Below are 88751 nucleotides of genomic sequence, written 5' to 3' on the forward strand. Positions count from 1 at the left end.
CCGCCCTGGCCCCCGCTCCCCCGCTTGTACCCCCCCGGGGCCCCCCCCGCGGGGGGCCGGGGGGGGGCGGCCCCCCCCCCCCGGGGGGCCGGGCCCCCCCCCGCCCCCGCCCCCCCGGCCGGCTCCGTAACGTCCCCCGTTACGGGAGCCTGAGCCACTACTTCACCCCGGCCGCACTCTGCAGCACCGACGGGGTGACCGCGCCCGCGAAGATCCGGCCGTCATCGGTGACCAGCACGTTCAGCACCTTGGTGCTGATCAGGGAACCGCCGGCGACCGGCTTGCCCAGCGCCTTGGCCAGCGCCAGCGGGTTCTGCGCCGTGCCCTCGCCGGCACCCGGGCCGCGCCCGCCCGGACCGTGCCCGCCCTTGCCGCGCGGACCCTTGCCCTCGGCCGGGACGAACACGTCGCCGGACGGCAGCTCGGCGGAGAGCACGGCCGTCCAGCCCTCGCCGATCACGTTCAGGCCGTCGGCGGCCGCCTTCGCCTCCTCCGGCGCCACCTCGCCGCGCGGCGTCCCGGAGGCCTTCTGCTCCGTCACCTTGGCGCCCTTGGGCAGGGTGAACTCGAAGGTCTTCGCGTCCGGCCGGGCGAACGAGACCTGGGTGAAGTGGACGTCCAGCACCGTGCCGCCGTCCGTGCCCCTGACCACGACCGACAGCGGCACGCCGTTGTCGGCGGCCACCGCGATCCGCACCTCGCCGATCGTCGAGCCGGGCTGGGTGGGCTTCACGCTCAGCCGGTAGGCCTTCTGCCCGGCCACCGTCGCGGTGCCGTCCACGGTGACGGCGGTGGTGCCCGCGCCCGCCGCCAGGAACTGCCGGGCCGCCTCCTGCGGGGTGCTCGGCACACCGGTCAGCGGTGCCTTGCCCGGGTGGCCGTCGGCCGCCGCGTCCGGCCGGGCCCCGGTCAGGTGCACGGCCTCGTTGGTGCTGCTGTCCCAGGCCCAGGCCTGGTCGCCGTTGCGGATCAGCTCGTACCCGGACAGCTGCTCCAGCAGGCCGATCCGCTGCCGGTCCGGCCCGTCCACCGCGACCCGCAGGGTGTGCTCGCCGCCGAGCAGGCCGGTGAGCTTCGCGGTGGGCGCGGCGCCCGAGGGCCCGTCCCCGCCGCGCCCCGCGCCGCCGCCCGCGAACCCGCCGGCCGCGGCGCCCAGCAGCTGGCTCGGCACACCGAGGTCGGTCGAGACCGACACCGTCCCGGAGAGCGTCTGCGCCTCCGAACCGAGCACCTTCGCCACCACCTGCTCCGCCGTCAGCGCGGGCAGCTCCGGCGGCGAGGAGTCCGCCAGCGCCGGCACCAGCCCCACCCCGGCGGCGATCGCGGCCGTGATCGCCAGCGGCACGGCCACCCGCACCAGGGTGCGCCGGCGCGACCGGTAGGGGGCCCCGCCGTCCTGGAAATCGTCCGCCGGGCCGCCGCCCCCGGTCGCCCTGTCGTCCGTCATCAGTCCAACCCCTCCGTCGGTCAACGACTGTCCCTGGGTATCCATTAGACGGTCCCGGGGCGCCCCCGTCATCGCCCTGCAGGGTGGGATCCGGGTCGACCTCGCGTCGCAGCCGACCCTGATGCCTCCTCAGGGTCGGCTCCTCCGAACGCACGAGGAACGTACGTGAACTGGCGTAGGGTCGCGGCATGGACGCAACCAACTCCCCGACCGCCAACGCGATGCGGCGTGCCCTGCGCCGGGCCCGGGACGGTGTCGCGCTGGACGCGACCGAGGCGGCGGTACTGCTGCGGGCCAGAGGCGAGGACCTGCGCGACCTCTGCGCGAGCGCCGCCCGGGTCCGTGACGCCGGTCTCGAAGCGGCCGGCCGGCCCGGCGTCATCACCTACTCCAAGAGCGTGTTCATCCCGCTCACCCGGCTCTGCCGGGACAAGTGCCACTACTGCACCTTCGTGACCGTCCCCGGCAAGCTGCGCCGCGAGGGCCGGGGGATGTTCATGTCCCCGGACGAGGTGCTGGAGGTCGCCCGCCGGGGCGCGGAGCTCGGCTGCAAGGAAGCGCTCATCACGCTCGGGGACAAGCCCGAGGACCGCTGGCCGGAGGCCCGCGAGTGGCTGGACGCGCACGGCTACGACGACACGATCGCGTACGTCCGCGCCATGTCGATCCGGATCCTGGAGGAGACCGGGCTGCTCCCGCACCTCAACCCCGGGGTGCTGAGCTGGACGGACTTCCAGCGGCTCAAGCCGGTCTCCGCCTCGATGGGCATGATGCTGGAGACCACCGCCACCCGGCTGTGGAGCGAGCCCGGCGGCCCGCACCACGGCTCGCCCGACAAGGAGCCGGCCGTCCGGCTGCGGGTGCTGGAGGACGCCGGCCGCAGCTCGGTGCCGTTCACCAGCGGCCTGCTGATCGGCATCGGCGAGACCTGCGAGGAGCGCGCCGAGTCGCTCTTCGCGCTGCGCCGGGTCTCCCGGGCCTACCACGGCGTCCAGGAGCTGATCCTGCAGAACTTCCGCGCCAAGCCGGACACCGCGATGCGCGGCATGCCGGACGCGGAGCTGGACGAGCTGGTCGCCACCGTCGCGGTGGCCCGGCACATCATGGGCCCGTCCGCCTGCCTCCAGGCGCCGCCGAACCTGGTGGACGGCGAGTACGAGCGGCTGATCGCGGCCGGCATCGACGACTGGGGCGGCGTGTCCCCGCTGACCCCCGACCACGTCAACCCCGAGCGCCCCTGGCCGCAGATCGAGAAGCTGGCCGAGCACTCGGCCGCGGCCGGCTTCGAGCTGCGCGAGCGGCTCGCCGTCTACCCCGAGTACGTCCGCCACGGCGAGCCCTGGCTGGACCCGCGGGTGCTGCCGCACGTCCGGGCGCTGGCCGACCCGCAGACCGGTCTGGCCCGGCCCGACGCGGTGGTCACCGGGCACCCCTGGCAGGAGCCGGAGGACCTGCCGGACTCGTACGGCCGCACCGACCTGCACAGCACCATCGACACCGAGGGCCGGACCGGCGACCGGCGGGCCGACTTCGAGGACGTCTACGGCGACTGGGAGGTGCTGCGCGAGCAGGCGGCCTCGGCCGTCCCCGGCCCGGCCGGCTCGCCGGAGCGGCTGGACGCCGAGGTCCGGGCCGCGCTCGCGGTGGCCGCCGACGACCCGGTCCGGCTGACCGACGCGCAGGCGCTGGCGCTGTTCCAGGCGGACGGCCCGGCGCTGGACGCGCTCTGCGGGATCGCCGACGCGGTGCGCCGGGACGCGGTCGGCGACGAGGTCACCTACTGCGTCACCCGGAACATCAACTTCACCAACGTCTGCTACACCGGCTGCCGCTTCTGCGCCTTCGCCCAGCGCCGCACCGACGCGGACGCCTACAGCCTCTCGCTGGAGCAGGTCGCCGACCGGGCCGCGCAGGCCTGGGAGGTCGGCGCCACCGAGGTCTGCATGCAGGGCGGCATCCACCCGGACCTGCCCGGCACCGCCTACTTCGACATCGCGCGCGCGGTGAAGGAGCGGGTGCCCGGCATCCACGTGCACGCCTTCTCGCCGATGGAGGTGGTCAACGGCGCCACCCGGACCGGGCTGTCGATCCGGGACTGGCTGCAGCGCGCCCGGGAGTCCGGCCTGGACAGCATCCCGGGCACCGCCGCCGAGATCCTCGACGACGAGGTCCGCTGGGTGCTCACCAAGGGCAAGCTGCCGGCCGCGACCTGGGTGGAGGTCGTCACCACCGCGCACGAGCTGGGCATCCGCTCCTCGTCCACGATGATGTACGGGCACGTGGACACCCCGAAGCACTGGGTGGGCCACCTGCGGCTGCTCGCGGAGATCCAGCAGCGCACCGGCGGCTTCACCGAGTTCGTGACGCTGCCGTTCATCCACACCAACGCCCCGGTCTACCTGGCCGGGATCGCTCGGCCCGGCCCGACCGCGCGGGACAACCGGGCGGTGGTCGCGATGGCCCGGCTGCTGCTCCACCCGCACATCCGCAACATCCAGACCAGCTGGGTGAAGCTGGGCGCCGAGGGCGCCGCCGAGATGCTCCGCTCGGGCGCCAACGACCTGGGCGGCACGCTGATGGAGGAGACCATCTCCCGGATGGCCGGGTCGGCGTACGGGAGCTACAAGTCGGTCCGGGACCTGCGGGCGATCGCCGAGGCGGCCGGGCGTCCGCACCGGCAGCGCACCACCACCTACGGCGAGGTGCCGGCCGAGCGGCTGGCCGCCGCGCTGGCCTCGGACGGCCACCTTCCGGAGCTGCTGCCGATCGTCGACTGAACCGTCGCCGCGCGCCGGGGCGGATCCGGTGGAGCGGGAACCCTGCCGTCCCGTTCGGGCATTCGAATACAGTGCGAGGGCGCGCGACCCGCCGTGCGTCGCGCGACCCCGCCCGAACCCGGACGAAAGGCGCCCGTCGTGATGCCACTGTGGTCACGCGCCCAGCAGCAGGACTTCCGCAGCCGGGTGCGGGGGTGCCTGCTGGGCGGGGCGGTCGGGGACGCCCTCGGCGCGGGCATCGAGTTCGAGTCGCTGGAGAAGATCCGCGCCGCGCACGGCCCGCTCGGCGTCACCGGGTACGTCCCGGCGTACGGACGGCTGGGTGCCGTCACCGACGACACCCAGATGGTGCTGTTCACCCTCGACGGGCTGATCCGGGCGCACATCCGCCGGGACACCGGCAGCTGGCACCCGCCCACCGACGTCCACCGCGCCTATCTGCGCTGGGCCGCCACCCAGCGGGACTGGGGCCCGGACGAGCGGCGGGCCGACCTCGGCTGGCTGGGCCGCGAGGAGTGGCTCTACGCGCAGCGCGCGCCGGGCCAGGCCTGCCTCTCCGGGCTCTCCGGCCCGGACGCCGAGCGGCTGGGCACCCTGGAGGTGCCGAAGAACCCGCACTCGAAGGGCTGCGGCACGGTGATGCGGGCGGCGCCGTTCGGGCTGCTGACCACCTGGGAGCCGGGCCTGGTGTTCCAGCTCGCGGTGGAGTGCTCGGTACTGACCCACGGCCACCCCACCGGCTACCTCTCGGCCGGCGCGCTGGCGGTGATCGTCCAGACCGCGGCCCGCGGCGGCACCCTGGAGGAGGGCGTGCACCTGGCGCTGGCGCTGCTCTCGGAGCGGCCGGCGCACGAGGAGACCACGGCGGCGCTGCGGGCGGCGCTGGACGCGGTGCGGGCGGGCGAGCCGTCGGCCGAGCGGGTCGAGGCGCTGGGGGAGGGCTGGGTCGCCGAGGAGGCGCTGGCGATCGGGGTGTACTGCGCGCTGGTGGCGCACGACATCAGGTCCGGGCTGCTGCTGGCGGTGAACCACTCCGGGGACAGCGACTCCACCGGCGCGATCTGCGGCAACCTGCTCGGGGTGCTGCACGGTGACACCGCGCTGCCGCCCGGGCTGGTGGCGGGTCTGGAGGGGCGCGGGGCGCTGCTGGAGCTGGCGGACGACTTCGTCCTGGAGCTGATGCACGGGCCCGAGCTGCACAGCGCCGACACCCCGGAGGGCGCGGCCTGGGCGGCCCGCTACCCGGTGCTCGGCTGAGGCGCCGCCCGCCGAGCCCCGTGGGCGAAGCATTTTTGACGAGGTCATGACGCTGGACGCGAAGATGCCCGTAGCGGTGTCCGCCGCCCCGGGAGGGCGGTGGACACCGCTACGGGCACCTGGCCGAGAAGCGGTACGAGGCGGATCAGAACCCGCCGAACACCCCCGCGCCCGCGTCGGCGGCGAACGTGTTCCAGGCCTCGGCGGAGAAGCGCAGTTGCGGACCCTGCGGGTCCTTGGAGTCGCGGACCGCCACCAGGTCGGCGGCCGGTACGCGGATCTCCACACAGGCGCCGTTGCCGCCGCTGTGACTGCTCTTGCGCCAGCTCGTCCGGTTCTCGAAGGTGGTGCTCATCGGTGGTATCCCTCTTCAATGTCGGCTATCAGTGTCCGGGTCTCGGCCACCCCGAGCGCGGCCGCCCGCAGGTGGTCGTAGAGACTGGTATAGCGGCGCACGTCGGCCTCCTTCTCGAGGTAGAGATCGCTCGTCACCCCTTCGAAGTAGACAACTGTGGAATCGGCTGACTCGGGGAACTCCAGCAGGGAGAATGTCCCGGTCATACCGGGGTGGGCGCCGTGCGAGAACGGGATGACCTGGATGGTGATGTTGGGGCGCTGGCTCAGCTCCAGCATGTGCTTCAGCTGGTGGGCCATCACCTCCTTGCTGCCGACCTCCCGGCGGAGCACCGCCTCGTCTATCACCGTCCACAGGCTGCCCAGCTGGTTCTCGCCGTTGACCCGGTCCTGGCGCTTCATCCGGACCTGGACGCGGCGCTGGACGGAGAGCGCGTCGGTGTCCGGCTGGGTGCCCTCGACCACGGCCTGCGCGTACTGCTCGGTCTGCAGCAGGCCGGGCACGAAGGAGGACTCGTACGCGCGGATCGAGGAGGCCTCGGCCTCCAGGCCGATGTACACGCTGTAGGGCGTGGGCATGTCGTTGAAGTCGTGCCACCAGCCGCGCTGCCGGGACTCCCGGGCCATCTCCATCAGGCTGGCGCGCATCGCCTCGTCGGCGACCTCGTAGACGTCGCAGAGGTCGCGGACGTCCCGCTGGCTGATGCTGCGGCGGCCGTTCTCCAGCCGGCTGATCTTCGACTGGGAGACCATCAGCCGGCCGGCCACCTCCTCGGCGGTCATCCCGGCCTGGTCCCGGAGCTTGCGCAGTTCCGCGCCGAGGCGCCGGCGGCGCACCGTGGGATTGATGTTCGCGGACACGTCGGCCTCCGGTCGGACCTCTGGTGATCGTTGGAACGGAAGTCCTCGGAACACGGTGGAAATCTGGATCAACCCCCTGATGGTGAGCAGCATGTCACCCCGGATCAGGTCGGCGCCGGGAAATGACCGGAGCGCAGTAGAACAGATCATCGGAAAAGCGCTTCGGCGAGACAGCGGGCACCCCCGAGTGGTAGAGGCGCCGGGCTCCGGTCCGGTGGTGGTGCGGCGGCGTGACGGATGTGGTGCGGGTGCGGCCCCGGGGCCGCGCAGGTGCTGGTGGCACGTGCGGGGGCGGTGTGCGGCCGGGGGTCCGGGCGGGGCCGGACCGGTCGGGGGGGACGGCGGAGGGGCGGTCGCCCGGCGACATCCGTCGCGGGCGACCGCCCCTGCTCACTGCCGGGTGGTGCCGGTTGCTCGTCGCCACCGTAGGGCGCGAGCGGTGTGGTGCGCGCTGCTGTGCGCGCCGGTACGCGCCCGGCGTGCGGGGTGGTCCGGCGCCGGTCTCGGCGCGGGGCCGGTCCGTCCCGCGGTCCGGTCGGCCGCGTGGCCCGGTCGGCCCTGCGGACGCGGAGGCGTCAGCGGACTCCGACGCGGGACGCCGCGACCCGTCCGCCGCTGCCGCGTCCGGCCGCCGTGCGCTGGCCGGCCCGGCCGCCCGAGCCCGCCGGGGCCGCTCCGGCCTGGGCGGAACGGTTCTGCTGGCCCGGAAGACCGTTCTGCACGTCCATCACGGCGTGCGCGACCATCCCGCCCAGTGGGTCGTACCGGATCAGATCGCGCAGCCGGGAGCGCGAGGAACGGCCCTCGTTGCCCGGGTAGAGGTGCTTGCCCAGCCCGACCGAGTGCGCCAGCGCGGCGAGCGCCGCCGTCCGCGGGTCCGGCGGCACGCCGGTGCGGATCGCGGTGTCCAGCCGCTGCTTGATCGCGGCGTTGGTGCAGTCGTCCGACGCCTGGTAGCGGATCGTCGGCAGCACCCCGCACACCTGGCCGGGCACGGCGGTGACCATGCCGCACCGCTCCAGGTGCGCCAGGTAGGTCTGCCGCAGCCCCAGCCGGGGCCCGCCGATCCAGTGCGCCGCGCGGACCGGGCTGCCCCGTCGGCGCAACAGCTCCAGCGCGTGGTCGAGCGTCGGGTCGCCGGTCGGCCGTGGCAGCACCACGGCGATCCGGTCGCCCTCCGGAACGATCCGTCCGGCCAGGGACAGCTCGACGAGCTGCGCCCCGGCGAGTCCGAGGTCGAGGGTCTGCGGCTGCGCCGTGGTGCCCGTGGCCGGGTCCAAAGCGAGCAGCAAGAGTTCCTCGGGAACAGTTCTGCGGCTCTTGCCCATCCAAGCCTCCCCGCGTGGATGGGAAACAGCGTGACGCCTCTCACACGGGCTTGTCGAGTACGCCTCCGAATCGTGACCTTGCGAGCGGGCCGGGGAACCGGCCGTGGCGGGCCCGGCGTCTGACCGTTGAACAGGTCGCGGTGCGACCGCGCCACGGCAATAACCGCCGGTCGGGCGGGGTGTGGGCGGCCCGATTCGGTCGCCGGTGGCGGAGACTGTACAGGTACACGGGGCGGGGTGCCGGCTTCCCGAAATACGGGCTTGCCGGCGCCCCGCCGGGCGTTGAGGAGGCTGGGTTACGTGGGCGAGTCCCCCGACAGGGTGCTGCGGGACGGCGAGCGGGCGCGGGAGCGGGACGGCGAACGGGCCGGTACCGACGCGGCGGCCGAGGAGGCGGCGGCGCCGGTGGCGGACCCGGTGGCGGACCCGGCGGCGGGGACGTCCGGGCAGTCCCGGGTGCCCGGTGACGCAGACCCCGAGGACCCTGCCGACCCCGTCGACGCTTCCGCCGAGGGACCCTCCGCCGACGCGGTCCCGGCCCCGGACGTCGAGCCCGAACCCGAACCCGACGCCTCTGCCGATGCCGATGCCGGTGCCGGTGCCGCTGAGGCGGCGGGGGCGGCCCGGCCCGGGTCCACCGTGCAGCTGCGGGTCCGGGATGCGGACAACCGGACGACCGCGCTGCGGCTGCCGACCGATCAGGCGACCACCGCCCTGCGCCTGCCCGCCGACGACGCGACGACCGCCCTGCGCCTGCCCGAAGAGCTGCGCGATCCCGCCGACGCCGCGGCGGCCGGCACCGCCGGGGCGGAGGACGCGGCCGCGCCGGGCGAGCCGGACCGCATCGACCCCCGTCTCGCCATGCGGACGGACCCGCCGGCCGGCCCGGCGGCCGATCGGAAGGACGGCCCGGCCGACGCCGAAGCCCCCGACGAGGCGGCCGAACCACCGGCGCGGGCCGAGAAGTTCGAGAAGCGGGAGGAGGCCGAACGGACCCGCGTCCTGCGCGTCCCCGCCGCCGCCGGGGCCACCGCCGCCGGGGCCACCGCGGCCGTTCCCGACGCGGACACCGTCCCGGAGCCGCCCGCCCCGCACCCGCTGCCCGAACCGGCCCCCGTCCCGGAGCCGACCCCCGAGCCGCACCCGGAGCCGCGGCCGCTGCCCGAACCGGAGCCGGTCCCCGGCCCGGAGCCGCTGCCCGCGCCGGTGCCGGCCCCGAAGCCCGGGCCCGCCCCGGCGCCGCGGCCGCTGCCCGTTCCCGACCCGGCGCCGGTGCCCGCGCCCGAGCCGCTCCCGGAATCCACCTCCGAGGCGATGGAGGTGCTGGCCGCGCTCAACGGCCGGCCGGTCTCGCCGCTGCGCCGCGCGCTCAAGCGGATCACCGTCTGGACGCTCTTCCTCGCCGTCGTGCTCGGCGCCGCGGTCACCGCCCAGCTGCTGCGCCCGCTGCCGGACACCAAGGTGGCGATGACCGCCGCCGGCGGCTTCACCTTCCCCGGCGACCAGCTCGACCTGGCCTGGCCGGCCAAGGGGCAGTCGGCCGCCGAGGTGGTCGGCATCGGCAGCCTGGGCAGCTCCGGCCCGGAGACGCCGGCCTCGATCGCCAGCGTCACCAAGGTCATGAACGCCTACCTCGTCCTGCAGGCGCACCCGCTGAAGAAGGGCGAGGCCGGTCCGAAGATCACCGTCGACAAGCAGGCCGCCCAGGAGTCCGGCAACGTCGACGAGTCCCGGGTCACCCTGACCGAGGGCCAGCAGCTCAGCCAGTACCAGGCGCTGGAGCTGCTGATGCTGCCCTCCGCCAACAACGTCGCCCGGCTGCTGGCCCGCTGGGACTCCGGCTCGGAGGAGGCGTTCGTCAAGAAGATGAACGACACCGCCGCCAAGCTCGGCATGGCCAACACCACCTACACCGACCCGGCGGGCTTCAACCCGGAGACCAAGAGCACCGCCAAGGACCAGCTGAAGCTGGCCGGCCAGGCGATGCAGGACGAGATCTTCCGGCAGATCGTGTCCACCCCGGACACCACCTTCAACAACCAGAAGATCGCCAACACCAACACCCTGATCTCCCCGAAGAACGGCATCATCGGCGTCAAGACCGGCTCCAGCACCCCGGCCGGCGGCTGCCTGATGTGGGCCGCCTACAAGGAGGTCGCCGGTGCGCGGCGGCTGATCCTCGGTGTCACCCTGGGCCAGCCGGCGACCACCGCGGAGCCGAGCATCCTCAAGGTGGTGCAGAACGTCAGCGCCAAGCAGATCCTGGCCGCGCAGAACGGGCTCACCGGGCAGACCCTCGCCAAGCAGGGCGACGTGGTCGGCCGGGTCGAGGACGGCCTCGGCGGCTCCGTCCCGGTGGTCGCCGCCCAGGACCTCACGGTGGCCGGCTTCCCCGGCGTCACCGGCACCCTGGTGATGGACCCGCTGAAGGTCGGCCACCAGGTGGCGGCCGGCACCAAGGTCGGCGTGCTGCGCGCGGGCGAGGGCGACAACCGGGTGGAGGTGCCGGTGGTGCTCGGCTCCGAGCTGGCCCCGCCGTCCATCGTCTCCCGGCTGACCCGCGCCCTGTGAGGCGCGCCGGCTGAAGCGCTCCGGGCGGCCCGCGGTCAGAACCGCGGGCCGCCCCACTGCCCCGGCGCGGTGGGCGAGCCCAGCAGCCGGGCGACCGCCTGCTCCTCGGACACCACCCGGCCCAGCGCGATCGCCAGGGTCAGCCCGGTGAACACCACGATCAGCCAGGACAGCCCGGTGAACACCACGCCGAAGGGGCCGAACTGGCCGATGCTGCGGCTCATCGCGCTGGGCAGGTAGACCCGCGAGGCCACCCCGATCCCCGCCACCGCCACGCCGCAGAGCAGCGCGCCGGGCAGGAGGGGCAGCCAGCGCACCCGGGCGCCCAGCAGCAGGTGCTGGGTCCACCACCACATCGCCGTTCCGAGCAGGAAGGTCAGTGGCAGGCCCAGCCAGGCGCCCAGGCCGAAACCGTCCTTGACCGGGGTCTGGAACGCCAGGACGAGCAGCCAGACCGCCAGCCAGACCAGCCACCGCCAGGCCGCCACCCTGGTCCCCGCCTTGGGCAGCTCCCAGCAGCGCTCGCAGACCCGCTGCATCGCCCGGCTCAGCGCCGTCGCCGACAGCAGGGTCACCACGGCGCCGATCACGCCGAACCCGGTCTCCTGCTCGTGCCCGGTCCCGAGCATCTGCTGCACCGACTGCGAGGCCTGGCCCTCCAGGCCCAGCTCCTTGCGGAGCGAGTGCGTCACGCCCTCGCGGATCGCCGCGGGGGTGAAGACCGCCACCACGAACAGCGCGGGCAGCGCGCTCAGGAACGCCTGCGCGGCCAGCCGGGTCGCCGAGTCCAGCAGGTTGACCCGGAACAGCTGGCGCAGCGCCCGGCCGACCAGCGGGACCTGTTCGGGCAGTCCGCGGGCGGACCCGGCCAGGGCCGCCGACCGGTGCCGCCACCGCGCGGTCCGCCGGTCGCCCCGGTCACCCCGGCCGTCCGCGCCGTCCGTGTCGTCCGTGTCCTCCTGGCCGTCCCGGTCGGCCGGCTGCCCGTTCGGCTGCTCGCTCACCCGCCGTCCTCCCGACCATGGTCGCCGTGCTCCATGGTCGCCCGGCCCCGGTCCCGGCGCACCCGGGCCGGTCGGCGCTCAGCGCCCGGCGCGGGTCCCGTCCAGCAGCGAGAGCGTCATCCCGCCCAGCGGCGTCACCTGCTGCGGCACCCCGAACCGGGCCTGCAGCACGGCCGCCTGGTCGGCGGGCAGCGCGGCCAGCGGGTCGGGGGTGTTGCCCAGCACGACCAGCCAGACCCGGTTCCCCCGGCCGGTGCACTCGGCGGGCTGCGGGCAGGGCACCGGGAAGAGGTCCTCGGCCTGGACCGCCCCGGTCGCCTCGAACAGCGGGTACGGCCGGACGTCGTCCGGCAGGTAGTAGGAGACACCCGGGCCGACCATCGACCAGGCCTGGTCGCCGAGCGGCACGGCCAGACCGTCCCCCGGGCGGTATCCGGCCGCGATCAGCCGGGCGACGTCCCGGTACGGCTCCTTGGACTGCGCGTGCGCGTTCGCGTAGCGGACCACGGACTGCTTCGGCATGGCCGCCGCCCCGGTCACCGCCACCATGCCGGCCGCGAGCAGCAGGCCCACGGCCCGCACCCGCGGCGAGGTCCGGCCGCGCCGGGCCACGGTGGTCACCGCGGCGTAGCCCGCCCCGATCCCGCAGCCGGCCAGCGCGGCCCAGGCGGGCAGGGTGAAGAGCAGGTACCGGTCGAGGAAGTACGAGGTCGGGCCGAACGAGGCGGCCCAGACCGCCAGCACCGGCAGCACCGCGAGCGCCAGCAGCCGCAGCGCCGGACCGCGCCGCCCGGGCAGCAGCAGGGCCAGCAGCGCCAGCACCAGGAAGACGTGGAACACCCGGGCCGAGCCGAACAGCGGCTCGCCGAAGTGCACGAGCTGGTGCACGGTCGGCCGGGCGAGCCAGCCCAGTTGCCGCCCGGACTGCTGCCGGCCCAGCAGCGCCACCGGCAGCACCAGCACCACCACGGCGGCGAGCGTCAGCGCGAGCCGGCCGAGCAGCCGCCGCCGGGCCGGGCCGGTGGTGCGCCACAGGTACGGCGCGACCAGCGCCGCCTGGCCGGCCAGGGCGCTCAGCGAGACCAGGTGCGCCGCGCCCGCCACCGCCATCGCCAGACCGTACGGCGCCCACCAGCGCAGCACCGGCCGCTCCAGCGCGCGCAGCAGGAACCAGGTCGCGGCGGCGACGGCGCAGGTCACCAGCGCGTACGAGCGGGCCTCCTGGGCGTACCGGGAGACCAGCGGCACCATCGCGAACAGCAGTCCCGCGCAGACGCCCGCGACCCGGCCGCCGTACAGCCGCCGGGCGGTCAGCGCGGTGAAGGCGGCCGCGCCCGCCATCGCCAGGACGGAGGGCAGCCGCAGCGCGATCTCCGAGTCGCCGAACAGGGCCGTCCAGGCGTGCAGCAGGACGTAGTAGGCGCCGTTGCTGGCGTCGACGTGCTGCAGCATCCGCAGCAGGTCACCGAGCGGCCGGGTGGCCGAGGTCCAGCTCGCCACCTCGTCCCGCCACAGCGCGGGCGAGGTCAGCCGGTACGCGCCGATCGTCAGCATGACCAGCGCGGGCGCGAGCCACACCGCCGGTCCGGCCGCCTTCCGCACGAGGCGGACGGGGCCCCGGTCCCACCGGTCACCCGACGCCATCTGCCGCCCCCGTTCTCTCCCCCCGCCGGAGGGTCCCCGGCCCGTCCGTCCGAGGGTCCGTCCTCCCAGGCTATCGGCGCCGCTTCCGGTCGGTCCGGTCGCCCCCGTCCCATCTGACCCACCGTCGGCCGGCCCGTCCGCCGGACCCGTCCCGCCCACCCGTGCGCGCCCGATCCGCTAGGCTGTCTGCGGTCGTCCCCGCCTCAGTAGCTCAGGGGATAGAGCACGGCTCTCCTAAAGCCGGTGTCGCAGGTTCGAATCCTGCCTGGGGCACAGCGCCGGTCACGGCGGATGACGTGAACGCGGGCCCCCTCGGTTGCGACCGAGGGGGCCCGCGGCGTTCTCCGGGTGAGGGGGCGTCAGCGCAGGAGGCCGTCGGGGTGGTCGGCGGCGGGGTCCGGGACGGGCTCCGGAGCCGGGTCGGGAGCGGGCTCGCGGGGCGGGCGGGCGGGGGAGGCCAGGACGCGTTGCACCCGGGGGCGGGTGCGCCAGTTCACCCGGCGGAAGTCGCGGGCCAGCGCGCCCGGGCGGGCGAGTTCGACGAGGACGGTGACGCTGCCGAGGACGATGCCGGCGGCGAGCCAGCCGCCCACGACGTCGCTGGGCCAGTGGACGCCCAGGAAGACCCGGGAGGCGCCGATCCCCAGCACGGTCGGCACGGCGATCGCGCAGGCGGCGATCCGGCCGGCCCGTCCGGCCAGGGGCCAGAGCAGGCCGACCACGACGGCGCAGGTGATCGCGGAGGCCATCGCGTGGCCGGAGGGGAGGGCCGGGCCGCCGGCGTGCGAGACGGGGTCGGAGAAGGCCGGGCGCTGGCGGCCTAGGGAGAGCTTCAGCACCCACTGGCCGCCCCAGCCGACCAGGGTCTGGGCCGCGACCCAGCCGCCCAGCGTCCGGGCGCCGATCAGCCAGAGCCAGAGGGCGGCTGCGCCGAGCACGCAGCGCATGGTGATCGTTCCGCCGGTGTCGGAGAACATCTGCACCGAGGCGGTCCACACGGTGTGATCGACCGCGAAGCGGTGCAGGTTGTCGATCAGCTTGTGGTCGAGTCGGGAGAGCGGGCTCCAACCGGTCTGCACCAGGGCCGCCAGGACGGCGAACAGCACGGCGCAGCAGACCGCGAGCGCCGCGTGCCGGAGCAGGTGGCGGTCACGCGGGGTGATGGAGGGCGAGCTGTTGGTCAGGTGCATGGCTGTCACCTTCCCAGCCGCCCGTGCCGATCGTGCGCTGCGGTGATAGCGATTTGGCATCTTTTGTGCGGAGGACCTGCGTGCGCCGGGGTGTGGGCGCGCCCCGCGCGGGAACGCGCCCGGGATCCGCGGGGTTGTGGAGGGGGGAGGGCGTGCGCGGGGGTGCGCCGAGTGACCCCGGAGGGGTTGCGGCGGGTGTCCGGCCGGTCACCCTGCGTCCGAATCGCGGGCGGGATCGGGCAGGATACTGCATCGCCGGAAGAATCTGAGCGACTTGGGAATGTTGTCCGGATTCTGTTCGTTGGATCGTTACGTGTGAGCCCCGCGGGGCCCGCACTTCTTGCCCTTCTCCGGGCAGGCAGCCAGACCGCGGCAACACCAGCAAAGGGAGCAAGCATGGCCACCCGTGCCGTCGTTCGCGACAGGGCCGACCGGACTCGCGCGGCCCGCCCGACCAACCTTGAGGCCGACCGCGACCTGGTCGGCATGTACCTCGACGAGATCGCCAGGACGCCCCTGCTCGATGCCGCCGAGGAGGTCGAGCTCTCGCTGCGGATCGAGGCCGGCGTGTACGCCCGGCACCTGCTGGACGAGGGCGGGCTTCCCGAGGGCGTGCGGCGCGAGGAGCTGGAGGCGATAGCCGAGGACGCCGAGCGCGCCAAGGACGTCTTCATCCGCTCGAACCTGCGCCTCGTGGTCGCCGTCGCCCGGCGCTACCCGCGCAGCGGCCTGCCCCTGCTCGACCTCATCCAGGAGGGCAACGCGGGCCTGGTGCGCGCGGTGGAGAAGTTCGACTACGCCAAGGGCTTCAAGTTCTCCACCTACGCGACGTGGTGGATCCGCCAGGCGATCACCCGGTCGATCGCCGACCAGTCGCGCACTATCCGGCTGCCCGTCCACCTGGTGGAGGAGCTCGGGCGGATCCGCCGGGTGCAGCGGGAGAAGTCGAAGGAGCTGGGGCGGGAGGCCGAGCCCGCCGAGATCGCGGCCGAGCTGGACACCACCGAGGCCCGGATCAAGGACGTGCTGGACTGGGCGCGGGACCCGGTCAGCCTGAACATGTCGGTCGACGACGAGGGCGAGACCCAGTTCGGCGACCTGGTCGAGGACACCGGCGCGACCTCCCCGGAGGACGCCGTGATGGTGATGCTCCGCCGGGAGGAGCTGGACGGCCTGATCGGGCGGCTGGACGACCGGACGGCCTCGATCATCCGGTCCCGCTACGGCATGGAGGACGGCCGCGAGCGCACCCTGACCGAGGTGGGCAAGCAGCACGGGCTGACCCGTGAGCGGATCCGCCAGATCGAGAAGCACGCGCTGGCCGAGCTGAAGAAGATCGCCGACCACGCGGGCTTCGAGGCCGCGTGACGCGGATCGGGGGAGTGTCGGTGGCCGGCGGGCCCGGTGCGGAGCGGTCCGTGCCGGGCCCGCCGTCGTGCCGGGGCCTTCTAGGCTGGTGACAGTGGGCGGGAACGGCGGCGGGGGAAGGTCGAGAGCGGTGGAGGCGAAGGTGTCGGAAGAGAAGGCGGCCGAGGAGAAGGGCGCCGAGCGGGCGACGACGGAGCAGCCGGCGGACAGGTCGCGGAAGGCGGCGAAGGCCCGGCTGGTCTTCGGCGACCCGCTGGAGCGGCAGTCCCGGGACGACACCGACACCGGCTGGGGCGACCGCCCCGGGGCGGGGGAGAGCGCTGGACGGGGGCTCGACTGGTACCTGAGCCAGCGCCCGCCGCACCACGGGGACTGACCGGCCGCTCCCGGCCCGGCCTCAGCCGGCCCGGGTGACCAGGGCGTCGCGGATCTCGGTGAGCAGCAGCACCTCCTTGGCCTCGGCCTCCGCCTGGACCTCGGCCAGTGTCTTGCGCCGGGCGGTGTAGCGGGTCATCGGCAGGATCAGGCAGAAGTAGACGACGGCCGCGGTGATCACGAACTGGAGGGCCGCGCTCAGCACGTTGCCCCAGAGGATGAGGATGCCGGCCGTGACCTCGCCGGTGTCGGACACCTCGCAGGGGCCCTTGAGGCAGGAGCTGTAGGACGCGAGGTCCTTGGCTCCGAAGGCGCCGACGATCGGGTTGATCACGCCCTTGACGAAGGCGTTGACGATGTTGGTGAAGGCCGCGCCGATGACCACGGCGACGGCCAGCTCGACGACGTTTCCGCGCAGCAGGAATTCCTTGAAGCCTTTCATGCCGCGTGAACGACGAAGTCCTCCACCGGTCACGGGTGATTTTCTCCCCCCTCCGACGGGCAACCCGTTCGGCCCACCGGCGGCGGCGCCCCGGGCGCGGGCGGGCCCGCCCAGGCCGGGCCGAGGGTGAGCGCGGCCGCCGCCGCGAACAGCAGCACGGCGGGGACCGGGGCGTGGCGGCGCAGCGCCCGCCGGAGCCGGTAGCGGGGGCCCGCCCGGCCGCCGATCGGCGCGAACGGCGGTACCGGCTGCCGGGGCGGCACGCTGGACGCGGGCAGCGGCGGGATCGGCAGCGGACGGGCGGGGAGGACGGACGAGCCGGTGCGCACGGGCACCTCCAGGGTCGGCTTTCGGGGTTCCGGTGACCGCCACTCTGGGCCGTCCGCGCCCCGGCCGGAAACGGTGATCCCCAGCCTGTGGAAAACCCGGGGCTGTGGACGGAAACCTTCACCCCGAGGAGTGAGCGAACGCCCCCGGAGATGACGGAAGGCCCGTCGTTCCCGCAGGGAAGCGGGAGCGACGGGCCTTCCGGAAACCTGGTGCCGGTGCCCGGCCGGAGGTCAGCCGGCCGCCGGAGCGGGGCTCGCGGCGGGGGTCGACGTGCTCGACGAGGACGAGCCCGACGAGCCCGAGGTCGACGAGCCCGAGGTCGACGAGGAGGACGAGGACGAGCCCCCGCCCACCGAGCTGCTGGAGGAGGAGCGGCTGTCGGTCCGGTAGAAGCCGGAGCCCTTGAAGACCACGCCCACCGCGGAGAAGATCTTGCGGAGCCGTCCCTGGCAGTCGGGGCAGGTGGTCAGCGGCTCGTCGGTGAACTTCTGCACCGCCTCCAGGCCGTTGCCGCACTCGGTGCACTGGTACTGGTACGTGGGCACTTGTCTTCCTCCTGGCACTCTCGCCTGATGAGTGCTAACGATGGTCAATGATGCGGCATTCCGGTGGATCAGTCCAGCGACTCGAATGTGAGATGAGTCGGGCCCCGGTTCCGATCCGGCCGGCGCGCTCAGTGCTCGGCCGCGCCCACCAGCCGGGCCGGAGCGCCGCGCTCCGCGGAGCCGGCGTCCACCGTGCCGCGCGCGCCGCGCGGAACCAGCAGCCCCCGCAGCGTCACCAGCGCGATCAGGCCCAGCCCGGCCCCGGTCACCGGCACCAGGAAGCCGACCGACGGCCCGTGCGCGTCGATCAGCCGCCCGGCCGCCGTCGCGCCGGTCGCCAGACCCAGGCCGATGGCGCCGGTCAGCCAGGTGAAGGCCTCGGTCTTGGCGCCGTCCTCGACCAGCGTCTCGACCAGGGTGTAGCCGCTGATCAGGGTGGGCGCGATGGCCAGGCCGCAGACCAGGCCGGCGATCGAGAGCGAGACCAGGTCGGGCATCGCCCACAGGGTCGAGCAGCCCAGCACCAGCAGGCCGTAGCTGATGACCATCCGCTGCTGGACGGAGCGCCGCCAGGCGATCACGCCGTACAGCACGCCGGCCACCATCGAGCCGCCGGCGAAGACGCCGTACACGGTGCCGGCGGCGCCGTGCTGCCCGACCGAGTCGGCGAAGGCGTTGACCGAGACCTGCATGCCGCCGAAGACGGCGCCCACCCCGAGAAAGGCGCCGGCCAGCAGCCGGACGCCGGGCGAGGCCAGCGCGGAGGCCTGCCGGACGCCGGGCTCGCGCACCACCCGGGCGGGCGCGCTGCGCCGCCGGGCGGCGAAGGCCAGACCGCCGGCCAGGGTCAGCGCGGCCTCGGCGACGAGCGCGGCCGAGGGGCTGACCGAGGTGGCGACGGCGGCGGCCAGGATCGGGCCGATCACGAAGGTGAACTCGTCCGTCACCGACTCGAAGGCGAAGGCGGTGCTCAGCTTGGCGGCGGAGGCCGGGGACGCGCCCTCGGCCGAGAAGGTGGCGATCCAGCGGGCCCGGACCATCGCGCCGATCTGCGGCACGCTCGCCCCGGCGGGGGCGGCGGCGAGGAACAGGCTCCAGGCCGGCGCGTGCCCCAGCGCGAGCGCGATCAGCGCGCCGACCGAGACCGCGTGCACCACGACGGCCGGGACGAGCACCGGGGCCTGGCCGTACCGGTCGGCGAGCCGTCCGGTCTGCGGGCCGATCAGCGCCTGGGCGACGGCGGCCACCGCCGCGACGGTGCTGGCGGTGCCGTACGAGCCGTGGGTGTCCTTGACGAGCAGCAGGATGCCCATGCCGAGCATCGCGTAGGGCAGCCGCGCGACGAACGCGGGTGCCAGGAAGGTCCAGGCGCCGGGCGTGCGCAGCAGCGCCCCGTAGCCGACGCGGGCGGGCGCGGCGGCGCTCGCGGTGGTCTCCGCGGGGGCGGCGGTCCGGGTGCTGCGGGCGTCCTGGACGCTCTCGACCGTTCGGCGGGCCGTCACGGTCGGTCCTTCCTGCTGCCTGGTAGCGCGGCAGGGCATGGGACGGCCCCGACGGCGCCGAGAGTCGTCCTCTCGCGCGTCGACCGGGGTAGATACCGGGCCGGTCCGGCGGTGGGCCGGGCCGGGCCGCGGCCGCCGAGCGGTCGCGCCAACTCTGCTTCAGGCAGATGCTGGGGGTTCGGTGTATCGACCGAAGCGAAATTTACGCGCGTAGATGCGCGCTCACCCCGACCTTACCGGACGGATCCAAACTTGTCCCGTGACGTCGGGGTGAACACCCGGTGCGGCCGCCGGCCGCCATTCGTCAGCCGTCAGTCGCCGGCCCTCAGCCGCCGCGCCCGTTCAGCCAGTCGGCGAGCTTGCCGCCCTTGTCCACGGCCCGCAGCCGTCGCTCGGCCGCCTCGCCGACCTCGTCCGTGGTCACCACCAGCAGCTCGTCCCCGCCGCGCAGCACGGTGGTCTTGTCCGGCACGAAGCTGTTCCCCTCGCGCACCACCAGGGTCACCGCCGCGCCGGCCGGCAGCCGCAGCTCGCCGATCTCCACGCCGGACATCTTCGAATCCGGCGCCAGCGCGACCGACAGCAGGTGCCCGTGCAGCTTCTCCAGCGGCGCGGACTCGATGTCGAGGTCCTGGCCCATCGAGCCCTCGCCGATCCGCAGGGCCTTGGCGACCCAGGGCAGGGTCGGGCCCTGGAGCAGGGTGAAGACCACGACCAGGATGAAGACGATGTTGAAGACGTCCTGCGCCAGCGGTGCGCCGGAGACCAGCGGGATGGTGGCCAGCACGATGGGCACCGCCCCGCGCAGCCCGGCCCAGCTGAGCAGGGCCTGCTCGCGGGCCGGCAGCCGGAACGGCGTGAGGGTCAGCACCACCGAGAGCGGCCGGGCGAGGAAGACCAGCACCGCGCCGATCACCAGGGCGGGCACCACGGCCGAGCCCATCGACTCGGGGGTGCAGAGCAGGCCGAGCAGCACGAACATGCCGATCTGCCCGATCCAGGCCAGGCCGTCGGCGAAGCCGCGCACGGCGGGGCCGTGCGGCAGCTTGGCGTTGCCGAGCACCACCGCGCTGACGTAGACGGCGAGGAAGCCGGAGCCGTGCAGCAGCGCGCCGCCGGCGTAGGCGAGCACGGTGAGCGCCATGACGGCGATCGGGTAGAGGCCGGAGGAGGGCAGCGCGACGTGCTTGACGCCGAACGCGCCCAGCTTGCCGACCAGCAGGCCGATGGCCAGGCCGACCGCCAGCTCGGCGGCGATCGTGGCGAGCAGGACGTACCAGGAGTCGTGCGCGCCGACGGTGGCGAAGGAGACGACCAGGATGACCACGGGCGCGTCGTTGAAGCCGGACTCGGCCTCCAGCAGGCCGGTCAGCCGGCGGGGCAGCGGCACCGTCCGCAGCACCGAGAAGACGGCCGCGGCGTCGGTGGAGGAGACGATCGCGCCGAGCAGCAGGGAGGTCCGCCAGTCCAGGCCGACCAGGTAGTGCGCGCCGGCCGCGGTGACGGCGACGCTGATCCCGACGCCGACGGTGGCCAGCACCGTGGCCGCGGGCATCACGGGTCTGGCCTCGCGCCAGTTGGTCTTGAGGCCGCCCTCGGCCAGGATCACCACCAGCGCCGCGTACCCGAGGACCTGGGTGAGCTCGGCGTTGTTGAACGAGATGCCCAGGCCGTTCTGGCCGAGCGCCACGCCGATGCCGAGGTAGATCAGCAGACTGGGCAGGCCCGATTTCGTGGACACCCGCACGGCGACCACCGCGACCAGCAGGATCACGGAGAACTCGAGGAGCAGCTGGTTCAGGTGGTCGACATTCACGCAGGGGCACCTCGGGCGTGGCAGCGGGCGGCGGACGGGGTACCGACAGGGGCGACGGCGTCACGCACCGATTACTCCCCTTGCGGATCGTTACTCAGTCTAACATTTTGCCATATCTTTAAGTTCGCTTGTCACCGGCGCCTCACCTCGCGGCTCCAGCCCCTCCGATCCCACCGTGAGCGTCCCCCGTGCACGGCCGCCAGCCGGGGCGGCCTAATGTGGTGCCCTGTCACTGCTCCGTGCTCTTGACATGTCCGCCCGCCCCCCAGTGAGGACCGCAAGGACCCAGATGCCCCGCTCCAAGAAGTTCCGGCGCGCCCGTCTGATCGTGATCGTGCTGGTCGTCCTGCTGGTGGCCGGCGCCGGCTACGGCGGCTACCGGGGGGTGGCCGCGGTCCGTGCGTCCTTCCCGGAGGTCGACGGCAGCATCAAGCTGGCGGGCCTGAGCGCGCCGGTCGACGTCAAGCGCGACGCCAACGGCATCCCGCAGCTCTACGCCGACACCTCCGAGGACCTCTTCCGCGCCCAGGGCTACGTCCAGGCCCAGGACCGCTTCTGGGAGATGGACGTCCGGCGGCACATCACCGCGGGCCGGCTCTCCGAGATGTTCGGCGACGGCCAGGTCGACACCGACTCCATGATCCGCACCATGGGCTGGCGCCAGATCGCGCAGAAGGAGTTCGACACCGTCCTGAGCGCCGACACCAAGAAGTACCTCCAGGCGTACGCGGACGGCGTCAACGCCTGGCTCGCCGAGCACCCGGGCGGCTCCTCCGCCTCGCTGGAGTACAGCCTGCTCGGCGTCGTCAACGGCGACTACAAGCCGGAGCAGTGGACCCCGGTCGACTCGGTGGCCTGGCTCAAGGCGATGGCCTGGGACCTCTCCGGGAACCTCCAGGAGGAGATCGACCGCTCGCTCCTCGCCCAGGACTTCAGCCGGGAGAAGATCGACGAGCTGTACCCGGACTACCCGTACGCCCGCAACGGCACAATCGTGAAGACCGGCACCGTCAACGGCACCGCCTACAAGCCGGCCGACGGCTCCGCCCCGGCGGGCGGCACCGGCCCGGCCTCCGGCACCGGGACCGCCCAGGGCGCCGCCGCCACCAAGGCGCTGCTCAAGGACGTCACCGACCGGATCGACGCGCTGCCCGAGATGCTCGGCCGCAACGGCCAGGGCATCGGCTCCAACTCCTGGGTGGTCGCCGGCAGCCACACCACCACCGGCAAGCCGCTGCTGGCCAACGACCCGCACCTCGGCCCCGGCCTGCCCTCGGTCTGGTACCAGATGGGCCTGCACTGCCGGACCGCCTCGCCGGCCTGCCAGTACGACGTCTCCGGCTTCACCTTCGCCGGCATGCCCGGTGTGGTCATCGGCCACAACAAGGACATCGCCTGGGGCCTCACCAACCTCGGCGCCGACGTCACCGACCTCTTCCTGGAGAAGGTGACCGGCCCCGAGACCTACCTGGTGGACGGCAAGGAGGAGAAGTTCGAGCTCCGCAAGGAGACCATCAAGGTCGCCGGCGGCGAGGACCGCACCATCACCGTGCGCACCACGAGGACCGGCGCCCCGCTGATCTCCGACCCGAGCGCCGAGCAGCAGAACGTCGGCAAGTACGCGCCCAACGGCGACTCCGCCCCGGACCGCGGCACCGGCGGCTACGGCGTCGCCCTGCAGTGGACCGCGCTGATCCCGGGCAAGACCATGGACGCGGTCTTCGCGCTCGACCGCGCCAAGGGCTGGGAGGACTTCCAGAAGGCCGCCGCGGACTTCGCCGTCCCGGCCCAGAACCTCATCTACGCCGACGCCAAGAACATCGGCTACCAGGCCCCCGGGTACATCCCGGTGCGCGGCAAGGGCGACGGTCGCTTCCCGGCGCCGGGCTGGGACTCCGCCTACCAGTGGAAGAAGGACCCGGTCCCGTTCAGCGCCCTGCCGTGGAGCCTCAACCCCACCAGCGGCTACATCGTCACCGCCAACCAGGCCGTGGTCGACTCCTCGTACAAGTACGACCTGACCCGCGACTGGGAGTACGGCACCCGGGCCAAGGAGATCACCGACCAGATCGAGGCCCGGCTGAAGAACAACGGCAAGATCTCGCCGGACGACATGCAGGAGATGCAGCTCGACAACACCAGCATCCTGGCCAAGACGCTGGTCCCGATGCTGCTCAAGGTCCAGATCGACGACCCCTACGTGCGCGAGGCCCAGGACCTGCTGAAGGACTGGAACTACCACCAGGACGCCGACTCGGCCGCCGCCGCCTACTACAACGGCGTCTGGCGCCAGCTGCTCACCCTCGCCTTCGGCCAGAAGTTCCCGGCCGACCTGCGGGCCGAGGACAACTGCCTGCTGGTCCGCGAGCAGGCCGACCCGACCAAGCCGGACAGCAAGTCGCGGATCGTCACCGAGTGCGGCACCCGCGACCCGGGCCGGGCGCAGCCGGACGGCGGCGACCGCTGGAACGAGGTGGTCCGGCAGCAGCTGGAGAAGCCCGACAGCAGCTGGTGGACGTACATCGACTCCCAGCACAAGGAACAGAAGGGCCTGGACAACCTGCTGCGCGAGGCGATGACCAACGCCCGCCAGGAGCTCACCTCGCTGCTCACCAAGGACATCACCACCTGGAGCTGGGGCCGGCTGCACAAGCTGGAGCTGCGCGAGCGCACCATCGGCTCGGACGACTCCTCGATCGCCTCGGGCGCCGTCCGCAAGCTGCTCAACCGCGGCCCGTACCGCCTCTCCGGCGGTTCGGCGGCGGTCGACGCGGCGGGCTGGAACGCGGCCGCCGGGTACCAGGTCGACTGGATCCCGTCGATGCGGATGGTGATCGACCTGAACGACCTCGACGCCTCCCGCTGGATCAACGTCGGCGGCGCCTCGGGCCACGCCTTCCACGAGAACTACAACGACCAGACCGACCTCTGGCTCAAGGGCAAGCTGCTGACCTGGGCCTCCTCGCCGGACGCGGTCGAGAAGGCGACCAGGCACAAGCTGACGCTGACCAACGGCTGACGCCGCCCGGCCCCGACGGCCCCGCCCCCGGACACCCGGGCGCGGGGCCGTCGGCGTCCGCCCCGGGCCCTCACCCCAGCCGGTGGGCGCCCGAGGGGGTCAGTGCGAGGTCCACCGGCCGGTCGTGCGGCTCCGCCGGCACCCGCTCCAGCAGCTCGTGCTCGTACAGCAGCACCGCCAGCACCGGCCGCGCCCCGGACCGCTCCAGCCGGGCCAGCACCCGGTCGTACGAGCCCCCGCCGCGCCCCAGCCGCAGGCCCCGGGCGTCCACCGCCAGCCCCGGCAGCAGCACCAGGCCCGCCTCGGTCACCGCCTGCGGCCCGAGCCGGTCGCCGACCGGCTCCAGCAGCCCGCGCCCGGCCGGGGCCAGCGACCGCGGGCCCGCGTACGGGGCCCAGTCCAGGTCGTTGTCCGGCAGCAGCACCGGCAGCAGCACCCGCACCCCGCGCGCCCGCAGCGCGTCCAGCAGCGGACGGGTGCCCGGCTCGGCGCCCACCGAGACGTACGCCGCCACCGTGCCCCCCGCGGCCGCCAGCTCCCCGGCGTGCCCGGCCAGCGCCTCGGCCGCCCGCTCCCGGTCCTCGGCGGACAGCGCCCGCCGCTCGGACAGCAGCCGTGTCCTCAGGGCGCTCTTCTCGTTGTGCATGGGATCGTCCACCGCTCCTCCACCGCTCGACCTCGACCGCTCTGGATCCCCGACGCCCGTGCGAACGGGACGCCCAGAGCCTGACACGCGGAAGGCGCCCCCCCGATGTCCACCCCGCTGCTGGTCCAGGCCCTGGCCGTGCTGAGCGCCCCCGCGCTGGCCGGTGCCGCCGCCCTCGGCTGCCGACTGCGGCTCGGCGCGGCCCGTGCGCAGCGGCGCGAGTCCGCCCTGCGCGAGCGCCTCGCCGGGCTGGAGTCCCGCTGCGCCGAGCTGGAGCGCACCGCCTCCTGCGACCCGGTCACCGGCGTCTGGAACTACCGGCACCTCCAGCTCACCCTGGACCGGGAGATCGACCGGGCCCGCCGGGCCGAGCAGCACGAGCAGCAGGACGGGCCGCGCCCGCTGGCCGTCCTGCTGCTGGAGATCAGCGGGTTCGACGCGGTGGTCGCCGAGCACGGCCGGGCCCGGGCCGGGACGGTGCTGCGCGACCTCGCCCAGCGGCTCGGCATGGAGATCCGCCGCTCCGACACCCTCGGCCGGTACAGCGGGGAGGAGTTCCTGGTGGTGCTGCCGGACACCGGCGCCGAGGGCGCGGCCCAGGTCGCCGACCGGCTGGTCTGGTCGGTCCGCCGCCACCTGCTGCTGGACTGGTCCTCCGGGGACCGGGAGGGCCGGCGCCCGTACGGCAACGGGCTCACCGCCGCGGCCGGCCTGGCCGTGCTGCCCGAGGACGGCGCGCACGCCGCGCTGCTGCTGCGGGCCGCCGACCGGGCCCTCGCGGCGGCCCGCGCGGCCGGCGGCGACTGCTGGCGCCCGGCCGGTTCCGCGGCCGTTCCCGAGGACGGTCCGAGGGCCGCCCCCGCAGGTGTTCCCGCGCGGTCGGCGGGCGGCTCCGCTGCCGACCGTGACCGTTCGGAAAAGCCGGGTAGTCTGTCGCCCTGTGTCGGAGGGGACCCCCTCACCCCGCCCGCCACGTCCCCTATGCCTGCCATCTCGGCCGGGTCCGGCGACGTGCTGCCCAAGCATCGGTCAAGTGCGCCCGGTCAGGCGAAATACGTGCCTTAGTAAGGTAAACGCATGACGACGACGAACTCCCGTACCCCGGTCACCAAGGCAGTGGTCCCCGCGGCCGGTCTGGGTACCCGATTCCTGCCGGCCACCAAGGCGACTCCGAAGGAGATGCTGCCCGTCGTCGACAAGCCGGCGATCCAGTACGTCGTCGAGGAGGCGGCCTCGGCCGGCCTGTCCGACATACTGATGGTCACCGGCCGCAACAAGCGCGCGCTGGAGGACCACTTCGACCGCGCCTACGAGCTGGAGGAGCTGCTCGCCCGCAAGGGCGACCAGGACCGCCTGCGCCGGGTCCGCGAGTCCGTCGACCTCGCCAACATGCACTACGTCCGCCAGGGCGACCCGAAGGGCCTCGGCCACGCCGTCTCGGTCGCCGAGCAGCACGTCGCCGGCCAGCCCTTCGCCGTCCTCCTCGGCGACGACCTGATCGACCCGCGCGACCCGCTGCTGTCCCGCATGATCGAGGTCCAGCAGGAGCTCGGCGGCTCGGTCGTCGCCCTGATGGAGGTCGACCCCTCCCAGATCCACCTGTACGGCTGCGCCGCCGTCAAGCCGAACGGCTTCGGCGAGGACGTCTTCCAGGTGACCGACCTGGTCGAGAAGCCGGACACCGCGGAGGCCCCGTCGAACTACGCCGTCATCGGCCGCTACGTGCTCGACCCGTCGGTCTTCGACGTGCTGCGCGAGACCGAGCCGGGCCGCGGCGGCGAGATCCAGCTCACCGACGCCCTGCGCGAGCTGACCAACCGCCCCGCCGACACCGGCGGCCAGGTCCACGGCGTGCTGTTCAAGGGCCGCCGCTACGACACCGGCGACCGCGCGGACTACCTGCGCGCCATCGTCCGGCTGGCCTCCGAGCGCGAGGACCTCGGCCCGGACTTCCGCGGCTGGCTGCGCGAGTTCGTCGCCTCCGAGCTGCAGGACTGACACACCGACAGAGAGCGAGTGCGCCGATGACCGGGTCCGCGGAGAGCGGTACCACCCCCGCAGCCTGCTGCGACGACTCCGCGGACCCGGTCGCGGCCGCCCGTCCCGGCGCCCGTCCGGACGGTCTGTGGACCGTGGACGAGCACCTCGCCGACGTCCTGGCCGCCGTCGGCCCGCTGCCCGCGATCGAGCTCCAGCTGCTCGACGCGCAGGGCTGCCGGCTGGCCGAGGACGTCCTCGCCGAGGGGGACCTGCCGCCCTTCGACAACAGCTCGATGGACGGCTACGCGCTGCGCACCGCCGACACCGTCGGCGCCGGCACCGCCTACCCGTCCGTGCTCGCGGTGGTCGGCGACATCGCCGCCGGCGCCGACGACCTCCCCGCGGTGGGCCCCGGCCAGGCCGCCCGGATCATGACCGGCGCGCCCGTCCCGCCCGGCGCCCAGGCCGTCGCCCCGGTCGAGTGGACCGACGGCGGCACCGGCACCGGCCGCCCCGCCGACGCGATGACCGCCGCGGTCGAGGGCGAGGAGGTCCGGGTGCTGCGCCCGGTCGCCGAGGGCGCCCACATCCGCCGCCGCGGCAGCGACGTCGCCGCCGGCACCCGGGTGCTGACCGCCGGCACCAGGCTCGGCCCCGCCCAGCTCGGCCTGCTCGCCGCGATCGGCCGGGCCACCGCCACCGTCCGCCCGCGCCCGCGGGTCGTGGTGCTCTCCACCGGCAGCGAGCTGGTCCAGCCCGGCGAGCCGGTCGGCCCCGGACGGATCACCGACTCCAACAGCTTCACCCTCACCGCCGCCGCCCTGGACGCCGGCGCGATCGCCTACCGGGTCGGCGGCGTCCCCGACGACGCGGCCCGGCTGCGCGCGGTGCTGGAGGACCAGCTCGGCCGGGCCGACCTGATCGTCACCAGCGGCGGCGTCAGCGTCGGCGCGTACGACGTGGTCAAGGAGGTCTTCGCCGAGTACGGCGGGGTCGACTTCCGGCGGCTGCGGATGCAGCCCGGCAAGCCGCAGGGCTTCGGCCGGATCGGTCCGGGGGCGGGCGTGCCGCTGATGGCGCTGCCCGGCAACCCGGTCAGCGCGTACATCTCCTTCGAGCTGTTCGTCCGCCCGGTGATCCGCGCGATGCTCGGCGCCGAGGACGTCCACCGCCCGGTGGTCCGGGCGCACTGCCCGGTGGCGCTGCGCTCGCCGGCCGGGCGCCGGCAGTTCCTGCGCGGCCGGTACTCCGCGCGGGACGGCCTGGTCGAGCCGGTCGGCGGCGCGGGCTCGCACCTGGTCGGCGCGCTGGCCCGGGCGGACTGCCTGATCACCGTGCCCGAGGACGTCACCGAGCTGCCCGCCGGCAGCGAGGTGGACGTGGTGCTGCTCGGCGGCTGAGCGGCGGCCGCCCGGACGAACTCCCGTCCGGGGCGGGCCGTCCCACCGACGCGGCCCGTCCCACGCCCGGGCCGGACCGGGGGGTACGGTAGCGCGGTATTCGACCTGCGCGCCCCTGGAGCCACCCGTGACCACCTCGCCCCCCGGCGACCGCCTCACCCACGTCGACGAGCAGGGCGCGGCCCGGATGGTCGACGTATCCGAGAAGGCCGTGACGGCCCGGACCGCCGTCGCGGCCGGCCGGGTCACGGTCTCCCCGCGGGTGGTGGAGCTGCTGCGCGGCGAGGGCCTGCCCAAGGGCGACGCGCTGGCCGTGGCCCGGATCGCCGGGATCATGGGCGCCAAGAGGACCCCCGAGCTGATCCCGCTCTGCCACCCGATCGCGCTCTCCGGCGTCAAGGTCGAGCTGACCGTCGCCGACGACGCGGTGGAGATCACCGCCACCGTGCGGACCGCGGACCGGACGGGCGTCGAGATGGAGGCGCTGACCGCCGTGGCGGTGGCCGGGCTGACCGTGATCGACATGGTCAAGGCGGTCGACAAGGGCGCCGCCGTCGAGTCCGTCCGGGTGCTCGCCAAGACCGGCGGCAGGAGCGGCGACTGGACCGCCCCGGCGGCGACCGCCCCCGGGTCCCCGGCATGAGGGCGCTCGCGGTCACCGTCTCCAACCGCGCCTCGGCCGGGGTCTACGCCGACAAGGGCGGCCCGCTGCTGGCCGAGGGCCTGCGGGCGATGGGCTTCACGGTCGACGGCCCGCGGGTCGTCCCGGACGGCGAACCGGTCGAGGCGGTGCTGCGCGAGGCCGTGGCGGCCGGCTACGACGTGGTGCTGACCACCGGCGGCACCGGGGTCTCGCCGACCGACCTCACCCCCGAGATGACCGCCCGGGTCCTGGAGCGGGAGATCCCCGGCATCCCCGAGGCGATCCGCGCGTACGGGCGGGAGAAGGTGCCCGCCGCCGCGCTCTCCCGCGGGCTGGCCGGCACCGCCGGACGTACCCTGGTCGTCAACCTGCCGGGCTCCACCGGCGGCGTCAGGGACGGCCTGGCCGTGCTGGCCCCGCTGCTCGCCCACGCCGTCGACCAGCTCGGAGGCGGGGACCACCCCCGGCCCGACGCACCAGCTTCCGGGAGCGCGCACTGAACGCCGGCTGGCCGGTAGAACTCCACGAGGGGGACGTCGTGCTGCGCCCGATCCGGGCCCGCGACCAGCGCGAGTGGCAGGAGGTCAGCCGCCGCAACCGCGACTGGCTGCGGCGCTGGGAGGCCACCGTGCCGCCCGGCCCGGCGGGCCTCGCGGCGGGCCCGCGCCCGACCTACCGGCAGATGGTGCGCTACCTGCGCGGCGAGGCCTCGGCGGGCCGGATGCTGCCCTTCGTGGTGCTGTACCGGGGCCGCCTGGTCGGGCAGTTGACCGTCGGCGGGATCACCTGGGGCTCGATGTGCTCGGCCAACGTCGGGTACTGGATCGACGAGGGGGTGGCCGGACGGGGCATCATGCCGACCGCGGTGGCCCTCTCGGTGGACCACTGTTTCGCCACCCTGGGCCTGCACCGGATCGAGGTGTGCATCCGGCCGGAGAACGGCCCGAGCCGGCGGGTGGTGGAAAAGCTCGGCTTCCGCTCGGAGGGAATGCGGCCGCGCTATCTGCACATCGACGGCGACTGGCGGGACCACCTGGTGTTCGCGCTCACCTCGGAGGAGGTGCCCGAGGGGATGCTGGAACGCTGGCGCTCCCTCAGCTCGGGCCGCCGTCCGAGAAATTGAATGCATGTTCGAATAAAATATCGATATGGCATCGGCGTGGCGACGGACGGGCACAAATAGCGGCAAAATAGTCGGAGAATCAGCTTGATCACACGACACGCCGCACCAAATTGCTACCGGCCCTTCCTCCACGCCCGTACGGTGTGAATCGTGAGCAGTAGCGGCCTTATCTACGCCGTCATCGTAGGGGCCTGGGCCGCCTATCTGGTGCCGATGTGGCTCCGCAGGCAGGACGAGCTCAACGAGGCGCGCCCGACGGAACGCTTCAGCACCGCCATCCGCCTGCTGGCCGGGCGTTCGGCGCTGGAGCGGCGGGCGTCCCGGGCCCTGGGTGACGAACCGCGTGACGACGAGCAGACCGAGGACGGCCCTCCCGAGCGGGACGGGGCCGCCTCCGACGACCCCGCCCCCGGCGGCCCCGGGGCGGCGCCGGGCGGCCCCGCGGACGCGCCGGCGGCCCCCCGCCCGGCCGTCCGGGCCGAGGCGCGGCCGGGACCCGCGGGCGGCGGCTCCGAGCGCCGGGCGAGGCTGCTGGCCCGCCGTCGTCGGATGGTCACCGCCCTCTTCCTGGCCTTCGCGCTGGGCGCGGTGGTCGCGGCGGTGGCCGGCCTGGCCTTCCTCTGGGTGCCCGCGCTCCCGGCCGTCCTGCTCACCCTCTACATCGGCCACCTGCGCCGGCTGGAGCGCCAGCGGTACGCGGTGAAGCTGGACCGGGCACGCGCCGCCCAGGCCGCCGAGCGGCTGCGCAAGCGCGAGAAGCAGCGCGCCGAGGCCGGCCGGGAGAAGGCCGCCGCCGAGCCCGCGCCCGCCCCGGCCCCCACCGAGCCGGCGGCCGGGGCGCCCGCCGGGCGCGGCCGGCCGCACCTGCGGCTCGCCACCGAGGCCGACGCGGCCCGGGCGGCCTCCGGGGGCACCGCCTCCGCCTCCGCCGCCTCCTCCTCCGCCTCCGCGGTGGCGGAGGCCACCGAGCACGAGGAATGGGTCGATGGCATGCGGGAGCGCGGCGCGGCCGGCCCGGACTCCTGGGAGCCGGTGCCCGTCCCGCTGCCGACCTACGTGACGGCCCCGGTGGCCCCCCGGGTCAACCGCGGTCTCGACCTGTCGGCCCCCGGCACCTGGACCGCCGGGCGCCCGGCCGAGTCGCGGCGCACCCCGCTCTTCGACCAGTACGCCGAGCCACCCGCTCCGGAACCCCGGCCCCGCGCCGCCAACGAGTAGCTTCGAGGCCCCCTCCCCGGGGGCCTCGCCGCTTTCCGGGGCCGCCCCCGGGGTCCCCACCAGGAGGGTGGTCACGGACCCCCTCCGAAAGGTGCTAGAGTTTCTTCTCGTTGGGGCTGTGGCGCAGTCCGGTAGCGCACCTCGTTCGCATCGAGGGGGTCAGGGGTTCGAATCCCCTCAGCTCCACCCAACGGAAGTCCCGCCCGATCGGTTGATCGGGCGGGACTTTCGCGTTGTGGGGGTGCGTCGGCCGACGGGGGGTCAGCCGGGGCGGTACGGGGGCGCTTCGCGGGGCGTGTGGGGCGGATCACGTGCGGGAACGGCCGAGGGCCGGTCCGGAGCACGCTCCGGGCCGGCCCTCGGGGTCGGACGGGTCAGGGCCGGCCGGAGCCCGCGTACGGGTCGGGCTGCGGGGCGCCGGACTGCGGCGGGACGGCGCCGTAGCGGGCCGGACGGCGGCCGCGCGGGTGCCGGGTGAGGGTGTAGCCCGCGACGCCCGCCAGGGCGGCCAGGACGCCGCCGGCCAGGGTCCAGAACCAGCGGCTGTTCCAGCCGGAGAACCAGCCGGTGTACCAGTGCTCCTCGGGCTCCTCGGGGGCCGCCGCCTTGGCGGTCGCGGCGCCGCCGCCGGCCGGCGGGACCAGCGGGGCCTTGAGCTCGCCGCCCTCCGGCTGGGCGTTGTCGGCGTCGCCCTTGGCGGCCACGCGCAGCTGCACCGAGGCGGCCAGGCCGAGGTCGGGCTGCGGGGCGTCGGGGACCGAGAGCCGGACGTAGTAGCTGCCCGGCAGCGGGTCGCCGGACCACGGCTCGGCCCAGGAGCGGACCTCGCGCAGGGTGCAGCTGAGCGTCACCGTGCCGGTGGCCTGCTCGGCGGTGGCGTTCTGGACGCCGTCGGTGCAGGCCTGGCGGCGGCGCAGGCCGTCGAACAGCTCGACGCTCCAGGTCTGCGGGCCGTGCCGGTCGGCGGACGGGGCGAGGGTGACGGTCAGGTTCACCTTGGCGGTCTGGCCCTCGGCCGCGCCGAACGCCCAGTACAGGTAGTCGCCGGTGGAGACGGCGACCGAGGCGTCCTGGCCGGGGGCCAGGTTGACGGCGGTCAGGAAGGAGGTGCCGGCCTTGTTGGCCGGGGCCGGGGTGCCGCTCGCGCTCGGCGAGGGCGAGGCGGCGGTGGCGGCCGGGGCCGTCAGGGCGAGCGCGGGGAGCAGGGCCAGCGCGGCCGCGGCGGTGCGGAGGAAGGTCGTACGCATGGTCAGTTCTCCTGCCAGACAGCGATGCGCCAGCGCGCGATCCAGCCGAACAGCAGACCGGTCACCAGGCCGGCCAGGGTCAGCACGAGCAGCAGGATCCAGCCGCGGCCCAGGCCCATCGCCGGGCCGTCCGGGGCGGGGGAGGCGGCGGTCAGGTCGACCGTCAGCTCCAGCGGCAGACCGGGGTCGGCCGCGACGCCGGCCTGCGGGGCCAGCGAGTTGGAGACCACCAGGCAGACGGTGGTCTCCGGCTTGCCGCTCGGCGAGGCCGAGGCGGTCGCGGTGGCGGTGGCGTAGCCCTTGGAGCCGTCGGCGGACCAGCGCAGGCCGGTGGAGACCACGTCGGTGCGGCCGCTGCCGGCGTCGGTGCCGCGGACCAGCTCCTGGCCCGCGGTGCTGGTGGCCTGCAGCAGGACGCCGTAGTCACGGGCCACCGCGCGGTCCGGGGAGACGCTGACCGAGGCGCGCAGCTCCTGGCCGGCCTTGACCGCGACGCGGTAGACGCGGTGCTCGGAGAACTTCTCGCGGTCGCTGTAGACGCCCGGGGCGAGGACCGGCGCGGTCGCGCAGGTGTCGGTGCCGGCCGTCTTGACCGGGGCGACCGCGTAGGTGTCGTTGGACCGGTCGACCAGCTGCTTCACCTTCTCGGTGAGCTGCTCCTGGGTGCGCACGTCGGTGTAGGTGCCGCCGGTGGCGTTGGCGATGCAGAGCAGCTGCTGGCGGGTCTTGTCGTCGTGCGCCAGGCCCAGGGTGTCGACCACCAGGTGGATGCCCTGGGAGGCGAGCTCGCGGGCGACGTCGCACGGGTCGGGCGGGGTGCAGGTGTCCTCGCCGTCGGTGATCAGCACCACCCGGCGGGTGGTCTCGCCCTTGCCGAGGTCCTGGGCGGCGCCGCGCAGCGCCAGGCCGATCGGGGTGAAGCCGGTCGGGCGCAGGGTCGCGACGGCGGTCTTGGCCTCGGTCTTGTCGGTCTTCCCGACCGGGAAGAGCTGCTTGGTGTCCAGGCAGCCCTGGGCCTTGTCGGCGCCCGGGTAGTTGGCGCCCAGCGTCCGGATGCCGAACTCGGTCTCGGCCGGCAGGGCGTCGATGACGTCGTTCAGGGACTGCTGGGCCACCGCGATGCGGCTCTTGCCTTGGATGTCGGCCTCGCGCATGGAGCCGCTGACATCCAGCACGAGGTCGACCCGGGGGGCCTCCTTGCCGGCCGCGCCGGCTGATGGTTCGTCGGCATGGGCGGGCAGGCCGCTGAGCAGCGCCCCGCCCGTTATCGCCAGGGCGGCCAGCAGGCTGCCGAGCCTGGCCTTCGGTCGTCGTCCATTCATCACCCGCCCGATCCTAGGGATCATCAGTTCCCCGTGGCCAACGTGCGATGGTGCGCGAACGGGCCGACTCCGGCGCGAACTCGCGGACGCCGGTGGGTGATCGGGGGCCGGGTGCACCGGGGTGCGCCGGTCGCGCGACCGGTGGTGACGGAACCTCGGGCAATACGGGACACACCGGGTGAAAAGTCGATTGATAGGGATTTGCTCGTTAGGGTGACGAGCGGGGCGAGGACACCGGTGCGCCGGCACCCGCCCCGGTCGGCATGTCCGTTCGAGGGAAGGACCCGTACGTGAGCAACCTCTTCGCGATCGCCTATCCGGATCTGGCCACCGCCAGGGCGGTGCGCGACGAAGCGGTCGGCCTGCAGAAGCAGCGGCTGATCGAGCTGGAGGACGCGGTCGTCGTCGAGCGCCGCGAGGACGGGAAGATCAAGCTGCACCAGCAGGTCAGCACCACCGGGGCCGGGGCCGCCTCGGGCGCCGTCTGGGGCGGGGTGATCGGCCTGCTGTTCTTCATGCCGTTCCTCGGCGCGGCGGTCGGCGGCGCCGCCGGGGCCGCGGTCGGCGCCACCACCGACATCGGTGTGGACGACGACTTCATGCGCCAGGTCGGGCAGCACCTCCAGCCGGGTACGGCCGCGGTGTTCCTGCTGGTCCGCACGGCCACGGCGGACAAGGTCGTCCCGGCGCTGGCCCGCTACGGCGGCCGGATCATCCAGACCTCGCTCTCCGCCGAGGCCGAGGCCGACCTGAAGGCCACCGTCGAGGCCTCCCGGGCGCACATCGCCCCGGTCGCCTGATCCCCGGCCCGCGCCCGACCCCGCCCTCCGTCCGACCCACTTCCGCCTGACCCCCGGATCCCGCCGGAACGGCCGCTCACGCCGGGGCGGACGGGCCCGCCGCCCGTCCGCCCCGGTCGTCACTCCGGCGGTGCCCCGCAGCCCCGACTTCCTGGACGGTCCGTGGCGACACCCTCCGCCGTGCCGAGAACCGCCGGCCGACCGCGCCGGACCGTACCGACCCGGCGCACCACCGAACTCCTGCTCGTCCTGGCCGCCGTGCTGATCGCCGTGCTCGGCTACGCCGCGGTGGGCCTGACCATCGACGGCACGGTGCCCGCCGACGCGGCCGGGTACGGGGCCGCGCTCGCCGCGCTGGCGCTGTCGGCGCACGGCGCGGTCCGCTGGAGGGCGCCGTACGCCGACCCGCTGCTGCTGCCGATCGCGCTGCTGCTGAACGGCGTCGGACTGGTCGTCATCTACCGGCTGGACCGGGCCACCCCGGGCGACGCGGCGCCCGCCCAACTGCTCTGGTCCGCCCTCGGGGTGGGCCTGTTCGTCCTGGTGCTGCTCCTGCTGCGGGACCACAAGCGGCTGCAGCGGTACGCCCACATCGGCGCGCTGGCGGCGCTCGTCCTGCTGGTGCTGCCGATCTTCTTCCCGCCGGTGTACGGCTCGCGGATCTGGATCACCGTCGGACCGCTCTCGTTCCAGCCGGGGGAGTTCGCCAAGGTCCTGCTGGCGGTGTTCTTCGCCGCCTACCTGGCCGTGCACCGGAACACGCTGGCGCTCACCGGGCGGCGGGTGCGGCCCGGCCGCGGCGGACCGCGGCGGCTGCCGCCCGGGCGGGTGCTGGCGCCGCTCCTGATGATCTGGGCGGCCTTCGTCGGGGTGCTGGTGCTGGAGACCGACCTCGGCACCTCGCTGCTGTTCTTCGGCCTGTTCGTGGTGATGCTGTACGTGGCCACCGCGCGGACCGGCTGGATCGCCGTCGGGCTGATCCTCTCCGCCGTGGCGGCGGTGGGGGTGGGGTGGCTCTCGCCGCACGTGCACAGCCGGGTCACCGACTGGCTGGACCCGCTCGGCTCGATCGCCGAGGGGCGCGGGGCCAACCAGATCGCCCAGTCGCTGTTCGCCTTCGCCTGGGGCGGCGAGCTGGGCGCCGGGCTGGGCAACGGGCACTCGGCGCTGATCGGCTTCGCCGCCAAGTCCGACTTCATCCTCGCCACCATCGGCGAGGAACTCGGGCTGACCGGGCTGTTCGCCGTGCTCCTGCTGTACGCGCTGCTGGTCTCGCGCGGGTTCCGGACCGGGATCGCGCTGCGCGACCCGTTCGGGCGGCTGCTGGCGATCGGGCTGGCGGCGCTCGTCGCCCTCCAGGTGTTCGTGGTGGCGGGCGGGGTGCTGGACCTCATCCCGCTGACCGGGACGACCCTGCCGTTCGTGGCCCAGGGAGGCTCCTCGGTGGTGACCAACTGGATCATCGTCGCGCTGCTGGTGCGGATGAGCGATCTCGCCCGGCGGCCCGCCCCCGGGGAGCGGCGGTGAGACGGCGGCGCGGGGGCGAGCGGGCGGGCGACGGACCGCAGGGGCTGCCGGGGATCTCCGTCACCGGGCGCCGGGCCGGCACCTTCTGCCTGCTGCTGATCGTGGCGCTCTGCGCCCAGGCCACCCGGGTGCAGGTGTTCCGGGCCGACGACCTGAACCACAACAGCGCCAACCAGCGGCTGGTCATCGAGCGGTACGCGCAGCCGCGCGGCGCCATCCGGGTGGGCGCCGACACCGTCACCGGCTCCGAGGCCACCGGCGGGCGGTACGACTTCAAGCGCACCTACACCGACGGGCCGCTGTTCGCCGCCGTCACCGGCCACTCCTCGCAGACCTACGGCAACAGCCAGCTGGAGGGCACCGAGGACGCGCTGCTCTCCGGTACCGACCCCCGGCTGTCGGACCGGGCGGTGTGGGACGCGGTGGCCCGGCGGCGGAGCCCCGGCGGGGACGTCCGCACCACCATCGACCGGGCCGCCCAGGAGGCGGCGGTGCGCGGCCTCGGCGGGCAGCAGGGCGCGGTCGTGGCGATCGAGCCGGCCACCGGGCGGATCCTGGCGCTGGCCTCCACCCCCTCGTACGACCCCGGGAGCTTCGCCGGCACCTCCGCCGAGGACCAGGAGGCCTGGAACCGGCTGCGGGCCGACCCCGACCAGCCGATGCTCAACCGGGCGCTGCGCCAGACCTACCCGCCCGGCTCGACCTTCAAGGTGGTCACCGCGGCGGCGGCGCTGGAGAGCGGCGTGGTCACCGACATCGACGCGCCGACCGACGCGCCCTTCCCCTACGTCCTGCCCGGCACCACCACGCCGCTGGTCAACGACACCCCGGCCTGCGACGAGCCCGGCCTGTCACTGGCCACCGCGATGACGCTCAGCTGCAACAGCGTGCTCGGGTACCTCGGGGTGCGGGTCGGCCTGGAGCGGATGGTCGCGGCGGCGGAGGCGTTCGGCTTCAACGACCCCCGGCTGGACACCCCGGTGCGGGCGGCCCGCTCGGTCTTCGACACCCGGATGGACGAGGCGCAGCTGGCGCTCTCCTCGATCGGCCAGTTCGACACCGCGGCCACCCCGCTGGTAATGGCGATGGTCGCGGCGGGGGTGGCCAACCGCGGCACCGTGATGCGTCCACAGCTCGTGGACGGACTGACCCGGAGCGACGGCACCCTCGTGCAGTCGGCGCGGCCCGCCGTGTACCGGCGGGCGATGGGCCCGGACACCGCCGGGCAGGTGCGGCGGCTGATGACCGACGTGGTGGAGAAGGGCACCGGCCGCGCCGCCCGGATCCCCGGCGCGGTGGTCGGCGGGAAGACCGGCACCGCCCAGCACGGGGTGGACAACAGCGGGACGCCGTACGCCTGGTTCATCGCCTGGGCCGGGCCGTCCGCCACGGACGCGGTGCCGCCGGTGGCGGTCGCCGTGGTGATCGCGGACAGTGACGCGACCGAGGTGACGGGCGGCGGGCTCGCGGCCCCGGTCGCCCGTGCGGTGATGCAGGCGGTGCTGTCCGGATGAGCCCCTTACCGGTGGCTCCGACCTGCTGCGTTAGTCGGTCGACGGCGGATCCGCCGTCTGCGAAGTGTCCGGTTTGTGCATGCCGGTGCGACGGTTCGTACAATGCGCGCGCCGTGACTGTTCGTTTGCGACACTGGTGTTTTCGCGGGGTACTGCCCATCTTTGTTCGGTTGGTCCCCGATGGCACCCTTCGGCGCGTCGAGTGACCAGCCGCTCCAACCCTCCCCGCCCAGAAAGACCCTCGTCTTGGCCAGCAACACGCTCGGCGCCCGCCTTCTGAGGCGCAAGCCCGTCATCACCCTGATCGCCGAGAGCGAGGGCCGCGACGGCCTTCCCGCCGGTGCGCCCGAGGAGGGCGGACGTTCCGGCATCCACCTGCGCCGCTCGATCGGGCTCTGGCAGCTGTCCGCGATCGGCATCGGCGCCACCATCGGCACCGGCATCTTCTTCGTGCTGAACAGCGCGGTGCCGTCGGCCGGACCGGCCGTCATCCTGTCCTTCGTGATCGCCGCGGTCACCGCCGGCCTCACCGCGCTCTGCTACGCCGAGATGGCCTCGGCCATCCCGGTCTCCGGGTCCTCGTACTCCTACGCCTACGCCACCCTCGGCGAGGGCGTCGCCTTCGCCGTCGGCATCTGCCTGCTGATGGAGTACGGCGTATCGGCCTCCGCGATCGCGGTCAGCTGGGCCGAGTACCTCAACAAGTTCTTCGACCTGGCCTTCGGCTTCAAGATCCCCGAGGCGATCTCCGGCGCGCCGGACAGCACCCACTGGTTCAACCTGCCGGCGCTGCTGCTGGTCGCCATGGTCTGCTTCCTGCTGATCCGCGGCGTCAGCGAGTCGGTCAAGGTCAACACGGCCATGGTGGCCATCAAGCTGCTGATCCTGCTGCTCTTCATCTGCGTCGGGCTGACCGGCTTCCACTCCGGCAACCTGACCCCGTTCATGCCGCTGGGCATCGGCGGCGTACAGGTCGCCGCCTCCACCATCTTCTTCTCCTTCATCGGGCTGGACGCCGTCTCCACGGCCGGTGAGGAGGTCAAGAACCCCCGGCGCACCCTGCCGATGGCGATCCTCATCTCGCTGGTGGTGGTCACCCTGCTGTACATCCTGGTGGCCCTGGCCGGCGTCGGCGCCCAGCCGTGGCAGAAGTTCGAGGGGCAGGAGGCCGGCCTCGCCCAGATCCTCCAGGACATCACCGGCCAGAGCTGGCCGGCCATGCTCTTCGCGATCGGCGCGATCGTCTCGATCTTCTCGATCACCCTGGTGGTCATCTACGGCCAGACCCGCATCCTCTACTCGATGGGCCGCGACGGCATGCTGCCCAAGCGCTTCGCGGAGCTCTCGCCGCGCACCGGCACCCCGGTCTGGAACACCGTCGTGGTCGGGCTCGGCGTCGGCGCACTGGCCGCCTTCGTGCCGCTGCGCGTCCTGGCCGACATCACCAGCCTGGGCACCCTGATCGCCTTCTCGGTCGTGGCGATCGGCGTGATCGTGCTGCGCCGCACCCAGCCCGACCTGCCGCGCGGCTTCAAGGTGCCGGGCTACCCGGTCGTCCCACTGGTCAGCGTCGGCTTCTGCGCCTACCTGATCAAGGGCCTGCACGCGGACACCTTCAAGGCGGGCGGGATCGCCCTGGCGCTCGCGGTGGCGGTCTACTTCGGCTACAGCATCAAGCACTCCAAGCTGGAGCGGGCGGACCGGCAGGCCGAGGCCGGGAGCAAGGTCGGCTGAGTCGGCGGTGCGCCGCGGACGGGGCAGGCCGGGGGAGGACCGAACCCCTCGTCGGCCCCTTCCGTGTCGGCGGACACTCCCGTTCCCGACATGGCGACAGCGCACCGCCCCCGGCCCTAACCTTCCACCATGGTGAGCACCCGCACGTCCGGCCATTCCCGCCCGCGCGGCCGCTTCACCGGCCGGGGCGCGACCCCGACGACGCCCGCCCCGGCCGTCCCCCCGGCCGTCCCCCCGCTCCGGCGCGGACGCCCGCGCGGCGGCCCGGCCCGCCGGCCGTTCCCCCACCAGCGCGGCGGGAGCGGTCCGCCGGGCCCGCCCGATCGGCTGAACCGGACCGGCCTCGCCGCGCACCGCGGCGTCCAACTGATCGGCTGCCTGGTCGCCGCCGGGTGGGCGGCCGGCTTCCCGCTCGTCTCCGACTTGCCCAACCAGCGCCTGTGGGGCACCCTCGCCGCCCCCGCCTACCTGCTCGCCGGGCTGCTCTGCGTGGTCCTGCCGCGCCGGCTCGCCGCCCGGGCCGGGGCGGCGGTCGCCCTGCTGGGCGCCGTCCTGGTGCCGCTGGTGGCGCTGGTGCTGCAGGGCCGCCACCAGTCGGAGGTGATGGTGGTCGAGCGCTCGGCGCACCTGCTGTTCACCACCGGCAGCCCGTACCTGGCGCACCCGGCGGTGGTCACCGACTACAACCCGTACCTGCCCGCGATGTCGCTGTTCGGGGTGCCGCACACCCTGCTCGGCGAGGGCAGCGCCGCCGCCCGGCTGGCCGGGGACGCCCGGATCTGGTTCGCGCTGGCCTTCGTGGCCTGCCTGCTGGCGAGCTGGCGGCTGCTGCGGCCCAGCCGGGACCGCGCGCCGCTGCTGCCGCTGGCCGTGCTCACCGCCTCGCCGCTGGTCGCGCTGGCGCTGGTCGGCGGCGGGGTGGACCTGCCGCTGATCGGGCTCTGCTGCCTGGCCATGGCGCTGGCCGAACGGGACCGGACCATCGCCGCCGGGCTGGTGCTGGCCCTGGCCGGGACCCTGAAGTGGACGGTCTGGCCGGCGCTGCCGGTGGCCGTCCTGCTGCTCTGGCGGCTCTACGGCCGGCGGCCGGCCGCCCGGGCCGGGCTGACCGCGCTCGGCGCGGCCTCCGCCGTCATGGTGCCGTACGCCCTGACCCGGGCCGACGAGCTGCGCGAGCAGGTGGTGCGCTTCCCGCTCGGGCTGGCCGCGATCCAGACGCCGGCCGGCAGCCCGCTGCCCGGCAAGGTGCTGGCGGGGTTCGGCCCGACCGGGCACATCGCCTCGCTGGTGCTGCTGACCGTCGGCGGCCTCGGGGTGACGGTCTGGCTGCTGGCCCGGCCGCCGGTCTCCGCGATCGCCGCCGCGGACCTGCTGGCCGGGGGGCTGGCGATCGCCTTCACGCTGGCGCCGGCCGGGCGGTTCGGCTACCTGGCGCTGCCGGCCGTGCTGATGATCTGGCCCCGGCTGGCCGCCCGGCGGTGGAGCGCCCGCCCGCCCGTCCCGTCGGCCTGCCTGCTGGCGCACGCCGAGCCCGCCCTGCCCGCGGCGCGGTAGGGCGGGCGCGGCGGGGCGTCAGCGGTTGCCGGCGGCCTTGATGATCGAGGCGACGGCGGGACCGGCGGCGTCCACGCCGTGGCCGCCGCCCTCGACCTCGGCGGCGATCGCGAGGTTGCCCCGGTAGGCGGTGAACCAGCTGTTGGTGGTGGCGATGCCGGTGGCCTCGGCGGAGCCGGTCTTGGCGCCCGCGTTGTCGGAGATCCCGGCCATCACGTCCTTGGCGGTGCCGCCGGTGGCGGTGGCGGCCATCATCTGGCGCAGCTTGCCGGCGACGTCGGGGGTCATGTCGCGGGCGGCCTTCTGCTGCGGCAGCTCGGCGACCAGGACCGGCTGCTTGAAGCTGCCGCTCTGCACGGTGGCCGTGATCGAGGCGATGGCCAGCGGGTTCATCTGGACCTTGCCCTGGCCGATCGACTGCATGGCCTGCTCGTCCTTGTTGGTGCCGGCGTCCGGCACCACGGCGTCGAAGCTGGGCAGGCCGGTCTGCCAGTTCAGGCCGATGCCGTAGACGTCCTTGGCCGTGGTGGTCAGCGCGCCCGGCTTGAGGCTGGTCAGGCCCTGGTCGATGAAGGCCGTGTTGCAGGAGATCATGAAGTCCTGCTGGAGCGTGTTGTTCGGGTACGCGTCGGGGAACGAGTTCGGGATCTTCTTCGGGTTGCTGCTCAGGGTCGGGCAGGGCACCGGGGTGTCCGGGTTGACCCCGGCCTCCAGCAGGGCGGTGGAGGTGAGGATCTTCAGCGTGGAACCCGGGGCGAGCTGGCCCTGGAAGGCCCGGTTCAGACCGGTGACCGGCGCGTTGGCGAAGGCCAGGATCTGGCCGGTGCTCGGCTCGATGGCGACGATCGAGCCCTTCTTGCCGCCCAGGTCGGTCATCGCCTTCTCGGCGGCGGCCTGCAGGGTGGCGTCGATGGTCAGCTTGAACGGCTTCGGGGGCTTCGGGTCGACGATGGTGAACAGCCGGTCGGGCACGCTGTTCTGGTCGGCGGCGTTGGTGATCACCACGCCGGTGCCGTTGTCGCTCTGGTCCTTGTTCTGGTCCGCGAGCAGCTTGGCGGTCTTGGCCTGCACGGTGGCGACCAGCGGGGTGATCGAGGGGCTGTTCAGCGCCTTGTTGTTGCGGTCCACCACGTTGCCCGCCATCGGGGGCAGCGGCTGGACGGAGATCGTCTCGCCGGGGGCCAGGTGCGGGTGGATCACCGACGGGGCCCAGTGCACGGCCGGGGTGTTGTCGCTCATCTTCACGACGCTGAGGAAGCCGTTGTAGTCCCAGACCCGGTTGGTGCCCTCGAACTCGGCGCGCGCCTTGAAGCCCATCAGCACCCCGGCCGGGCCGGCGGACGGCGCCGCGGACGGCGTGCCGGAGGCGGGGTCGGTGGCGCCCGGGGTGGCGGCGGGGGTCGTGCTCTTGGCGGGGGAGGGGGTGCCGGTCGCCGAGGCGAAGGCCGCCGGGGTGGCCGGGCCGGCCGACGCCAGGGTGAGCCCGCTCGGCTTCACCTGGTCGCGGAACGCGCTCAGCGCGGTGGTCGCGGTCGCCGGGTCGTCGGTCAGCGAGGCCGCCTTGGCGAGGTCGCCGGCCGCCCAGGCGTCCAGGAAGTCCTTGGCCCCGGCCGCGGCCTGCTCGGCGGTCGGGGGCTCGGCGACCACCGTGCGCTGCTTCTTGGCGGCGGGCTCGTCCTTGTCGTCCGAGCCTCCGACGAGGCTGTACGCCCCGTAGCCGCCGGCGGCGAGCATGGCGACGGCCACGCCGGTGATCAGGCCGGTCTTCGCGCCATTGCGCATGGTGATGTGCCCCCAAGGGTCAGGCGGTCGGCCGCAGCCGGAGCTGGCCGGATGCGCGTTCGGAGCCCAGCCTAGGCAGCCGGGCTCCGTGCACCGACGAAGGGAGCCGGTCTTGTGACGGTTCTGGTACGTGGTGCGCACCACCCCGGTACCCTTCGCCACTCTCCGTCCGCGGTCAGATCCAGGTGTTGAACCACATCCTCCGGCGCCAGTCCTCCATCGGGATCGTCTCGCCGGTGTACAGGGGGTGGAAGAAGAGGAAGTTCCACATGATCAGCAGGACCACCAGGCCGGCCGCCGCGGCGCCGATGACCCGCCGGTCCCGGGAGGCCCCGGCCGGTCCGATCAGCGCGCCCACCAGCATGGTCACGGCGAGCACCAGGAACGGCACGAAGCAGACCGCGTAGAAGAGGAAGATCGTCCGCTGCTGGTAGGCGAACCAGGGCAGGTAGCCGGCGGCCAGGCCGCAGAGCACCGCGCCGGCCCGCCAGTCGCGCCGGGCCGCCCACCGCCACAGGCAGTAGACCAGGGCGATCACGCCGGTCCACCAGAGCAGCGGGGTGCCGATGCCCAGCACCTCGCGGGCGCACTCGTTCACCGTGCAGCCCGCCGCCCCCTGCTTCGGGGACTCGTAGAAGAAGGAGACCGGCCGGCCCAGGACCAGCCAGCTCCACGGGTTGGACTGGTAGGTGTGCGGGTCGCTCAGGTGGGTGTGGAAGTCGTAGACCGTCGAGTGGTAGTGCCAGAGCGCCCGCAGGCCCTCCGGGATCCACGGGTAGTCGGTGGAGCGGCCGACCGCCCAGTCGCGGCCGTAGCCGCCCTGGTTCGGCACGGTGCTGCTGGCGAACCAGCCCCACCAGGAGGTCACGTAGACGACCGCCGGGACCACCACGACGGAGACGAAGGCGGGCACCGCGTCGCGGACCAGCGTCCACAGGTAGGGGCGGTCGGCTCCGGCGAGCCGGCGCGAGCCGGCGTCCCACAGCACCGTCAGCAGGCCGAAGGCGGCCGCCACGTACAGGCCGCTCCACTTGGTGGCGCAGGTCAGGCCGACGCAGACGCCGGCCGCGATCCGGTACGGGCGCCAGCCCAGGTTCATCCGGCGGGCGAACGCCGGGTCAGGCCCGCCGCCGTGCGCCGCGAGGCGGGCGGCGATCCGGGCCCGGGTGTGGTCGCGGTCCAGCAGCAGGCAGCCGAAGGCGGCGAGGATCCAGAACATCACCACCAGGTCCAGCAGCGCGGACCGGCTCATCACGAAGTGCAGGCCGTCCACCGAGAGCAGCAGGCCGGCCACGCAGCCCAGCAGGGTCGAGCGGAACAGCCGGCGGGCGATCCGGGCCACCATCAGCACCGACAGGGTGCCGAGCAGCGCCACCGCGAACCGCCAGCCGAAGGGGTTCATCCCGAACAGCTGGATGCCGGCGCCGATGATCCACTTGCCGACCGGCGGATGCACCACGTAGGACGGGTTCGACCGGTACGGGACCGCGTCGCCCGCCATGATCTGCTCGTTGGCGCCGTCCGGCCAGCTGATCTCGTAGCCGCCGTGCCAGAGCGCGTAGGCGTCCTTGGCGTAGTACGTCTCGTCGAAGATGATCGCGTTCGGCGAGCCGAGGTCGCTGAACCGCAGCGCGCCGGCGAACAGCGCCACCGCGAGCGGGCCGAGCCAGCCGGCCCAGCGGACCAGCCAGGACCAGAGCGGTGCGGGCAGGGACAGGCCGAGCCGGAGCAGCAGCGGCGAGGGCGGCACCCGCTTCGGGGTGACGCCCGGGCCGTCCGGCATCGGCGGGACCAGGCGCTCGGCCAGGGTGGCGGCCGGCGGCGGCGCGTAGCCGAAGCGGGCCAGGCCGCGCAGCCAGGTGGGGCGCGGTGGCGGCGGGGGTATCGGGCCCCCGCCGTCGTCGCCGCCGTCGGGGTCGACGGCCCCGTCGCCGCCGTCCGGGTCGCGGGGCCCGGGCAGGGCGGGTGACGACTGGTCCGTCAGGACCGGCACGCCGACGTCACCCCGCGCGGTGCGGTCTGTACCAGTGGGCGTCTGCGCCGCCGTGTCGCCGTTCATCCGCCACATCGTAGGGGCGCATCGTGAGCCTGCGGAGGCTCCCTCCGAAGCTGCCCGAATCGTCACCAAAAGCGCCCGGCGGCCGGTTGCTGGAAGGATGGGGTCCGTGACAGGAGTACTGGTACTGGCAGGCACCCCCATCGGCGACGTCGCGGACGCCCCGCCCCGGCTGCTCACCGAGCTGGCCGCGGCGGACGTCATCGCGGCCGAGGACACCCGGCGGCTGCGCCGGCTCACCCAGGCGCTCGGGGTGACCCCGGCCGGGCGGGTGGTCTCCTACTTCGAGGGCAACGAGGTCGGGCGGACCCCCGAACTCGTCGAGGCGCTGCTCGGCGGCGCCCGGGTGCTGCTGGTGACCGACGCCGGGATGCCGTCCGTCTCCGACCCCGGCTACCGGCTGGTGGCCGCCGCGGTCGCCGCCGACGTCAAGGTGACCGCGGTGCCCGGGCCGTCCGCGGTGCTCACCGCGCTGGCGCTGTCCGGACTGCCGGTCGACCGGTTCACCTTCGAGGGCTTCCTGCCGCGCAAGAGCGGTGACCGGGCCCGGCAGCTGGCCTCGATCGCGGCCGAGCCGCGCACCATGGTCTTCTTCGAGGCCCCGCACCGGATCGCCGAGGCGCTCGCCGCGATGGCGGAGGCGTTCGGCGCCGAGCGGCCGGCCGCGGTGTGCCGCGAGCTGACCAAGACCTACGAGGAGGTCCGGCGCGGACCGATCGGCGAGCTGGCGGCCTGGGCGGCGGAGGGCGTCAAGGGCGAGATCACCGTCGTCGTGGCGGGCGCGCCGCCGGCCGCGCCGCAGGAGCTGACCCCGGCCGAGCTGGCCCGGCTGGTGGCCGTCCGGGAGGAGGCCGGAGAGCGCCGCAAGGAGGCGATCGCGGCGGTCGCGTCCGAACTGTCGTTGCCCAAGCGGGAGGTCTTCGACGCGGTCGTGGCGGCCAAGAACGCGGCCGGCCGGGCCCCCGGCGGCGCGCCCGGAGAAGCCTCCTGAAGTGCTCGCGACAAGCCGCTGAGCTGCGGGTACGCACTGTTCGTCGGCGATGTGCCGCATGGCGCGCGGGCGCGTACCGTGGAGAGAAGGCCCCGGGTAAACGCCCGTCGAGCTGAAGCTTCGGTCGAGGTTCCCGGACAGGACCCACCCTTTCGTATAGGGATTCCCAACCTGCCTCCAAGTCTTCACAAGACGGGCATCTCCGGGGGCGGTCCGGGCATTTCCTGGGATGGAAAGACCCAGCCGGGCGAGCGCCCGGCGGGCGCTGGGAGACGGCTATGAGCGAGACGATCGGTAGCCCCCGCAGTGGCAACGCCCTGAGCGACCCCGGCCCGAGCGGCACCGGCCCGAGCGGCCGGACGCACACTCCCGTCGAGACCGTCCGGGAGGCCTACTCCTTCGCGTGCCTGAGCTGCGGGTACGGCTGGGAGCAGGCGTACGACATCGAGCACCACGTGGGCCGGGACGGGCACGTCGTGTTCGAGTACCACGCCAACGGAGTCCGGGTGCCGTCGCCGCTGCTCAAGCCGACCTGCCCGGGCTGCGGCGGCCACACCGTGCGGATCATGCGCGAGGGCCGGGTGGGCACCGCCGACCAGTCGGTGCGGCACGCCCCCGGGTTCGCGGCGCACGCCGAGCCGGCCGGGTCGCCGGCGATGGGCCGGCCGGTGCGCACCGCCCCGGCGGGCGGGCGCTGGGCGCGGTTCTGGGCGCGGCTGCGGGGCTGACGGCCGCCGGGCGGCAGCGGGCCGGCGCTCCGGGGCGGTCCCCGGGCCGCCGGCCCCCGCCGTCGGAGGGCGCCCGCGGGCGCTCGCCGTCGGGGGGTGCCCGCGGGCGCGACCAGGTCCTCTCTTCCGGATCACGTCGGATCAGCGGGCGTCGTTGGAGTGCGTGCATCGGCGGTGCGGAGGAGGGAGTCCATGCGGAGCATCGGCGACCGACGACAAGCCGTCGAGGTGCGTGCTCCGGCGGCGCCCGCTCGGCGTGATCCGGAAGAGAGGGCCTAAGCTTGCGGACCATGGCGGCCACTGCAGAGCACAGCACCACCGGGGGCACCACTCCCGCGTACTACGTCACCACCCCGATCTACTACGTCAACGATCGCCCCCACCTCGGCCACGCGTACACCACCGTGGCGGGCGACGTGCTGACCCGCTGGCACCGCCAGCGCGGCGAGAAGGTGTGGTACCTGACCGGCACGGACGAGCACGGTCAGAAGATCCTGCGCACCGCCGAGGCCAACGGCGTCACCCCGCAGGAGTGGTGCGACAAGCTGGTCGAGGAGGCCTGGAAGCCGCTCTGGCAGCACCTGGAGATCGCCAACGACGACTTCGTCCGCACCACCCAGGAGCGGCACACCGCCCGGGTGCAGGAGTTCGTCCAGGACCTGTACGACAAGGGCGAGATCTACAAGGGCGGCTACTCCGGCCCGTACTGCGTCGGCTGCGAGGAGTACAAGCTCCCCGCCGAACTGCTCGACGGCGCCGCCGAGGGCGAGAAGCTCTGCCCGATCCACAAGAAGCCGGTCGAGTGGCTGGAGGAGGAGAACTACTTCTTCCGCCTCTCCGCGTACGGCCCGAAGCTGCTGGAGTTCTACGCCGAGAACCCCGGCTTCATCGCCCCCGAGTCGGCCCGCAACGAAGTGCTGCGCTTCGTCGAGCAGGGCCTGCAGGACCTCTCCATCTCCCGCTCCACCTTCAACTGGGGCGTCCCGCTGCCCTGGGACGAGAAGCACGTCCTGTACGTGTGGGTGGACGCGCTGCAGAACTACATCACCGCGGCCGGCTACGGCGCCGACCCGGAGCGGTTCGCCGAGCTGTGGCCGGCGTCGGTGCACCTCGTCGGCAAGGACATCCTGCGCTTCCACGCGGTGATCTGGCCCGCGATGCTGATGGCCGCCGGCCTGCCGCTGCCGAAGCGGGTCGTCGCCAACGGCTGGCTGATGGTCGGCGGCGAGAAGATGTCCAAGTCCAACCTGACCGGCATCGCCCCCACCGACCTGACCTCGCACTTCGGCGTGGACGCCTACCGCTACTACTTCCTGCGGGCGATCCCGTTCGGCACCGACGGCTCCTTCTCCTGGGAGGACTTCACCGCCCGGTACACCTCCGAGCTGGCCAACGACTTCGGCAACCTCGCCTCCCGGGTGGCGGCCATGGTCGGCAAGTACTTCGACGGCGCGCTGCCGGCCGAGGCGGCGCCGGGCGAGGCCGAGCGGGCCGTCGCGGACGGCCTGGCGGCGGCGGTCGCGGCCGCCGACCGGAAGATCGGCGAGGAGCTGGACTTCGCGGGCGGGATCGCGGCGGTCTTCGACTTCGTCAAGCAGGTCAACGGCTACCTCACCGAGCAGGAACCGTGGAAGGTCGCCAAGGACGACTCGGCCGCGGGCCGGGCCCGGCTGGCCACCGTCCTCTACACCGCCGCCGAGTCGCTGCGGGCGACCGCGGTGCTGCTCAACCCGGTGATGCCGACGACCGCGGAGAAGCTCTGGGCCTCGCTCGGCGCCGCCGAGGGCCTGGGTCCGCTCGCCGCGCAGACCGTCGCCGAGGCCGCGCAGTGGGGCCGGCTGCCCGCCGGCGCCACCGTCACCAAGGGCGACATCCTGTTCCCCCGTCTTGAGGAGAAGCCGGCCTCCTGAGGCCGGAGAGGAACGACTGATGCCGAAGAAGGACGACGACCGGTCCACCCCGCCGCCGCTGCCCGCCCCGCTGGCGGTGGCGGTCGCCGACTCGCACACCCATCTGGACATGCAGTCCGGCACTCCCGAGGAGGGCCTGGCCAAGGCCGCCTCGGTCGGGGTGGCCACCGTCGTCCAGGTCGGCTGCGACGTGCCGGGCTCGCGCTGGGCCGCCGAACTGGCGGCCCGGTTCGAGCAGGTGCACGCCGCCGTCGCCCTGCACCCCAACGAGGCGCCGCGGATCTTCCTCGGCGATCCCGACGGCTGGTCCGGACAGCGCCGGGAGCCGGGCGGGCAGGCCGCGCTCGACGCGGCGCTGGCCGAGATCGACGCGCTCGCGGCGCTGCCGCAGGTCCGCGCGGTCGGCGAGACCGGCCTCGACTACTTCCGCACCGGGCCGGAGGGGGTGGAGATCCAGAAGGAGTCGTTCCGCCGCCACATCGCGATGGCCAAGCGGCACGGCAAGGCCCTGGTGATCCACGACCGGGACGCCCACGAGGACGTCATCGCCGTCCTGCTGGAGGAGGGCGCCCCCGAGCGGACCGTCTTCCACTGCTACTCCGGCGACGCGGACATGGCCAAGGTCTGCGCCGAGCACGGCTGGTACCTCTCCTTCGCCGGCCCGGTCACCTTCAGGGCCAACCAGCCGCTGCGGGACGCCCTGGCCGCCACCCCGCTCGACCGGATCCTGGTCGAGACCGACGCCCCCTTCCTCACTCCCCACCCCTACCGCGGCCGCCCCAACGCCCCGTACCTCATCCCGGTCACGGTCCGCTCGATGGCCGACACCCTGGGCCTGCCCGAGGACGAGCTCGCCACCGCGATCGCGGAGAACACGGCGCGGGCCTTCGGGTACTGATCCGGTCGAACGAATAGCGGGTTCCGGAGGACGGTCGAGGTGGTTTCACCCGGTTCCCAGGTTGCGGACCGGTTCCGCAAGCCCGGGCAGTACGCCGACAAGGGCATCCCGTACTACTGGCGGGTCGAGCGGGGCATCGACGACCTCCCGATCGTCCACGAGTTCCACCGGGACGAGGAGAAGGGCGTCTACCTGCCGGCCGCGCAGCACGAGGGCGTGCTGCGGACGGCCGTTCCCTTCCCCGTGGAGATCGACCTCGCGGCGGTCGTCGAGCTGTGAGGGGCTCGCGCGCCCGTATCCTTGGCGGGTGAGCACCACCGACCCCACCTCTGACAGCCGCCCCCAGCCTCCGGCCGGGGGGACCCCCTTGCTCGGCGGCGCGGACATCCGGGCGCTGGCGGACGCGTTCGGCGTGAAGCCGACCAAGCAGCGCGGGCAGAACTTCGTCATCGACGGCAACACCGTGCGGCGGATCGTCCGGGCCGCGGAGGTGACCGGGGAGGACGCGGTGGTCGAGGTCGGGCCCGGGCTCGGGTCGCTGACGCTCGCGCTGCTGGAGGTCGCCCGGCACGTCACCGCCGTGGAGATCGACCCGGTGCTGGCGCGGCACCTGCCGGACACCGTCGCCGCCCGGATGCCCGGGAAGGCCGGGGCGTTCGACCTGGTGTTCAGCGACGCCATGCTGGTCACCGAGCTGCCCGGGCCGGCGCCGACCGCGCTGGTCGCCAACCTGCCGTACAACGTGGCCGTGCCGGTGCTGCTGCACATGCTGGCCACCTTCCCCAGCATCGAGCGGACCCTGGTCATGGTGCAGAGCGAGGTCGCCGACCGGCTCGCCGCCAAGCCCGGCAACAAGGTGTACGGCGTCCCGTCGGTCAAGGCCAACTGGTACGCCGAGGTGAAGCGGGCCGGGGCCATCGGCCGCAACGTCTTCTGGCCCGCCCCCAACGTCGACTCCGGGCTGGTCTCGCTGGTCCGCCGCGAGCCGCCGAGGACCACCGCGAGCCGCGAGGAGGTGTTCGCGGTCGTCGACGCCGCGTTCGCCCAGCGCCGCAAGACCCTGCGGGCCGCGCTGACCGGCTGGGCCGGCTCCGCCGCCGGGGCCGAGCAGGCGCTCGCCGCCGCCGGGATCGACCACAAGCTGCGCGGCGAGATGCTCACCGTCGAGCAGTTCGCCGCCATCGCCGAACACAAGCCGGAGTAGGGGACTTCCCGTGAGCGTCACGGTCCGCGTACCCGCCAAGGTCAACGTGCAGCTCGGGGTCGGCGGCCTGCGCGCCGACGGCTTCCACGACCTGGCCAACGTCTTCTTCGCGGTCGCCCTCGGCGACGAGGTGACCGCGACGGCGGGCGAGCCCGGCACGGGCGTCACCCTGAGCTGCGCCGGACCGGACGCCGACGCCGTCCCGCTGGACGGCAGCAACCTCGCCGCCCGCGCCGCCCGGCTGCTCGCCGCCCGGCACGGCCTCGCCGAGCCCGACGTCCACCTGCACATCGCCAAGGCCATCCCGGTGGCCGGCGGCATGGCCGGCGGCAGCGCCGACGGCGCGGCGGCGCTGGTCGCCTGCGACGCCCTGTGGGGGCTCGGCACGCCGACCGGGGTGCTGCTGGAGCTGGCCGCCGAACTCGGCTCGGACGTGCCGTTCGCGCTGGTCGGCGGCGTCGCCCTGGGCCGCGGCCGGGGCGAGATCCTGGAGCCGCTGCCCGTCACCGGCGGCTTCCACTGGGTCTTCGCGGTCGCCGACGGCGGCCTGTCCACCCCCGCCGTCTTCCGCGAGTGCGACCGCCTGCGCGAGGAGGCCGGCACCGGCTCCGCCGACACCGAGGTGCCCACCCCCGACGCCGACCCCGCGCTGCTCGCGGCCCTCGCCGGCGGCGACGCCGTCGCGCTGGCCGCCGCGCTGGCCAACGACCTCCAGCCGGCCGCCCTGTCGCTGCGCCCCGCGCTCGCCGACACCCTCCGGGCCGGCACCGCGGCCGGCGCGCTCGGGGCGCTGGTCTCCGGCTCCGGCCCGACCTGCGCCTTCCTGGCCAAGGACGCCGACGCCGCCGAGGCCGTCGCCGCCGCGCTGCGCGCCTCCGGCAGCTGCCGGACCGCGCACGCCACCCACGGGCCGGTGCCCGGCGCGGCCGTGGTGGTCGCGGCGTGACGGCCGTGCTGCGGCGGTGAAGGCCGCGGCGTCCGGCTCGTAGCGGCCGGTCGGGCCGACGGCCGAGCGCGCGGGTACCCGGGGCGGGCCCACTAGGCTGGGAGGCTCCGGGCTCCGCCCGAGCCCGGACCGTCGAACCCAGGAGCGCAGCACACGTGGCCGTCAACCTCGCCACCATCGAGTCCGTCACGAAGGTCTACGGCACCCGGGCCCTTCTGGACGGGGTCAGCCTCGGCGTCAGCGAGGGCGACCGGATCGGCGTCGTCGGACGCAACGGCGACGGCAAGACCACCCTGATCCGGATGCTCGCCAAACTGGAGGAGCCGGACGGCGGGCGGATCACCCACGCCGGCGGGGTGGAGATGGCCGTCCTCACCCAGCACGACTCGCTGGACCCGGCCGCCACCATCCGGCACGAGGTCATCGCCGACCGGGCCGACCACGAGTGGCTCGGCGACGCCCGCATCCGCGACATCATCGAGGGCCTCTTCGGCGGCCTCGACCTGCCCGGCTTCCCCGACGGCCTGGACACCGTGATCGGCCCGCTCTCCGGTGGTGAGCGCCGCCGGATCGCCCTCGCCAAGCTGCTGCTCGGCTCGCCCGACCTGATCGTGCTCGACGAGCCCACCAACCACCTCGACGTCGAGGGCATCGCCTGGCTCGCCCGGCACCTCCAGAACCGCCGCTCCGCGCTCGTCTGCGTCACCCACGACCGCTGGTTCCTCGACCAGGTCTGCACCCGGATGTGGGACGTCCAGCACGGCTCCGTGCACGAGTACGAGGGCGGCTACTCCGACTACGTCTTCGCGCGAGCCGAGCGCACCCGGATCGAGGCCACCGAGGAGCAGAAGCGCCAGAACCTCGCCCGCAAGGAGCTCGCCTGGCTGCGCCGCGGCGCCCCGGCCCGCACCTCCAAGCCGCGCTACCGGATCGAGGCCGCCAACGCGCTCATCGCCGACGTCCCCGAGCCGCGCGACAAGAGCGAGCTGATGAAGTTCGCCAACGCGCGCCTGGGCCGGACCGTCTTCGAGCTCGAAGGCGTCACGGTGAAGGCCGGCCCGAAGCTCCTGCTGGAGAACGTCACCTGGCAGCTCGGCCCCGGCGACCGGATCGGCCTGCTCGGCGTCAACGGCGCCGGCAAGACCTCGCTGCTGCGCGCGCTGCGCGACGCGTACGCCTCGGAGGGCGACGTCCAGCCCACGTCCGGGGTCGTCAAGGTCGGCAAGACGGTGCGGCTGGCGTACCTCTCCCAGGAGGTCGCCGAGCTGGACCCGGCCACCCGGGTGCTGCAGGCCGTCGAGCAGGTCCGCTCCCGGGTCGACCTCGGCAAGGGCCGGGAGATGAGCGCCGGCCAGCTCTGCGAGCAGTTCGGCTTCGGCAAGGACAAGCAGTGGACGCCGGTCGGCGACCTGTCCGGCGGCGAGCGGCGCCGGCTCCAGCTGCTCCGGCTGCTGATGGACGAGCCCAATGTGCTGTTCCTCGACGAGCCCACCAACGACCTCGACATCGAGACGCTCAACCAGCTGGAGGACCTGCTCGACGGCTGGCCCGGGTCGATGGTCGTCATCAGCCACGACCGCTTCTTCATCGAGCGGACCACCGACGTGACCTACGCGCTGCTCGGCGACCGGCGGATGCGGATGCTGCCGAACGGCGTCGACGAGTACCTGGAGCGGCGGACCGCGATGGCCGCCGCCGCCGCGGCCGCCGCGGCTTCGGCCGCCGCCGTCCCCGGTGCGGCGCCGGCGGCCGGTGGCGAGGCCGGGGCTTCCGCGCTCTCGGGCGGGGACCTGCGGGCGGCCAAGAAGGAGATGCAGAAGCTGGAGCGGCAGATCGCCAAGCTGGACGAGAAGGAGTCCAAGCTGCACTCCCAGCTCGCCGAGCACGCCGCCGACTTCTCCAAGGTCGCCGAGCTGGACGGCCGGCTGCGGGCGGTCCGGGAGGAGAAGGAGGAGCTGGAGATGAGCTGGCTGGAGCTCGCCGAGCAGGTCTGAGCCGCGCCGTCCCGGCCTCAGCGGCTTCCGCCGCGGGTGCCGGCGAGGAGCGTGTCCAGTTCGTCCGCCGCACGGCCCAGCGCGCTGCGCGTCGGGTCGTGCGGGCGGGTCGGCCGCACCGCCGCCCGGGTCGGCGGACGGTGCGCGCGGGCCGCGGCCGTCAGCTCGTCCAGCGCCCGGCCGACCCGCTCCACCTCCACCGGATCCGGCACCCGCCCGCCGTAGCGGCGCTGCGCCGCGAACGCCGCCACCGCACCGCTCAGCCGTTCCAGGGCGGCGGTCGCCGGCAGCCACTCGGCGGCCGCCCGGCCGGCCGGGGGCGGCTCGGCCAGCCCCCGTTCGACCTCGGCGCGGGCGTCGGCCAGCGCCCGGTAGGCGGTGCGGCGCAGCCACACCTCGGCGCCCGCCTCCGGGACGGGGCCGGGTCCGCCGGACGAGCCGTCGGGGGATGGGGCGTCCGGCCGTGCGACCGAGCCCAGGTAGGCCTTGAGCGCCGTCGTCGCGGTCACCAGGCGCGGCTCGATCCGGTGCCGCGGCCGCTCGGGCCAGAGCAGGTAGCCGAACAGCAGCACGATCGCGCTGGCCAGCGCGGTGTCCAGGACCCGCGGCCGGAACTCGGCCACCCCGTCCTGCCCGCCCAGCTGCAGCAGGACCAGCGCCATCGGCGTCATGACCACGGTGTTCAGCCCGTAGTGCGCCGCCGTCGCGTAGGGCAGCAGCGCCACGCAGAGCGCGGCGATCGCCACCAGCGCCCACGGCCCGCCGGCCGGGGCCAGCACCGCCGCCGTCACCGCCACCCCCAGCACCGTCCCGACCGACCGGCTCACCGCGCGCAGGAACACCGAACCGAGGTCCGGCTTCAGCACGAAGGCGATCGTCATCGGCACCCAGTAGCTCCTGCTCAGCGGCAGGGCGGCGGTCACCGCCGCGCCGACCGCGACGCACAGCGCGAGCCGCGCCCCGTACCGGGCCGCGCCGGGCGACACCAGCCGCACCCGCAGCCGCCACGGGTCCGGCGGCGGGACCGGCGCCGTGCCGAGCACCGCCTCCCGGCCCGCCACCGTCCCGGCGGCCGCGCGCAGCGCCGCGTCCAGGGCCCGCCGGGACGGCGTGTCCGGCGCCCAGTCGGGCACCGCGACCTCGCCGCCGCCGCGCTCCACCGCCCGGGCCAGCCGGCCCGGGACGGCGGCGACCTCGGGCGGCACCGGCCGCCAGGCCCAGAGCAGGCCGGTGGCGGCCTCGGTCGCCGCCAGCGCGGCCCGGTACATCGCATGGCCGCGGTGGGGGTGACGGGGCGGCGGGAGCACGTCCTGGAGCTGGTTCAGACGGGCGGTCAGCACCTGGCGGGAGGCCGCGCCCCGCGGCGTCCCCAGATCGGCGAGCATCCGGCCGAGCGCGTCGTACGCGGCGGCCAGCGCCCGGGTGACGGGGTCGGCCGCGGGCGCCCGGCGTCCGCGCGGCGGGAAGCGGCGGGGCGGGAGCGGGAGCGGGAGCAGGCCGAGGAGCAGGACCAGCGCGGCGCCCGCCGGCATCATCGGCGCCGCCGCCCACCACGGGTGCGGCAGCGGCATGCCGCTGCCGAGCGCGGCGGACACGAGCAGCAGCAGGCCCGCCGCCGAGCCGCGCGGCCCCGTCGCGCTCAGCGCCCCGGAGACGAAGGCCGTCACGGTGAGCGCCGCGCCCAGGGCGAGCGCGTCGGCCCGGACGTGCTGGAGGGCGGTGCCCACCAGCATCCCCAGCGCCGAGGCGGACACCGCGGTGGCGATCCGCCGGGCCCGCAGCCCCACCGGCTCGACCCGATCGTTCATGGTGGTGTGCATCGCGCCGAGCCCGGCGAACACCCCCAGGTCCACCCGGTGCGCCAGCACTCCGGCGGCCAGTGCCACCGCCATGCCGAGCGCGGCCCGCATCATCGGCGCGACCGGCGGCGCCGGCCGGGTCGGGCGGGCGGCCCGGGCCCACCAGGGGGCGTCCGCGGCAGGGTCGTCCGCCGAGGGGGCTTCGGCGGCGGGGTTGCGGCTCACGGGGCCATCCGATCCGCGGCGGGCCGTCGGGCTCCGGGGCGGTACGGGACCGGGCGGGGCGGGGGCGGCCAGGGTCGCTGCTGTGCGACGTTGCGCGGCAGATGAGGTCGCGTCCGGGACGACCGGACCCGGCCAGTCTAACGGCCGTCACCGGCCCGCACGTGTCGAGTTCGTACCGATCGCGTACAAGCGGGCCGTGGGCCCTGCCGGTTCGTCGGGGGCGGTGGCTACGATGAACGAGGCGCCGTCCGTCCCGAGGGGCGGACGGTTTCGCCGGGCAGGGCGGGACGGGGCCCACACCCCGCATCCGTCCGGCCGGTTCGACCATGCGGTGGGACCGAGGAGTTGACGGTGTGTCGCGGCGCGTCGACCTGCGGGGGCGCGCCGCGTACGGGGGAGAGGTGGATTGCTGTGCCAGGCGAGGCTGGACCGGGCGGCGCGGGCTGGGCCGACGGCCCCAACGGCGAGGTGAGGCCGTGGTCGCTCGACAACAGTTGGATCGGGCGTGCGGTCGGACAGGTCCAGGTCGACGTCAGCGCCACCGCACTGGTGGCGGCGTTCGGCTCCAAGGACGTCAAGATCGAGCTCGACACGCTGACCGCGTTCAAGAAGAAGGTCGACGCGCTGCTGGCCTCGCTGGAGGGCTCGGAGGCGGCGCAGCACAAGATCAAGGAACAGAAGCTGACCGCGGGCAACCTCGGTAGCGGCTTCCACGAGTCGACCGATCTGATGGCCGCGTACGACCGGACCCACGCGGCGATCGCGCAGCTCTCGAAGGCGTTCGCGGAGCAGATCGACAAGATGAGCCAGGCGGTCGCGCAGACGGCGGGCAGCTACGGCAGCAACGAGGAGCACCAGACGGCGGCGGTCACCGCGGTCGCGAAGAACGCGGACGGCGGACCCGGCGGGTCTCCGGCGGTGACGGGCAAGTTCTGATGATCGTCGCGCGTGTCCGCTTTGTTGGAACGGGGAGCAACTGATGGCAGGTGGAACGAACTTCGAGGGAATCGGCCACCCTCAGCTCAAGGGGATGGTCGCCGGCAGCGATCCGGCGAAGGTGACCGGCCGCGGCAACCAGCTCAAGGACGCCGGGCGGGTGCTGGACGACCTCAGCCGGGCGCTGGCCGCCCACGTCGGCCAGATCCAGTGGGAGGGTCCGGCCGCCGAGAACTTCAAGACGTGGGCCGGCAACCTGAACAAGTCGGCCGCCATGATCAGCGAGTACTCCAAGGGGGCCGGCGACGCGATGGTCCAGGCCGGCGAGGCCCTGGGCGGCGCCAAGACCGGTGTGCCGGAGGTGCCGGCCACGGACATCGACACGGTGAAGCGGCACGCCGCGCAGCCGTGCCTGAAGCCCTCGCCGCTGAGCATCGCCGGTTTCGGCAACCCGACGGCGACGACCGACGCGATCATGAAGAAGGAGGACCCGACCTGGGTCTCCTACGCGGAGGCCGCGGCGGCGCAGAAGCGGGTGGACACCGCGCACCAGGAAGCCATCCACCAGATGGAGAAGCTGGGGCAGGCGTACGAGGCGGCGACCGCCAAGCTGAACGGGCTCAAGCTGCCCGAGCTGCCGGGGGCGGGCGGGGGCAAGGACGGTGTCGGCGGCAGCGAGGACGTCTGGGTCGGCGGCGGCGGTTCCGCCGGATCCGGTGGCTCCGGACGGACCCCGAACACGGGGACCGGCCGCAGCGGCGGGGGTTACGTCCCGGCCGGCGGTGGCGGGTACGGCGGTGGTGGCGGCTCCGTGACGCCGCGTCCGCCGGTGTCGGTGCCGGACGGGCCGCGGACTCCGGGGCACGACACGCCGATCCCGCCGCACGGCGGCGGTTCGGTGCCGCTGCCGGGCGACCCGAGTACGCCCGGCGCGGTGATTCCGCCGGGCACCTTCCCCGGGGACCGTCCGAGCACCGGGCTGGACAGCCTGCCGACGGTGCCGACGCTGCCCGGGCAGACCGGCCCGGTGGGGCCGAGCGGTGGCGGCCCCGTGGCGCCGTACCCCCAGGGCGGCGGCCCCGGGTACCCGGGGACTCCGGGCGGGGGGACCGGCCCGTTCCCCGGTGGTGGGCCGATCCCGATGGGCGGCACCGGTCCGTTCACCGGTGGGACCGTACCGCTGAAGGGCGGCGGGGGGCCCGTTCCCCCGAACCGGACCAGCACCTTCGGCGGCGGGAACCCGTCGGCGAAGAGCGGTGGTCCGGGGCCGACCGGCGGCGGGACCGTCTTCGGGGCGCGCGAGGCGGCCCAGGGGCGGCCCGGCGCACCCGGTGGCGGCTTCGGTGGATTGGGCGGCGGCATGCACCCGGGCGGTGGCGGCGGCCACGGTGGTGGCGCGGTCGGCGGCTCGCGCGGTCGGGGCTACAGCTCGACCGTCGGCGGCGTGGTCGGCGGGGCGCAGGGACCGGGGGCCGGCGGGGAGTTCACCCCGGGCGGCAGCGGCCTGCGCAACCGGGCGGCCGCGGCCGGGGCTGCGGCCGCCGAGGGCGCGGCGCGGCCGGGCCAGAACGGCATGATGGGTCCGGGTATGACGGGCGGCGCGGGGGAGCGGCGCGAGCGTGAGCGCCGCCGGCGGGCCGACTACCTGCACGAGGACGAGGAGACCTGGACCAGCGGTACCCCGAGGAGCAATCCGGGCGTGATTGAGTAGTGCGGAACGACTGCCCGGCCACTGGGCCCACACCCGGTGGCCGGGCAGTCCTGCGCGGGGCACTGCCCGTGCCCGACGGGGAAAGTGACGAGGGAGCAGTGATGCGGCGGACGAACGTACGGGGGCGCGGGCGGGGGTTCGCCGCGATGGTGCTGGCTGCGGGGGTGGTCGCCGTTGCCGGGGCAACGCCGGCCGCGGCGGAGTCGATCCGCGAGAACCAGTGGCACCTCGATGCGATGAAGGCATCGGAGGTGTGGAGGGTCAGCAAGGGGCAGGGCGTCACGGTCGCGGTGATCGACAGCGGCTTCAAGCTCGATCACCCCGACCTCGTGGGGCAGTTGCTGCCGGGTAAGGATTTCAGCGGGCTCCCCGGCGGTGTCGGGTCGTTCACCGAGAGCCATGGGACCGAGATGGCGGCGCTGATCGTCGGTTCGGGCAAGGGGATGGGCGGAAGCGGCGCCTACGGGCTCGCCCCCGAGGCCAAGGTGCTGCCGATCAAGATCCGGAACAACGACAATTCCGCGGGCGTGACCGGCTCCGAGTTCCTGAAGCAGATCGGTCAGGGCATCGTCTACGCCGCCGACCAGGGGGCGAAGGTCATCAACGTCTCCCAGGCGAGGTCGGCCGCTTCGCTGTCGGCGGCGGACCTGGCCGAGCTGAAGGCGGCTGTCGATCACGCGGCCGCCAAGGGCGCGCTGGTCGTGGCGGGTGCCGGGAACTCGGCGCAGAGCGGCAACCCGGTCGAGTACCCGGCGGCGTCGCCCGGGGTCATCGGTGTCGGAGCCGTGGACCGGAACGGTACGGTCACCGCCGAGTCGGAGCAGGGTCCGCAGGTCGACCTCGCCGCGCCGGGAATCGAGATCTACAACGCCTGCACCGGGCCGTCCGGCTACTGCAAGGGGCACGGCACATCGGACGCGACGGCGCTCGTCTCGGCCTCGGCGGCTCTGCTCTGGGCGGTGCACCCCGATTGGACGGCCAACCAGGTGGCCCGGGTCCTGCTCAACACCGCGGGCAAGGCGGACGACGGGGCCCAGCGGAACGACGCCCTCGGGTACGGCATCGTCCGGCCGAGGGTGGCGCTGACGGAGCCGGGGGATCCGGGGCCGGCGGATGTGTACCCGATCCAGGAGCAGCCGGTCGCGCAGCCCGCGCCGTCGGCCTCCGCCGTTCCCTCGGCGGCGACGCCCTCGGCCTCCGCGTCCGCCGCGCCGGTACCCGGGGAGGCGGCCACGCCGGTGCCGCAGCAGGAGCCGGTGGGCGAGAAGGCTTCCGGGTCGGGGAGCACCGTGCCCGTCGTGGTGGCGGTGGTCGCGGGGCTGGCCGTGGTCGCCGCGGTGGTCGTGGTGGTGGTGCGGCGGCGGGGCGCGAGGCCCCCGCGGCAGGCGGTGGCGGGTGCCGTGCCGCCTCCGCCGGCGTACGGGCCGCCGACTCCGCCGAGCGACAACCCCTACGCCAAGTAGCCCGCCCGGCGGCCGGGTCGGCGCCCGCGGTGGCCGTCCGGCGGGCGGGCGGCTCCGGGGGGCGCAGGCGCGGGGCGGGGCGCGGGTGTCACTCGGGTGGGCGCTGTCGGGGGTGTGGCGGGGTCGCCAGGGTTGGGGGTATGGGTGCGACGGGGCAGATGCGGCGGGCCGCTGCGGCGGCGCTGATCGGTACGGCGATCGAGTTCTACGACTTCTTCATCTACGGGACGGCCGCGGCGCTCGTCTTCGGTGAGGTCTTCTTTCCCGAACTGGGAACGGTTGGGGCGCTGTTGGCGGCGTTCTCGGTGTACGCGGTGGCGTTCCTGGCGCGGCCGCTGGGGGCGGTGCTGTTCGGGCACTTCGGGGACCGGCTGGGGCGCAAGACGACGCTGGTGGTGTCGCTGCTGCTGATGGGGCTGTCGACGGCGGCGGTGGGGGTGCTGCCGGGCTTCGCGGCGTGGGGGTGGTGGGCGCCGGTGGTGCTGGTGGTGCTGCGGGTGTTCCAGGGGGTCGGGCTGGGCGGCGAGTGGGGCGGCGCGGCGCTGCTGGTGGCGGAGAACGCGCCGGCGGGGCAGCGGGGGCGGTACGGGGCGTATCTGCAGTTGGGGCCGACGACCGGGTTCGTGCTGGCCAACGGGGTGTTCCTGGCGCTGCAACTCCGGCTGGACGAGGAGGCGTTCCGGTCCTGGGGCTGGCGGGTGCCGTTCCTGGCGTCGTTGGCGCTGGTGGCGGTGGGGCTGTTCGTACGGCTGCGGCTGGAGGAGACGCCGCTGTTCCGGGGCGAGGTGCGGACCGGGGCCGAGCGGGCACCGGTGGTGGAGGTGCTGCGCGGGCACTGGCGGACGGTGCTGGTGGGCTGCGGGGCGATCACGGTGGGGTACGCGCTGTTCTACCTGACCACCACCTACGCGCTGGCGTACGCGACGACGGGGCTCGGGGTGCCGAGCACGGTGGTGCTGTCGATGCTGCTGGCCGGTGCGGGGGGCAAGGCGGTGACGGTGTGGCTGAGCGCGCGGCGCAGTGACGAGTGGGGGCGGCGGCGGACGCTGCAGGGGGCGACGGGGCTGGCGGCGGCGTGGGGGCTGGTGCTGTTCCCGCTGCTGGAGACGGAGCGGCGCGGGCTGATGTTCCTGGCGCTGGCGGGCGCGATGGTGGTGCTGGGGTGCCTGCTGGGGCCGCTGGCGGCCTTCCTGCCGGAGCTGTTCCCGACCCGGGTGCGCTACACGGGGGCGGCGCTGACGTACAACCTGGGCGGGGTGGTGGGCGGGGCGACGACCCCGCTGATCGCGACCAGGCTGACCGAGGCGTACGGGACGGCGGAGCCGGTCGGCTGGTACCTGGCGGTGTGGGGAGTGGTGGCGCTGGTCTGCCTGCGACTGCTGCCGGAGACCAGCGGAACGGACCTCGCGGCGTCGGGCGCGCTGCGCGGCCGGGCCGCCGGAACCGATTTCCCAATCGGACCCCCGGCCGTGTAGTGTCTTCCTTGTTCGAGCGAGCGGGTGGAGCGGAAGCGAAGCCGGGAGCGCGAACAGGGAACAAGCCCCTATAGCTCAGTCGGTAGAGCGTCTCCATGGTAAGGAGAAGGTCTGCGGTTCGATTCCGCATGGGGGCTCGGTCGGGACCCTCGCCTCAGGGCGGGGGTCCTTTTCGTTGTGCCCGCACGATCGGGTGGTGAGACGGTCCGGTGAGACGGTCTGGCAGGTCGGGTACGGAATGCGCTCTGATGGTGCGTCATCGGCCGCCTTCCTCAGCCGGGCGGGGCTGCGGGCGGGACGCCGACCTGGAGGGGTCTCATGGGTGTTCGCCTCGTCGTGGTGGACGACCACCGGCTGTTGGCGGAGGCGCTGGCCACCGCGCTCCAGCTGCGCGGTCACCGGGTGCTCGCGGTGGGGTCGCCGGCTTCGTCGGCGGCCGAACTCGTGGCGGGCCGGCGGCCGGAGGTGTGTCTGCTGGGGGTGGCCGCGCCGGGTGAGCCGGGGGCGTTCGACGGGCTGCGGCGGATCCGCCGGGAGCGGCCCGAGGTGGCCGTGATCGTACTCGGTCCGGTCGGCGAACTGCGGGGCGTGGCGGGGGCGTTCGCCTCGGGCGCGGCCGGGTACGTGCCGAGCGACGAGCGGATCGAGGTGGTCGAGCGGGCGATCGCGCGGGCCCGGGCGGGTGAGGCGGCGGTCGCGGTGGAGGTGCTGCGGGGCGCGTTCGACCAGCTGCTGAGACCGGCGGCCGAGCCGGACGACGAGGCGCTGCGGCTGCTGCGGCTGCTGACCCGGCGGGAGGTCCAGGTGCTGGCGCGGATCGCGGACGGCGAGGACACCGCGGCGATCGCGGCGGGGATGCGGATCGCGGCGAGCACGGCCCGCACGCACGTCCAGCGGGTGCTGATGAAGCTCGGCGCGCGGACCCGGCTGGAGGCGGCGGCGGTGGCGGCGCGCACCGGTCTGCTGGAGCGGATGGCGCGCGGCTGACGGGCGGGCGACGGGCAGGCGGACGGCGCCGGGAGCGGCCCGCGGGGTGGTTCGGAGCACCCCCGGCGGCCAGGGAGAATAGCCGCAGTCGTACGTACGTCCCCGATGGTCCGCCGACGGCGGTCCATCGCCCGCTGGAGGTCGCATCATGAGTAAGTACCTGGTCACGGGTGGCGCCGGCTATGTCGGCAGTGTGGTCGCCGCCCACCTGCTGGAGGCGGGACACCAGGTGACCGTCCTGGACGACCTCTCGACCGGCTTCCGCGAGGGCGTGCCGGCCGGTGCGGAGTTCGTCGAGGGCCGGATCCAGGAGGCCGGCGAGGTCCTGGACGGCTCCTTCGACGGCGTGCTGCACTTCGCCGCCTCCTCGCAGGTCGGCGAGTCCGTCGCGGACCCGGAGAAGTACTGGCGCAACAACGTGGCCGGCTCGCTGGAGCTGATCAGCGCGATGCGCGCGGCGGGCGTGCGCAAGCTGGTGTTCTCGTCGACCGCCGCCACCTACGGCGAGCCGGAGTCCGTGCCGATCGCCGAGACGGCCCGCACCGCGCCGACCAACACCTACGGCGCCACCAAGCTGGCCGTGGACCACCTGATCACCAGCGAGGCCGTCGCCCACGGCCTGGCCGCCGTCTCGCTGCGCTACTTCAACGTGGCCGGCGCGTACGGCGCGTACGGCGAGCGGCACGACCCGGAGTCGCACCTGATCCCGCTGGTGTTCCAGGCGGCCCTCGGTCAGCGCGAGCACATCGCGGTGTACGGCGACGACTACCCGACCCCGGACGGCACCTGCATCCGCGACTACATCCACGTCGCGGACCTGGCCGACGCGCACCTGCTGGCGCTGGACGCCGCCAAGCCGGGCGAGCACCTGATCTGCAACCTGGGCAACGGCAGCGGCTTCTCGGTCCACGAGGTGATCGAGTCGGTCAAGCGCGTGACCGGCCGGGAGATCCCGGTGGTGGTCTCCGGCCGCCGCGCCGGCGACCCGGCCGTGCTGGTGGCCTCCGCCGAGCGCGCCCGCCAGGAGCTGGGCTGGACCCCGCGCCGTCCGAACCTGGACGACATCGTCGCCGACGCCTGGAAGTTCACGCTGGAGAAGAACGGCCGGTAGGCCCGCCCCTCCGGCACCCGCCGAGCGCCGCTCCGTCCGGACGGGGCGGCGCTCCGGCGTTCCTACGGCCGCGGGAAGGACTGCGGCGAGGTATCAAGTCACGCCAATTTCGCACCTCCTGACGAAACTTCACCAAACCCCCACCGAGCCAGCGCCCACCCCGTACGCTGATTCCGGTACCGGTGGGGGCCGGTACCCAGGCGCTTCCGGGTATCCGGGAGGCGGTCGGCGCAGGAGCGCCCGGACGGCGGCGGCGGGACGTGAAGCGCCGTCCCGGACGCGGTCCGGAGCTGAGCAGGGGGGAAGTGACGATGGGGCGGATCCGCGTCCTGGTGGTCGACGACCACCGGATCTTCGCCGAGGCACTGGCCGCGGCGCTCGCCGCCGAGCCCGACGTCGAGGTCGGCGCGGCGGGCAGCGCGGCCGCCGCGGACCGCGCGCTGGAGCGCGCCGCCACCGAGGGACGGGCGTTCGACGTCGTCCTGGTGGACGCCGATCTCGGAGTGGCCGAGGGCGGGTCCGCGGCCGCGCGCAAGCCCCGCCAGCCGGGCGCCGAGCCGCCGGACGCGCAGCGCCGCCGCCCGGCGCCGAGCGTGCCGTCGCCCCGCCGTCCGCCGGCGGTCCCGTCCGCCGGTCCGTCCGCGATCCCCGGCGGGGCGGCCCGCTACCCGGCCGCGCGCCAGTCCGGCCCGTACCCGGCGGAGCCGTACCCGGCGACGGCGACCCCGTCCGCCGCCCAGGCGCCCCCGGCGGCCGCGCCGTCCACCGCCCCGGTTCCCGACGGCATCACCCTGCTGGCCCGGATCCGCCGCCACCACCCCGGCCTGCGGGCGATCGTCCTGGCCACCGCCGACGACCCGCAGCGGGCCGCCCGCGCCCTGCACGCCGGCGCCACCGGCTGGGTGGCCAAGGAGAGTTCGCTGGCCCGCCTGCTGGCGGTGATCCGGGGCGTGCTGCGGGACGAGACCCATCTGCCGCCCGCCCTGCTCACCGGCGTGATCCGCGAGCTCACCACGGCCCGCCGGGACCGCACCGAGAGCGAGCGCCTGGTCGACACGCTCACCCCGCGGGAGAAGCAGATCCTGCGCTGCATGGTCGCGGGCCTCGGCCGGCAGGCCGTCGCCGAGCGGCTCTACCTCTCCCCGCACACCGTCCGTACGCACATGCAGAACGTCCTCGGCAAGCTCGGGGTGCACTCCACCCTGGCCGCCGTCGCGGTGGCCCGCCGGGCCGGCGTCAGCCCGTCCGAACTCGCGGCTCCCGCCGCCCCGCCGTCCGTCGCCACGTCCACCTCTCCCGGCGCCGGCTGATCCGCCCGTCCGTCACACCCAGGTACCGGCCCGGGGCCGTCCCCGGTCGGCTCAGGTCCGTCAGGTCAGGGAACTCCGGAGGACAGATGTCGCCGCACAGCACTTCCGCACGCCCGCACCCGGCCCCGCAGGGCGCGAAGGAGGGCGCGAACGAGGCCGCGAGCGCCCCGGGCCCGCGGCCGGACGCACCGTCCGGCCCGTCCGATCCGGCCTCCGGCAGCCCCGCCGCGCCGCCGACGGGCCTGCGCACCCTGGTGGTCGGCGCCGGGGCGGCCGGCACCGCGCTGGTGCGCGACCTCGGCCGGGCCCCGGAGTTCGGCCTCGCCCCGATCGGCCTGCTCGACGACGACCCGGCCAAGGCCGGCCAGGCGGTGGACGCCGTCCCGGTGCTCGGCACGCTGGCCGAGCTGACCGCGCTGGCGGTCGAGCACCGCGCCCAGGTCGTCGCGCTGGCCATCCCCGGGCTCGCCCCGCAGCGGGTCCGCGCGCTGGCCACCGCCGCCGCCGCGGCCGGCGCCGCCGTCCGCTACCTGCCGTCCTTCCTCGCCGCGCTGCGCCGCGAGGTGGTCGGCTCCGACATGCGCAGCCTGGACGTCAACCGGCTGATCGGCCGGCACGAGGTGCACGTCGTCTCCGCCGACGTCCGGGACGTGATCGAGGGCCGGCGGGTGCTGGTGACCGGCGCCGGCGGCTCGATCGGCAGCGAACTCTGCCGCCAGGTCCACGCGTTCAACCCCAGCGCGCTCTACATGCTCGACCACGACGAGTCCAATCTGCACCGGCTGCAGCTGGAGATCTGGGGCGAGGCGCTGCTCACCGACGAGTCGCTGGTGATCGCCGACATCCGGGACCGGCCGCGGATCCAGCAGATCTTCCGCGACCTCAAGCCCGAGGTGGTCTTCCACGCCGCCGCCCACAAGCACCTGCCGCTGCTGGAGCGCCACCCCAGCGAGGCGGTGAAGTCCAATGTGCTGGGCACCGACCACCTGGTGGAGGCGGCGCTGGCCACCGGCGTCGAGCGGTTCGTGCTGATCTCCACCGACAAGGCGGCCGACCCGACCTCGGTGCTCGGCGCCAGCAAGCGGCTGGCCGAGCTGATCGTCCAGGCGAACGCCCGGGACGCCCGCAACCTGGGCACCGGGGTGTTCTCGGCGGTGCGGTTCGGCAATGTCCTGGGCTCGCGCGGCTCGCTGCTCTCGGTGCTGGCCGAGCAGCTGCGCAGCGGCGGCCCGGTGACGGTCACCCACCCCGACGTCACCCGGTTCTTCATGACCATCGAGGAGGCCGTCGGCCTGGTGCTGGAGTCCGGCCGGATGGCGCACGGCGGCGAGGTGTTCGTGCTGGACATGGGGGAGCCGGTGCGGATCGTCGACCTGGTGCACAACTTCGCCGAGCAGGTGCAGCTGGCCAGGGACGAGGTGGAGATCCGCTACACCGGGCTGCGGGCCGGGGAGAAGCTCAACGAGGCGCTGTTCTCGGAGGGCGAGGAGCGGCTGCCGACCGAGCACGCGCGGATCTACGCCACCCTCGCGGACGCCGCGGCCGGGCCGGAGGACCTGGCGGGCGGGCTGACCGGACTGTACGGGGCGGCGGCGGTGAACAGCGACGACGAGGTGCGCCGCCGGCTGGCCGAACTGCTGCCGGGCTACCGGACGCCGGAGCCCCTGCCCGCCCCGGTGCCGGCGCTGAGCACGCCGTACCCGGACGGGTTCTGAGGGCGGGTCCCGTGCCGCGGCGCGGCTACGGGATGTTGTCGAAGGGAGCGACCAGCTGCCGCAGCAGGCCGGCGAGCTCGCCCTGCTGGGCGGAGGTCAGCTGGGCGAGCAGCTCGCGCTCGTGCGCGAGCAGCCCGGCGAGCGCCTGGTCGGCGCGGTCGCGCCCGTCGTCGGTGAGCCGGACGAGGACGCCGCGCCGGTCGTCCGGGTCGGGAAGCCGCTTGACCAGGCCCTTGCCGGTGAGCCGGTCGATCCGGTTGGTCATGGTGCCGGAGGTGACCAGGGTCTGGGTGAGCAGCTGGCCGGGGGAGAGCTGGTACGGCGAGCCGGCCCGCCGCAGCGCGGTCAGCACGTCGAACTCCCAGGGCTCCAGCCCGTGCTCGGCGAAGGCGGTCCGGCGGGCGCGGTCGAGGTGGCGGGCGAGCCGGCTGACCCGGCTGAGCACTTCGAGCGGCTCCACGTCGAGGTCGGGGCGCTCTCTGCGCCATGCTGCGACCAGCCGATCGACCTCGTCCTCCATGGCGATCAGTGTATCGGGGGTTCTGTCGATGTGAAGTCTCTTGACATCGAGAAATCCAGTCCCGAAGCTGGCATGGATATCTTGATGTCGAGATACTTGCGAGGCCGATCATGACCGCCCCCGTCTGGGACCCCGCGCAGTACCTGCGCTTCGCCGACGAACGGACCCGTCCGCTGCGCGACCTGCTCGCCCGGGTCCCCGCCCTCCCGCACGAACCGGCCCCGACCGTTCTCGACATCGGCTGCGGACCCGGCAACTCCACCGCCGTCCTGCGCGAACGCTGGCCCGCCGGCCGGATCACCGGGATCGACAACTCCGCCGAGATGCTCGCCGCCGCCCGCGCCGAGGGCGAGCCCACCGCCGACTACCTGCTCGCCGACGCCGCCGACCACGACCCGGCCGGGGCGGCGCCGGACGCGATCGTCTCCAACGCGACGCTCCAGTGGCTGCCCGGGCACCTCGCGCTCCTGCCGCGCTGGGCGGCGGCGCTCCGGCCCGGCGGGGTGATCGCCTTCCAGGTGCCCGGCAACTTCGGCTCGCCCAGCCACACCGCGCTCGCCGAGCTGCGCGGCAGCCGCCGCTGGCGGGCCGTCCTCGGCGAGGACGCCGCCCGGTCCGGCGTCCACGAGCCCGGCGCGTACCTGGACGCGCTGGCCGGCGCGGGCTGCGCCGTCGACGTCTGGGAGACCACCTACAGCACCCTGCTCGGCGGGCCGGACCCGGTGCTGGAGTGGGTCAAGGGCACCGCCCTGCGGCCCGTCCTCACCCGGCTCGGCCACGGCGCCGAGCGGGCCGCCTTCCTCGCCGAGTACGGGGCGCTGCTGCGCGAGGCCTACCCGGCCGGGCCGCACGGCACCGTCTTCCCGTTCCGCCGGATCTTCGCCGTCGGCGTGAAGCAGGCGTGAGGCCGGTGCGAGGCCGGCGTGAGGCCGGTGCGAGGCCGGCGTGAGGCCGGTGCGAGGCCGACGTGAAGCGGCCCCGGGGCGGTGGCGCCCCAGAGCCGTCAGGCCTTGCGCTCGCCGACCAGCTTGGGGTGCCGCTCCATGCCCTCCAGGCCGTGCCAGGCCAGGTTCACCAGGTGGGCGGCCACCTCGGCCTTCTCCGGCTTGCGCACCTCCAGCCACCACTGGCCGGTCAGCGCGACCATCCCCACCAGCATCTGCGAGTACATCGGGGCGAGCCGCGCGTCGAAGCCGCGCGCCTTGAACTCCAGGCCCAGGATGTCCTCCACCTGGGTCGCGATGTCGCTGATCAGCGAGGCGAAGGTGCCGGTGGACTGGGCCACCGGGGAGTCCCGGACCAGGATCCGGAAGCCGTCCGTCGAGGTGTCGATGTAGTCCATCAGCGCGAACGCCGCCTGCTCCAGCAGCTCGCGCGAGTGCCCCCCGGTCAGCGCCCCCGTGACCATGTCGAGCAGCAGCTGCATCTCGCGGTCGACGACCACCGCGTACAGCCCCTCCTTGCCGCCGAAGTGCTCGTACACCACCGGCTTGGACACCCCGGCCCGCTCGGCGATCTCCTCCACCGAGGTGCCGTCGTAGCCGCGCTCGGCGAACACCGTGCGGCCGATCTCCAGCAGCTGCTCCCGGCGCTGCTTGCCGGTCATCCGCACCCGGCCACCCCGCCGGCGCGGCGCCGGCGCAGCGCCGTCCGGCCCGGCGGCGGCACGCGGACGGGCCTGCGCCGGACCGGGCGCCGCGTCCGTCCGCGTGCTCTGGTGGCCGCCTGTGCTGTCTGCGCTGCTCCCGTTCACCCCTACATCATGCTGCAGGTGCGCCCTCATGCGGCGCGGCGGGCGGCGATCCGCTGCGCGTCCGGCCAGCGGACGTCCCGGACCCAGCCCGCCAGCTCGAACCAGCGGATCAGCCGGGCCGAGGAGTCGATCTGGCCGGGCAGGACGCCGTGCCGGGCCGAGGTGGGGTCGGCGTGGTGCAGGTTGTGCCAGGACTCGCCGCAGGAGAGCACGGCCAGCCACCAGACGTTGCCCGAGCGGTCCCGGGAGCGGAACGGCCGGCGGCCGACCGCGTGGCAGATCGAGTTGATCGACCAGGTGACGTGGTGCAGCAGCGCCACCCGGACCAGCGAGCCCCAGAAGAAGGCGGACAGCGCGCCCTGCCAGGAGAGCGTGACCAGCCCGCCGACCAGCGGCGGCAGCAGCATCGACAGGGCGGTCCAGAGCCAGAACAGCCGGGAGATCCGCCGCATGGCCGGGTCGCGGACGAGGTCCGGCGCGTACTTGAGCTGCGGGGTCTGCTCCTCGTCGAAGAGCCAGCCCATGTGGGCCCACCACAGGCCCTTGAGGAGGGCGGGGACGGTCTCGCCGTAGCGCCAGGGCGAGTGCGGGTCGCCGTCCTTGTCGCTGAACCGGTGGTGCTTGCGGTGGTCGGCGACCCAGCGCACCAGCGGGCCCTCGATCGCCAGCGAGCCGGCCACCGCGAGGGCGAGCCGCAGCGGGCGGTTGGCCTTGAAGGCGCCGTGGGTGAAGTAGCGGTGGTAGCCGACGGTGATGCCGTGGCAGGTGAGGAAGTACATGGCGGTGGCGATCGCGAGGTCGGTCCAGCCGAGCCCCCACCCCCAGGCCACCGGGACGGCGGCGAGCAGGGCGGCGAAGGGCACGGCGATGAACAGCGCGAGCGCGATCCGCTCGGCGGGGCCCTGCCGCTCGCCGCCGCGGGTGGCGGAGAACAGCTTCGGCTCGTCCCCGGCGTCCGGGGCGACGCCGGTGGCGGCGTCGACGGCGGGGGCGGCAGTGGCGTCGGTGGCGGCGGGGGCGGTCGGGTCGGGGGTGTCGGATCCGGGGGCGGAGGAGTCGAGGGGGCGCGCGGAATCGGCGTGCGCCTCGCCGGCCTGGATGGTCATGGGCGTCCCTTGAGGGGAGAGGACGGAGGCTACGTTCGCGTAACCTACGGAATCGTAGGTTGCGGTTCGGCGCCGAGGGAATACGCGACCGGGCGGCGCTTGAGTGAATTCACCCGACTGGATGGATGACGCCGGGATCCCGGTCGGGGCCCCGGTGGGCAGGGGCGAGGAGGTAGATGTGACGGCCCATACCCCGTAGTCTTGGCGGAGCGCGTCCCCGGGAACGGGAGCCAATGCGCCGGTCCCGGATCGTCTAAGGGCAGGACAGCTGGTTTTGGTCCAGCTTATGGGGGTTCGAATCCTCCTCCGGGAGCCATCTTCGGGCCGGTCGGCCCGGGCCGGTTCGCGAGGTCTGCGCGACGGCTCCCGGGGCCGGAGGAGCGGAATTGCTCCGCGCACTATCCTCGAAGCGGCCAGGGCGCTGACGTGCGGGTCCCGCCACTGGCCGCTCTGCCCTCCCCGTGTAACCGAATGAGGAGCCTCCCCCCGTGAGTGCCAATTCGCCTGCCGCCGTTGTCGTGCTCGCCGCCGGTGGCGGGACCAGGATGAAGTCGAACAGCCTCCCCAAGGTGCTGCACGAGGTGTGCGGGCGGTCGCTGGTCGGCCACGCGGTGGCGGCGGCGGAGGAGTTGACGCCGGACCAGCTGGTCGTGGTGATCGGGCACCTGCGGGAGAAGGTGGCCGAGCACCTGGCGGCGCATCACCCGGGCGCCCGTGCCGTGGTCCAGGAGGAGCAGAACGGCACCGGGCACGCCGTGCGCACCGCGCTGGAGGCGCTGGCGGCCGACGGGATCGAGCTGGACGGCACCGTGATCGTCACCACCGGCGACGCGCCGCTGCTGACCGGCGGGACGCTGAGCGCGCTGGCCGGGGCGCACGCCGAGCAGGGCAACGGCGTGACCGTGCTGACCGCGGTGGTGCCGGACCCGTTCGGCTACGGGCGGATCCTGCGCGACGAGGCGGACGGCGCGGTCGCGGCGATCGTCGAGGAGAAGGACGCCTCGGACGCCCAGCGGGCGATCGGCGAGATCAACTCCGGCGTGTTCGCCTTCGACGCCAAGCTGCTGGTGGGCGCGCTCGCCGAGGTCACCACGGACAACGCGCAGGGCGAGGAGTACCTGACCGACACCCTGGAGATCCTGCGCCGGGCCGGGCACCGGGTGGGCGCCGTGGTCGCGGCCGACTACCGGGACATCCTCGGCATCAACGACCGGGTGCAGCTCGCGACCGCCCGCCGGCTGCTGAACGACCGGCTGCTGGAGCGGGCGATGCGGGCCGGCGTGACCGTGGTGGACCCGGCGACCACCTGGTTCGACGTCCAGGTCTCCTACGAGCCGGACGCGGTGGTGCTGCCGAACACCCAGCTGCAGGGCGCCACCCACCTCGGCGAGGGCTGCGAGGTCGGCCCGAACTCGACGATCAAGGACACCCGGATCGGCGCCGGGGCTTGTGTGACCAACACCACGGCGGACCGCGCCGAGGTCGGCGAGCTCGCCACCGCCGGCCCGTACGCGTACCTGCGGCCGGGCGCCAGGCTGGCCCGCAAGGCCAAGGTCGGCACCTACGTCGAGGTGAAGAACTCGGAGCTGGGCGAGGGCGCCAAGGTGCCGCACCTCTCCTACATCGGCGACGCCACGATCGGCGAGGGCACCAACGTCGGAGCCGCCTCGGTGACCGTGAACTACGACGGGGTCGACAAGCACCGCACGGTGATCGGTGCGCACTGCCGTACCGGATCCGACAACATGTTCATCGCGCCGGTCACGGTGGGCGACGGCGCCTACACCGCGGCCGGCTCGGTGATCACCAACGACGTTCCGGCCGGCGCCCTCGGGGTCGGCCGGGCCCAGCAGCGGAACATCGCCGGCTGGGTCGAGCGCAAGCGCCCGGGGACCGCGTCCGCGCAGGCCGCGGAGGCCGCGACGGAGCGTGCCGGAGAGTCCCCGGCGGAGGCCTGAGCGGACGGGCGGAGGCCCGGTGGACGGTCCCGGGGCGGACGGTTCGGGCGCGGGCGCGTAACCTTGGGGTCATACGTGCGCCATTGGGCCTACCGCCCGTGTCCAGGCGTATCGACAATTCCCCCGACCCCTCTCGCCGACAGGCCTCCGCCTGCCCGCGGTGCGGACGGGATCAGCGTCAGCAACGCGAGGAGACGGTGGCAGTGAGCGGGATCACGACGTCGGGCGAGAAGAAGCTGAAGCTCTTCTCCGGCCGTGCCCACCCGGAGCTGGCGAGGGAGGTGGCCGAGTCGCTGGGGACCGAGCTGGTTCCGACGAAGGCCCTGGACTTCGCCAACGGTGAGATCTACGTCCGTTTCCTGGAGTCGGCCCGCGGTGCCGACTGCTTCGTGATGCAGAGCCACACGGCTCCCATCAACCAGTGGATCATGGAGCAGCTGATCATGATCGATGCTCTGAAGCGGGCCTCCGCCCGGAGCATCACCGCGATCCTGCCGTTCTACGGGTACGCCCGCCAGGACAAGAAGCACCTGGGCCGCGAGCCCATCTCGGCCCGGCTGGTCGCCGACCTGCTGCGCCAGGCCGGCGCCGACCGGCTGATGGCCGTGGACCTGCACACCGCGCAGATCCAGGGCTTCTTCGACGGCCCGGTGGACCACCTGTTCGCGCTGCCGCTGCTGGCCGACTACGTGGGCGAGCGGGTCGACCGCGACAAGCTCACCGTCGTCTCCCCGGACGCCGGCCGCGTCAAGGTCGCCGACCAGTGGTGCGACCGGCTGGACGCCCCGCTGGCGATCATCCACAAGCGCCGCGACATCACCCAGGCCAACACCATCCTGTCGGCCGACGTCGTCGGTGACGTCAAGGACCGGGTCTGCGTCCTGGTCGACGACATGATCGACACCGCCGGCACCATCTGCGCCGCCGCCGACGCGCTGTTCGACAACGGCGCCGCGGACGTCCTGGTGGCCGCCACCCACGGCGTGCTCTCGGGCCCGGCCGCGGACCGCCTGAAGAACTCCCGGGTCAGCGAGTTCGTGTTCACCAACACCCTGCCGACCCCGGCCTCGCTGCAGCTGGACAAGATCACCACGCTGTCGATCGCCCCGTCCATCGCCGCCGCGATCCGCGAGGTGTTCGAAGAGGGCTCGGTGACCAGCCTCTTCGAGGGCGTGCACTGACCAAGCCCCGTGCGTGCGGCCCCGGTTCCCACGGACCGGGGCCGCCGCCGATTTCGCGAGAGGCCACCACTCCGGTTAGACTCGTGAAACTGCTCGGCGAGGGATGCCGTGCGCCCGCTCCGCGGGTGCCCGCTCCGTGATCGACGCGCTGCCGGCTCCGGGATCCCCGGCTCCCGGCAGAGGTCGTTGCGCCGCCGAGTGACCCCCGAAGTTATGAGGGTGTGGTCCCGGCGGTTTTTCGCGTTGCCTGCACCCCCGCGCCAGCTTTTACGAGGAGTGCAGTCGTGTCCGAGATCCGCCTTGCCGCCGAGACCCGTACCGAGTTCGGCAAGGGTGCCGCCCGTCGCGCCCGCCGCGCCGGCTTCGTCCCCGGTGTCGTCTACGGCCACGGCCACGCGCCGGTTCACCTGAACCTGCCCGGCCACGACCTGATGATGGCCCTGAAGACCCCGAACGCCCTGCTGGTCGTGCCGATCGAGGGCAAGGACGAGTACGTGCTGCCGAAGGCCGTCCAGCGCGAGGCCATCAAGCGCACCATCGAGCACGTCGACCTGCTGCTGGTCAAGCGCGGCGAGAAGGTCACCGTCGAGATCCCGGTCCACACCGAGGGCGAGCTGGCCCCGGGCGGCAACCTGGTGGAGCACGTCCTGCAGGCCCTGCCGATCGAGGCCGAGGCCACCCACCTGCCCGAGGCCGTCACCGTCTCGGTCGAGGGCCTGGAGGCCGGCGCCTCGATCCACGCCAAGGACATCGCCCTGCCGAACGGCGTCGCGCTGGCCGTCGAGGCCGACACCGTCGTGCTGCAGGTCATCGCCGCCCAGGCCGCCCCCGCCGAGGAGGAGGCCGAGGAGGCCGAGGCCGGCGCCGAGGCCTGAGCCTCGCTCGCACGCTGAGACCGCTGCCCCGGTCGCTCCCGCTGGAGCGGCCGGGGCAGCGGCGTGTCCGGGATGATGGCGGTGAACATGACCACGAGGAGCGGTGGGATGAACGACGAATCGTACGAAGGCCCCTGGCTGGTGGTGGGGCTGGGCAACCCCGGGGAGCAGTACGCCCGGAACCGGCACAACATCGGGTTCATGGTGGTGGACCTGCTGGCCCAGCGGATGGGCGCGAAGTTCAAGGCCCACAAGAGCCGGGCCCAGGTCGCCGAGGGGCGGCTGGCGGGACGGCGCGTGGTGCTGGCCAAGCCGCAGTCGTTCATGAACCTCTCCGGCGGGCCGGTCACCGCGCTGCGCGACTTCTACAAGGCGCCGGTCTCCGCCCTGGTGGCCGTCCACGACGAGCTGGACATCGACTACGCGGCCCTGCGGCTGAAGCTGGGCGGCGGCGACAACGGGCACAACGGGCTGAAGTCCATCACCAAGTCGCTCGGCCCGGACTACCACCGGGTGCGGTGCGGGATCGGCCGTCCGCCCGGCCGGATGGAGGTCGCGGACTTCGTGCTGAAGGACTTCTCCGCCACCGAGCGCAAGGACCTGGAGTGGTTCGTGGACCGCTCGGCGGACGCGGTGGAGGCGCTGCTCTCCGAGGGCCTGGAGCGGGCCCAGTCGACGTACAACTCCTGATCCGGGGCCAGGACTTCACCTCCGGGGGAAGGGCGGTGGTCCGGCCGCGCAACGGTCGTGCAACTCTTGGGTGGCCAAACCTGAATACCTGTGAGAAATCTGTGCGGATCGGATAGCGTCGGGGCAGTACGCGAACGAGTTGGGGAGTTCTCGATGCGGAGTCTGCGGCCGGTCCGGCGCCTTCGGCGGATCCGGGTGGTGCGGCTGAGGAAGCTCGGACGACGGGTGGGCACGGCGGGTGTGCTGGGGACCGCGGGCGCGCTCGGTGCGGCCGGGGTGCTGCTGGGCGCGGCCGGTGCGGCGCACGCGGACTCGGTCGCGGAGCCCGATCCGGGTGTGGTGTCCCCGGAGCCCGTCTCGGCGCAGCTCGGCCCGGTGCTCGGCAGCTCGGTCGGCGGCGACGCCGGCCTGCTGGCCGTCGGCGGCGGGCTGGTCGTGGCGGCCGGCGGCGCGGCCCTGTGGGTCAAGCGCCACCGCTCGGGCGACGCGGCGGAGTGACGCCGGAGGTGTGGCGGAGGGGCCGGGGACCGAGCTGATCGGTCCCCGGCCCCTCCGGTTTTTCCCGCCGGGCGTGTCACCCGTTTCCGTCCTCCGGTGCGTCTGGTGGGCATGAAGCGCGAATCGATGCGGTCGGGGGGCCCCGCCGGGGGCACCCGGCAGGACGACCCGTTCGACGAGTTCGTCTCGGCGCGGTACCAGGCCCTGCTCCGCGGCGCCTTCCTGATCACGGGGGACGTCCACGACGCCCGGGACCTGCTGCACGACGCCCTGTCCCGGGTGTACGTGCGGCGCGGGGCGATCCGTGAACCGGGCGCGGCCGAGGCGTACGTCCGCCGGGCCATGGTGCGCACCCACGTGTCGCGGTGGCGGCGGACCCGCCGTGAGGTGCTGACGCCGCTGCTGCCGGACTTCCCGGCGGCCGCGGCGGCCACCCGGGACGAGGAACTGGAGAGGGTGCTGCGGGCACTGCCGCCCCGTCAGCGGACGGCGGTGGTGCTCCGGTACTACGCGGACCTGTCGGTGGCCCAGGTGGCCGAGGAACTCGGCTGCTCCACGGCGACGGCCAAGACCCACCTGGCCCGTGCGATGAGGACGCTTCGGCAGGAGCTGGCACCCGTGAAGGAGATGGTGGGTCATGACGGCTGAGGAGAGAGGCGCAGGGCCGGGGGGAGACGGCGCGGACGCGTTCGAGCGGGAGCTGGTGGTCCGGCTCGGCGCACGGGCGGAGGCGGTCGGCGGCAGCCCGCCGCTGGCCCTGCTGCGGGAGGCCGGCCGGCGCCGGACCCGGCAGCGGTTCGCGGCGCAGTCGGCCGCGGGGGTCGCCGTGCTGGCGCTGGGCCTCGGGGTGGTGACGCAGCTCGGCGGGGGCGGTGGGGCCGGGGCGGCGGGCCCGGCGGGCCCGGCGGGGCTGAGCCCGACCCGGGTGCGTTCGTCGGACCTGGGCGGCGTGCCGGTGCCGTCGGCGGGCGCCGGGCGGCTGTCCTCCGGGCTGCCGACGGCCTCGCCCTCGTCCTCGGGGCCCGACCTCCTGGGGCCGCTGTCGGGCTGTCCGGAGGGGCCGGCCTCGCTGCGGCTGCTGCGCTGGGCGGAGATGAACAGTCCGACGCCGTCGGACTGGACGCCGCCACCGCCGCGCTCGCCGATCACGTCGCCGGAGCCCTCGTCGAGCACCAGCGGCGGGCAGGTGAACCGCCATGTGGGCGAGGTGCAGTTCGACGTCAGGCAGCTCGTCGCGACGGAGTACCCGGACCAGTACTTCGGGACCTGCGTCGACCTGCTGACCGCCGAGCTGTGGGTGCTGCGGGTGCCGGGGGGCGACCTCGACCGGAAGGTGCTGGACACCGTCCCGCACTTCGGGGTGACGATCCGCTTCACGGACGTGCCGTCCCCGCGCAGGCACTTCGTGGAGTTGGCGGCCCGGATCAAGGAGACCGACCGCGACTACTGGGCGGCCCGGGGGGTGACCGTCCAGGATGTCCGGATCTCCGAGGACGGGACCGGGGTGTCGGTGTCCACCGGCCAGGCGGACGCCGCCCGGGCCGACGTCCTGGCCCGCTACGGCGCGGAGGTCATCGAAGTGCGGCCGGTCCGCTGACCGGTACGGGGGAGGGCCCCGCGGCGTGCTCGCACGCCGCGGGGCCCTGTGGTGTCCCGGTCAGCGCCGGTCAGCCGGTGTTGCGCAGGCCGGCGGCGATGCCGTTGACGGTCAGCAGCAGCGCCCGGGCCCGCAGCGGGTCCTCGGGGCGGCCGGTGGCGACCTCCTCGCGCTGCCGGCGCAGCAGCGCGACCTGCAGGTAGGAGATCGGGTCGAGGTAGGCGTCGCGGACCGCGAAGGTCTGCTTGAGCACCGGGTTGTGCTCCAGCAGCTCGTTCTCCCCGGTGAGGCGGAGCACCTCGCGCAGGGTGAGGTCGTGCTCGGCCTGGATCTGCTCGAAGACGTGGTGCAGTTCCGCGGGCACCAGCTGCTCGACGTAGTGGCGGGCGATCCGCAGGTCGGTCTTGGCCAGCGTCATGGCGACGTTGGACAGGAAGTTGCGGAAGAAGTGCCACTGGCCGTACATCTCGTCCAGCACGTCGCCCAGGCCCGCCTCGCGGGCGGCGGCCAGGCCGGCGCCGACGCCGTACCAGCCGGGGACGATCTGGCGGGACTGGGTCCAGCCGAACACCCACGGGATGGCCCGCAGGCCGTCCAGGCCGGCGCCGGAGTCGGGGCGGCGGGACGGGCGGGAGCCCAGGTGCAGCGAGGCGAGCTGGTCGACCGGGGTGGCGGCGAAGAAGTACTTCGGCAGGTCGTCCTGCTCGACCAGGGCCCGGTAGGAGGTGTGCGCGGCCTCGGAGACCCGGTCCATGGCGGCGTCCCAGCGGGCCAGCTCCTCGGGGGCCTGGCGCGGGGCGGTGTGCAGCGCGGAGGCGGCCAGCGTGGCGGAGAGGGTCAGTTCGAGGTTCTCCCGGGCCAGCGAGGGCAGCAGGTACTTGTCGGAGATGACCTCGCCCTGCTCGGTGACCTTGATCTCGCCCTCCAGGGTGCCCCACGGCTGGGCCAGGATGGCCTCGTGCGAGGGGCCGCCGCCGCGGCCGACGGTGCCGCCGCGGCCGTGGAAGAGCCGCAGCCGGATGCCGTAGCGGTGGGCGACGTCGCGCAGCCGGCGCTGGGCGCGGTGGATCTCCCACTGGGAGGTGGTGATGCCGCCGAACTTCGAGGAGTCGGAGTAGCCGAGCATGACCTCCTGGACGTCGCCGCGCAGCGAGACGAGCAGCCGGTAGGAGGGGTCGGAGAGCATCTCGTCGAGGATCCGGTCGGCCTGCTGAAGCTCGTCGGTGGTCTCCAGCAGCGGCACGATGCCGATCTTGGCGATCCCGGCGTGCAGGTCGATCAGGCCGGCCTCGCGGGCCAGCACGGTGGCGGCGAAGACGTCGTCGGCGCCCTGGCACATCGAGATGATGTACGACTCGACGATCTCGTCGCCGAACCGCTCGAAGCCCTCGCGGATGGTGGTGAAGACGCCGAGGGTCTTGGCGCCGGCGGCGTCCAGCGGGGCCGGGGTGGGGGCGAGCGGGCGGCGCGAGCGCAGCTCCTTGGCGAGCAGCCGCTGGCGGTACTCGCGGGGCATGTCGGCGTAGCGCCAGGCCTCCTCGCCGAGCCGGTCGAAGAGCTGGCCGAGCGCGTGGTGGTGGGCCTCGGCGTGCTCGCGCACGTCCATGGTGGCGAGCTGCAGGCCGAAGGCCTCGATGGTGCGGATGGCGCGGGCGAGCCGGCCGTCGGCGATCAGCTCGCCGCGGTGGGAGCGCAGCGAGTCCTGGATCAGCCGCAGGTCGGCGACCAGCTCGCGGGTGCCGAGGTAGTCGCGGCCCTCGACGTGCGGGGTGCCGCCGGCCAGGCGCTCGCGGGTGTTCTCCAGCTTGAGCCGGATGCAGGTGGCCTTGAGGCGGTACGGCTCCTCGGCGTTCATCCGCTTGTAGCGCGGGCTCAGCTCGGGGAGCAGGTGGAGGTCGGTGTTGAGCGAGGCGAGCAGTTCGACGGAGGCGCCGGCCAGCCGCTCCGAGGTGGAGAGGGTGCTGCGCAGGTCGTCGATGGCGGCGAGGGCGTCCTTGATGCCGTACTCGTGCTGGAGGTTGAGGACGTCCCAGGTGACCTGCGGGGTGACGTTGGGGTTGCCGTCGCGGTCGCCGCCGATCCAGGTGCCGAAGGTGAGCGGGCGCACGCCGTCGGGCAGCTCCAGGCCGACCCGGGCGAGCTCCTCGTGCAGCTCCTCCAGGACCTGCGGGACGGCGTCGCGGTAGAGCTCGTCGAGGTAGTAGACGGCGTTGCGGGCCTCGTCGGTGGGCTCCGGGCGGGCGATGCGCAGCTCGTCGGTCTGCCAGAGCAGGTCGATGACCTCGGCGAGGCGGCGGTCGGCCTGGCGGCGGGCGGAGGTGCGCCGCTCCGCGGCCCGGTCGGCGGTGCCGGCCGGGTGGCGGTCGGGCGTGCGCGCGGGGTCGGCCTGGGAGAGGCCGGCGGCGATCTCCTCGCGGTGGACGCGGTCCAGCAGCTCGCCGATCCGGCGCAGCTTGTTGAGGACGCTGCGGCGGGCGGCCTCGGTCGGGTGCGCGGTGAAGACCGGGCGGACGGCCAGGTGGGCCAGGGTGTCCCCGAGGTGCTTGGGGTCGGCGTCGGCCAGCTGGTCGGCGGTCTGCGCGAGCAGTGAGCCCTCGCGGGTGCGGCGGGTGGCGAACTCGCGGCCGCGGTGCACCTGCTCGGTGACGTTGGCGAGGTGGAAGTAGGTGGAGAAGGCGCGCACCAGCTTGGCGGCGGTCTCCAGGTCGATGTCGGAGAGCAGTTCGGCGGTGGCCTCGCCGTCGGTGCGGCTGAGCAGCCGGACCTGTTCGACCAGGCCGAGCAGCTGGGGACCCTCCTGGCGGACCAGGGTCTCGCCGAGCAGGTCGCCGAGGCGACGGATGTCCGCGCGCAATGCGGCGTTGTCGGCGACCACGGGGGTCGGGTTGTCCGCCTGGCTGGGGACCGGAGCGGTCACGGCTGGCTCCCTCGGGGTGGTGGGGTGTTCGGCAACGGCTCATCGTCACAGGGCCGCCCCGCGTGTGGCGGGTGTGACGCGTGCGGACCGCGCTGTCCGACGCGACCAGCATAGGTGTCGGTCGGGGCGCTGTCCGCGAAGTGGCCGGATGGCGGACAGGCATGCCCCGGGACCGTATGTGGTCTGGACCACTTGGGGTGGTGTGCGGGTTTCCGGCACGACCCGGTGGGTACGGGCCGGGGGCGCGCCGTAGTCTGTGGGGCATGAGCAAGTCGCCTGGGGAGCGCGCGCGGGACCGGTCGTCGTTCTTGTGGTGGCCGCGGCGGCGCAGCGCCCTCCTGGACGCCGGGCTCGCCGCCCTGGCCGCGCTGGAGTGCGCCGGCAGTTCGATCTCGTCCATCGGGGGCCGGGTCCACCTCAGCGCGGCGGCCGAGATCGGGATCGGGGCGTTCGCCGCGATGGCCGGTGCCACCCTGGTGGTGCGGCGGCGCTGGCCGGCGGTCCCGGTGGTGGTGGCCCTGCTCGTCATGCCCGCGGTCCCCGGCATGGTGCTGCTGCTGGTCGCGCTGTACACGCTGGCCGAGACCTGGGAGTGGCCCTCGCGACGCCGGCGGGTGGTGGCGCTCTCCGCGCTCGCCTACGCCGAGACGGCGGGGGTGATCCTGATGTCGATGTCCAACCCCGGCGAGCCGGTGGTCGAGCAGCCGCCGTTCTGGGGCCAGCTGGTGCTGTCGCTGCTGGTGGCGGCCGGCGCGACCGCGGCGCCGGTGGTGACCGGCCTGTACGTCGGTGCCCGGCGGCGGCTGATCGAGTCGCTCAAGGACCGCGCGCACGGCCTGGAGACGGAACTGGACCTGCTGGCCGAGCAGGCCCGGGAGCGGGCCCGCCGGGCCCGGCTGGAGGAGCGCACCCGGATCGCCCGGGAGATGCACGACGTGGTGGCGCACCGGGTCTCGCTGATGGTGGTGCACGCCGGGGCGCTGGAGCGGATCGTCGCCAAGGACCCGGAGAAGGCGGCGCAGAGCGCCAAGCTGATGGGCGAGGTCGGCCGGCAGGCGCTCAACGAGCTGCGGGAGATCCTCGGCGTGCTGCGGATGTCCGAGGAGAACACGTCGGAGCCGGACTCGCTGACCGGGCTGCCGCGGCTGGTCGACCAGTCCCGGGCGGCCGGGATGGCCGTCACCCTGACCGTCAGCGGCAGCCGGCAGGAGTTCACCGGGGAGGCGGAGCAGACCGCCTACCGGGTGGTGCAGGAGGGGCTGACCAACGCGCACAAGCACGCCGGCGGCGCCCAGGTGTCGGTGCTGCTCGCCTACGCGCCGAACGGCGTGCGGGTGAGCGTGGTGAACGCCTGCCCCGACGGCGATCGGGCCGCCGCCGCGCTGCCCAGCGGCGGCAACGGGCTGGTCGGGATGCGCGAGCGGGTGGTCGCGCTCGGCGGCACCTTCTCGGCGGGGCCGGAGCGCGACGGCGGCTTCCGGGTCGAGGCGGTGCTGCCCTCCCGGCTGGCGGTCCGCCAGGACCGGCTCGTCTGAGGACCTCCCGGGCGCGCCGGTCAGACCTCGTCCGCGGTGCGCAGCCTCTCCGGGGCGGTGCCCAGGACCAGCGCGCTGATCGCCTGGTCGACGCCGTGGCCGAGGAACCACTCGCCGGTGTGGTCCAGGCTGTAGACCCGGCCCTCCTCGTCGATCGCCAGCAGCGCCTGCCCGTACGCCTCCTCGCCCAGCGGGGCGATCCGGACGTCCAGGGCGCGGCCCAGGTCGGCCAGGGTGCGCGGCTGGTGCAGGCCGCACAGCGGGTCGATCAGGAACGGCGTGCGGGCCAGCTGCCGGCCGGGCCCGGCCAGGTCGAAGGCGAGGCCGCCGAACTCGGCCCAGGCCTCCACCGCCGCCGGGAACACCGCGTGCTGCACGCCGGCCGGGCTGCCGTACCCGACGAGGGCGTCGGCCCACTCCTCGGCCTGCCGGATCTGCCAGCGCCCGGGATGCCAGCCGGCCGCCTTGAGTTCGGCGGCGACGTCGGCCGGAAAGCGCGGGCGGGTCCGCAGCGCGGGACCGCCGGGCGGGGCCGGGGAGGAGGGGGCGGGCGGATTCAGGACGGGCTCCGGAGGTTCGGGGACGGGGGACGGGCGGTGCGCGGCGCGGCCGGCGCGGGAGCGGCCGCCCGGCGGACCGGTCAGCCGGCGGCGGCCGGGCCGACCACGACGCTCTGGACGGTGAAGTGCTCCAGCAGCGGCGCGCAGGAGCGGCACGGCGGCGCGTGGGTGCCGTGGGCGGGATCGTGCTCCTCGCGGATCCGCACGGTGGTCAGCCGGGCGCCCTTGAGCGCCTTGCGCGCCTCGTGCAGGCTCATCGGCTTGCGGGCGGCGCGCTTGGAGCGGCGGCCGTCGACCGTGGTCAGGTACCGGGAGAGCAGGACCGCCTCCGGGCAGCGGCCGGTGAAGCGCTCGCGGTGCTCCGGCGGCAGCGCGTCGAGGAAGCCGCCGACCAGCGGGTGCAGGACGGGGCGGCGGTCCGCCTTGTCGCCGGCCAGGGTGTGCACCTCGCCGCCCTTCAGCGAGAGCGCGGCGGCGACGGCGGGCAGCAGGCTGTCGCGGAGGTGGCGCAGCACCGGCGGTCCGGCCGGTTCCCCGGTGGTCATGGCGCCGCCCTCCTCGTCGTCCCGCTGGTCGTCCGTCCGTCCGCCTCCCGCCCGGCCCTTCCGCCCGGCCCGGTGTGGCACGGCTGTCAGGGGCCAGCCTGTCAAACGACACTGACAACCGCACATCCGGGGTGCGGCGCGCGGAACCGGCCGGCGGACCAGCACGCAACGTTGGCCGGATCCGCACGGCATCATCACGAATCGTCCGCCGGTTTCCCGAATCCGACCCCGGGTGGCCGCGGTGGCCGGTAGCGTTCCAGCAGCGAGCCGAGGGGTCGACCGGTCCGGTGGGGGTCTCCGGGGGAAACGGCAACGCCGCTGCTCGCCATGGCCGTTGGGGCCGCCGGGGCCGGGGGGCCCTGACGCCTAGCAAGGGGGGTCTTGCGATGACGGAGACGGAAACCGCCAACGAGGCGCCGGGTGAGCACGTGCCCACACCGGGCACGCCGCCGCAGCCCGCGCCGGCGCACCGGATCGGGATCGCGGTGGTCGGCGCCGGCTACTGGGGGCCGAACCTGGTCCGCAACGCGCAGCAGACGCCGGCGCTGCGCCTGCACTGGCTCTGCGACCTGGACGAGGCGAGGTCCCGCCGGGTGCTCGGCGAGTACAGCACCGTCCGCGCCACCACCTCGTTCGAGGAGGTGCTGGCCGACGAACGGGTCGCCGCGGTCGCGGTGGCCACCCCGGCCGCCGCGCACTACCGGCTGGTCCGGGCCGCGCTGGAGGCCGGCAAGCACGTCCTGGTGGAGAAGCCGATCACCACCTCCGCCGCGGAGGCCGCCGAGCTGGTGGCGCTCGCCGAGGAGCGCGGGCTGGTGCTGATGTGCGACCACACCTTCTGCTACACCCCGGTGGTGCGCCGGATCCGCGAACTCGTGCACGGCGGGGAGATCGGCGACGTCCAGTTCTTCGATTCGGTGCGGATCAACCTCGGGCTGGTCCAGCCGGACGTCGACGTGCTCTGGGACCTCGCCCCGCACGACCTGTCCATCCTGGACTTCGTCCTGCCACCGGGCGTCGAGCCCGTCGGCGTCTCCGCCCAGGGCGCCGACCCGATCGGCGCCGGCCGGGCCTGCGTCGCGTACCTGACCGTCCGGCTGAGCAACGGCGCGCTGGCGCACTGCCACGTCAACTGGCTCTCGCCGACCAAGGTCCGCACCACGCTGATCGGCGGCTCGCGGCGCACCCTGGTCTGGGACGACCTCAACCCGCAGGCCCGGCTCGCGGTCCACGACCGCGGCGTGGACCTCACCCCGCCCGACGAGCTGACCGACGCGATCCGCCACCGGGCGCTCATCTCGTACCGGGTCGGCTCGATGGTCGCCCCCGCCCTGGTCGAGCAGGAGGCGCTGCGCAACGTGATGGCCGAGTTCGCGGCCGCCATCACCGAGGGCCGCGCCCCGCTCACCGACGGCCGGGCCGGCCTGCGGGTGCTCCAGCTGCTGGAGGCCGCCTCGCTCAGCCTCGAACTCGGCGGTGCCACCGTCCCGGTGGGCATCGGCCTCGACTCCGCACTGTCCGAAGCTCAGGAAAGGGCCGCCACGCGGTGAACGCTGTACAGATCGAGGGCTCCCGCTGCCTGGTCACCGGAGGCGCCGGTACCATCGGCTCCACCGTGGTCGACCAGCTGATCGAGGCCGGCGCCCGCGAGGTGGTCGTGCTCGACAACTTCGTCCGCGGCCGGGCGGCCAACCTCGGGTACGCCCAGGAGATCGCCGCCCCCGGACAGCTGCGGGTGGTGGAGGGCGACATCCGCGACCGCGCCCTGCTGCGCCGGCTGCTCGACCCGGGCACCGACCTGCTCTTCCACCTGGCCGCGATCCGCATCACCCAGTGCGCCAGCGAGCCCAGGCTGGCCCTGGAGGTCATGGTGGACGGCACCTTCGACGTGGTCGAGGCCGCCGCCGAGGTGGGCGTCGGCAAGGTGGTCGCCTCGTCCACCGCCTCCGTCTACGGCCTCGCCGAGGTCTTCCCGACCCCCGAGAACCACCACCCGTACAACAACGACACCCTGTACGGGGCGGCCAAGGTCTTCAACGAGGGCCTGCTGCGCTCCTTCCACGCCATGGCCGGCCTGGACTACGTCGCGCTGCGCTACTTCAACGTGTACGGGCCGCGGATGGACGTGCACGGCCGGTACACCGAGGTGTTCATCCGCTGGATGGAGCGGATAGCCGACGGCCGGCCGCCGCTGATCTTCGGCGACGGCGCCCAGACGATGGACTTCGTCTACACCGAGGACATCGCCCGGGCCAATCTGCTGGCCGCCGCCGCGCCCGTCACCGACCGGGTCTACAACATCGCCAGCGCGAGCGAGGTCTCGCTGCGCGGCCTGGCCGACGCGTTGCTCACCGCGATGGACCGCGGCGACCTGGGCGTCGAGCACGGGCCGGCCCGGGGCACCGCGGGCGGCGTGGTCCGGCGGCTCGCGGACATCGGCGCCGCCGAGCGCGACCTCGGCTGGAAGCCCGAGCTGGGCCTCGACGAGGGGCTGCGTCGGCTGGTCGCCTGGTGGCGCGAGCAGGACAGCCCCGCACCCGTCCCCGACCACGCCTGAGCCACCTCCGGAGCGCACCTGTGTCCAGCACGCCCGTCCTGCCCACCATCCCGGTCATGGTGCCCTGGCTCGGCGAGGAGGAGGCCGAGGCCGCCGCCGAGGCGGTCCGCTCGGGCTGGGTGGCCCAGGGCCCCCGGGTCGCCGCGTTCGAGCGGGCCTTCGCCGAGCACCTCGGCGTCGAGCACGCCGTCGCGGTCTCCTCCTGCACCACCGCGCTGCACCTCGCGCTGATCGGCGCGGGCGTCGGGCCGGGGGACGAGGTGGTCGTCCCCTCGCTGTCCTTCATCGCCACCGCCAACGCCGTCACCTACGTCGGCGCGGTGCCGGTCTTCGCCGACGTCGACCCGGCCACCGGCAACCTCACCGCCGCCACCGTCGAGCCGCTGCTCACCGGGCGGACCAGGGCGGTGATCGCGGTCGACCAGGGCGGGGTGCCGGTCGACCTGGACGGCATCCGGGCCGCCGTCGCACCGCGCGGCGTCACCGTCGTCGAGGACGCCGCCTGCGGGGCCGGCTCGGTGTACCGGGGCCGGCCGGCCGGCGCGGGCGCGGACCTCGCCGCGTACTCCTTCCACCCGCGCAAGCTGCTGACCACCGGCGAGGGCGGCATGGTCACCTGCCGGGACGGCGAACTCGCCGCCCGGCTGCGGCGGCTGCGCGAGCACGGGATGAGCGTCTCGGCGGCCGACCGGCACGCCTCGGCCGGTGGCGCGAACCTGCTGGAGACCTACGACGAGATCGGCTTCAACCACCGGATGACCGACATCCAGGCCGCCGTCGGCCTGGTGCAGCTGCGCAAGCTGCCCGCGATGGTCGCCCGGCGGCGCGAACTCGCCGCCCGCTACCGGGAGCTGCTGGCCGGCACCGGTCTGCGGATGGTCGACGACCCGGAGCACGGCACCACCAACTACCAGTCCTGCTGGGTGCTGCCGCCGGACGGTGCCCCGGACCGGGCCGAGCTGCTGGCCAGGCTCGCCGAGGCCGGGGTCGCGGCCCGTCGGGGCATCATGGCCGCCCATCTGGAGGCGCCGTACAAGGGGGCCGCCCGGGTGCCGCTGCCCGCCACCGAGCTGCTCACCCGGCGTTCGCTGATCCTGCCGCTGTTCCACGCGCTGACCGGGGAACAGCAGGACCGGGTGGCGGCCGCGCTGCGGGCGGCGCTCGGCTGACACCCGCCCGGCCCGTCCGTCCACCCGCCATGCCCATCGATCGGCCCAGGGGAGACCACAGGATGACCACCGACCAGCCCGTCCCGCTCGTCGACCTCGCGGCCGCGCACGCCGAGATCGAGGCGGAGGTCCGGGCCGGCTTCGACCGGGTGCTCGCGAGCGGCGGCTACGTCAAGGGGCCGGAGGTGGCCGGCTTCGAGGAGGAGTACGCGGCCTTCTCCGGCGCCCGGCACTGCGTCGGCGCCGCCAACGGCACCGACGCCCTCGAACTGGCCCTGCGCGCCCTCGACCTGCCGCCCGGCGGCGGCGTGGTGCTGCCCGCCAACACCTTCGTCGCCACCGCCGAGGCCGTCCAGCGGGCCGGTCTGCGCCCGGTCCTCGTCGACGCCGACCCCGAGCACCTGCTGATCGACCCGGCCCGGGTCGCCGAGGTGCTCGCGGACGCCGTCGCGCTGCTGCCCGTCCACCTGGGCGGCCAGCTCGCCCCGATGGCGGCGCTGCTCGACCTGGCCGGCGGTCGTCCGGTGGTGGAGGACGCCGCGCAGTCCCAGGGCGCCCGGCAGGACGGCCGGGCCCTGCACGGCCGGATCGCGGCCACCAGCTTCTACCCCGGCAAGAACCTCGGCGCCTACGGGGACGCGGGCGCCGTCGTCACCGACGACGACGGCCTGGCCGCCGCCGTGCGGCTGATCGGCGACCACGGCTCGGCGCGCAAGTACGCGCACGAGCGGTTCGGCTTCAACTCCCGGATGGACGCGCTGCAGGCCGTCGTGCTGCGGGCCAAGCTGCGCCGGCTGCCCGCCTGGAACGAGGCCCGGCGGGCCGCCGCCGCCCGCTACGACGGGCTGCTGGCCGGGCTGGACGGGGTGGCCGTGCCGCGCACCGCGCCCGGCAACGTGCACGTCCGGCACCTGTACGCCGTGCGGATCGGTGCGGGCCGCGAGCGGCGGGACGCCCTGCTGGCCGCGCTGAACGCGGCCGGGATCGGCGCGGGCGTGCACTACCCGGTGCCGGTCCACCTGCAGCCGGCGTTCCGCCACCTCGGCCACGGCGAGGGGGCGTTCCCGGTCGCCGAGCGGGCCGCCGGGGAGCTGCTGACGCTGCCGCTGTACCCGCAGATCACCGCCGCGCAGCAGGAGCGGGTGGTGGAGGTGCTGGCCAAGGCACTGGCGGCCTGAGCCGCGCGGCACGCGCCGGCCCGGCACCGGTCGCCCCGGGTCGCGCGCGGGCGTGCCGGGCGGGGGACCGGGTCGCGGGCGCACCCCCTACGCTGGTTGCCGACAAGCGCAACGGAGAACACGCAGCAGCCAGTGGGGGCTCCCAGATGACGACAGGTCGGCCCGGCGTCGCCGCCGCACCGAACGCGGCGTACGCAGGTCAGGTGGTGCAGTTCCCGGACCCGGTCCGCGCGGAGCGGCACCCCGCCGGGGTCCGGGTGGACGAGTACGGCTACCCGGACTTCGGCCCGTACGCCGCCGCGGCCGCCGAGGTCGCCGACCCGCCGTCCGGTTTCGGCGTCGACGAGCTGCGGCTGACCGACTACGTCTCGGCCAACGCCGCGCTGTTCACCCAGGGCCACCCGCTCTGGGCCGACCTGGAGACCGCCGTCGCCACCCCGCCGGGCTGGACCTGGCACCACGCGGTGGGCGGCGCCGCGCCCGGCTGGCGGCGGATGGAGCTGGTCCCGGTCGAGGTCAAGGCGCTGCTGCGGCACCACGGCGGCCTGGCCGTGTCCTCCGCCGACCACGCGCGCCGCGGCACCCGGCCGCTGCAGGAGCGCCGGCCGGTGCACTTCTCGCTCGCCAGGGACGGCGGCGACCCGCTCGCCGTCTCCGAGGACCTCGTGCAGCGGGCCGAGGAGCGGCTGGGCTACCGGCTGCCCGGCGCCTACCGCACCTTCCTCAAGCTCGGCGGGGGCCGCGCCCCGGTCGGGGTGGCCCTCGACCCGGAGCTCGGGCTGCTGCTCGACCAGCCGTTCCTGACGCTCACCGAGGAGTACGGCACCCAGGACGTCGTCTACGCCAACAAGTGCCTGCGCGACCACCTCACCAAGGACTACCTCGGCATCGCCTACGCCCAGGGCGGCATCGTGGCGCTGAAGGTGCGCGGCGAGCGGGCCGGGTCGGTCTGGTTCTGCCTCTACGACGACGCCCGCGACACCGGGGCGCCCGAGGCGGCCGAGGACCGGGTCGAACGGCTGCTGCTGCCCTGCGGGGAGGACTTCGACGCCTTCCTGCTGCGGCTGGCGGGGAGCCCGGCGGAGCTGGAGACGGTCGCCGGGCTGATGGTGGACGGCGACTTCGCGCGCGCCGTTCCGGTGGGCTGACGTGGCCCGCGCGGTGGTCCGGGCAGCGGCCCGGGCGGTCGGCCGGGGTGTGGAACGAGCGAGGACGACGGGAACAGGGGTGAACCGGGCGTGGTGACGTACGCGCAGGCGCATGAGCTCGCCGAGGAGTGGATCAACGGCGGGGTGCCGCAGGAGCGGCAGCGCGAGGTGCGGGTCCGGGAGTTCGACCTGGGCTTCGTCTGCTGGGCGGTGCAGCCCGGCGGCGGGACGGCCGCCGCCGAGGGGGAGGCCCGGCTGGTGATCGCCCGGGACTCCGGCGCGAGCACGCTCTGGCCCGCGCTGCCCGTCAACGAGGTGGTCCGGCAGTACGAGGAGGCCTACGGGCGGCCGGTCGCGGCCAACCCGGCCGGGGCGGCGCGGCCCGCGCCGGGGCCGGTCGAGGCGACGTCCTTCCTGCTGAGCCCGCCGCAGTGGCTGCAGGAGGCCGGTGACGCGGCGCTCGCCGCGGAGGCGGAGCGGCTGGGGACGGCGCCCGCCGCGGCGCCGCCGGTCGCGCCGGTCGCCGCGCCGGTCACTCCGGCCGCCCCGCCGGTCGCCGCGCCGCCGGTCGCGGCGGAGTACGGGGACACGCCCGCGCCCGCCGTCCTGACCACGCCGCCGGTCTCCGAGCGGCCCGCCGGGGACGCGCCGACCATGCTCGCCCCGCCGCCCGGCCGCGACGAGCCGGCCGGTCCGCCCGCGCCGCGCGCCGACGCCGAGGCGGCGACCGTGCTGATGCCGGAGGGGCTGCGCACCAACGGCGCCGGGCTGCCCGGCGAGCCGCGGGCCGGGTCCGAGGCTGCCACCGTCCTGCTGCCCGAGGGCCTGCCGCGGCCGACGGGTTCGCCCGCCGCGGCGGGCGTCCCGGGCACGCCCGCGCCGACGGTGCTCGCCCCGCCGGACGGCCTGCCGGGCGCGCCCGGCACGCCCGTGCTCCCGCCGCCGCCCGCGGCCGCGGAGCCCGCCCCGACGCTGCTGGCGCCGCCGGACGGCCCGCCCGGCCTGGCGGGCCTGCCCGGCGGCCCGGGTACGCCCGTGCCCGGGACGCCCGTCCCGCCGCCCGGCGGGTCCGTCGAGCACGCCCCGACCATGCTGGCCTCGCCGGACGGCCCGCCCGGCCTGGCGGGCCTGCCCGGCGCGCCCGCTGCCCCGGTGCCGCCGCCGGCCGGCCCGCCGCCCGCGGAC

General features: G+C 74.6%; 72 protein-coding genes, 4 tRNA genes and 1 pseudogene. 53 read left to right on the forward strand and 24 right to left on the reverse strand.

What is annotated here, in order from left to right:
* Positions 1-157 precede the first annotated feature (157 nt).
* On the reverse strand, positions 158-1447 hold the full coding sequence (locus ACFC0B_RS31325; protein WP_376093421.1) for an outer membrane lipoprotein carrier protein LolA: 1290 nt from the start codon (positions 1445-1447) through the stop codon (positions 158-160).
* 188 nt (positions 1448-1635) lie between these two features.
* Here ACFC0B_RS31325 and ACFC0B_RS31330 point away from each other — a divergent pair, with 188 nt between their 5' ends.
* Both ACFC0B_RS31330 and ACFC0B_RS31335 read left to right on the forward strand, forming a co-directional pair.
* The gene (locus tag ACFC0B_RS31330) at positions 1636-4224 is read left to right on the forward strand and encodes a bifunctional FO biosynthesis protein CofGH (protein ID WP_376093424.1); all 2589 of its coding nucleotides are present in this window, start codon (positions 1636-1638) and stop codon (positions 4222-4224) included.
* A 141-nt stretch (positions 4225-4365) separates the two neighbouring features.
* Complete coding sequence (locus tag ACFC0B_RS31335) at positions 4366-5481, forward strand: ADP-ribosylglycohydrolase family protein (protein ID WP_376093427.1); 1116 nt, start codon at positions 4366-4368, stop codon at positions 5479-5481.
* A gap of 145 nt (positions 5482-5626) precedes the next feature.
* Here the strand turns inward: ACFC0B_RS31335 and ACFC0B_RS31340 are convergent, their stop codons facing one another.
* The 3 genes from ACFC0B_RS31340 to ACFC0B_RS31350 all read right to left on the reverse strand — a co-directional run bounded on the left by ACFC0B_RS31340 (position 5627) and on the right by ACFC0B_RS31350 (position 8024).
* Entirely contained in the window at positions 5627-5836 is a 210-nt protein-coding gene (locus ACFC0B_RS31340) for a DUF397 domain-containing protein (RefSeq protein ID WP_376093430.1), read from the reverse strand.
* Positions 5833-6696: a helix-turn-helix domain-containing protein gene (locus ACFC0B_RS31345; RefSeq protein ID WP_376093433.1), complete on the reverse strand. Its 864-nt coding sequence runs from the start codon at positions 6694-6696 to the stop codon at positions 5833-5835. The genes ACFC0B_RS31340 and ACFC0B_RS31345 overlap by 4 nt, the downstream gene beginning before the upstream one ends.
* A gap of 575 nt (positions 6697-7271) precedes the next feature.
* Entirely contained in the window at positions 7272-8024 is a 753-nt protein-coding gene (locus tag ACFC0B_RS31350) for a GPP34 family phosphoprotein (protein WP_376093436.1), read from the reverse strand.
* A 300-nt stretch (positions 8025-8324) separates the two neighbouring features.
* On the opposite strand from ACFC0B_RS31350, the gene ACFC0B_RS31355 reads away from it, so the two are divergent.
* On the forward strand, positions 8325-10595 hold the full coding sequence (locus ACFC0B_RS31355) for a D-alanyl-D-alanine carboxypeptidase (protein ID WP_376093439.1): 2271 nt from the start codon (positions 8325-8327) through the stop codon (positions 10593-10595).
* Positions 10596-10630: 35 nt separating this feature from the next.
* Here ACFC0B_RS31355 and ACFC0B_RS31360 read toward each other — a convergent pair whose 3' ends face one another.
* Positions 10631-11599 carry a YhjD/YihY/BrkB family envelope integrity protein gene (locus ACFC0B_RS31360; RefSeq protein ID WP_376093442.1) on the reverse strand — a complete coding sequence of 323 codons (969 nt, stop codon included), beginning with the start codon at positions 11597-11599 and terminating at the stop codon, positions 10631-10633.
* A gap of 78 nt (positions 11600-11677) precedes the next feature.
* Positions 11678-13243, reverse strand: a complete 1566-nt coding sequence (locus ACFC0B_RS31365; protein ID WP_376093445.1) for a glycosyltransferase family 39 protein — start codon at positions 13241-13243, stop codon at positions 11678-11680.
* A gap of 200 nt (positions 13244-13443) precedes the next feature.
* Here ACFC0B_RS31365 and ACFC0B_RS31370 point away from each other — a divergent pair.
* Positions 13444-13516: transfer RNA gene (locus ACFC0B_RS31370), tRNA-Arg, on the forward strand.
* A gap of 86 nt (positions 13517-13602) precedes the next feature.
* On the opposite strand, the gene ACFC0B_RS31375 is transcribed toward ACFC0B_RS31370, so the two are convergent.
* The gene (locus tag ACFC0B_RS31375) at positions 13603-14433 is read right to left on the reverse strand and encodes a phosphatase PAP2 family protein (RefSeq protein ID WP_376093448.1); all 831 of its coding nucleotides are present in this window, start codon (positions 14431-14433) and stop codon (positions 13603-13605) included.
* A 396-nt stretch (positions 14434-14829) separates the two neighbouring features.
* On the opposite strand from ACFC0B_RS31375, the gene ACFC0B_RS31380 reads away from it, so the two are divergent.
* Together ACFC0B_RS31380 and ACFC0B_RS31385 are read left to right on the forward strand one after the other, a co-directional pair.
* Positions 14830-15801: a sigma-70 family RNA polymerase sigma factor gene (locus tag ACFC0B_RS31380; RefSeq protein WP_376093451.1), complete on the forward strand. Its 972-nt coding sequence runs from the start codon at positions 14830-14832 to the stop codon at positions 15799-15801.
* A gap of 142 nt (positions 15802-15943) precedes the next feature.
* Positions 15944-16177, forward strand: a complete 234-nt coding sequence (locus tag ACFC0B_RS31385; protein ID WP_376093454.1) for a hypothetical protein — start codon at positions 15944-15946, stop codon at positions 16175-16177.
* Between the two features lie 21 nt (positions 16178-16198).
* Here ACFC0B_RS31385 and mscL read toward each other — a convergent pair whose 3' ends face one another.
* The 5 genes from mscL to ACFC0B_RS31410 form a co-directional block, all read right to left on the reverse strand.
* Entirely contained in the window at positions 16199-16618 is a 420-nt protein-coding gene (mscL, locus tag ACFC0B_RS31390; RefSeq protein ID WP_376093457.1) for a large conductance mechanosensitive channel protein MscL, read from the reverse strand.
* A 29-nt stretch (positions 16619-16647) separates the two neighbouring features.
* Positions 16648-16947: a hypothetical protein gene (locus ACFC0B_RS31395; RefSeq protein WP_376093460.1), complete on the reverse strand. Its 300-nt coding sequence runs from the start codon at positions 16945-16947 to the stop codon at positions 16648-16650.
* Positions 16948-17178: 231 nt separating this feature from the next.
* Entirely contained in the window at positions 17179-17493 is a 315-nt protein-coding gene (locus ACFC0B_RS31400; RefSeq protein WP_376093463.1) for an FmdB family zinc ribbon protein, read from the reverse strand.
* A gap of 128 nt (positions 17494-17621) precedes the next feature.
* On the reverse strand, positions 17622-18995 hold the full coding sequence (locus tag ACFC0B_RS31405) for an MFS transporter (RefSeq protein WP_376093466.1): 1374 nt from the start codon (positions 18993-18995) through the stop codon (positions 17622-17624).
* Positions 18996-19320: 325 nt separating this feature from the next.
* A complete protein-coding gene (locus tag ACFC0B_RS31410) occupies positions 19321-20811 on the reverse strand; it encodes a potassium/proton antiporter (RefSeq protein WP_376093469.1) in 1491 nt (496 codons plus the stop codon).
* 289 nt (positions 20812-21100) lie between these two features.
* Between ACFC0B_RS31410 and ACFC0B_RS31415 the strand changes: the two genes are divergently transcribed.
* Positions 21101-23830: a penicillin acylase family protein gene (locus ACFC0B_RS31415; RefSeq protein WP_376093472.1), complete on the forward strand. Its 2730-nt coding sequence runs from the start codon at positions 21101-21103 to the stop codon at positions 23828-23830.
* A gap of 70 nt (positions 23831-23900) precedes the next feature.
* Here ACFC0B_RS31415 and ACFC0B_RS31420 read toward each other — a convergent pair whose 3' ends face one another.
* Entirely contained in the window at positions 23901-24476 is a 576-nt protein-coding gene (locus tag ACFC0B_RS31420) for a 5-formyltetrahydrofolate cyclo-ligase (RefSeq protein WP_376093622.1), read from the reverse strand.
* Positions 24477-24581: 105 nt separating this feature from the next.
* Between ACFC0B_RS31420 and ACFC0B_RS31425 the strand changes: the two genes are divergently transcribed.
* From ACFC0B_RS31425 to ACFC0B_RS31460, 8 genes are all read left to right on the forward strand, one after another.
* Positions 24582-25541 (forward strand): GGDEF domain-containing protein, encoded by a 960-nt coding sequence (locus tag ACFC0B_RS31425; RefSeq protein WP_376093475.1) that lies wholly within the window; start codon positions 24582-24584, stop codon positions 25539-25541.
* A gap of 12 nt (positions 25542-25553) precedes the next feature.
* On the forward strand, positions 25554-26474 hold the full coding sequence (gene galU / locus ACFC0B_RS31430; protein ID WP_376093478.1) for a UTP--glucose-1-phosphate uridylyltransferase GalU: 921 nt from the start codon (positions 25554-25556) through the stop codon (positions 26472-26474).
* A 26-nt stretch (positions 26475-26500) separates the two neighbouring features.
* Positions 26501-27856 (forward strand): gephyrin-like molybdotransferase Glp, encoded by a 1356-nt coding sequence (glp, locus tag ACFC0B_RS31435; protein WP_376093481.1) that lies wholly within the window; start codon positions 26501-26503, stop codon positions 27854-27856.
* Between the two features lie 187 nt (positions 27857-28043).
* Positions 28044-28499, forward strand: a complete 456-nt coding sequence (moaC, locus tag ACFC0B_RS31440) for a cyclic pyranopterin monophosphate synthase MoaC (protein ID WP_376093625.1) — start codon at positions 28044-28046, stop codon at positions 28497-28499.
* Positions 28496-28999 carry a molybdenum cofactor biosynthesis protein B gene (locus ACFC0B_RS31445; protein ID WP_376093484.1) on the forward strand — a complete coding sequence of 168 codons (504 nt, stop codon included), beginning with the start codon at positions 28496-28498 and terminating at the stop codon, positions 28997-28999. Before moaC ends, ACFC0B_RS31445 begins: the two co-directional genes overlap by 4 nt.
* Positions 28996-29622: a GNAT family N-acetyltransferase gene (locus ACFC0B_RS31450; protein ID WP_376093628.1), complete on the forward strand. Its 627-nt coding sequence runs from the start codon at positions 28996-28998 to the stop codon at positions 29620-29622. The genes ACFC0B_RS31445 and ACFC0B_RS31450 overlap by 4 nt, the downstream gene beginning before the upstream one ends.
* Before the next feature lie 150 nt (positions 29623-29772).
* On the forward strand, positions 29773-30840 hold the full coding sequence (locus ACFC0B_RS31455; RefSeq protein WP_376093487.1) for a hypothetical protein: 1068 nt from the start codon (positions 29773-29775) through the stop codon (positions 30838-30840).
* Positions 30841-30952: 112 nt separating this feature from the next.
* Positions 30953-31026: transfer RNA gene (locus ACFC0B_RS31460), tRNA-Ala, on the forward strand.
* Between the two features lie 188 nt (positions 31027-31214).
* On the opposite strand, the gene ACFC0B_RS31465 is transcribed toward ACFC0B_RS31460, so the two are convergent.
* Complete coding sequence (locus ACFC0B_RS31465; RefSeq protein WP_376093490.1) at positions 31215-32087, reverse strand: peptidase; 873 nt, start codon at positions 32085-32087, stop codon at positions 31215-31217.
* A 2-nt stretch (positions 32088-32089) separates the two neighbouring features.
* A complete protein-coding gene (locus ACFC0B_RS31470; protein ID WP_376093493.1) occupies positions 32090-33412 on the reverse strand; it encodes a VWA domain-containing protein in 1323 nt (440 codons plus the stop codon).
* 287 nt (positions 33413-33699) lie between these two features.
* On the opposite strand from ACFC0B_RS31470, the gene ACFC0B_RS31475 reads away from it, so the two are divergent.
* The 5 genes from ACFC0B_RS31475 to ACFC0B_RS31495 all read left to right on the forward strand — a co-directional run bounded on the left by ACFC0B_RS31475 (position 33700) and on the right by ACFC0B_RS31495 (position 40538).
* Positions 33700-34209, forward strand: coding sequence for a DUF1269 domain-containing protein (locus ACFC0B_RS31475; RefSeq protein WP_376093496.1), 510 nt, complete (start codon positions 33700-33702; stop codon positions 34207-34209).
* Positions 34210-34389: 180 nt separating this feature from the next.
* Entirely contained in the window at positions 34390-35736 is a 1347-nt protein-coding gene (locus tag ACFC0B_RS31480; protein WP_376093499.1) for an FtsW/RodA/SpoVE family cell cycle protein, read from the forward strand.
* Between the two features lie 53 nt (positions 35737-35789).
* On the forward strand, positions 35790-37250 hold the full coding sequence (locus ACFC0B_RS31485; RefSeq protein WP_376093631.1) for a penicillin-binding transpeptidase domain-containing protein: 1461 nt from the start codon (positions 35790-35792) through the stop codon (positions 37248-37250).
* Positions 37251-37496: 246 nt separating this feature from the next.
* Complete coding sequence (locus tag ACFC0B_RS31490; protein WP_376093502.1) at positions 37497-38984, forward strand: amino acid permease; 1488 nt, start codon at positions 37497-37499, stop codon at positions 38982-38984.
* 129 nt (positions 38985-39113) lie between these two features.
* Positions 39114-40538, forward strand: a complete 1425-nt coding sequence (locus ACFC0B_RS31495) for a glycosyltransferase 87 family protein (RefSeq protein ID WP_376093505.1) — start codon at positions 39114-39116, stop codon at positions 40536-40538.
* Positions 40539-40556: 18 nt separating this feature from the next.
* Here ACFC0B_RS31495 and ACFC0B_RS31500 read toward each other — a convergent pair whose 3' ends face one another.
* Entirely contained in the window at positions 40557-42320 is a 1764-nt protein-coding gene (locus tag ACFC0B_RS31500) for a penicillin-binding transpeptidase domain-containing protein (protein WP_376093508.1), read from the reverse strand.
* 175 nt (positions 42321-42495) lie between these two features.
* Entirely contained in the window at positions 42496-44379 is a 1884-nt protein-coding gene (locus ACFC0B_RS31505; protein ID WP_376093511.1) for a dolichyl-phosphate-mannose--protein mannosyltransferase, read from the reverse strand.
* A 106-nt stretch (positions 44380-44485) separates the two neighbouring features.
* Here ACFC0B_RS31505 and rsmI point away from each other — a divergent pair, with 106 nt between their 5' ends.
* From rsmI to ACFC0B_RS31545, 8 genes are all read left to right on the forward strand, one after another.
* A complete protein-coding gene (gene rsmI, locus ACFC0B_RS31510) occupies positions 44486-45367 on the forward strand; it encodes a 16S rRNA (cytidine(1402)-2'-O)-methyltransferase (RefSeq protein WP_376093514.1) in 882 nt (293 codons plus the stop codon).
* Positions 45368-45645: 278 nt separating this feature from the next.
* Positions 45646-46095, forward strand: a complete 450-nt coding sequence (locus ACFC0B_RS31515; RefSeq protein ID WP_376093517.1) for a hypothetical protein — start codon at positions 45646-45648, stop codon at positions 46093-46095.
* Positions 46096-46385: 290 nt separating this feature from the next.
* Positions 46386-48005 (forward strand): methionine--tRNA ligase, encoded by a 1620-nt coding sequence (metG, locus tag ACFC0B_RS31520; RefSeq protein ID WP_376093520.1) that lies wholly within the window; start codon positions 46386-46388, stop codon positions 48003-48005.
* Between the two features lie 19 nt (positions 48006-48024).
* Complete coding sequence (locus ACFC0B_RS31525) at positions 48025-48903, forward strand: TatD family hydrolase (RefSeq protein ID WP_376093523.1); 879 nt, start codon at positions 48025-48027, stop codon at positions 48901-48903.
* Between the two features lie 39 nt (positions 48904-48942).
* Positions 48943-49182: a hypothetical protein gene (locus tag ACFC0B_RS31530; RefSeq protein WP_376093526.1), complete on the forward strand. Its 240-nt coding sequence runs from the start codon at positions 48943-48945 to the stop codon at positions 49180-49182.
* A 28-nt stretch (positions 49183-49210) separates the two neighbouring features.
* A complete protein-coding gene (gene rsmA / locus ACFC0B_RS31535; RefSeq protein WP_376093529.1) occupies positions 49211-50107 on the forward strand; it encodes a 16S rRNA (adenine(1518)-N(6)/adenine(1519)-N(6))-dimethyltransferase RsmA in 897 nt (298 codons plus the stop codon).
* A gap of 10 nt (positions 50108-50117) precedes the next feature.
* Positions 50118-51053 (forward strand): 4-(cytidine 5'-diphospho)-2-C-methyl-D-erythritol kinase, encoded by a 936-nt coding sequence (locus tag ACFC0B_RS31540; RefSeq protein ID WP_376093532.1) that lies wholly within the window; start codon positions 50118-50120, stop codon positions 51051-51053.
* 155 nt (positions 51054-51208) lie between these two features.
* Positions 51209-53047 (forward strand): ABC-F family ATP-binding cassette domain-containing protein, encoded by a 1839-nt coding sequence (locus tag ACFC0B_RS31545; RefSeq protein WP_376093535.1) that lies wholly within the window; start codon positions 51209-51211, stop codon positions 53045-53047.
* A gap of 17 nt (positions 53048-53064) precedes the next feature.
* Here the strand turns inward: ACFC0B_RS31545 and ACFC0B_RS31550 are convergent, their stop codons facing one another.
* Positions 53065-55071 carry an FUSC family protein gene (locus ACFC0B_RS31550; protein ID WP_376093538.1) on the reverse strand — a complete coding sequence of 669 codons (2007 nt, stop codon included), beginning with the start codon at positions 55069-55071 and terminating at the stop codon, positions 53065-53067.
* A 411-nt stretch (positions 55072-55482) separates the two neighbouring features.
* Here ACFC0B_RS31550 and ACFC0B_RS31555 point away from each other — a divergent pair, with 411 nt between their 5' ends.
* From ACFC0B_RS31555 to ACFC0B_RS31595, 9 genes are all read left to right on the forward strand, one after another.
* The gene (locus ACFC0B_RS31555; RefSeq protein WP_376093541.1) at positions 55483-56007 is read left to right on the forward strand and encodes a hypothetical protein; all 525 of its coding nucleotides are present in this window, start codon (positions 55483-55485) and stop codon (positions 56005-56007) included.
* Between the two features lie 43 nt (positions 56008-56050).
* A complete protein-coding gene (locus tag ACFC0B_RS31560; RefSeq protein ID WP_376093544.1) occupies positions 56051-57718 on the forward strand; it encodes a WXG100 family type VII secretion target in 1668 nt (555 codons plus the stop codon).
* Between the two features lie 101 nt (positions 57719-57819).
* Entirely contained in the window at positions 57820-59181 is a 1362-nt protein-coding gene (mycP, locus tag ACFC0B_RS31565; protein WP_376093547.1) for a type VII secretion-associated serine protease mycosin, read from the forward strand.
* Positions 59182-59321: 140 nt separating this feature from the next.
* Positions 59322-60656 carry an MFS transporter gene (locus ACFC0B_RS31570; protein WP_376093549.1) on the forward strand — a complete coding sequence of 445 codons (1335 nt, stop codon included), beginning with the start codon at positions 59322-59324 and terminating at the stop codon, positions 60654-60656.
* Positions 60657-60720: 64 nt separating this feature from the next.
* Positions 60721-60793 (forward strand) — tRNA-Thr (locus ACFC0B_RS31575).
* 181 nt (positions 60794-60974) lie between these two features.
* Positions 60975-61643 carry a LuxR C-terminal-related transcriptional regulator gene (locus ACFC0B_RS31580; protein WP_376093551.1) on the forward strand — a complete coding sequence of 223 codons (669 nt, stop codon included), beginning with the start codon at positions 60975-60977 and terminating at the stop codon, positions 61641-61643.
* Positions 61644-61791: 148 nt separating this feature from the next.
* Positions 61792-62754 (forward strand): UDP-glucose 4-epimerase GalE, encoded by a 963-nt coding sequence (galE, locus tag ACFC0B_RS31585; protein WP_376093553.1) that lies wholly within the window; start codon positions 61792-61794, stop codon positions 62752-62754.
* Between the two features lie 311 nt (positions 62755-63065).
* A complete protein-coding gene (locus tag ACFC0B_RS31590; RefSeq protein ID WP_376093556.1) occupies positions 63066-64064 on the forward strand; it encodes a LuxR C-terminal-related transcriptional regulator in 999 nt (332 codons plus the stop codon).
* A gap of 86 nt (positions 64065-64150) precedes the next feature.
* Positions 64151-65779: a polysaccharide biosynthesis protein gene (locus ACFC0B_RS31595; RefSeq protein ID WP_376093559.1), complete on the forward strand. Its 1629-nt coding sequence runs from the start codon at positions 64151-64153 to the stop codon at positions 65777-65779.
* A gap of 25 nt (positions 65780-65804) precedes the next feature.
* Here the strand turns inward: ACFC0B_RS31595 and ACFC0B_RS31600 are convergent, their stop codons facing one another.
* On the reverse strand, positions 65805-66299 hold the full coding sequence (locus tag ACFC0B_RS31600; protein WP_320435994.1) for a MarR family transcriptional regulator: 495 nt from the start codon (positions 66297-66299) through the stop codon (positions 65805-65807).
* A gap of 110 nt (positions 66300-66409) precedes the next feature.
* Here ACFC0B_RS31600 and ACFC0B_RS31605 point away from each other — a divergent pair, with 110 nt between their 5' ends.
* Positions 66410-67204: a methyltransferase domain-containing protein gene (locus tag ACFC0B_RS31605; protein WP_376093563.1), complete on the forward strand. Its 795-nt coding sequence runs from the start codon at positions 66410-66412 to the stop codon at positions 67202-67204.
* Positions 67205-67302: 98 nt separating this feature from the next.
* Here ACFC0B_RS31605 and ACFC0B_RS31610 read toward each other — a convergent pair whose 3' ends face one another.
* Complete coding sequence (locus ACFC0B_RS31610) at positions 67303-67905, reverse strand: TetR/AcrR family transcriptional regulator (protein WP_350551889.1); 603 nt, start codon at positions 67903-67905, stop codon at positions 67303-67305.
* 173 nt (positions 67906-68078) lie between these two features.
* On the reverse strand, positions 68079-69158 hold the full coding sequence (locus ACFC0B_RS31615; protein ID WP_376093566.1) for an acyl-CoA desaturase: 1080 nt from the start codon (positions 69156-69158) through the stop codon (positions 68079-68081).
* Positions 69159-69400: 242 nt separating this feature from the next.
* On the opposite strand from ACFC0B_RS31615, the gene ACFC0B_RS31620 reads away from it, so the two are divergent.
* The 8 genes from ACFC0B_RS31620 (at position 69401) to ACFC0B_RS31655 (ending at position 75957) form a co-directional block, all read left to right on the forward strand.
* Positions 69401-69474: transfer RNA gene (locus ACFC0B_RS31620), tRNA-Gln, on the forward strand.
* A 172-nt stretch (positions 69475-69646) separates the two neighbouring features.
* Positions 69647-71116, forward strand: a complete 1470-nt coding sequence (gene glmU / locus ACFC0B_RS31625) for a bifunctional UDP-N-acetylglucosamine diphosphorylase/glucosamine-1-phosphate N-acetyltransferase GlmU (protein WP_376093569.1) — start codon at positions 69647-69649, stop codon at positions 71114-71116.
* 203 nt (positions 71117-71319) lie between these two features.
* Positions 71320-72297: a ribose-phosphate diphosphokinase gene (locus tag ACFC0B_RS31630; RefSeq protein WP_376093572.1), complete on the forward strand. Its 978-nt coding sequence runs from the start codon at positions 71320-71322 to the stop codon at positions 72295-72297.
* A 284-nt stretch (positions 72298-72581) separates the two neighbouring features.
* A complete protein-coding gene (locus ACFC0B_RS31635) occupies positions 72582-73172 on the forward strand; it encodes a 50S ribosomal protein L25/general stress protein Ctc (RefSeq protein ID WP_376093575.1) in 591 nt (196 codons plus the stop codon).
* Positions 73173-73280: 108 nt separating this feature from the next.
* On the forward strand, positions 73281-73862 hold the full coding sequence (pth, locus tag ACFC0B_RS31640; RefSeq protein WP_376093578.1) for an aminoacyl-tRNA hydrolase: 582 nt from the start codon (positions 73281-73283) through the stop codon (positions 73860-73862).
* A 153-nt stretch (positions 73863-74015) separates the two neighbouring features.
* Positions 74016-74360 carry a hypothetical protein gene (locus tag ACFC0B_RS31645; RefSeq protein ID WP_376093581.1) on the forward strand — a complete coding sequence of 115 codons (345 nt, stop codon included), beginning with the start codon at positions 74016-74018 and terminating at the stop codon, positions 74358-74360.
* Between the two features lie 111 nt (positions 74361-74471).
* Complete coding sequence (locus tag ACFC0B_RS31650; RefSeq protein ID WP_376093584.1) at positions 74472-75008, forward strand: SigE family RNA polymerase sigma factor; 537 nt, start codon at positions 74472-74474, stop codon at positions 75006-75008.
* Positions 74998-75957 carry a hypothetical protein gene (locus ACFC0B_RS31655; protein WP_376093587.1) on the forward strand — a complete coding sequence of 320 codons (960 nt, stop codon included), beginning with the start codon at positions 74998-75000 and terminating at the stop codon, positions 75955-75957. Before ACFC0B_RS31650 ends, ACFC0B_RS31655 begins: the two co-directional genes overlap by 11 nt.
* Before the next feature lie 70 nt (positions 75958-76027).
* On the opposite strand, the gene ppc is transcribed toward ACFC0B_RS31655, so the two are convergent.
* Positions 76028-78874, reverse strand: a complete 2847-nt coding sequence (ppc, locus tag ACFC0B_RS31660; RefSeq protein ID WP_376093589.1) for a phosphoenolpyruvate carboxylase — start codon at positions 78872-78874, stop codon at positions 76028-76030.
* 263 nt (positions 78875-79137) lie between these two features.
* Here ppc and ACFC0B_RS31665 point away from each other — a divergent pair, with 263 nt between their 5' ends.
* Positions 79138-80409 carry a sensor histidine kinase gene (locus tag ACFC0B_RS31665; RefSeq protein WP_376093592.1) on the forward strand — a complete coding sequence of 424 codons (1272 nt, stop codon included), beginning with the start codon at positions 79138-79140 and terminating at the stop codon, positions 80407-80409.
* A 20-nt stretch (positions 80410-80429) separates the two neighbouring features.
* On the opposite strand, the gene ACFC0B_RS31670 is transcribed toward ACFC0B_RS31665, so the two are convergent.
* Together ACFC0B_RS31670 and ACFC0B_RS31675 are read right to left on the reverse strand one after the other, a co-directional pair.
* Complete coding sequence (locus ACFC0B_RS31670) at positions 80430-80921, reverse strand: SUKH-3 domain-containing protein (protein ID WP_376093634.1); 492 nt, start codon at positions 80919-80921, stop codon at positions 80430-80432.
* A 128-nt stretch (positions 80922-81049) separates the two neighbouring features.
* Positions 81050-81514, reverse strand: a complete 465-nt coding sequence (locus ACFC0B_RS31675) for a YwqJ-related putative deaminase (protein WP_376093595.1) — start codon at positions 81512-81514, stop codon at positions 81050-81052.
* A gap of 386 nt (positions 81515-81900) precedes the next feature.
* On the opposite strand from ACFC0B_RS31675, the gene ACFC0B_RS31680 reads away from it, so the two are divergent.
* From ACFC0B_RS31680 to ACFC0B_RS31705, 6 genes and pseudogenes are all read left to right on the forward strand, one after another.
* Positions 81901-83064: a Gfo/Idh/MocA family protein gene (locus ACFC0B_RS31680; protein ID WP_376093598.1), complete on the forward strand. Its 1164-nt coding sequence runs from the start codon at positions 81901-81903 to the stop codon at positions 83062-83064.
* Positions 83061-84071: an NAD-dependent epimerase/dehydratase family protein gene (locus ACFC0B_RS31685; protein WP_376093601.1), complete on the forward strand. Its 1011-nt coding sequence runs from the start codon at positions 83061-83063 to the stop codon at positions 84069-84071. The genes ACFC0B_RS31680 and ACFC0B_RS31685 overlap by 4 nt, the downstream gene beginning before the upstream one ends.
* Positions 84072-84091: 20 nt before the next feature.
* Positions 84092-85240: a DegT/DnrJ/EryC1/StrS family aminotransferase gene (locus ACFC0B_RS31690; RefSeq protein WP_376093604.1), complete on the forward strand. Its 1149-nt coding sequence runs from the start codon at positions 84092-84094 to the stop codon at positions 85238-85240.
* A 62-nt stretch (positions 85241-85302) separates the two neighbouring features.
* A complete protein-coding gene (locus tag ACFC0B_RS31695) occupies positions 85303-86418 on the forward strand; it encodes a DegT/DnrJ/EryC1/StrS family aminotransferase (protein ID WP_376093607.1) in 1116 nt (371 codons plus the stop codon).
* A gap of 146 nt (positions 86419-86564) precedes the next feature.
* Complete coding sequence (locus ACFC0B_RS31700) at positions 86565-87566, forward strand: SMI1/KNR4 family protein (RefSeq protein ID WP_376093610.1); 1002 nt, start codon at positions 86565-86567, stop codon at positions 87564-87566.
* Between the two features lie 90 nt (positions 87567-87656).
* A pseudogene (locus ACFC0B_RS31705) lies at positions 87657-88751 on the forward strand (hypothetical protein); the annotation flags it as partial.

The organism is Kitasatospora sp. NPDC056184, from assembly GCF_042268405.1.
In the GTDB taxonomy this organism is placed as follows: domain Bacteria; phylum Actinomycetota; class Actinomycetes; order Streptomycetales; family Streptomycetaceae; genus Kitasatospora.

What these genes read in the sequence shown, in the direction of transcription:
- ACFC0B_RS31325 (WP_376093421.1), bottom strand. Translation starts at nt 1,447, where the DNA reads ATGACGGACGACAGGGCGACCGGGGGCGGCGGCCCGGCGGACGATTTC.
- ACFC0B_RS31330 (WP_376093424.1), top strand. Translation starts at nt 1,636, where the DNA reads ATGGACGCAACCAACTCCCCGACCGCCAACGCGATGCGGCGTGCCCTG.
- ACFC0B_RS31335 (WP_376093427.1), top strand. Translation starts at nt 4,366, where the DNA reads ATGCCACTGTGGTCACGCGCCCAGCAGCAGGACTTCCGCAGCCGGGTG.
- ACFC0B_RS31340 (WP_376093430.1), bottom strand. Translation starts at nt 5,836, where the DNA reads ATGAGCACCACCTTCGAGAACCGGACGAGCTGGCGCAAGAGCAGTCAC.
- ACFC0B_RS31350 (WP_376093436.1), bottom strand. Translation starts at nt 8,024, where the DNA reads ATGGGCAAGAGCCGCAGAACTGTTCCCGAGGAACTCTTGCTGCTCGCT.
- ACFC0B_RS31365 (WP_376093445.1), bottom strand. Translation starts at nt 13,243, where the DNA reads ATGGCGTCGGGTGACCGGTGGGACCGGGGCCCCGTCCGCCTCGTGCGG.
- ACFC0B_RS31375 (WP_376093448.1), bottom strand. Translation starts at nt 14,433, where the DNA reads ATGCACCTGACCAACAGCTCGCCCTCCATCACCCCGCGTGACCGCCAC.
- ACFC0B_RS31380 (WP_376093451.1), top strand. Translation starts at nt 14,830, where the DNA reads ATGGCCACCCGTGCCGTCGTTCGCGACAGGGCCGACCGGACTCGCGCG.
- mscL (WP_376093457.1), bottom strand. Translation starts at nt 16,618, where the DNA reads ATGAAAGGCTTCAAGGAATTCCTGCTGCGCGGAAACGTCGTCGAGCTG.
- ACFC0B_RS31415 (WP_376093472.1), top strand. Translation starts at nt 21,101, where the DNA reads ATGCCCCGCTCCAAGAAGTTCCGGCGCGCCCGTCTGATCGTGATCGTG.
- ACFC0B_RS31420 (WP_376093622.1), bottom strand. Translation starts at nt 24,476, where the DNA reads ATGCACAACGAGAAGAGCGCCCTGAGGACACGGCTGCTGTCCGAGCGG.
- ACFC0B_RS31425 (WP_376093475.1), top strand. Translation starts at nt 24,582, where the DNA reads ATGTCCACCCCGCTGCTGGTCCAGGCCCTGGCCGTGCTGAGCGCCCCC.
- galU (WP_376093478.1), top strand. Translation starts at nt 25,554, where the DNA reads ATGACGACGACGAACTCCCGTACCCCGGTCACCAAGGCAGTGGTCCCC.
- glp (WP_376093481.1), top strand. Translation starts at nt 26,501, where the DNA reads ATGACCGGGTCCGCGGAGAGCGGTACCACCCCCGCAGCCTGCTGCGAC.
- moaC (WP_376093625.1), top strand. Translation starts at nt 28,044, where the DNA reads ATGGTCGACGTATCCGAGAAGGCCGTGACGGCCCGGACCGCCGTCGCG.
- ACFC0B_RS31445 (WP_376093484.1), top strand. Translation starts at nt 28,496, where the DNA reads ATGAGGGCGCTCGCGGTCACCGTCTCCAACCGCGCCTCGGCCGGGGTC.
- ACFC0B_RS31465 (WP_376093490.1), bottom strand. Translation starts at nt 32,087, where the DNA reads ATGCGTACGACCTTCCTCCGCACCGCCGCGGCCGCGCTGGCCCTGCTC.
- ACFC0B_RS31495 (WP_376093505.1), top strand. Translation starts at nt 39,114, where the DNA reads ATGGTGAGCACCCGCACGTCCGGCCATTCCCGCCCGCGCGGCCGCTTC.
- ACFC0B_RS31500 (WP_376093508.1), bottom strand. Translation starts at nt 42,320, where the DNA reads ATGCGCAATGGCGCGAAGACCGGCCTGATCACCGGCGTGGCCGTCGCC.
- ACFC0B_RS31505 (WP_376093511.1), bottom strand. Translation starts at nt 44,379, where the DNA reads ATGAACGGCGACACGGCGGCGCAGACGCCCACTGGTACAGACCGCACC.
- ACFC0B_RS31515 (WP_376093517.1), top strand. Translation starts at nt 45,646, where the DNA reads ATGAGCGAGACGATCGGTAGCCCCCGCAGTGGCAACGCCCTGAGCGAC.
- metG (WP_376093520.1), top strand. Translation starts at nt 46,386, where the DNA reads ATGGCGGCCACTGCAGAGCACAGCACCACCGGGGGCACCACTCCCGCG.
- ACFC0B_RS31525 (WP_376093523.1), top strand. Translation starts at nt 48,025, where the DNA reads ATGCCGAAGAAGGACGACGACCGGTCCACCCCGCCGCCGCTGCCCGCC.
- ACFC0B_RS31560 (WP_376093544.1), top strand. Translation starts at nt 56,051, where the DNA reads ATGGCAGGTGGAACGAACTTCGAGGGAATCGGCCACCCTCAGCTCAAG.
- mycP (WP_376093547.1), top strand. Translation starts at nt 57,820, where the DNA reads ATGCGGCGGACGAACGTACGGGGGCGCGGGCGGGGGTTCGCCGCGATG.
- ACFC0B_RS31570 (WP_376093549.1), top strand. Translation starts at nt 59,322, where the DNA reads ATGGGTGCGACGGGGCAGATGCGGCGGGCCGCTGCGGCGGCGCTGATC.
- ACFC0B_RS31580 (WP_376093551.1), top strand. Translation starts at nt 60,975, where the DNA reads ATGGGTGTTCGCCTCGTCGTGGTGGACGACCACCGGCTGTTGGCGGAG.
- galE (WP_376093553.1), top strand. Translation starts at nt 61,792, where the DNA reads ATGAGTAAGTACCTGGTCACGGGTGGCGCCGGCTATGTCGGCAGTGTG.
- ACFC0B_RS31590 (WP_376093556.1), top strand. Translation starts at nt 63,066, where the DNA reads ATGGGGCGGATCCGCGTCCTGGTGGTCGACGACCACCGGATCTTCGCC.
- ACFC0B_RS31595 (WP_376093559.1), top strand. Translation starts at nt 64,151, where the DNA reads ATGTCGCCGCACAGCACTTCCGCACGCCCGCACCCGGCCCCGCAGGGC.
- ACFC0B_RS31600 (WP_320435994.1), bottom strand. Translation starts at nt 66,299, where the DNA reads ATGGAGGACGAGGTCGATCGGCTGGTCGCAGCATGGCGCAGAGAGCGC.
- ACFC0B_RS31605 (WP_376093563.1), top strand. Translation starts at nt 66,410, where the DNA reads ATGACCGCCCCCGTCTGGGACCCCGCGCAGTACCTGCGCTTCGCCGAC.
- ACFC0B_RS31610 (WP_350551889.1), bottom strand. Translation starts at nt 67,905, where the DNA reads ATGACCGGCAAGCAGCGCCGGGAGCAGCTGCTGGAGATCGGCCGCACG.
- ACFC0B_RS31615 (WP_376093566.1), bottom strand. Translation starts at nt 69,158, where the DNA reads ATGACCATCCAGGCCGGCGAGGCGCACGCCGATTCCGCGCGCCCCCTC.
- pth (WP_376093578.1), top strand. Translation starts at nt 73,281, where the DNA reads ATGAACGACGAATCGTACGAAGGCCCCTGGCTGGTGGTGGGGCTGGGC.
- ACFC0B_RS31645 (WP_376093581.1), top strand. Translation starts at nt 74,016, where the DNA reads ATGCGGAGTCTGCGGCCGGTCCGGCGCCTTCGGCGGATCCGGGTGGTG.
- ACFC0B_RS31650 (WP_376093584.1), top strand. Translation starts at nt 74,472, where the DNA reads ATGAAGCGCGAATCGATGCGGTCGGGGGGCCCCGCCGGGGGCACCCGG.
- ACFC0B_RS31655 (WP_376093587.1), top strand. Translation starts at nt 74,998, where the DNA reads ATGACGGCTGAGGAGAGAGGCGCAGGGCCGGGGGGAGACGGCGCGGAC.
- ACFC0B_RS31665 (WP_376093592.1), top strand. Translation starts at nt 79,138, where the DNA reads ATGAGCAAGTCGCCTGGGGAGCGCGCGCGGGACCGGTCGTCGTTCTTG.
- ACFC0B_RS31675 (WP_376093595.1), bottom strand. Translation starts at nt 81,514, where the DNA reads ATGACCACCGGGGAACCGGCCGGACCGCCGGTGCTGCGCCACCTCCGC.
- ACFC0B_RS31680 (WP_376093598.1), top strand. Translation starts at nt 81,901, where the DNA reads ATGACGGAGACGGAAACCGCCAACGAGGCGCCGGGTGAGCACGTGCCC.
- ACFC0B_RS31695 (WP_376093607.1), top strand. Translation starts at nt 85,303, where the DNA reads ATGACCACCGACCAGCCCGTCCCGCTCGTCGACCTCGCGGCCGCGCAC.
- ACFC0B_RS31700 (WP_376093610.1), top strand. Translation starts at nt 86,565, where the DNA reads ATGACGACAGGTCGGCCCGGCGTCGCCGCCGCACCGAACGCGGCGTAC.